Source organism: Occallatibacter savannae (genome assembly GCF_003131205.1).
GTDB classification, from domain to species: Bacteria; Acidobacteriota; Terriglobia; order Terriglobales; family Acidobacteriaceae; genus Telmatobacter; species Telmatobacter savannae.
In genome coordinates, this window is the sequence record NZ_QFFY01000006.1 from 284,494 (window position 1) to 399,836 (window position 115,343).

90 protein-coding genes, 1 tRNA gene and 1 pseudogene (2 of these 92 only partly in view) are annotated in these 115,343 nt (G+C 57.2%); 32 read left to right on the forward strand and 60 right to left on the reverse strand.

Annotated elements, in window-relative coordinates:
* The 5 genes from DHV10_RS21970 to DHV10_RS21990 all read left to right on the forward strand — a co-directional run.
* Positions 1-3,785, forward strand: partial view of a DEAD/DEAH box helicase gene (locus DHV10_RS21970; RefSeq protein WP_109488563.1) — the 3' portion only. The gene continues 628 nt to the left of window position 1, outside the view; 3,785 of the gene's 4,413 nt are visible here — the last part of the coding sequence; its start codon lies off the left edge, out of view; the stop codon is at positions 3,783-3,785.
* Positions 3,786-3,933: 148 nt separating this feature from the next.
* Positions 3,934-4,566 carry a peptide-methionine (S)-S-oxide reductase MsrA gene (gene msrA, locus DHV10_RS21975; protein ID WP_109488696.1) on the forward strand — a complete coding sequence of 211 codons (633 nt, stop codon included), beginning with the start codon at positions 3,934-3,936 and terminating at the stop codon, positions 4,564-4,566.
* 268 nt (positions 4,567-4,834) lie between these two features.
* The gene (locus DHV10_RS21980; RefSeq protein WP_162601771.1) at positions 4,835-5,602 is read left to right on the forward strand and encodes a hypothetical protein; all 768 of its coding nucleotides are present in this window, start codon (positions 4,835-4,837) and stop codon (positions 5,600-5,602) included.
* 58 nt (positions 5,603-5,660) lie between these two features.
* A complete protein-coding gene (locus DHV10_RS21985) occupies positions 5,661-6,203 on the forward strand; it encodes a hypothetical protein (RefSeq protein WP_162601772.1) in 543 nt (180 codons plus the stop codon).
* A gap of 567 nt (positions 6,204-6,770) precedes the next feature.
* On the forward strand, positions 6,771-7,319 hold the full coding sequence (locus DHV10_RS21990; protein WP_239461979.1) for a fasciclin domain-containing protein: 549 nt from the start codon (positions 6,771-6,773) through the stop codon (positions 7,317-7,319).
* 551 nt (positions 7,320-7,870) lie between these two features.
* Here DHV10_RS21990 and DHV10_RS21995 read toward each other — a convergent pair.
* Entirely contained in the window at positions 7,871-8,059 is a 189-nt protein-coding gene (locus DHV10_RS21995; protein WP_109488567.1) for a hypothetical protein, read from the reverse strand.
* 598 nt (positions 8,060-8,657) lie between these two features.
* On the opposite strand from DHV10_RS21995, the gene DHV10_RS28410 reads away from it, so the two are divergent.
* On the forward strand, positions 8,658-9,047 hold the full coding sequence (locus DHV10_RS28410; RefSeq protein WP_109488568.1) for a DUF3592 domain-containing protein: 390 nt from the start codon (positions 8,658-8,660) through the stop codon (positions 9,045-9,047).
* Positions 9,048-9,130: 83 nt separating this feature from the next.
* On the opposite strand, the gene DHV10_RS22005 is transcribed toward DHV10_RS28410, so the two are convergent.
* From DHV10_RS22005 to DHV10_RS22085, 17 genes are all read right to left on the reverse strand, one after another.
* Positions 9,131-9,811 (reverse strand): hypothetical protein, encoded by a 681-nt coding sequence (locus DHV10_RS22005; RefSeq protein ID WP_162601774.1) that lies wholly within the window; start codon positions 9,809-9,811, stop codon positions 9,131-9,133.
* A 311-nt stretch (positions 9,812-10,122) separates the two neighbouring features.
* Complete coding sequence (locus DHV10_RS22010) at positions 10,123-11,040, reverse strand: NADP-dependent oxidoreductase (RefSeq protein WP_109488570.1); 918 nt, start codon at positions 11,038-11,040, stop codon at positions 10,123-10,125.
* A gap of 215 nt (positions 11,041-11,255) precedes the next feature.
* Positions 11,256-11,546, reverse strand: coding sequence for a GIY-YIG nuclease family protein (locus DHV10_RS22015; protein ID WP_162601775.1), 291 nt, complete (start codon positions 11,544-11,546; stop codon positions 11,256-11,258).
* A gap of 381 nt (positions 11,547-11,927) precedes the next feature.
* Positions 11,928-12,566, reverse strand: a complete 639-nt coding sequence (locus DHV10_RS22020; RefSeq protein ID WP_109488572.1) for a type 1 glutamine amidotransferase domain-containing protein — start codon at positions 12,564-12,566, stop codon at positions 11,928-11,930.
* 62 nt (positions 12,567-12,628) lie between these two features.
* The gene (locus tag DHV10_RS22025; protein WP_109488573.1) at positions 12,629-13,729 is read right to left on the reverse strand and encodes a hypothetical protein; all 1,101 of its coding nucleotides are present in this window, start codon (positions 13,727-13,729) and stop codon (positions 12,629-12,631) included.
* A gap of 22 nt (positions 13,730-13,751) precedes the next feature.
* Positions 13,752-14,162 (reverse strand): hypothetical protein, encoded by a 411-nt coding sequence (locus DHV10_RS22030; RefSeq protein WP_109488574.1) that lies wholly within the window; start codon positions 14,160-14,162, stop codon positions 13,752-13,754.
* A 24-nt stretch (positions 14,163-14,186) separates the two neighbouring features.
* Complete coding sequence (locus DHV10_RS22035; protein WP_109488575.1) at positions 14,187-15,380, reverse strand: zinc-dependent alcohol dehydrogenase; 1,194 nt, start codon at positions 15,378-15,380, stop codon at positions 14,187-14,189.
* 91 nt (positions 15,381-15,471) lie between these two features.
* Positions 15,472-16,218 (reverse strand): SRPBCC family protein, encoded by a 747-nt coding sequence (locus DHV10_RS22040; protein WP_162601776.1) that lies wholly within the window; start codon positions 16,216-16,218, stop codon positions 15,472-15,474.
* A gap of 639 nt (positions 16,219-16,857) precedes the next feature.
* A complete protein-coding gene (locus tag DHV10_RS22045; RefSeq protein ID WP_109488577.1) occupies positions 16,858-17,091 on the reverse strand; it encodes a DUF6429 family protein in 234 nt (77 codons plus the stop codon).
* Between the two features lie 46 nt (positions 17,092-17,137).
* On the reverse strand, positions 17,138-17,839 hold the full coding sequence (locus tag DHV10_RS22050; RefSeq protein ID WP_109488578.1) for a tyrosine-type recombinase/integrase: 702 nt from the start codon (positions 17,837-17,839) through the stop codon (positions 17,138-17,140).
* A gap of 60 nt (positions 17,840-17,899) precedes the next feature.
* Entirely contained in the window at positions 17,900-19,063 is a 1,164-nt protein-coding gene (locus DHV10_RS22055; RefSeq protein ID WP_109488579.1) for a lactonase family protein, read from the reverse strand.
* A gap of 1,248 nt (positions 19,064-20,311) precedes the next feature.
* The gene (locus DHV10_RS22060) at positions 20,312-20,782 is read right to left on the reverse strand and encodes a DUF6644 family protein (protein WP_109488580.1); all 471 of its coding nucleotides are present in this window, start codon (positions 20,780-20,782) and stop codon (positions 20,312-20,314) included.
* 7 nt (positions 20,783-20,789) lie between these two features.
* Positions 20,790-21,209, reverse strand: coding sequence for a DUF6644 family protein (locus DHV10_RS22065; protein ID WP_109488581.1), 420 nt, complete (start codon positions 21,207-21,209; stop codon positions 20,790-20,792).
* A 173-nt stretch (positions 21,210-21,382) separates the two neighbouring features.
* Complete coding sequence (locus DHV10_RS22070) at positions 21,383-22,675, reverse strand: peroxiredoxin family protein (protein WP_162601777.1); 1,293 nt, start codon at positions 22,673-22,675, stop codon at positions 21,383-21,385.
* Between the two features lie 23 nt (positions 22,676-22,698).
* A complete protein-coding gene (locus DHV10_RS22075) occupies positions 22,699-24,090 on the reverse strand; it encodes a hypothetical protein (RefSeq protein ID WP_109488583.1) in 1,392 nt (463 codons plus the stop codon).
* A 369-nt stretch (positions 24,091-24,459) separates the two neighbouring features.
* Positions 24,460-24,535: transfer RNA gene (locus DHV10_RS22080), tRNA-Cys, on the reverse strand.
* A 24-nt stretch (positions 24,536-24,559) separates the two neighbouring features.
* Positions 24,560-25,165, reverse strand: a complete 606-nt coding sequence (locus DHV10_RS22085; protein ID WP_162601778.1) for a hypothetical protein — start codon at positions 25,163-25,165, stop codon at positions 24,560-24,562.
* A gap of 832 nt (positions 25,166-25,997) precedes the next feature.
* Between DHV10_RS22085 and DHV10_RS22090 the strand changes: the two genes are divergently transcribed.
* From DHV10_RS22090 to DHV10_RS22105, 4 genes are all read left to right on the forward strand, one after another.
* Positions 25,998-26,438, forward strand: a complete 441-nt coding sequence (locus DHV10_RS22090) for a DUF6152 family protein (RefSeq protein ID WP_109488585.1) — start codon at positions 25,998-26,000, stop codon at positions 26,436-26,438.
* Between the two features lie 321 nt (positions 26,439-26,759).
* Positions 26,760-27,218 (forward strand): hypothetical protein, encoded by a 459-nt coding sequence (locus DHV10_RS22095; RefSeq protein ID WP_109488586.1) that lies wholly within the window; start codon positions 26,760-26,762, stop codon positions 27,216-27,218.
* Between the two features lie 88 nt (positions 27,219-27,306).
* Complete coding sequence (locus tag DHV10_RS22100) at positions 27,307-30,555, forward strand: TonB-dependent receptor (RefSeq protein ID WP_109488587.1); 3,249 nt, start codon at positions 27,307-27,309, stop codon at positions 30,553-30,555.
* Positions 30,556-31,050: 495 nt separating this feature from the next.
* Complete coding sequence (locus DHV10_RS22105) at positions 31,051-31,566, forward strand: hypothetical protein (RefSeq protein WP_162601779.1); 516 nt, start codon at positions 31,051-31,053, stop codon at positions 31,564-31,566.
* Positions 31,567-32,043: 477 nt separating this feature from the next.
* On the opposite strand, the gene DHV10_RS22110 is transcribed toward DHV10_RS22105, so the two are convergent.
* Positions 32,044-33,981, reverse strand: coding sequence for a winged helix-turn-helix domain-containing tetratricopeptide repeat protein (locus tag DHV10_RS22110; protein ID WP_109488589.1), 1,938 nt, complete (start codon positions 33,979-33,981; stop codon positions 32,044-32,046).
* Positions 33,982-34,186: 205 nt separating this feature from the next.
* Between DHV10_RS22110 and DHV10_RS22115 the strand changes: the two genes are divergently transcribed.
* Both DHV10_RS22115 and DHV10_RS28055 read left to right on the forward strand, forming a co-directional pair.
* On the forward strand, positions 34,187-34,657 hold the full coding sequence (locus tag DHV10_RS22115) for a hypothetical protein (RefSeq protein ID WP_109488590.1): 471 nt from the start codon (positions 34,187-34,189) through the stop codon (positions 34,655-34,657).
* A gap of 71 nt (positions 34,658-34,728) precedes the next feature.
* Positions 34,729-36,384 carry a DNRLRE domain-containing protein gene (locus tag DHV10_RS28055; protein WP_109488591.1) on the forward strand — a complete coding sequence of 552 codons (1,656 nt, stop codon included), beginning with the start codon at positions 34,729-34,731 and terminating at the stop codon, positions 36,382-36,384.
* 339 nt (positions 36,385-36,723) lie between these two features.
* On the opposite strand, the gene DHV10_RS22125 is transcribed toward DHV10_RS28055, so the two are convergent.
* Both DHV10_RS22125 and DHV10_RS22130 read right to left on the reverse strand, forming a co-directional pair.
* Positions 36,724-37,503 (reverse strand): hypothetical protein, encoded by a 780-nt coding sequence (locus tag DHV10_RS22125; RefSeq protein ID WP_109488592.1) that lies wholly within the window; start codon positions 37,501-37,503, stop codon positions 36,724-36,726.
* Positions 37,504-37,738: 235 nt separating this feature from the next.
* Positions 37,739-38,611, reverse strand: a complete 873-nt coding sequence (locus tag DHV10_RS22130) for a MerR family transcriptional regulator (RefSeq protein WP_109488593.1) — start codon at positions 38,609-38,611, stop codon at positions 37,739-37,741.
* A gap of 532 nt (positions 38,612-39,143) precedes the next feature.
* Here DHV10_RS22130 and DHV10_RS22140 point away from each other — a divergent pair.
* Positions 39,144-39,470 (forward strand): hypothetical protein, encoded by a 327-nt coding sequence (locus tag DHV10_RS22140; RefSeq protein WP_109488595.1) that lies wholly within the window; start codon positions 39,144-39,146, stop codon positions 39,468-39,470.
* A 164-nt stretch (positions 39,471-39,634) separates the two neighbouring features.
* Here DHV10_RS22140 and DHV10_RS22145 read toward each other — a convergent pair whose 3' ends face one another.
* Both DHV10_RS22145 and DHV10_RS22150 read right to left on the reverse strand, forming a co-directional pair.
* Positions 39,635-40,267: a hypothetical protein gene (locus DHV10_RS22145; protein WP_109488596.1), complete on the reverse strand. Its 633-nt coding sequence runs from the start codon at positions 40,265-40,267 to the stop codon at positions 39,635-39,637.
* Between the two features lie 157 nt (positions 40,268-40,424).
* A complete protein-coding gene (locus DHV10_RS22150; RefSeq protein ID WP_109488597.1) occupies positions 40,425-40,823 on the reverse strand; it encodes an ester cyclase in 399 nt (132 codons plus the stop codon).
* Between the two features lie 302 nt (positions 40,824-41,125).
* On the opposite strand from DHV10_RS22150, the gene DHV10_RS22155 reads away from it, so the two are divergent.
* The 4 genes from DHV10_RS22155 to DHV10_RS22170 all read left to right on the forward strand — a co-directional run bounded on the left by DHV10_RS22155 (position 41,126) and on the right by DHV10_RS22170 (position 44,728).
* Complete coding sequence (locus DHV10_RS22155; RefSeq protein ID WP_204101500.1) at positions 41,126-42,448, forward strand: hypothetical protein; 1,323 nt, start codon at positions 41,126-41,128, stop codon at positions 42,446-42,448.
* Between the two features lie 41 nt (positions 42,449-42,489).
* Positions 42,490-43,014 carry a PP2C family protein-serine/threonine phosphatase gene (locus DHV10_RS22160; protein ID WP_239461988.1) on the forward strand — a complete coding sequence of 175 codons (525 nt, stop codon included), beginning with the start codon at positions 42,490-42,492 and terminating at the stop codon, positions 43,012-43,014.
* 157 nt (positions 43,015-43,171) lie between these two features.
* Entirely contained in the window at positions 43,172-43,516 is a 345-nt protein-coding gene (locus DHV10_RS22165) for a ribonuclease E inhibitor RraB (protein WP_109488600.1), read from the forward strand.
* A gap of 201 nt (positions 43,517-43,717) precedes the next feature.
* The gene (locus DHV10_RS22170; protein ID WP_109488601.1) at positions 43,718-44,728 is read left to right on the forward strand and encodes an alkaline phosphatase family protein; all 1,011 of its coding nucleotides are present in this window, start codon (positions 43,718-43,720) and stop codon (positions 44,726-44,728) included.
* Here DHV10_RS22170 and DHV10_RS28060 read toward each other — a convergent pair.
* Entirely contained in the window at positions 44,704-44,829 is a 126-nt protein-coding gene (locus DHV10_RS28060) for a hypothetical protein (RefSeq protein WP_275425936.1), read from the reverse strand. The genes DHV10_RS22170 and DHV10_RS28060 overlap by 25 nt on opposite strands.
* A gap of 139 nt (positions 44,830-44,968) precedes the next feature.
* Here DHV10_RS28060 and DHV10_RS28065 point away from each other — a divergent pair, with 139 nt between their 5' ends.
* From DHV10_RS28065 to DHV10_RS22205, 5 genes are all read left to right on the forward strand, one after another.
* Complete coding sequence (locus tag DHV10_RS28065; RefSeq protein ID WP_275425937.1) at positions 44,969-45,100, forward strand: hypothetical protein; 132 nt, start codon at positions 44,969-44,971, stop codon at positions 45,098-45,100.
* Between the two features lie 371 nt (positions 45,101-45,471).
* Positions 45,472-45,939 (forward strand): hypothetical protein, encoded by a 468-nt coding sequence (locus DHV10_RS22185; RefSeq protein ID WP_109488604.1) that lies wholly within the window; start codon positions 45,472-45,474, stop codon positions 45,937-45,939.
* A gap of 119 nt (positions 45,940-46,058) precedes the next feature.
* A complete protein-coding gene (locus DHV10_RS22190; protein WP_109488605.1) occupies positions 46,059-47,066 on the forward strand; it encodes a YncE family protein in 1,008 nt (335 codons plus the stop codon).
* 132 nt (positions 47,067-47,198) lie between these two features.
* Positions 47,199-48,470: a hypothetical protein gene (locus DHV10_RS22195; RefSeq protein ID WP_162601782.1), complete on the forward strand. Its 1,272-nt coding sequence runs from the start codon at positions 47,199-47,201 to the stop codon at positions 48,468-48,470.
* A gap of 700 nt (positions 48,471-49,170) precedes the next feature.
* Positions 49,171-49,419 (forward strand): hypothetical protein, encoded by a 249-nt coding sequence (locus DHV10_RS22205; protein ID WP_109485815.1) that lies wholly within the window; start codon positions 49,171-49,173, stop codon positions 49,417-49,419.
* A gap of 1,287 nt (positions 49,420-50,706) precedes the next feature.
* Here DHV10_RS22205 and DHV10_RS22210 read toward each other — a convergent pair.
* From DHV10_RS22210 to DHV10_RS22275, 14 genes are all read right to left on the reverse strand, one after another.
* On the reverse strand, positions 50,707-51,144 hold the full coding sequence (locus tag DHV10_RS22210) for a DUF488 domain-containing protein (protein WP_109488608.1): 438 nt from the start codon (positions 51,142-51,144) through the stop codon (positions 50,707-50,709).
* Positions 51,144-51,767 carry a DUF488 domain-containing protein gene (locus DHV10_RS22215; protein ID WP_109488609.1) on the reverse strand — a complete coding sequence of 208 codons (624 nt, stop codon included), beginning with the start codon at positions 51,765-51,767 and terminating at the stop codon, positions 51,144-51,146. The genes DHV10_RS22210 and DHV10_RS22215 overlap by 1 nt, the downstream gene beginning before the upstream one ends.
* 4 nt (positions 51,768-51,771) lie before the next feature.
* Positions 51,772-52,458: a dual OB domain-containing protein gene (locus tag DHV10_RS27330; RefSeq protein ID WP_162601783.1), complete on the reverse strand. Its 687-nt coding sequence runs from the start codon at positions 52,456-52,458 to the stop codon at positions 51,772-51,774.
* Between the two features lie 61 nt (positions 52,459-52,519).
* Positions 52,520-53,593: an ImmA/IrrE family metallo-endopeptidase gene (locus DHV10_RS22225; RefSeq protein WP_109488611.1), complete on the reverse strand. Its 1,074-nt coding sequence runs from the start codon at positions 53,591-53,593 to the stop codon at positions 52,520-52,522.
* Between the two features lie 6 nt (positions 53,594-53,599).
* Entirely contained in the window at positions 53,600-54,202 is a 603-nt protein-coding gene (locus DHV10_RS22230) for a hypothetical protein (RefSeq protein WP_109488612.1), read from the reverse strand.
* A gap of 532 nt (positions 54,203-54,734) precedes the next feature.
* Positions 54,735-55,100 carry a c-type cytochrome gene (locus DHV10_RS22235; protein WP_109488613.1) on the reverse strand — a complete coding sequence of 122 codons (366 nt, stop codon included), beginning with the start codon at positions 55,098-55,100 and terminating at the stop codon, positions 54,735-54,737.
* Positions 55,097-55,984, reverse strand: a complete 888-nt coding sequence (locus DHV10_RS22240) for a cytochrome c oxidase assembly protein (protein ID WP_109488614.1) — start codon at positions 55,982-55,984, stop codon at positions 55,097-55,099. Before DHV10_RS22240 ends, DHV10_RS22235 begins: the two co-directional genes overlap by 4 nt.
* A gap of 1 nt (position 55,985) precedes the next feature.
* Positions 55,986-56,363, reverse strand: coding sequence for a hypothetical protein (locus DHV10_RS22245; RefSeq protein ID WP_109488615.1), 378 nt, complete (start codon positions 56,361-56,363; stop codon positions 55,986-55,988).
* A complete protein-coding gene (locus DHV10_RS22250; protein ID WP_109488616.1) occupies positions 56,356-56,973 on the reverse strand; it encodes a cytochrome c oxidase subunit 3 in 618 nt (205 codons plus the stop codon). The genes DHV10_RS22245 and DHV10_RS22250 overlap by 8 nt, the downstream gene beginning before the upstream one ends.
* Positions 56,958-58,901, reverse strand: coding sequence for a cytochrome c oxidase subunit I (gene ctaD / locus DHV10_RS22255; protein ID WP_109488617.1), 1,944 nt, complete (start codon positions 58,899-58,901; stop codon positions 56,958-56,960). Before ctaD ends, DHV10_RS22250 begins: the two co-directional genes overlap by 16 nt.
* Positions 58,898-59,887, reverse strand: coding sequence for a cytochrome c oxidase subunit II (locus DHV10_RS22260; protein ID WP_109488618.1), 990 nt, complete (start codon positions 59,885-59,887; stop codon positions 58,898-58,900). The genes ctaD and DHV10_RS22260 overlap by 4 nt, the downstream gene beginning before the upstream one ends.
* Positions 59,884-60,435 (reverse strand): c-type cytochrome, encoded by a 552-nt coding sequence (locus tag DHV10_RS22265; protein ID WP_109488619.1) that lies wholly within the window; start codon positions 60,433-60,435, stop codon positions 59,884-59,886. The genes DHV10_RS22260 and DHV10_RS22265 overlap by 4 nt, the downstream gene beginning before the upstream one ends.
* Positions 60,432-61,217 (reverse strand): quinoprotein dehydrogenase-associated putative ABC transporter substrate-binding protein, encoded by a 786-nt coding sequence (locus DHV10_RS22270; RefSeq protein WP_109488620.1) that lies wholly within the window; start codon positions 61,215-61,217, stop codon positions 60,432-60,434. The genes DHV10_RS22265 and DHV10_RS22270 overlap by 4 nt, the downstream gene beginning before the upstream one ends.
* The gene (locus DHV10_RS22275) at positions 61,198-63,072 is read right to left on the reverse strand and encodes a PQQ-dependent dehydrogenase, methanol/ethanol family (RefSeq protein WP_204101501.1); all 1,875 of its coding nucleotides are present in this window, start codon (positions 63,070-63,072) and stop codon (positions 61,198-61,200) included. The genes DHV10_RS22270 and DHV10_RS22275 overlap by 20 nt, the downstream gene beginning before the upstream one ends.
* 330 nt (positions 63,073-63,402) lie before the next feature.
* On the opposite strand from DHV10_RS22275, the gene DHV10_RS22280 reads away from it, so the two are divergent.
* Positions 63,403-63,738, forward strand: a complete 336-nt coding sequence (locus DHV10_RS22280; RefSeq protein ID WP_109488621.1) for a PadR family transcriptional regulator — start codon at positions 63,403-63,405, stop codon at positions 63,736-63,738.
* A 3-nt stretch (positions 63,739-63,741) separates the two neighbouring features.
* Positions 63,742-66,438 carry an ABC transporter permease gene (locus DHV10_RS22285; protein WP_109488622.1) on the forward strand — a complete coding sequence of 899 codons (2,697 nt, stop codon included), beginning with the start codon at positions 63,742-63,744 and terminating at the stop codon, positions 66,436-66,438.
* Between the two features lie 70 nt (positions 66,439-66,508).
* Here the strand turns inward: DHV10_RS22285 and DHV10_RS22290 are convergent, their stop codons facing one another.
* Genes DHV10_RS22290 through DHV10_RS22300 form a run of 3 tightly spaced genes read right to left on the reverse strand, consistent with a single transcriptional unit; the run spans position 66,509 to position 72,584 of the window.
* Positions 66,509-69,622 (reverse strand): efflux RND transporter permease subunit, encoded by a 3,114-nt coding sequence (locus tag DHV10_RS22290; RefSeq protein WP_109488623.1) that lies wholly within the window; start codon positions 69,620-69,622, stop codon positions 66,509-66,511.
* Positions 69,622-71,229 carry a FixH family protein gene (locus DHV10_RS22295; RefSeq protein WP_239461980.1) on the reverse strand — a complete coding sequence of 536 codons (1,608 nt, stop codon included), beginning with the start codon at positions 71,227-71,229 and terminating at the stop codon, positions 69,622-69,624. Before DHV10_RS22295 ends, DHV10_RS22290 begins: the two co-directional genes overlap by 1 nt.
* Positions 71,229-72,584: a TolC family protein gene (locus DHV10_RS22300; protein ID WP_109488624.1), complete on the reverse strand. Its 1,356-nt coding sequence runs from the start codon at positions 72,582-72,584 to the stop codon at positions 71,229-71,231. The genes DHV10_RS22295 and DHV10_RS22300 overlap by 1 nt, the downstream gene beginning before the upstream one ends.
* Before the next feature lie 271 nt (positions 72,585-72,855).
* On the opposite strand from DHV10_RS22300, the gene DHV10_RS22305 reads away from it, so the two are divergent.
* Positions 72,856-73,086 carry a hypothetical protein gene (locus DHV10_RS22305; RefSeq protein WP_162601785.1) on the forward strand — a complete coding sequence of 77 codons (231 nt, stop codon included), beginning with the start codon at positions 72,856-72,858 and terminating at the stop codon, positions 73,084-73,086.
* 56 nt (positions 73,087-73,142) lie between these two features.
* Here DHV10_RS22305 and DHV10_RS22310 read toward each other — a convergent pair whose 3' ends face one another.
* Positions 73,143-74,435: an alpha/beta fold hydrolase gene (locus DHV10_RS22310; RefSeq protein ID WP_109488626.1), complete on the reverse strand. Its 1,293-nt coding sequence runs from the start codon at positions 74,433-74,435 to the stop codon at positions 73,143-73,145.
* 181 nt (positions 74,436-74,616) lie between these two features.
* Positions 74,617-75,840 (reverse strand): alpha/beta hydrolase-fold protein, encoded by a 1,224-nt coding sequence (locus DHV10_RS22315; RefSeq protein WP_109488627.1) that lies wholly within the window; start codon positions 75,838-75,840, stop codon positions 74,617-74,619.
* Between the two features lie 312 nt (positions 75,841-76,152).
* Here DHV10_RS22315 and DHV10_RS22320 point away from each other — a divergent pair, with 312 nt between their 5' ends.
* Both DHV10_RS22320 and DHV10_RS22325 read left to right on the forward strand, forming a co-directional pair.
* Positions 76,153-77,250 carry an alpha/beta hydrolase gene (locus DHV10_RS22320; RefSeq protein ID WP_109488628.1) on the forward strand — a complete coding sequence of 366 codons (1,098 nt, stop codon included), beginning with the start codon at positions 76,153-76,155 and terminating at the stop codon, positions 77,248-77,250.
* A 58-nt stretch (positions 77,251-77,308) separates the two neighbouring features.
* Positions 77,309-78,862 carry a tannase/feruloyl esterase family alpha/beta hydrolase gene (locus DHV10_RS22325; protein WP_109488629.1) on the forward strand — a complete coding sequence of 518 codons (1,554 nt, stop codon included), beginning with the start codon at positions 77,309-77,311 and terminating at the stop codon, positions 78,860-78,862.
* 54 nt (positions 78,863-78,916) lie between these two features.
* Here DHV10_RS22325 and DHV10_RS22330 read toward each other — a convergent pair whose 3' ends face one another.
* The 7 genes from DHV10_RS22330 to DHV10_RS22360 all read right to left on the reverse strand — a co-directional run bounded on the left by DHV10_RS22330 (position 78,917) and on the right by DHV10_RS22360 (position 87,817).
* Entirely contained in the window at positions 78,917-80,191 is a 1,275-nt protein-coding gene (locus DHV10_RS22330) for a Gfo/Idh/MocA family protein (RefSeq protein WP_109488630.1), read from the reverse strand.
* Positions 80,188-81,123, reverse strand: coding sequence for a sugar phosphate isomerase/epimerase family protein (locus DHV10_RS22335; RefSeq protein WP_109488631.1), 936 nt, complete (start codon positions 81,121-81,123; stop codon positions 80,188-80,190). Before DHV10_RS22335 ends, DHV10_RS22330 begins: the two co-directional genes overlap by 4 nt.
* Before the next feature lie 476 nt (positions 81,124-81,599).
* Positions 81,600-82,043, reverse strand: coding sequence for a hydrogenase maturation protease (locus DHV10_RS22340; RefSeq protein ID WP_338042635.1), 444 nt, complete (start codon positions 82,041-82,043; stop codon positions 81,600-81,602).
* A 228-nt stretch (positions 82,044-82,271) separates the two neighbouring features.
* On the reverse strand, positions 82,272-82,994 hold the full coding sequence (gene cybH / locus DHV10_RS22345) for a Ni/Fe-hydrogenase, b-type cytochrome subunit (RefSeq protein WP_109488633.1): 723 nt from the start codon (positions 82,992-82,994) through the stop codon (positions 82,272-82,274).
* Positions 82,995-82,998: 4 nt separating this feature from the next.
* Positions 82,999-84,711 carry a nickel-dependent hydrogenase large subunit gene (locus DHV10_RS22350; RefSeq protein WP_109488634.1) on the reverse strand — a complete coding sequence of 571 codons (1,713 nt, stop codon included), beginning with the start codon at positions 84,709-84,711 and terminating at the stop codon, positions 82,999-83,001.
* Between the two features lie 6 nt (positions 84,712-84,717).
* Entirely contained in the window at positions 84,718-85,806 is a 1,089-nt protein-coding gene (locus tag DHV10_RS22355) for a hydrogenase small subunit (RefSeq protein ID WP_109488635.1), read from the reverse strand.
* A gap of 394 nt (positions 85,807-86,200) precedes the next feature.
* Positions 86,201-87,817 (reverse strand): hypothetical protein, encoded by a 1,617-nt coding sequence (locus DHV10_RS22360; protein ID WP_109488636.1) that lies wholly within the window; start codon positions 87,815-87,817, stop codon positions 86,201-86,203.
* 1,164 nt (positions 87,818-88,981) lie between these two features.
* Between DHV10_RS22360 and DHV10_RS22375 the strand changes: the two genes are divergently transcribed.
* Positions 88,982-94,669: an FG-GAP-like repeat-containing protein gene (locus DHV10_RS22375; RefSeq protein ID WP_109488638.1), complete on the forward strand. Its 5,688-nt coding sequence runs from the start codon at positions 88,982-88,984 to the stop codon at positions 94,667-94,669.
* Between the two features lie 1,988 nt (positions 94,670-96,657).
* Here the strand turns inward: DHV10_RS22375 and DHV10_RS22385 are convergent.
* From DHV10_RS22385 to DHV10_RS27335, 4 genes are all read right to left on the reverse strand, one after another.
* A complete protein-coding gene (locus tag DHV10_RS22385) occupies positions 96,658-97,020 on the reverse strand; it encodes a tyrosine-type recombinase/integrase (protein WP_204101502.1) in 363 nt (120 codons plus the stop codon).
* 403 nt (positions 97,021-97,423) lie between these two features.
* Positions 97,424-98,869 (reverse strand): DUF1501 domain-containing protein, encoded by a 1,446-nt coding sequence (locus DHV10_RS22390; RefSeq protein ID WP_109488641.1) that lies wholly within the window; start codon positions 98,867-98,869, stop codon positions 97,424-97,426.
* A 39-nt stretch (positions 98,870-98,908) separates the two neighbouring features.
* Positions 98,909-102,181 (reverse strand): PSD1 and planctomycete cytochrome C domain-containing protein, encoded by a 3,273-nt coding sequence (locus DHV10_RS22395; RefSeq protein ID WP_162601786.1) that lies wholly within the window; start codon positions 102,179-102,181, stop codon positions 98,909-98,911.
* Positions 102,182-102,290: 109 nt separating this feature from the next.
* Positions 102,291-103,280: a Vgb family protein gene (locus tag DHV10_RS27335; RefSeq protein WP_162601787.1), complete on the reverse strand. Its 990-nt coding sequence runs from the start codon at positions 103,278-103,280 to the stop codon at positions 102,291-102,293.
* Between the two features lie 97 nt (positions 103,281-103,377).
* Between DHV10_RS27335 and DHV10_RS27340 the strand changes: the two genes are divergently transcribed.
* On the forward strand, positions 103,378-104,013 hold the full coding sequence (locus tag DHV10_RS27340; protein ID WP_162601788.1) for a redoxin domain-containing protein: 636 nt from the start codon (positions 103,378-103,380) through the stop codon (positions 104,011-104,013).
* A 297-nt stretch (positions 104,014-104,310) separates the two neighbouring features.
* Here the strand turns inward: DHV10_RS27340 and DHV10_RS22410 are convergent, their stop codons facing one another.
* From DHV10_RS22410 to DHV10_RS22425, 4 genes are all read right to left on the reverse strand, one after another.
* Complete coding sequence (locus tag DHV10_RS22410; protein ID WP_109488645.1) at positions 104,311-105,753, reverse strand: sigma-54-dependent transcriptional regulator; 1,443 nt, start codon at positions 105,751-105,753, stop codon at positions 104,311-104,313.
* A gap of 8 nt (positions 105,754-105,761) precedes the next feature.
* Positions 105,762-107,057, reverse strand: coding sequence for a sensor histidine kinase (locus DHV10_RS22415; protein ID WP_162601789.1), 1,296 nt, complete (start codon positions 107,055-107,057; stop codon positions 105,762-105,764).
* Between the two features lie 62 nt (positions 107,058-107,119).
* Positions 107,120-107,686 (reverse strand): DUF2231 domain-containing protein, encoded by a 567-nt coding sequence (locus tag DHV10_RS22420; protein ID WP_109488647.1) that lies wholly within the window; start codon positions 107,684-107,686, stop codon positions 107,120-107,122.
* Positions 107,687-107,730: 44 nt separating this feature from the next.
* Positions 107,731-108,363: a rubrerythrin family protein gene (locus tag DHV10_RS22425; RefSeq protein WP_109488648.1), complete on the reverse strand. Its 633-nt coding sequence runs from the start codon at positions 108,361-108,363 to the stop codon at positions 107,731-107,733.
* 531 nt (positions 108,364-108,894) lie between these two features.
* Between DHV10_RS22425 and DHV10_RS28415 the strand changes: the two genes are divergently transcribed.
* The 3 genes and pseudogenes from DHV10_RS28415 to DHV10_RS22440 all read left to right on the forward strand — a co-directional run bounded on the left by DHV10_RS28415 (position 108,895) and on the right by DHV10_RS22440 (position 113,459).
* The gene (locus tag DHV10_RS28415; RefSeq protein ID WP_420818758.1) at positions 108,895-109,866 is read left to right on the forward strand and encodes a universal stress protein; all 972 of its coding nucleotides are present in this window, start codon (positions 108,895-108,897) and stop codon (positions 109,864-109,866) included.
* Positions 109,867-110,046: 180 nt separating this feature from the next.
* Positions 110,047-112,026 (forward strand): annotated as a pseudogene (locus tag DHV10_RS22435) (carboxypeptidase-like regulatory domain-containing protein); the annotation flags it as partial.
* Positions 112,027-112,187: 161 nt separating this feature from the next.
* On the forward strand, positions 112,188-113,459 hold the full coding sequence (locus DHV10_RS22440; protein ID WP_476703844.1) for an outer membrane beta-barrel protein: 1,272 nt from the start codon (positions 112,188-112,190) through the stop codon (positions 113,457-113,459).
* Positions 113,460-114,095: 636 nt separating this feature from the next.
* Here DHV10_RS22440 and DHV10_RS22445 read toward each other — a convergent pair.
* Together DHV10_RS22445 and DHV10_RS22450 are read right to left on the reverse strand one after the other, a co-directional pair.
* Positions 114,096-114,662: a hypothetical protein gene (locus DHV10_RS22445; protein WP_162601792.1), complete on the reverse strand. Its 567-nt coding sequence runs from the start codon at positions 114,660-114,662 to the stop codon at positions 114,096-114,098.
* 256 nt (positions 114,663-114,918) lie between these two features.
* Positions 114,919-115,343, reverse strand: the 3' portion of a protein-coding gene (locus DHV10_RS22450; protein WP_162601793.1) for a heavy metal translocating P-type ATPase. The gene runs 1,414 nt beyond the window's last position; only the last 425 of its 1,839 coding nucleotides appear in the window; its start codon lies off the right edge, out of view; the stop codon is at positions 114,919-114,921.

A 115,343-nucleotide genomic window follows, 5' to 3' on the forward strand; every position in this document is an offset into this window, starting at 1 on the left:
GGTTGATGAATCCACCTCAGCGAATAGGTCTTTCGGCGACCCAGAACCCCATTGAGCTTGTGGCCGAATTCCTCACCGGAAGTGCTGCGCACCGGGAACCGGCAACGATCGTCGAGGCGGGGCGCAAGCGGGAGTTGGACATCGCCATCGAAGTGCCCAGCGATGAGCTGAACTCCGTTACTTCCCAAGTCATGTGGGAAGAGATCTTCGACAAGCTCGCGGCCTACACCGAGACGCATCGATCGACGCTCGTCTTCGTCAACACGCGAAAGCTTGTCGAGCGGGTCGCCTTCAAACTGGCCGAGCGTCTTGGTACGGAGAATGTCGGCGCCCACCACGGTTCTCTCTCCCGCATGCTTCGCCTGGATGCCGAAAGGCGTCTGAAGCGCGGTGAGATCAAGATCCTGGTGGCGACGGCCTCGCTCGAACTCGGCATCGATATCGGCAACGTTGATCTCGTCTGCCAGATCTCAACGACGCGTTCTGTCGCTGTCACATTGCAAAGAGTTGGCAGGGCGGGGCACTGGCGTGGCGCCATTCCCAAGGGCCGCCTGTTCGCGACCACCCGCGACGACTTGCTCGAGCAGGCAGCTCTGGTCCGCAAGCTGCGCAACGGCGAACTGGATCACCTTGAAATTCCTCCACAGCCAATTGACGTTCTGATGCAGCAGATCGTGGCTGCCTGCGGCGCCGAACCATGGCGCAAGGAATCGTTGTACCAGGTTCTGCGCCGTGCCTATCCGTACCGGAATCTGAGCTGGGAGGAATACGACGAAGTCACGGCAATTCTCTCGAACGGAATCGAAGCGAGCCGCGGGCGCTACGGCGCATATCTCATGCACGATGGGATCCACGGCGAATTGCATCCGCGTCGCGGCGCTCGCATGATCGCCATCTCGAATGGTGGCGCAATCCCGGACACGGCGCTATTCAATGTGATCCTGCAGCCCGAAAACATTCAGATTGCAACCCTCGATGAACATTTCGCAGTCGATTCGAGTCCGGGCGATGTGATCCTGCTCGGCAACTCGAGCTGGCGCGTGCAGAGGATCGAGGCTGCTGGGCAGGTCCATGTCGAAGATGCGCACGGAGCCCCACCCAGTGTGCCGTTTTGGACCGGAGAGGCTCCGCAGCGCACCGGCGTTCTTTCCGACGGCGTGAGTGAACTGCGCGAGGAGATTTCGGAGCGAACGCGAAACGTTTCGCCCGAATTCGTCTCGCCCGCACAGCCGGACGTGGTAGCGGCAACAGCGTGGTTGATGGAGGAGTGCGGTGTCCCTGAGTGGGGAGCGCAGCAGCTCATCTCCTATATCGTCAATGGCCGCGCCGTGCTCGGAGCGGTACCTTCGAAGACCACCATCATCGCCGAGCGGTTCTTCGATGAGGGTGGGGGAATGCAGCTGATCCTTCACGCCCCGTTTGGCGGACGAATCAACAAGGCCTGGGGGCTCGCGCTTCGCAAACGTTTCTGCCGGGGATTCAACTTCGAGCTGCAGGCTGCTGCCACGGACAACGGTATTAACATCTCGCTCGCCGAGCAGCACAGCTTTCCGCTCTCCGAAGTCTTTCAATTCCTGACCGACGTGACGACCAGGACTCTGCTCGAACAAGCCTCTCTGGCCGCTCCTGTGTTCAAGACGCGATGGCGCTGGGCGGCGGGGCGAAGCCTGCAGCTCCTGCGGAATTCCAAAGGCAAGCGGATCGCTCCGCAGGTACAGCGGACGCGTTCGGAAGACTTGCTGGCCAGCGTGTTTCCGCAGGCGGCGGCATGCTTTGAAAACATCGAGGGCGACATCCAGATCCCCGATCACCCCCTGGTCAGGGAAGTGATGCAGGATGTCCTTCAGGAAGCCATGGATCTCGATGGCCTCCTCAGCGTGCTGCGCGGGATTCAGGATGGAAGCATTCAGTGCCTCGCGGTCGACACGCCGGTCCCGTCACAATTCGCCCACGAGCTGATCAATGCATCTCCCTATGCATTTCTCGACGAGGCTGGACTCGAAGAACGCAGAGCGCGTGCCGTCTCGCTCGATCGTGATATTCCCTCGAGCGTGCTCGAGAGGCCTGGCAAGCTCGATCCTACGGCGATTCAAACTGTCCGAATCGAGTGCTGGCCCGATATCCGCGATCACCACGAGCTGCACGATTTGCTGATGAGCCTGGTTCTGCTGCCGCTTGCGCTGATCGATGAAGATCGTTCGCGCCACTGGCCGGATCTATTCGAGCACCTGCTCGGTGCCGGACGCGCGCAGAGATTCGAATGCGATGGAAATCCGTGCTGGATCGCGGCGGAGCGCGTCGCGCTCGTCGACGCTCTGTTTTCCCCTGCAATGGCGACCGACTTGCGAGAGGACGCCCTTCGTAAATGCGTTCAGGGTTGGATTCAGATCCTGGGTCCGGTGACCGCCAAAAGCTTTGCGGCGCATTTCGCCGTGGAGCCGAGAGCAGTCTTCCAGACGTTTCTCTCGCTCGAGATACAGGGTCTCCTGATGCGCGGCAGCTTCGAACAGGCAGAGACCGCCGACGATCTCGAGACTGAATGGTGTGAGCGCCGGATCCTGCAGCGGATCCACAAGCTGACCATCGGCATGCGCAGACGGCAGATCGAACCGGTCTCCCCTGGAACCTTTATGCAGTGGCTGCTCAGCTGGCAGCACCTCGCGCCACAGACCCAGCTCTCCGGCGAAGACGGACTTCTCGAGGCGATCTCGAAGCTCGAGGGGTTTGAAGCCCCGGCGATCGAGTGGGAGAGAACGATTCTGCCATCGCGCGTTGCAAACTACGATCCGCGCTGGCTCGATCAGCTTTGTCTTTCGGGCGCAGTCGGTTGGGGACGCGTCTCGCCGCATCCGGCGTTTCATCAGGGAAACGGCAACGCTCCGCAGCGTGTCATTCCCTCAAACGGGGCTCCGATCACGTTTTACCTACGGGACTCGGCTGCGTGGCTCGATCACGCTCTTCGCGAACAAGCCGTCGATCGAGAAAAGCTGAGCCAGGCCTTCACCCCGAATGCCCTTCGCATCTGGGAATTTCAGTCGAAAAGGGGAGCGTGCTTCGCCGAAGAGATTGAAAGGAGCCTCGGCCTGAGCTCGATCGAGATCCAGTATGCGCTATGGGAACTCACGTCGGCTGGCCTCGCTGCCGCAGACGGATTCGACCAGCTTCGATCGATGATCGATCTCGATCGCCGGCGTGCCGCACAGTCTTCCTATCGCAATGCCCGGAGCGCGGCGGGCAGATGGTCATTATTGCGCAGTGACGCCCCGACGGCCGAAGATGCGATCGAGCAGGCTCGTTTAAACGACATCGCAATCGAATCAGCCGCACGCATCGTGCTCAACCGTTACGGAGTCGTCTTCCGTGATCTGCTCGGGCTCGAATCGAACATTCCGCGTTGGAGCCTTCTCCAGCGCATGTTCCGTCGTCTCGAAGATCGCGGAGAGGTTCGCGGAGGCCGTTTCGTCTCGGGCTTCGGAGGAGAGCAGTTCGCGCTACCCGAAGTACTCGACAGTCTGCGGGCAACGAGGAATCTCGATGTCAAGGGCGAGCTGACCATTGCGGGTGCTGATCCGATGAATCTGGTCGGGATACTGATACCCGGCGATCGCGTTCCCGCGGTTCCGGGGCGAAGCTTCGTCCTTACCAGGGAATCACTCGGAGGTTCTGAGCCGCTTTCTTCAAGGCGTGCCGAAAGACACAGCCCTCGAAGCATCGCTCGGCCGCGTTCTCCGCGCCCTGGCGGCATTGCGGAACTGAGCTTGTTTGACTCCTTTTCCAATGCTTGAGGAAAGGCAAGGCAAGCGCGAGTGAATCGCGCGGATTTGCTGTAACCACGAGATGAATGGCTTTATCTAAGAATCAGGCATGGAGGCCATCAAATTGCTCTGGCGCGTGGCTTGTGTTCTGGTGCTTGTTCTAGTTGCGGTGAGCTTTATGTTGACGCGGACAACCAAGGCTTCAACTAGCGGGGTGTTTCCAGCTCCAGTCACGGACGATGCATTGGCTACCAATCCAGCAAAGGCGAAAGCCGTGTTTGCGGGCGGATGCTTCTGGGGTACACAGGCCGTCTTTGAGCGGCTGAAGGGTGTGGTCGATACAACTGCGGGCTACGCGGGAGGATCAGCCGCAACGGCCACCTACGATCAGGTGACGACCGAGACCACCGGGCACGCGGAGTCGGTCGGAGTCGTCTACGATCCTTCGCGGATCACCTACGGAACCCTGCTCCGCATCTTCTTTTCGGTGGCGCACGATCCGACCCAGGTGAATCGGCAGGGGCCGGATGTGGGGACGTCGTATCGCTCGGCGATTTTTTACGAGAATGAGAATCAGAAGCGCCTTGCCGAAGCCTACATCGTGCAATTGAATGCGGCCCACGTCTTTGCGCGACCGATTGCCACCGAGGTGACGCAACTGAAGGGCTTTTATCGGGGGGAGGACTATCACCAGGATTATGCCCAGCACAATCCCGGAAATCCGTACATCCTGGTCTGCGACCGGCCGAAGATCGCGGCGCTCAAGAAGGAATATCCAGACCTGTTTGAGGAGTACACCGGGAAGAAGTGAGGCTGGGCAGGGAAGTGATGCCGCGGATTCTGGCACACCGCTCGCACACTCGAGTGGCTGGAATTCAGCAGAAAACACCGGAGTCTGACTGAGCGCGAGTCAGTCAGACTTCCAGAAGTATTCACTAAAGCCTAGCCGACTTCCCCGCACCGATCAGAACCTGAAGGCGAAGATTGGTCAAAGTTCCGAGTTGCCGGTCACTCACCAATTTAGTTTCTACTTGGAATCATGGCGAGGCGCATGCTGTAATTTGGAGGCTCCGCCCAGAGTGCGCCCGATGATGACTGCCTCGCAACCTGCAATCAACCCAGTCCGCCCCACCCCAGGCCGCGTCGCTGGGCGACGTCTCTTTTTTCCTGGCATGGCGCTATTAGCAATTGCAATCGTGATATCGGCGTTCGTGCCGGAATATCTTGGCTATGGCCAGCCACGCAGGAATTTTCCCAGTTCGTGGCCGGTTCATCTCCACACCGCGATTATGCTCGCATGGATTTTGATGTTCTTCCTGCAGGCTTATCTGGGCGCTACTGGCAGGATCGGGCAACATCGAAGGATCGGCAACTACGGTTTCGCTCTCGGATGGCTTGCATTATTGTCGATGATGTTTGTGCACTTTCGGGGCCTAGCAACGCACCCGCTTCCTGAAGACAGAAGGATCTACGATTGGCTGCTTCCGTTCCTTTATGTCTATTTGTCGTTTTCAGTCCTGCTCACCTTGGCATACCTCAAGCGTGGACAACCCGAGTGGCATAAGCGCCTGATCACCTTCGCGCTCTTCATTTCCCTCGAAGCCGCCGTTCAGCGGCTTCAGTGGCTCCCATCCGGGGGCTACTGGTGGTTTGCCGCCTTCTTGGACTCTTGTTTGCTGGTCCCTCTCGTCACCTTCGACGCGCTTAAAATCAGGAAACTTCATCCTGCTACGGTCCGGGGAGCACTTGTAATATTCGGAGCTCAATTAGTGCTCTTTTCGCTCTGGGGGACTAGTGGCTGGAGGAATTTTGCATACTCACTGTTGCACACTCTGACTGGCCAATGAGATCGATCGACAGAGCAAGAAGAGGCGAATTACCAGGCTTCGAGAGTAATATCTCTGCTTGTTTTCCCAGCACACATTCACGTATAGTTCCGCGATGCGTCACGTGCTGCTCCTGCTTTTTGCACTAATCCCCGCCTATTCCCGTGCACAGGCGCCTCCCGCTTCGTATCGCGACGATTTGCTCGACCGGCTAGCCGGCTCCTGGAACGCGGTGGGCATCGTTCACGGAAATCAATCGCGACAACGATTCAGTGGAGAATGGGTCTTACAGCACCAGTTCTTTCGTTTGTCTCAAACGAGCGCGGAGAAATCCGCTGCCACAGGTACTCCGTATGAAGGAGTGTTCTACATCGGGTGGGATGATACGCAGAGACATTACATCGCACATCTGATGAATGTGTTTGGAGGCCGCGATTCGGAGATACTCGGCTACGGTCAGCGCAATGGAAACGAGATTCAGTTCGTGTTCAAGAGCGTTGAGGGTTCCGTCGTCGAGCGGTTCCGATGGGAACCTAAAACGAAGGCGTGGCGAGTGCTCTCCACCTTGAGCACGCCCGAAGCCAAGCCATTCCTCGAGTTGACTATGACGCGCTCGCGCTAGGAGCGTTCTGATCGGCGTTTCGGAAGTATGGAGAGAAAGCTTTGCGGCTGAGAAGGCGCTGTAGCGACCATTCGGGTGAGTCGTCGGCAATGCGGAACCAACCCAAAAACTGTTAGGGTCCGAGTTGGCGGTGACTCGTGACCACGACCTGGAAGTAATGTCAGATTCGGCCCTTAGACAGCAGCCAAGCTGCCTTATCGATCAGACTGAAACCGCATCCCTTTGTTTCCACGTCACGCAAGTGTTACAGGCTGGCGCCTCCTACGGTCCCTAAGGTGCGAGATCCCGAAGTTCTTTCGCGCGCCCGCCACGCGGGCGACGCCGGATCCCGCGGGAGCACCGCTAACGACTCAAGCCCGCGCCGCTCAGACTTTCTCCTGAGAGCTGCGTCCGAATCGACGCAGAAGATACTAGCGGCCACCCGCTTCCGCAAGATCGAAATGATTCGAATCCAAAAAGAGAATGCGCTCGTATTCAAGAGTGTGACAGCGCCAGCGCGACAAACACCTGGCTCGTTGTTTGGGGTTTGCTCGCGGGTAACGCCACATGAAAGGGAGAAAAACCATCGTGAAGAAGTGGACAGCATTCGTTTTTGCACTTTCGATTGCATTGAGTTCCGTCGTTGCATCGGCGGCTAACCCGAAAGTCGGCGGCGCGCCTATGTATGCCAACAAGAACATCGTGGAAAATGCCGTAAACTCCAAGGACCACACAACACTCGTTGCAGCAGTCAAAGCTGCCGGCCTTGTAGACACGCTGGAAGGCGCCGGTCCTTTTACCGTCTTCGCTCCGACAAACGAGGCATTCGCGAAACTCCCACAGTCGGCAGTCGAAGATCTACTGAAGCCTGAGAACAAGGCCGCCTTGGTCAAGGTCCTCACCTACCACGTGGTGGCCGGTCGCTTGACGGCTGCGGATCTGAAGAAGATGATCGCCAGCGGAAATGGAAAGGCCGAATTAAAAACGGTCGCGGGCGGCACGCTTACTGCTTCCATGAGCGGAAAGAAACTCGTCCTCACAGACGAAAAAGGCGGAACATCCACGATCACAATCGCGAATGTTATGCAGTCGAACGGTGTCATTCACGTTATCGATTCCGTCGTGATGCCCAACTGACCGCTCAGATCACACTGGCTCTGCTGTCCGGAGTGGACGACCCACTCCGCGCATCTTTGTTCCATCGAACGAAGAGCCTCGTTTCCGAGTCAGCCCTCGGAGAAGCGGCGTCACAGCGATGCTAACCAATGACGTTCTCCAGACGCCCCTTTCCATGAAAGAAGCCATGGCGAAAGAATTCCTCAAGGCGCGCTGTCCTCGATGCGCAGGTCCATTGCGCATGCCGGTCAGTCTGGCAGCAGAGAGTGTCATTGAGTGTTCATCGTGCGGTACCCGGCTGGGCACAGTTGGCGAACTACTGAGGCTTGTCCGAGAGAAGCTTTCCGAGCGGCCGGGGTGAAACTCGTTGACTGCAACTGAACGTGGTCTTTCATTCGTGCCCTGACGAAGGTGACACGAGCACGCAAGACGAGTTTCCGGCGATTACATGTGGGCCGCCGTGAACTCGGAACCAAATCAAAACGTGCCAGGTTCCGAGTTGCCGGTGACTCGCCCGTGCCGCCGCAATCATTACCTCGATTAGTACCGCTTGGAGCAGTGAACACGCATCTTCAAAGGCCGGCGAGACGCTTCTCACGGTCGAGAGCTGCACGGCAGTGATAGAGGGCGAGCTTCACGATGTGGCGCTGTCTTTCGAGGCGGTCGCGCTCGGCGATAGGACAGCCTACTGCAGCAAGCTGCTGTTTCAGGTGCTCAACCAAGCCTTCGAGGTGAAGAATGTGGTCTTCCAACGTATGCATGGCCGACGTCTTCATCCCCGGGAAGCGATAGACCAACCGAAGTAGGCGAGGATGACGTCCGCCGCTAGTAACAGCAACCAGCGAGTCCACCTCGGCCACAGTAGCTGGGTCCTAAACGAAATCGACAGACATAGCGCGCCGATGAACAGGCACAACACGCGAAGTGTCGTCGGTAATTCAGCCATTCCGATTCCAGCTGCGGCGAGTCCGAGTCCCAAGAGACCCAGAGTGTCAGGCAATGCTGAGGAAGTCATCAGAGGCTGTGCAAAGTATTTCATCGGGATCGACTAAAGGTATAAGGAGTTCGTAAGGGCTAGTGACTTTGATGGCATGGTTGGCCATTGTCAAATTATCTGGAGTGGGGCTGGTCCTCGATTGAGTCATGTTGCTTACGCTAACGATTTTCCGCAGAATTTTCCGTTTGACTATTCGGCTGTTTTCCAATCAGATTCGCCTGTTACCACTGCCCCTGAAGTGGTTACCGGGCTGAGTTCGAAGATGTCGTTTAACGCGCATCGCTGATGGACAACGTGCACGATGGGCCGCACAAGAAGGCCGGAGAGTGAAGAGGGATCCCATTACCCTGGAAGTCGCCGTCATGATCCTGCGAGGATCACCCTACGCTTGGTATGCCCTCCTATTCGTCTTGGCCGGTGGGCTCGCAGCGCTGGCATTCTTTCGGAAGTCTTTCGTTCAGAGGTTACGAGAAAAACGAGGCAGCGATTGGCCGACAACGTGCGCTGTCATCGACATCGTTCGCATCAGCGAGGAGTATGGCAGCAGAGGAGAGATCATTGGATACCTTTGCACGCTGACCTACTTCTATCGTTATCCCGAGTTGCAAAGTGGCGAATACTGTCGTTCGTTTCCGGCCAATCAGAAACCGGGTGCTGAGGCTTGGGCCGCCTCATACAAAGGCGTCCCGATCACCATATACGTAGACCCTCAAGACCCGACGCGCTCGGTTTTGCAAATAGACGAAATCTAGGTGGTTGCCAGGCTGCTTTCCACCTAAAACTCGGTAGGTTCCGAGTAGCCGGTGGTACGACCGGAACTCAGCCGACGGCATCATCAACCCAAAATCGCGCGCGTTGCGGCTTGCCACCAACCTGGATTCACGCTCTCCAGGTACGTGGCCCCACCCTGCAGAAAAATCATTGCTGGGAAAGCATAGAGATAAACCCTGTTCACCCGTCGATCCACAATGAGGTCGCCCACGATTCCAGCCACAATCAGTAAGTCCAGCGCCGGATAGAAAAGGTCGTGAGCGCCGAGGTACGGAAACCTGACGAACGCCGCTTGCAAGAGTTGACAACTGGCCAGGAAAACCAGGCGGCGATGGTATTCCGGTTTTCTCCGAAAATAGATCGCCAGCGCCATGCAACTGCCGAAGATGAGCATGTCGCACCAGAGAACCGACAGGAACGGTGCAACAGTCTTCAAGTGCAGCACGGTCATGTCGAATTGCAGCATGACGACCGACACGATGCCGCCGGACACGGTCATGCTTGCGGCCAACGCCGCACCAAGCCAGCCCAATACGCGGTGGATCCGGACTTTGCGTACACGCACCAGCGCCGATTGTTCGATGAACAGCACGATCCAGGCCGAGAAGAGCAAGGCGTGAAACCACACTAGAAGCGGCCTTGGCGGATTAGCGTGAAGCAGGCGGACATCGACCGTATGGCTAAAGCCCCAGAGGGCAACGCCGGCCATCACGAGCGATGCAGTGAAATAGAAATATCGGCTCAAGAACCTCTTAAGCTGCGTCGTTGTGATTGTTTGGCTCTTGGCAACAGGGGCAGGGACGGTCGTGCTTCGGTTAGCCACTGAGGGTCTTCCTCCAATGCTGGTGCGCCCGATGGTGACTCCACTGCCAGTCGATGTTTCGTGCCCATAGTACACTCCCGCCCATATCGCGTGGCGGAGTTCTGGTTGGATGGTCGGCTACTCGGAACCTGATAGGCGAAGGATCGTCAAAGTGTCGAATTGCCGTAACTCAGTCTCAGACCGGACGTCCACTAGGCAGTTTTGGTCGGTCTGAAGACATGACTCGCGGAGCGTCAGGCATGCATGCGAAAGATCGTCTTCCCCTTCACTCGCTCGGTCCCGCCGAGGGCAGCCACAGCATCGTCGAGGGTAAGTTCTCTCCCAATATTTGTCCGCAGCCGGCCATCGCGGAGCCTCTCGACAAGCAGACTCAATTGGGCGCGATCAGGCTCGACGACAAAATCGATCGTTCGCCCATTGGAAGGGCGCGCCTCAATCGGGCCCATGATGGTCACTAGGGTTCCTCCCGCCCGGATTAGGCTTGCTGACCTCTTCCCGACTTCACCTCCGATAGCATCGAAAACCAAATCAACTTTGCGGACGTCCTCGAGAGTGTTGTTATCGAGGTCGATGAACTCCTGCGCCCCGAAATCGAGAGCCGCATGACGAGCGTCTGCGCGCCGGGTGCCGATGACATACGCACCGACCTCGCGTGCGAGTTGAGTTGCCATGGAACCAACTACGCCGGCTGCACCATGCACAAGGATGGTCTGCCCCGCCTGAATGCGACCGTGTTCAAAGAGCCCTTGCCAGGCAGTCAGGCCCGACATCACGACAGCCGCTCCCGCGGCGAAGTCAACATCGCCCGGCAACGGTGCGAGATTACGTGCCTCCACAGCGACATATTCCGCAAGCGCGCCGTCTCGGTACCAGTCCGTGAGGCCGATTACCCGCTGTCCAATCGACAAACCCGTTGTGCCATAGCCAAGAGCGGTGACAACCCCGGCCAGTTCGTGTCCCGGGATTGAAGGCCTCCGGTCACGTCCAGCGCGATCGGTCCAGGTCGCGGGCCAGGTAAGCTCATCCCCGGTGAATCCCGACGCATAAACCTGAACAACCACGTCGTTTATCGCCGCCTGCGGCTCGGGTCGATCCACCAGCTTCAATCCGGCAATTCCAGCCGCTTGATTCGTCGCTACAATCGCCTTCATCGGTCACCTCCGCGTCCCGAGTTCTTGCTCGTAGCCTAGCGCATCGAGCTCGGTTGAGTTCGTGGCTAAGTTGACGAGAATCCTCCAGGCCTTCAGTTGTCTGATTGTGGCCGTCTGTCCTCGGTCATAGGGCTAGCCTGTCGGCGCACGGGTGACCTCGTCATCAATTCCGAGCCGTGCCAGACTTGCCAAGTTCCGAGTTGCCGGTAATTCGCTCAGAACTCGAATCCAGCGATCAGATCAGCCAATTCGGGATTGGAAGAGCTTACCAGTTGCAGCTTCTGCTTTCTAGACAAGCTCTTCATTGCTTTGGCGCGGCTCATTGCGGCCCGTTCATCCGCGAATTCCTCGTAGTAGACGAGGCGCTTGGGATCATGCTTGCCCGGACTCTCTTTCGTCCTGTGACGATGAACAGCTAGATTCAGGTCGCCGACATGCCCCGTGTGGAGTGTTCCGCTCTCACTCATTACGATGTAGCAGTAGAAATTCTTGCGAGAACCAGTCATTGCGCTGTAGATCACTCCCTCAGACCCGGTTTGGACTTGGTTCCGAGTAGCCGGTGATTAGACCATGACACCGCAATCGCGATTAGCATCGGCTCGGTGCAATGAACACCATCTTCAAAGGTCGGCAAGACGCTTCTCAAGGTTGAGAGCTGCACGGCAGTAGGAGAGGACGAGCTTCACGATGTGGCGCTGTCGTTCGATGCTGGGCCTTCGGCGCAGTTGATGGATTGGATTCGATAAACCAACGGTCATCCGCAGTGACAGTAATTGCAAGAACGCCGCAGCCGTCAGAAGACGGCTGCGGCGAGATCGAATGATCAAAGGCGCATCCGCGAGCGGATGAAATAGAGCAGTGACCAGCTTACTCGCCTGGAATAGGAGTCAATTCGCCCGGGCACCCGACCACGCCCCGATCATTCCCTGGTTCCCGCTCGTCTGCTGAACAGGCGCTCCTGCGAAGAGTTCTATGATCTTCTTGTTGAATGCGCGCAGGTCTTGCGGTCCTCTGCTTGTTACTAATCTCCGATCTTCTACGACTTCTTCATTCACCCAATTAGCGCCCGCGTTTCGTAGATCCTTCTTGAGCGACGGCCACGAGGTTAACGTCCTGCCTCGCACCACCTCGGCTTCGATCAGCATCCAGGGCCCATGGCAGATCGATGAGACTGGCTTGCCGGCTTCGAAGAAGCTTCGAACGAAATCTACTGCATCGGTATTCATGCGAAGGAGATCAGGGTTGATCACTCCGCCCGGCACGTGCAATCCATCGTAGGAAGAGACCCTTGCCTCCGGAAGGTCGACATCGATTTTGAAGGAGTCTCCCCATTTCACGAGATTCCACGCCTTGATTTTTCCGCCTTTGACGAGCTTGTGCGGAGATACCAACTCCACAACCGCGCCAGCCTTCTGTAGCGCTTCTCTTGGGCTTGTAAGCTCGATTTGCTCGACGCCTTGTGTGGCTACGATCGCGATCCGTTTGTTGACGAGTTGACGTTTTGTTCCGAATCCGAAGAGTCCCATATATTCTCCCTGCTTGTCGTCCGGTTGATGTTGCAATTGGCGCGTCCTTCAATGCCGCAGGATCAAGTTGCTGTCCTATGCGTTGCCGCATCGATTTGCTGCATCGAGTACAACATTGAAGGCGCAAGGCGTTGAATGTGCGCGTCCCATCGGCCACGCATGTCGAGATACTTGGTTTTGGCATCTGAGCGATCTGATGTGTGCAGCCCGGCTGTTCGGAGCTGCGCGATCGCTCCATCCAGCCGGCGCTCCCAGACAGCAATATCGGCTAGCCCAGTTTGCTGCGACTCAGGTGGTCCTGCCGGCAGGAAGGTGGCCTCAAGCGAATTGAGCAACAACAGCGAACCCTCCCAGATCTGATCGAGCGCGCGCAGTTGTTTCACCGATGCATACTCGTCGCTCAGCGCGGAGCGGACGATCGTGACTGTATCCAGCAGGACTAATGTGGCAAACGACATTGAATAGTAGGGTTCTGCGAAACGCATGTAGAACAGCACCGGATAGAAGTGGTGGGCCTCCTTTGTGGCAGCCACCTCAGCTGCGAATTCCCAGAGCTCTGATGTACCGTGGCTCCATTCGCCGTCCGGGGCAAGTCCGGCGATCAATGCGGCAGCATCTCCGGTTCTAGCTGTGGCCAGGTAGATCTTTAGAGCGAACGTGTTCCTCTGCTGCAATTGACTGTAGATCTGCATTAGATAGGTCAGGGTCAGCGAGGTGACGGAGAGTCCGACGATGGAGTTGAACAAGTAGATGAGGCGGTAGCGTGGAACCTGCGGCGAGAAGCCGCCCGATCCCACGATGGAGATGCTGCTGCCCCCTGCATAAAGAGCGCTGATGAAATCTGTGGGCGTCTTCCCGTTGCTGGATTGAATGGCGCTGCCCAACACGGGATGAAATAGGAGGCCGTTGCCGAGCGTGAGCCCCGCGATCCAGACGAATACCAGCATGACGAGGATGACGGGACCACAAAACGAAGCAATGCGATCGCAATAGCGCGGAGCGCTTTGAGCCACTGAACGGAAGACGCGCCAGAGTGCCTGCGAAAGATATGGGCTCACGACACCGCTACCCATTCTGGCGTAGAGCACGGTGAGGAATACGTCCAACAGAATCAGCAGGACGATCAAGATCCCGCTGATCTGCTGGAGCAAGGCAATCAACATGTTTGTTCCCCGAGGACCGCTGTCAGGCGGCCTCGCGTTCCTGATGGGCGCGCTGGCTGTTCCAGTCGGTGATGGCGACGACGGATGCTTCTGCGAGCGAGTTGCCCTCGAAGATCCTGGCTGCCGGAGTATCTTTGAAGCCGAAAAGCAACGGCACCACCCAGGAGCTTGAGGCGAAGACCGCGTCCATCTTGCCGTGCGTCTCAAACGAGAAGACGGGTTTGGCGCCCCAGCGATAGTCAGTCAAGAGAGACTGCACGAGAATGAAGCCGCTGGTTGAGAAGGCCGCAGCTGCTGCAGCCTTGTTGTTCGTTCGCGAGCAAATCACGCCTACCGTAAAGAAAAAGGCTGCGTGGCAGTAGTCGATGATGCCGTGAACCTTGGGGCTGATGACCTTTGGCAGGCCAGCATCGGATGTATTTGCGAAGTTCACTTGGATCTCCTTTGAGGGGGGTTGTCAGGCTGCCAGTTGCTGTTCCCAGGGCTTCAGGACGATCTTGATACAGCGGTCCTGCTTGTCGCGAAAGATGCGATATCCTTCGGGCGCTTGATCGAGCGGCAACTTGTGGCTAATGACGAAGGAAGGGTCGATGTCGCCGCGCTGGACACGCTCGAGCAGCGGCCCCATGTAGCGCATCATGTGAGTCTGGCCGGTCTTCATCGTGATTCCCTTGTTCATGTAAGCGCCGAATGGAATTTTGTCGACGAATCCGCCGTACACACCGGGAACAGAGATCGTTCCACCTTTCTTGCAAGCCATGATGGCCTGACGAAGAACGATGGGGCGATCGGTTTCAATGCGCGCAAGCTGCTTGGCGCGATCGTACGCATACATCGCGCCGTGGCCAGAGGCTTCCATGCCGACAACATCCATGCACGCGTCAGGACCGCGGTTGCCGGTCATCTCCTGCAGCGCTTCGAGAATGTCAACTTCATCGAAGTTCAGCGTTTCTGCGCCAGCTGCGCGAGCCATCTCGAGCCGCTCGGGTACACGGTCGATAGCGATAACGCGTCCGGCGCCGAGCATGAAGCAGCTGCGAATGGCGAACTGCGCGACAGGACCACAGCCCCAGACGGCAATGGTGTCTCCGGGCCGGATGTTGCAGTTCTCCGCGCCCATATAGCCAGTCGGGAAGATGTCTGACAAGAAGACCACCTTCTCATCGGGGATGCCGTCGGGGATCTTGATGGGACCGACATCGGCGTAAGGTACGCGAGCGTACTGGGCCTGTCCGCCGCTGTAGCCGCCCAACATGTGCGTGTAGCCGAACAGTCCGGATGGACTGTACCCCATCATCTTTTCAGCGATCCATGCATTGGGGTTAGAGTTGTCGCAGCATGACCAGAGCTGGTCCTTGCAGGAGTGACAGTTCCCGCAGGCAATCGTGAAGGGAACGACGACACGATCACCCACTTTGATTTTCTGCTTATTCACCCCGGGCCCGACCTCAATGACTTCGCCCATGAACTCGTGGCCCAGGATGTCGCCCTGCTCCATGGTGGGAATGAAGCCGTCGTACAGGTGAAGATCAGAACCGCAGATGCAGGTACTGGTGATGCGGACTATGGCATCGCGCGGGTTGAGGATTTTGGGGTCAGGCACATCGTGTACCTGCATCTTTTCCTTGCCCATCCAGCAGACGGCTTTCATTCTTATGCTCCTTTGCAGGTTGAGAGATGATCGATCGAACGCGGCGAGTAGTGAATTCCAGCCACGACGCAGCGACTCTGCGTGTACTTGCCTATGCCGAGTGGCTGTAAGCCAATGCGACTTGCGGGTCAGGCAGGTTGGTCTTCTCGCGGAAGAGAACTTGCTCAGTGTGGCCGTGAATACCGCGTGGGCCGTGTGTCTGGCCGCGGGTTGTGGGCACCTCTCCGGTTTCGAGCAGTTGCTTGAAACGGCGCAAATCCTCGCGTACGACGAACTCCGGGTTCTTGCCGAACAGAGCCGCCAGGCCGCTCGTAACCGAACCGCCGGGAATGCCGTACCGCACGTTGGCGCTCACAAATGTGCCGCGTCCTTGCGGGTCAGAGCGGAACTCCACTGATCCGCTTGTGTAAACGTCGGAGTTGGGAAGAGAGCGCCACGCGATACGTTGATTCGGCGTATCGTCGGTGATTTCAGCGTGCCATCGGATCTCGCGTTGTCCCGGTCCGAGCGCAATCCACTCGGAACGGCGGGAGTCGAGTTCGCGGACCGATTTGAGGTGAGCCATGAAACGTGGAAGTCCTTTGAAGTTACGCCACAGCTTGTAAGCCTGCTCTGGCGAAGCGTTCAGGAGGAAGACAGCGTGAGTACTGGATTCAGTTGATTGACCCCGTGCGGCTTTGTACGCGAGTAAGCCGCCCGCTGCCGCGAGCGCGGTTCCGGTTTTGGATCGACGTGTGAGACCGTAAGCGACAAGTGCTGCCGCCCCAAGCACAAGGGTCTTGGGACCGAACGGCAGTTGGCTGGAGAAGTGGTCGAAAGAGGCAGAAGACCGCTGCATGAAAAACTCCTTTCGTGCGGATGCGTGCACGGGCCGCCTCGGCATCTTGTCGAGGGGCATTCGCAAGAGAGGCCGAGTATCGCGTTGTCGTAAATGTGCCAGGCTGGCTGTTCGTGATTTTCGGGGAGCGTGCTGATGCCAGGTACCCCGTCCAAGGCGGAGCGTGCACCGCCGGGTGCCGAACTCAATCGAGTCTGGCCTTGCGTCTACCCAGCGAACTTTCGGGCAGAAGTAGCGGATATGGATGTCGTCTGAGTTTGTGAGGTTGCTGTAAAAACGCGCGAAAAGTTCGATCACGAGAAATTCTAGACCAAGGTCTTTTTGCTATTTTCGCGAGCTACTCGGGCTCGACTAGGAAGCACCGACGATCTATGATGCATGTGCAGTCCGCTTCAACTCTCGGATCCTCCTTCGCAAAAAGACCTCAGTGCTTACGCTCAGTCCTGCCCAGGGATGTGGATCTGTTTGCGGTGAGGTGCTGAGAGGTACCGATAGACGGGCATATGGCCAACGATCCACTTTGACAGGAAGTCGCCAACTTGGACTCTGAAAGGCGAAGGATCGTCAAAGGGAACAGTTGTCGGCTACTCGGAACTAAACCGAGAAAATCGGCGCTTGCATAGACCACCAGATTCACCGTTACGACGTGAAATACTTTTCGAAGAGGCGTTTCGACTGCTTCTCACCTTCTTCAGTCAACACAACTGACTTCTGATCACCCCGTGGATCGAAGATGAAGTTCTTGGAATAAAGTCGATCCATCGTGTCGAAGTCATGCCCCTTCCAAGCCCTTACCGCACCGGCCTGCTTGAAGCGGGTGAGCCAAAGAAGCGCGAGGGTCACCTCATCCACTTTGTCTCGATCGAATTCCATCTCCTCACCTCGACGTAATTGTTCCAGAAAGGCCGGGCACTTTCCATCAGGGCTTCGGTTCAATTCCGATCCGATCATTGACTGCACATCGCAACCGCTGCTTGCTTCCAAGGTACCGTTCCGTGGTCTGGATCGACACATGCCCGAGGAGAAACTGAATCTGCTCAAGTTCCCCTCCGGCGGACTGGCAAAGTCGAGCGCAGGTCCGGCGCAGATCATGCGGGGCGACGTTAGGCAGCCCTGCTCTTCTGGCCGACTTCCGGACGATGTGCCAGATAGCCTTCTCTGAGATGTGCTCTCCGCGAACCTGTCCCGACCTGTTTACCCGCCGAAAGATTAGGCCTTCGCAGATTCCGGCAGCCCTGATCCAGCTCTCCAACTGTTCCCGCACCCAGTCAGGAATGGGAACAGTTCGAACATGATCTCCTTTTCCAATGAGATCGACAATTGCCCATCGCCCCTCTCGCTGTTCCAGATCTCGCAACTTCAGTGAAACCGCTTCATGTCGGCGAAGTCCACACGCCAGAAGGAGTGCGAAAAGCGCTCGATCTCGTTTGCCTTTTAGGCCATTGGGATCCGGCGCCTCCCAGAGAGCTTTGCTCTCTTCTGCTGAAAGCCAATTGCCTAGCCGGATCTCTGCTAATCCTTCGCCTTTTGCGTTCCGAGTTGCCGTCCATCCGCTCAGAACTGATCCTAAGAGTACTGAAGTGCCCGGATATGATTCGAGCCGAATAGGGTTAGCATTGATGACTGCAGCAAAGTGTTACAGCCGGGAAGTCTCCCGGCTGCCTGTTGCTTCGAAGCTTTTCTACTTGGGCTGAACTGTCAATGCGACCGGATGAGCGACAACGAAGGGTGATCCGGAAACGCTGCTCACACTGCCGGTTGTCGGGTGGTAGGCGAACACGTAAATCCGGCTGTCCGCGTTGCTAATAGCGTAGAGATGATTCTTGTTGTCCCACTGCACCATGTCGATCGGCGCTGAGGTCAGCAGCCCGGTGTGCGGCGTAGCTTGGCCAGAGGGGTTGAAGTTGAAAAGTTGCAGACCTTTGTCACCTGCGATTGCAAGCAGCTTGCCCGATGGAGCCATACTCGTCCAGCGCACATGGGCCACCTGGGTGGCATGCATGTTTGAATACGTACTGCTCGTCGTCAAATTGCCGTTTGTCGTGTTGATGGCGTATGTTGCAATCCTGTCGTTCTCCCCGCTTGGATAGGTGATATCTACGGCCATGTGATTGGTCGGGTCCGGCGTGCTGTAGCCTATGCACTCTGTCCAATAGCTGGTCGTTGGCGGAGGAGTTGGGAAGTTGTATTGAATATTATTCAGCTGCAACGCTCCATTCGACTGCTTCTTGAAGGCCCCGAAACTGGTGATTGTCAGGTTGCAACCTGCCGCATATGCAAACAAGTTATTCGCGCTTAGGTTGAGAGGCGGGAACATGTAGCGGTCGGGGCCGCTGGTCGCCAGATAATTCAACAACCCAGTCGTCTGATTTACAGACCAGGACTGATAGGCAGGCACATCGTTGCAGCCGTTTGAGTTCAGTACCAACTGGTACAAGAACTGCCCGGTGTGATCAAGGGTGAGGAATGAGCCGTCGTTGCAGGAATTCCCCGTTCCTTTGTTCTGGATGTTCGTTGCTCCAACATACTTGAGCGCACCATTTGACTCGATCAGGTATGAGAAAATGTTGCGGCCATTATCTGTGGCAATGTTGTCGGATCCAAAGAGGAACTTTCCGTTCACTGCCATGTAGCCTAGATTGGCGCCCCACGGCGAACCTGAAATCTGCGAAAGCTGACCGCTGGCGTTGGAGACGAACCCGACAACCCGGTTATTTGATCCGCTGTAATTGCTCGTCACATAGACGAATGCGGACGGAGCAGTTTGCGAACCGGCCGATTGTGAGCAGAGAAAAGCCGCGGACAAGACCGCGCACGTCAGGAAAGAACCCATTTTAGGAAACATGATAAAGATCCCCGAGAAGATTGATTTTCTTCCGCGGTGCTCGAGGCAGAGAGCGCGTCCCTCCGTGTGTAAGGATCAGGCCTCGACGGGCCATATCCTTGACCGCGTGAATCCGCACAGGCGTACATGCCCGCAATTGTGTGATTCACCTATAGCATTCTGCTGTTGCCCCAAGGACAGCTTCTCTCATTCCGCCAACAGCAGCCATCGTCCGCAGTAGCCGCCAGTTCGTGCTGCTTCAAGGACTTAGACCGGACGGGAACGCCCAGCTTGAAGACGAGTGATACATGTGCATCCGCCCGTGCGTCCTTGAGGGACGGATTACCGGCTACTCGGAGTGCGCCGGGCTAAACCGGCATGTTGTAGGGGTGCAAGTCCCTGCAGGAAAGGAAATTGCGAATCCATCCTGACCTCGAGTCTTGCGGGTGACATCGTGAGGTGTCACTCGAAGCGTAGACAGAGGCATTGGTGGGCGGGGTGATTGAGCTTCGAAAAGCCGGAAGAACAGGATGCCGACTCCCTTCTGAGATGGAGGAAGGCAATACGGCGGCTGCGTTATTCGCGAGTGGCTGTCCGGTCCTGCGCAGTCTAAGAGCCCGCGCACGCCAAGAAAACAACATGCACGAGAACCGGGAGATCTCCTGTGTGCCTTGGGGAATATGCGAAGGCCGGTCCGTGAAGGCCAAAAGCCGTACGACGGACATGCACGTGCTGGAGAAGTCGGACTGCGCCGTAGTACCGATGAACTCGCCGAACAATGGAAGGTGACTTCCGGCGGAGACTGGGGAGGGAAGGGCGCAGCTGGAGGAGAACATCGCTGGGGCACACATGCTCCTGACCAGAGCAGGAATCAGCATGCCCCAGTGCTCGGCGGTGTGCGTTGGGCAAGCTGCAGTCTAGTTTGCTTCACGCCATGATCCTTCAGAGGAGCCGTATGCGTAGACGCGCACGTACGGATCTGTGCGGGGGCGGTTCGTGAGAACCGTCCCTACCGCGACACTAACCAGCGTTGGGGCGAAGGTTCGTCATCCGCTCCGGATGTTAGATCGAGGATGGCTGTCACTGGAGAATCACAGACAGAGCATCTCGCCCACCGCGGCCTTCACCGGACCACGCAGGCAAATTCCACATAAGCGATTCCGCCCTAGTCCGAAATCCAGGCGAGCCGAGCGACAGTTCCAGCCTTGTTACTCACGATTGACAATGGGGGATGTGAACTCATTTTGCCTTAATTCGGTGAGCGAGCCGTCAAAGAAGTCCGATCGCACGGCCCGCGAGGCCAACGCTGAGCCATGAAAGCAGTGAAATCGCCGCTCCAGCGCGAACCCACCACGGGGTCTGGATTGAAGAAGTTGACTTCTGGATTGCCGTGATAGTGAAGTAAAGCACTATAGAGATCACCAAAGCGGCCATCTTAGCTCGGAACGCCGGACTGTAGTAGCACTTTAGCGCTTCCTCTGAGACCATCAGGACCCCTGTCATAACCATTCCGATGAGGCTGATGAGGACGATCGGCAACAATCCCGATGCAAGCTTTTGAGGCTCCGTGCGCTTCCATGCGAAAAGGAAACTGAGGTGAATCACGAGGAGCGCGCCTCCGAGCGAAGCTAGCGCAATGAGATGGACCGTCTCGGCCACTGCAAAGGCCCATACAGACTTCTGCATGAATTGGCCGAGGGATGAATGACTGAGCCACTGAAAGAATGTAAGCAGGTGCATGAGGCTCCTAATTGAAGTATGCGGTGGCGCGACCAGCAGCGATGATGGCAGTCCAGAGCGTTAACGAGGTTGCTCCTGCGAGTCGAGCGGCAAATGGGGTCTTTGGGGACGTATCCCATTCGGTTATCCGTTTGTAGACAATGCGGTAATAGATGACGGGATTTAGGCCAGCTAGAAGAAGAAGAATGAGTTTCAATCGGAAGGCAGGATTGGCGTATGATTTGGCCGCTTCTGCGGCGAAGAGCATAGAGCCGCTGATAACGAGAATGCCGAAACCTGTCCACACGATAGGAAGGACCTGACGAGCCACTGTCGTAACTCGCTCGCCGCGAAAGAGCACTCCAAGGAGCCTGAGATCGAGAATTGCAATGGTTCCGGCCAGCATGGTGATGGCAAGAACATGTACTGTCTCCACGATCGGAAACACCCATAACGATTCCCGTAGCGCAGTGGCGGGCCCGGTGTCATTCAGCCATTGACAGAGGTGTTGAATCGACCCCACTTGATTATGTCCTTTCGTGAGATGCCGTTCCGTTCGATTGACGATTGGCGCGCCCGCTGAATGCGACCTTCTGCCGAGCAGTGAGCGCGCCCTATGACTCAGTTTCCGGCTCTTCCAACTTGCTCAGAAGAAGCACGCTGAACAGGGTTTTCTGAGAGCAACTGATCGATCTCGTTTGTGAATTCCGCTTGCAGTTCGCTGTTGAAGCGGCCGCTCGCGGGCGCTGCAAAGCCGGAGTGGATCTTGCGTACGCGGCCGTCCTTACCAACAAATAGGGTGGCTGGCCATGTATTGAGATTTAGAGCCTGTGGAACCTTTTCCCACATCTCAGCTGGTGCGCCGGCAATCAAGTAGGTGTAGGGGATGTTGTATTTCTTTATGAAGGCCTTGGCGCGATGCAGTTCCTGCTGCTGTTCGGGCTCTTCGAAGTCGAGGGCGACGATTTCCAGACCCTTACTGTGATACTTGGAGTAAAGCTGCACCAGGTACTGAGCCTCGTCATGGCAATTGGGGCACCAGGTTCCAGTCACAATCGCCAGATAGACCTTCCCTTTGAATCTTGGGTCCTCGCTCGAAACCAGCTTTCCGTTCACGTCTGGGAATGAGAAACTGAACCGTTCGTTGCGGTCGCGAAGGGTAGTGTGAGTGGTGAAGTCGGCCGGTTCGGGCAATCCCTTAGATCTCGCGACTTCGGGCCGCCAAGCAACAAGCGGATCCGCCGGTGTGTACGCTCCGCGAAGCTGGATGTGAAGAGATCCGTCAGGTTGTGCCGTAACTTCTGCCACCAGAGGTCGTGATCCATCGAAGTGACTGAGCACAAATTTGTTGTCTTTGTACGATCCGACGAGTGCGCCTGTGTCGCCGTCGACACGCAAAATGGATGCAGATACGTCGCCTCCGTGCTGGTGGACCACAAATCGCCACGCCTTTTCGCCTTTCTGAGTCTCATGCTCGATTTCCCAGATCCCACCGATCTCCGGTGCGTTCTCCGCAGCAACGGTGGATTGGTCGACGTGACGCACCGCCGAAAATGGATAGTTAGCGATGTATCGGTCGGCTTCAAACCGACCGTCGACTTCTCCAGTCAACTTGCCATCCTGAACTGAGGCAACGATACGAGTCAGATAATGGTCAAAGTTGAGCGTCAACTTGCCGTTTTCAAATTGTGCGCTCGTCGTGGTCTGCTTTAGATCCCCGTTGTATAAAGTGCCAACGAGAGACGACCCTTCGCCGGATACATCGAGGCGAAAAGGAATCGCAGTCTGGTTCAGGGTGAAGGTTGCGTCCCATCGGCCCTGAGGTGGGGCGGATGGAGATTGCGCTGCGATCGTACTAAGACCGGCCAGCGCGGTGGCGGCCAGTCCAAGCAACAAATTGGGGAAGCGTTTCATGATTCCTCCGTTTCGGTTTTTCATCAATTTGTCGACAGCCCGGCCAGCCTTCGTCCGAGCCCAACTTTTGCGTGAAGGTTTTGTTTGCGAGATTGTCTCCACTCAGATGGAAGATCCGGTTTCGTTTCGAGCAATATCTCGAGAATGGATTTACGATCGTCGGGCGAGAGCCGTGAAAAGTCGGAGCCCTGATCTTCGCCGGTTAGAACCTGGTGAAGCCGGTGATATATGTAACTCTTCGCAGGCTCCGGAATTGCATCCCAGTCATCGGAATAGATAAGGTAGCTGCACGGGTAACGGAAGATGCGCGTGTGCAGATCGAAGTCTCGAAGGGTTCGTCCTCTCCGATCAAACGGGCCAAGCTGCTCGAACTCTGTCTGAAATCCAGATGAACCAGCTACAGGCGAACTCAACTCAGCTTCGTTCGTGAACAACAGATATCGAAGCAAATCCTCTGCTGGCTTCTCGAACTGCCTTTGCGCTTCTGCGGCGGCCTGGCTCCAGGATGCGCCTTTCTGGGCTTGCTCGTACAAGGCGATTCGCGCCTTATAGCTCGTCAGGGTGATCAGGTTGTGCATTTGCGTCTGGTGACCGAGGACCAGGTGGGCGACGATGTCGCTTTGGTCGCTTAGATAGACCGACGAGTCAAAGAGGGCCGAGAGACTGGTGATGTTTGAGCCTGCTGTCGTGTCCAGTACTTCAGGGTGAGCCTCATCCTGAACCGTGACATTGCCCATGTGGTGCTGGGAGCCCGATGTTCCTGTCACATACCAGCCGCCCCAACGTTCTCTCAAGGGGCTCTCCTGACCAGTGGTGAAGGTGTGAGCATATTCCGCCAATGTGCCCTTCGGAGTGACGTAGGCAGATCGAAGCAGAACTCCCGGCACGTTTCGTGTGCCCGTCCCGATATGGCATTGCGTGCAGTCGAGCTCGGCTCGTTCAAATCTAGGCTGATCATGCTTTTGTGCCCTGAGCAGATAAAAGATCGCGCCTTTGATTGGGTCGAATGAGACCAGCTCGAGGACTGGGCCATTCTTCACGAATCCCACATAGACGTCGTCGTTGAAATAGAGCGCGCGGGGAGTTTGAGGAGAAATTCTCTTGTATTGAAAGCTGGTCTTTGAGAACACCAATGTTTGCGAACTGACTGGAATCTGCAAGTTCTTCAAAAGTGACTGAAGGTATCCGCCTTTCGGATCCCAATCGAGATGTGTCTGGCCGTTCTCTAGTTTCTTCTCGAGCCGAGCGACGGGATCGCGGAGATCGTCGGAGAGGTAGAGTATAGGTGCGTCGCTAAAGGGAACGTATCCCTGGTTGCGCACCGCCACTTGTCCATGGACTGTGCCTGTCCTTAGCACTGTGAACGAAGTGCCCACGATCATCATGAATGCGATCAGAATCCACCTGCCTGGCACTGTAGGTTGCCTCCGTCGAACAACTTGGGTGTAGAGCTAGAGATTGCCTTAGGTCTTCCGACCATTCGAATTAAGATCAGCAGCGAGATTGAGAGAAGCAGTAGGAGCAATGTCTCAAGTTGCCATTGAGACATCGATTGCAATGAGGAAGGTTGTGGAGTAATAGACAGGGTCAACAACAACAAAGGTGCAACAGGCTAAGAGCGTGCGCGGAAAATGTCGGACTGTGGCGCTGCGCGTTCATATCGGCAGTCGACCCTTCCTGGCTGGAAAAAGGAACATTCCCAGCTGGCGAAGGACCGAGTTCGTTAAGAATCTGCATTCCAGTCAACCTTGTCGTCTGACTCAAGAAGTAATTGCCTGACGAGTTGGAGCGCCGTGCGGGAATCGAACCCGCGGATACTGGCTTTGCAGGCCAGCGCGTTAGCCACTTCGCCACCGGCGCTCATTGAAATCTCAACCCACCGACCTAGTTCAGAATCGATGTCACCGCCGGATGATCTTTGTCGGGTGGCGGAGGTAAAGGAGTTACCTTGTCGTAACCTCGTTGCCCGTCTGGGCCAATTGGTCCCGGCCCTGGCTGTAAATGGGGTGCATCGACGTTGTCTTCTGCACAGGAATACTCATGCACGATCTGGGTCGGCTTACCAATAAGCCAAGTGCGCTGATAGTGAATTGGCTCGGTGTAGAACTTAGGGTCGATGATCGTCAACTCAAGGTGCAGATGGCCCGCGTCAGGCCGCGTCCAGCGTTCGATCGTATGGAGCTGATCGCTGTGCGGATTCGCGTTTTCGTCAGCCCATGTTCTCGCCTCTTTGAACGCGACGGAATCAATGACAAAGGTATCTCCATCCCACGTCCCGATCTCATCACCAAAGAAGGAAGGGTCGGGATCGGGATCATGCTGTCTGCCATCAAAGGGGACCAGCCTATACGTCGTATACCAGTAGAGAAATGCCGCATGATGTGACCCCTGGAGAAGTTGGAAAGGCAGAGCGCTTGCATCATGCCTAGGCATCCCACCGACGACGCACAAGCTCTCGGGGTCAATCGTGTGTTCGATGTTGTGTTTCAACGCTGCCGATCCCGCTGCGGTAAAGGGCAATTTATAACCGGGAGGTCTTTGCCAATGTTTCCTACAGGCCTATCCTGCTTTGACGGCACCCAGTATCCCGAGAGGTCCGGGTGCCCGTCGATCCGAGGTGCAGGTCCAGTGGGAACGTCAGATTCATTGCGTGAGAATTCGGATAGGGCCTGTTCTGAGTCCGATTTGAGACCCGGCGACTTCTGTTTCTCTGTTTGCGATTCGCTTTGAGCGCCTGACCCTGCCGCGCGCTGAAGAAAGCTAAGCGGGTTCCGTGTGTGAAGCCACGTCGGACCTTCGAGCGCATGCGCGGACGAACTATGAATCGCGAATAGTGCGAAAATGCTAAGGATGTACCGTCGATACACTGCCGCAGCGCTCCTTTGAAAAGAGTCCTCGGTTCGATCAGCCAAGCGGCGCGCATACATGCATACGCTCGTCTGAAGGGACAGCTGTGGATGACTTGGTCTGGGAGGGGCAGCGGTAGGTTTAGTGCTGCCGAGCGCAGTTCGACACTCCACGGCTCTCGCTGTTGAACAGGCGACAACAACAGGTGCGGGAGGCGACGAACATAGCGCTACCGTAACCGAGTTTGTTTTTTTCGTCAACTCTGGTTGACAGAAAAATCGACCTAAGTTACATTCACCCCATGTCGCGCATCGCTTACGCACTCTGTTGTCGTACTTCATCATTCCGATGGAGCCGGCGTTGTGCGCATCTGTAGCGATCGTTGATTGACCTCGATCTTTCGCTATCAATGAGGCCCGCTCCATGTGAGCGGGCCTTTTCCTTTTGCGAATACACATCTCGAGGAAACAGAACTATGAAACTGCATCGGAGCGCCCTGGCGCTGTCACTTGCCTTAATCGCAGCATTACCTTCCTTTGCCCATCACTCGTTCTCTGCTGAATTCGACGGGACCAAGCCTGTGCGTCTGGTAGGAAGAATCACCCGCGTGGAGTGGACTAATCCTCACGCCTATCTGTATCTGGACGTCACCGACGCCAAGGGAAACACTGCAAATTGGGGAGCGGAAAGCGCAGGGCCGGGTGCACTCAGCCGGCGTGGATGGAAGAAGACAGACCTGAAGATCGGAGATAGCGTCGTGATCGACGGTTATCGAGCGAAAGACGGTTCAAAGCTAGTGGACTGCAGACGCATCACGCTTCCAGACGGACGAAGCATTTACGGTGGCACCCCAGGGGACGGTGGTCCAGGCGATAACGGCACGAACGAGGGTGCACCGGTGGCGCCGAAGCACTAAGTGACGGCAGCGCATCCGAAATGACGCGTGGATCACAGCATCCCAGACAGGAAGACAGATATGAACGGCACAAACCGCAGCACAAATCTGATGAACACGTGGTGTTGTTGCATGGCGAACATACCGATCGCGATGCAGACCTTGTGTTGTGCCTAGTTCAAACTAGCGTCTCTTAAGGCCCGCTTCGCAAGAATGCAAGCGGGCCTTCGTGTCTCTCGCCGAAGCTAACGCAGTCTGCCGATCAGAGCACTCTCTGGCCGGGGAGGGACACGTTCCATCAATCGGTAGATCTGAGCACTCTTCTAAAGGAGAATCTGCAGCATGAAACGTCTTCTTCATTCGCTCACCCTCATGATCCTGGTTTGCGGACTGCGTGTCCCCGTGTCTTCTCACGCCGCAGCACAGGCATCCTCGTCCAGCGCTTCAAGGCCATACCTTGTCGAATGGGTCTATCGAGTGAAGTACGGCTACGAGGACGAGTGGTGGCAGCTCTTCCAGAAGTATCAGATTGCCACTCTGGACAAGGAGAAGAATCTGGGCTACGTGACGAGCTACCAGCTGTTCAAACCCGGCCTTCATGCAGGAGAGGATTCGCGCTGGGACTACCGAGTGATCATCGTCTACAAAGATCAGGCCTCCGCTTCACACGGCGGAGAAGTGGAGAAGGCGCTTTTTCCGGATACTACTGCACGCAAGAAGGACGAGAACCGTCGCTGGGAATTGACGACGAACCATTGGGACCTTCCTATCCGCGAAGTCGACCCACACAGCGCTGAATAGATTCACAGCATATTTTCTGGATGGCCAACGACTGCGCCTGCTGCCGGACATCCCTACTCGAAACCCATTCATTTTCAGGAGGCATTTCATGACGCACTACATCAAGTCAGTTTCTCGCCGATGGCACATCGCTGTCGTAGTGATGGTGCTGCTATCTCTCCAAGTTGCTCTTGCGCAGACGTTCCGAGGTGGAATTGGCGGAACGATTACTGACGCCTCGGGCGGCAGAGTGGCCAACGCGCAAGTCACGATTACCGAGGATGCAACAGGCGTTGCGCATACCGTCCTCTCATCAAGCGCCGGCGAATACAGCCTCCGCGATCTTCCTGCCGGGAGATACACGGTGTCCGTCGCAGCCCCAGGCCTTGAGAGTCGTGCAGTGCATGGGGTTCAGGTGACGGCAGGCAATATCGCATCTATCGACGCTCAGCTCGCAGTCGCTAAAGCAGAGACTACCGTTGATGTAGTAGCTACTGCACTGACGCTGGACACCGAAAGCAGCACGCAATCCGCCGTTCTTGACCAGCAAGTGCAAGACACGCCCATCGCGGGCCGCGATTTTCTGCAATTCACAGCCCTACAACCCGGGTTCGCCGGCTACCAGAACCAGGCATCTGGTTCAGTCAATGGCTCACGCAGAAATGGTGTCAATTTCCTCATTGATGGAACTGACAACAACGACCTTTGGCACAACATCCCGGCCGTCAACCAAGGAGGAGTGGCTGGAATCGCTGGAACCGAACTGCCTGTCGACGCGATCCAGGAGTACACGCTTGAGACAAATGCGAGCAGCGAGAGCGGCAGGAATCCCGGTGGCACCGTAAACCTGGCAATCAAGTCAGGTACAAATCAGTTGCACGGATCGGCTTATGAGTACATTCGGAATGAGGCGCTAGCGGCCCAAAATCCATTCCTCCCATTTGGGTATGCAAAGCCGAAGAATCGCAGCGAAAATCGTGGTTTCACAGTGGGGGGACCGATCCTCCCAAATCGCACGTTCTACTTCGTCGCGTTTGAGTATCAGAAATTCAATATCAATCCCGATGCAGTGGGCACTGTTCCAGGTACCGGATACCAGACCAAAGCCAATTCGCTGCTTGCTGAGCACAGCCTGAGCCCAAATCCGGTAACATCAGCTCTCCTGAACTCGCTCTGGCCCGCTAAGGCGCTCGCAGTGGCTTCAGCAACGCCCAATAACTACTTCTCTCCGGACGACGAGTTCGGTTTCAGTTACAACTGGCTAGTCAAATTTGACCACCACCTGAATAGCAAAAACGATCTGTCATTCCACTGGTTCGCGGGCCAGGGCAATCAAACAGCTCCGGTAGGATCTGCACTGGGCTACTACTACCAGGTCGCCCCACTGCATGATCAGAACTATTCCCTCGTTGTGAATACGTCAGTGACACCGTCGCTCACGAATCAGGCACAGCTCGGAGTGAGCTATTTCAACCAAATATTCCACGACCAGAACAATAAGCAGGATGTTGGCTCTGCTGGGCTTGTAACGGGTTCACGCTTCAGCTCCGGGGCTCCGAACCTCATCGTCGGCAACTTTGATCAAGTTGGATTGACGCCACCCGAGGGCAGGAGTGACCTGACCGGGCATCTGGATGATGCGGTGACCTGGAATATCGGCAAGCATACGTTCCGGCTTGGTGGGGAGTTTCGCTACGCACAGATCGATGAGTTCTACTTCTTAAACTCCCTCGGCTCGCTCACCTTCAATGGCCTTACAGGTCCGTGGAGCACAAGCAGCAAAACAGCATACGACGCGACAGTGGACTCGAACTCGAAGGCTCTCGCCGATTTTCTGATTGGTGCATCCTCAAGCTCGTCAATCCAAACCGGAAACCAGGAGCGCTGGGCCTATGAGAAGACATTTGCTCTCTTTGCCCACGACAACTATCACTTGTCCAAGAACCTGACAGTTAACTATGGTGTGAGATACGACTACACCGGCCCGTTCTACAACAGCGACAAAAACCTCTCTGTCTTCGACACAAAAGCGGCTCAACCTGTATTTCTCGGAGCTGGACTAAGCAGCTTAAGACAACAGCGTTGGACGGACTTCAGCCCACGCGTAGGGTTCTCTTACTCACCGGAAAAGCTTCAAGGTTTCGTATTGCGCGGTGGAGCGGGAGTGTACTATGACACACCGAATCTGAACCCCTTTCTTAGCAACAATCCAGGAAACGGCGCGGCTACCGGCGTCCAGGGCAATCCCGGGGGCGCAGATCCGGTGAAAGCCATTTCAAACCCAGGCACGGAGACCATCGTCTCCGGGCAGAACTTCTTCGCGAGTGCAACGGCTGCTTCCTTACTGGGCGGTTTTTCAGTTGCGCGGGACTTCCAAACACCAGTCAGCTACAACTACTACACCCAGATCGAAAAGAGCATCGGTGGCAAGGTGATCGCGCAGGTGGGATATGTCGGTTCAGAAAGCCGACATTTGATCACGCTGTTTGACATTAATTCTGCGGCCCTCAATCCGACGGGTTCAGTTGTGCAGTCATCGCGTCCATACACCCATTGGAAAGCAATCAACGAACTGCGATCCAACGGGAACTCGAACTACAACTCGCTTCAAGCAGTGATCCGTTCCCAGAACTGGCACGGCCTTACTTCGCAGGCGGCCTACACGTGGTCGCACAATCTCGATGAATTAACCCAGTACCGAAACACGTATGCTTTACCTCAAATCAACAACGTCCCAGGCATCGATGGTCTGAAAGCAAACTATGGCAACAGTGACTATGACGTCCGCAATACGCTCACTAGCGTCTTCAGCTACGAGTTACCGAAGTTCGCGCACGGGCCGAGCCGCCTTACGAACGGCTGGCAAGCTAATTCATTGCTCAGTTTCCACGGCGGTCAACCGTTCACAGTGCGGAATCGCTCGCTCGATAATTCAGGAACCGGAGATAAGACGCAATTCGCGACCCTGGTTGCTGGACAACGCCCCAGATCAGGGGTCACTCCTTCCAGCGTCTCGACAAAAGTGCAATGGCTTAATACTGCCGCATTCGGACAGCCGGCGCCCGGTACGTACTCCTTCAGCCAGCGCCGGAACCAGATTTGGGGCCCAGGATACAGTGATGTGGACCTCTCGCTGTTCAAAACAACACCTATCACCGATCGCGTCAATTCTCAGTTCCGCGTCGAACTCTACAACATCTTCAACCGCACCAACTTGGGCTCACCAACTGCGACGTACGCCTTTGGCACGAATAGCTTCGGCTCGATCAGTCAAACGGTTGGGGCATATGGGTCGGCACCGGGTATCGGTCCTGGCGAACCCTTCAACGTTCAGCTTGCGTTGAAGATCTTGTTCTGAGGGACTTCCGATTGAGCGGAGCCAGTACGATGTCGGGGGCTGGCTCTACTCCTCATTTGAGAGTTCTGATGCGCAGGGAAGAGGGAAAGAGAGTCTCCACAGGCCGAGCGCAGATGCTGCGCCTAGACTCTGCAGAGCATCGAAAACTGGGGACATGAAACCCCGGCGACCGAAGACCTAAAACGGATTCTCATGGACCGTATTGAAGAGTGCGACTCCATAGACAAGCTGATAGGGCCACCGTTGCTCGTCCGTCTGCGGAAGAATGGAAACTAGACTTTCCGCGGAGCGGCTGTCCCGGATTTATCCAAGCTGCCGAGACAGCATGGATCCGTTGATATCGATAGACGGGCTTCTGATTACGCATTGCTGGCGAATAACCGGCAACTCTTCCCTTTGCTGATCCTTCGCCTTCTAGGGTCCGAGTAGCCGACGACTCGACCATTGAGCTGTTTTTGAACTACCATTTCGCAAATGCAAACGGAGAGCGAAAGGTTGAACGACGCCCTGACGGGGATGGATTTCTGGTCGTTCAAGCCCGCGCTCGTAGCCCTGATGATTGTTGCTGCCCTTGAGGTTCTTTGCCAGCTTCCCGGACTGATTAGTCTCGTTCTGGTCCCCCTTCTATTCCTCGGCTACAGAATTTCTTTTCTTGTTATCGGTGCGATTGCGGTGTACTGCGCCATCAAGAAACGCCCGCGAAGAGCAATTTCCGTCCTCTTTGTAGTTCTTCTGCCCGTGCTGTTGTGGCGGCCAGTGAACTGGGCTGCGGAGGTGATACACCTTGGCCTCACAGTCGGCCTAGGTGTCGGTCAGCTTGGCACTCCTTCAAGCTCGAAGGGCGGCGATTTCGTGACCTATGACTGGTCAGTGGGATTAGCTGGCGGCCCGAACACATTCCTGATTCATGACTCGAGCGACGAGATTGTCTGCCAACTTCTGAGCATGCACATCCGCAAAGCTCCGGAAATGGCTTGGAAGAAGAATGCGCGGGCAAAGCTCGCCGTCTGATACACCACTACTACATCTGCACCTTCTGAAGCTATTGAGGGCGGATCACCGGCAACTCGGAAGCTATCCGATTTTTGGATTGGTTCCGAGTTGCCGACAACTCTCTCGCAACCCTTAAAAAGATGGTGTTTCAGAATTCGTGAACCCTTGCCGACTTATGTGTACCACTCCGAAGCCCGAAGTTTTAAGGACGATCAGTGGCCTGACCATACTTTATGGTTAGGCTGGCATCACAGCTTTTCTTCAGATCAATACAAGAGCAGGATTGTAAAGCCGACTCTCGAAGCGTGGATGTAGCTACAACCTACCAATCGCAGAAAGCGGCTTCATTGGTTGCCAAACGATGGTGCTGCCCGCAGGAAGCTGATAAGTCCAAACCCGCTAAGGGCTCGATGTGGCTAATTGACTCTCTCGCGCCGTTCCACCCAAACGTCTCAGATTAATCCCTTGTCAAATGGATCAATCGTTTCGTCGAGATCACCGGGTTCCAGATGCGAGCAGCCCGATTCGGCTTTCCAGGTTTTCAAATTGTGGCTCGGTTCGAAGCCATGCGAATTCCGGATCCCGAGCCATGAAATTTATCCATGGCGAATGTTCCTGATATGCGTATTCCAACCAGCGCAGCGTCTGTTCGCGATCCCGCATGTGCGAATAGACCAGAGCCAATTGGAGGGCCGATCCTATACCGCTCCTACCAACGGGTTTTAGCAGGCTCACCCTGCGTCGCCAGTAGCCGTCAGGACCTCCCGCCAGGAAGGCATTTCGCAATAACTCTCCATCCTTGGGTCGACCGGCTGCCGTCCATTCGAGCTGATGCTCCTTTATAGCCTCGGGATAATTTTCCTGCTGCTCGTACACTCGGGCGAGGTCGTCTGCGACGAAAGGGCCGAAGGCGGGGTCCAGTTCGAGCGTTGACCTGAATTGAGCCGCTGATCGTTCGTACTGGCCCTGGTAGTAGTAGATCAAAGCTGACCAAGTATTGATCGAAACGGAATAGGGATCCAACTGGCGTGCAATCTGAATCTCGCTCAAGGCCTGTTCGAACCGGCCTGCAAACACGAGATAGTGTGAATACCAGTGGTGAGCTGTGGCGTAATTGGGATCGAGCTCGATGGCACGCCTGAACTCTTCATCCGCAGTAGCGTAATCCCAGTAATACGAGAACTTGATCAGAGCGAGAGAGGCATGAGCCTCGGCAAGAGAGTCGTCCAAGGCTAGGGCTTTCAAAGCCGCCGTTTCGGCTTTGGGCATTGCCTCATTCGCCTGAAGACCACCATGGTGAGCCATGACCGCATAAGAATCCGCGATTCCTGCCCATGCCGGCGCATAGGTTGGGTCAAGATCGACCGCACGCTGAAAGAACTGCAGTCCTCTGGTTTCGGCTTCGGTACCGCGCCGGTGCCACCAGTACCGGCCTTTCAGATAAGCGTCGTGAGCCTCGATGTTCAACGGCCTGATCGGTTGTTTGTTGGGATTGGAACTTACATCTCGCACCGCCATTCGGGCATCCGTTGGGGAGATGATGTGCGACCCGATCTTCGAGGCAATTTGCGTGGCCACTTCGTCCTGTAGCTTCAGAATGTCATTCAGATCACGCTCGTAGCTATCCGCCCACAAGTGCTGATCGGAACGCGAATCGATCAACTGCACTGTAATCCGAACTCTGCCCGCGGATCGCATGACCGTGCCTTCGATGATGGCGTCCACACCTAACTGTTTTGCAATCTCTGGCAGAGGTACTCTGGTGTTTTTGTAGCGTTCCACTGACGTATGCGACGTCACGCGCAGTTTGTTGGATTTGGCTAAATCGGTGATCAATTCATCTGTCATTCCGTCGCTGAAATACTCTTGCTCCGGATCGGCGCTGAGATTTCGAAGGGGAAGCACCGCAATGGATGACACGGGCTCGGCGATCTGAGGCGAGGGACGCCGGAATTCCGAAATGATAGCCGGACCAGCGAGAAAGAGAACGAGAATCAGGACGGATGCGCCAATTGCGACCCAATAAAGTCTCGGCAGGGTTGTGGATGGAAGAGAGGCTGTGTGATTCGCATCTTCCAATTCGCTATTCGGGGAAGAAGAGATAAGGGCAATCAAACGATAACCCAATTTGGGTACGGTTTCCAGGAATCGTGGGGCGTCCGCATCATCCTCCAATGCGGCACGAATCCGGCGGATAGCGTAGTTCAATCCCTGGTCGAAGTCGACAAAGGTGTCAGCGCCCCAGACTGTGCGAATCAGTTCCTGCCTCGTGACGATCTCACCGGCCTTGTGAACGAGCACAGAGAGCACTTTTGCCGGCTGGGGTTCAAGCCGCATCACCCTCCCGCTCTTCTTCAGCTCTCGCGTGATGCAGTCAAATTCAAACTCCCCGAAGCGAACGCGGTTCTGAGGGGTATTTAACTCGGTCGCCACGAGGATCCTCGCTCATGAGGTTGGGAGGCGACTAGTATATCCCGAACCCGACTAAAGTGCACGTGAATGGAGCGTTAGCTTCCCTCATCAGACCCTCATACAAGCTTCATCGCCGCTCCATTGACGCTCATCGCGGCGTGAGGCACCGTGCCTGACAGGTGCATGGGCACGGCACATCTCGCGGCAAAGCTACTAAGGAGAAACTATGGAAAACCGTTTAATCACTCTAGCTGCGTACTTCGTTTTTGCCTCAGCGATATCTGTGAGCTCGACAGCGCAATCGCGATGCCACGAGATTGGAGGGTCCATCGAGACGAATTTCGTCGATTCCTCGGATACGCTCGGTAGCGCGACCGGAGATCTGGCTGGAGGATTGGGTGTACACGTGCTGAGTCAGGAGCCCGGCCCGGATGGAACCATCGCGATAAGCGTGCAGCACCATTGGGTCACTGCGGTCGGCGACATCATTTCACTGGACCAAGCGACAATCACCTTGTTCCCGACCTCCGTGCCGGGGTTCTATGCGGCTCGTTACCTGAATGGGGTCACAGTAAATGGTTCCGGAACTGGGCGTTTCGCCGGAGCAAGCGGCAAGCTTTCCGGCTGGGGTGGGGTTGACTTCAGTCGAGGCGCGCTGGTGCTGCGCTACTCCGGGAAGATTTGCCACCGAGACTGACCTTTTCACTGCACATACTGCGCCGTGTTCTCGACGGGAACTCTGTTCAACCATTTACGGGGAGAGGACCAATGTTTGGTTACAGCAAAAAGAGTCGGCAGAACTACCACCTGCTTTACGTGCTGGCCGCTCTGGTAATGGTGCCGAACCCTGCGGTTGCGCAGGCGCCGCCCAGCGCAGACACGTTCGTCAGCAGTGCGACGCCGACCACGAACTATGGCCCGACAACTAGTCTGGCGGTGGGTCAAGGAACCACCACTTACATCCAATTCAATCTCACCGGCATTCCGGCCAACGCGAGTGTGAGCAAGGCCACGCTGCGGCTCTACGTTGACGCGGTGGGCAAAGCCGGTAGTTTCGATGTTTACGAGGTGGACAACCCATGGACCGAGAACAAGGTCACTTACAACACCCCCGCGCCGGTTCCTGGAATCTCCGCCACTGGAGGGAATTCGGTCGCAGTCACGGCTGCCAGCATGAACCAGTATCTGCTAATCGACATCACCAGCCTCGTCCAGGCATGGCTGAATGGCAGCATAGAAAACCACGGCCTCGCTCTGAGACTCACTTCGTCTGCGGGGTTGTTCTCGTTTGATTCCAAAGAGAGCTTGCTCACGGGCAACGGCCCCGAACTGGAGGTCTCTTGGGCTACCGGCGCACAAGGCCCTGCCGGTCCGGAGGGCCCTCCAGGACCGGCGGGACTTCAGGGTACTACCGGTGCCGTCGGACCAGCCGGACCACAGGGGATTGCAGGACCCCCCGGGCCGCAAGGGCCAGTTGGCGCTCAAGGGGCACAAGGTCTTCCCGGCGCAACCGGTTTGCCCGGCCCCAAGGGTGACCCGGGCCCGCAGGGACCGCAGGGTCCCGCAGGAGGGTTGAAAGAATGGAAAGCCGCGCTGAAGCGCTGGTACCGCCGTGATATTGACATATCCAGCTTCGGCCTCGCCACGGCCATGACCTTCGATGGGGCGAATATGTGGCTGGCTACGCGCAATTCACTGGTCAAGATTCGCGCGACGGACGGAGTTGTACTAAGCTCTGCGCCGATCGCAGGAGCACCCGTTTGGGACGCTCTCTTCGACGGATCCTACGTCTGGCTTGCCGAGAATGGTTACGATCTCCAGGTGAACGCGGCCAGCGGCAGCATTCTGAGTTATTTCTACACCGGGATACCTTTCGGTTCCCCCAAGATCACCTCCGACGGCGCGACGATTTGGTCTGCCGGGGGAAGTACCGTCACCGCAATGCGCGCCAGCGACGGGGTCTCTCTCGGTATTGTCTGGGTAGGACCAGGACCACTCCGTTTGGCTTTCGATGGAACCAGCCTGTGGATCACAAGCGCGGCTGCGAACTTGGTGACCAGGGTTGACCCCGCCTCTGCATCGATTCTGGGCACCTATGCAGCCGGTGCCGCGCCATCAGCAATGGCGTTCGACGGAGAGGCCATGTGGATCGTGAACAGCGGCGACGACACCGTAACTCGGATGCGCCCAAATGGAACCGTGGTAGGCACCTATTCTACCGGTCATGCTCCGTCCGATATCGCATTCGATGGCCAGAGCATTTGGATTGCCAACCATGGCGATAACACCTTGATGAAGCTGCGGGCGAGTGATGGCGCCGAGCTGGCAAGGTACACGACGGGCATCGGACCATTCTCGATTGTCTTCGACGGCGCGAATATTTGGGTGGCCGATGATGGCGACGAAACTCTCAGTAGGTTCTGAGCCGGCCCGCGCAAGCGGGTCCCGACTTATCTTCACGGCTCAATCCAGACTTGGCGTGCCCTTCAGTCTGGTACACGCTTGATTTCGTCTGCCGCTGCTTCTGCGTAAATGCCTTCTTCTCGAAGCCGGCGATTTTGACCCGGCTCGCTGATTCAGGGCGGTCGGAGAGAAAAGCGGTACCGATAGACGGGCTAGGGTCTCGTGATCGCGAAATGTGCAATTTGTTGCCTCAGTGTCCCAGTGGCCGACCAATCACCCGGAATACTTCTTACAGAACGGAAACAGCCCTGAGTCACCGTGGAGCCACGCAATGCAACCTTCTGCTTCCCAAGACAGGCTTTAATGACCATCCAATTCGTTAAGAAAGCCGAGCCTTCGGGCTTCTACCGAATGAGGACCATGGATCTCATTCAAGAAAGCTTTGTATTGACGGACGGCCGCAGTAAACGTTGGATGCGTTGGCGAAACCGTCGCCTGAAGCCCTCTGATTCCTGACTCGAATAGCTCAGCTGCACGTCCTGGCTCGCCGTTCTTCCAGATGGCATAGCCAAGCAAAAACTTTATGTAAGAGATGGCGAGAGGACTTCCTGCAGGGTGGACACTCTTTGCAATTCCAAGCGCGGCCACCAGTTCTGGAATTGCGTCATCATAGTGGACCTGAGCGCATCGAATCTCGGCGAGATAGACGAGCGCAGTCATTTTCTCATCCGCGGTCGCCGTTGAGTGCATTGTGGGATTCGTCCTCTCTGGGACTAGCCGGTGCACTGCCATTTCTGCGAACATCTCTGCATCGGGCAATCTGTGCTGTCCGAGCGACACCAATGCCAAGTGCATCCAACTCAGCCCCACTCCAACGGCATCGTGCTTGGCTTCGCGGATAAGGAGCGCCTCTGTTTCCACGGTCCGAGCCTTCTCGTACTTCCTGATTTGCACATACATCGTTCCCATGCCATCCAGAGCGTCGGACATAGATTCAGAACCTTCAGTCTTGAGAAGCCGAACAGCCTTCTTGTAGGCGCGTTCAGAGTCCTTGTAGCGGGCAGATATCTGAAATGCAACCGCCAGCTTGAACCAACTCGCTCCGTCATTGGGAATCTTTGCTCGCTCTTGGGAGGTCATCTGCGCTCCTGACAACTTCTGTCCTGACACGATGTTCGGCCCCAAGCACCGGCCTGCAAGTGACAAAAGAGCTATGACTATAGTTGTTAGACGTATCCTCCGCATTCGATCACCTCCTGCCTAGATGTCGTCCGTCTCCACATCCGAGTTGTTGTTACGCATAGGGGGGTGTTATCTCGGCCGCCGAAAACAACTCGAGCGCCGGATCCACCCGTGGTTGAAGATGTCGTTGGGGTTAAGGCCTGACTTGCACTATTCGCCCATCTGCGATCTGCCACTCGCCAACGAGAGGAGGCCCCACTAGCTCCATTCCGTGTTCTTGAAACAATCGACGAAACTCATCTATCGAAAGTGCTTCGTGCACCGGCGGGCCACTGTTATGTTTACTGAGTTCCCGAAAGAACTCTTCCATCCGACCCGCGGGCTGATAGAGGTCCACAATCCTTGCAAGCTGGCCGTTCGCTGATGCCCAGGCATACGGCGTCTGCCGCGGTACGAATACGCTCTCTCCCGGGCCAGCATGGAACTGATTTTCACCGACAGCGAATTGCAACTCCCCCTCGATCACGTAAATCCATTCATCCTGTTCGCAATGCCGACGCCGTGGTCCAGAACTCAACCCTGTGAATTCGAAGATGCACATCTCTCCGTTTGTGTCTTGTCCTGAGACTTTACAATCGGTCGGCTCGCCCCTGAGCTCAACCGGCTCATTGGAGCGGCTGGCTCCAGCGGCTACCTTAAAGCCGTCAAACATTTCTTCGCTGCTCATCTTTTTCGTTCCCTTCACGTGATCGATCGTCTTGTTGATGGTGGAAATCAGGGCTTGCGTCCGGGCGAGCTGTTGTTCCAACACCGCTCGATGTGCTTTGAGCGCGGCAGCCTTTTCGAAATCAGCTCGGCCCAGAATGCTCTTGATTTCGCTAAGCTCCAAACCCAATTCGCGATAAAAGAGAATTTGCTGCAACTTGAGAAGCTGCGGTTCTTCGTAGTATCGGTATCCGTTCCCATTAACATATGCGGGCTTTAGAAGGCCGATTTCGTCGTAGAAGTGGAGCGTTCGGATGCTGACACCCGATAGACCCGAAACGCGTCTGACCGTGTATGCCATGCTGGCTATCCTGAGGCATCACGTAACGGCAGAGTCAATAGAAATTTCGAGCCTGTCCAAAGGTCTGAATGACCTCACACAGCTAATGACAAATGACCGATCCACTTGATCCCAAACGGTGCATGCACGAGTTGTGCAGAGCACTTTTGAAGTTTGGCGACCAGCTCAATCCGTACGGCGACGGCCGCCTTAGCGTCTCCATGTGACCATCGGCGATACGGATGCAGGGTACCCATTACAGTGTTGACAGCGAAATCGGGAATGACGGCACTAGTAATAGTACCGCTGGCCAGTAACCGGCGATTGTCGCTCTGAGCCATTTTCTTGACCTCAGAGGCCCCATTGCCGACCACTGACTGATGATCCGATCTGCGCTTGGGCCGAAGGATATTCGATATGCGAAACGGTTTGAGAATTCTGCTGTTGCTGGGCTTTACTAGCTGCGCTTTTGCTCAACAGCCCGACTGCAAAGACATTCAGATTTTCGAGTCCAAGCTGCCGATCTATCCGCCTAATTGCCCGTGCTGCACACATGAAAGGTGTCTTCCACTTTGCGGTGATCGTCTACCCTGATGGCCACTCCGAGGTCCGATTTGTGGATGGCCCAAGTAAGGGTGCGTTTCAAGTGTTTGCAGTGAGCGGCCGTGATTTCCTTGAGAGCCGTCGATACGGGTGGGTTACTGGAGGCCAGCACCAATCGTGCAGCTACACGGCTGAGATTGAGTATCGAATGCTACCTGAGGAAGTGAGTTCGCCCAACAATTTCATGCGTGTCACAGACCTTGATCTTGGTCACACGCTCGTCGAAGTGAAAGCCACTTTGCCGACAATCAACACATCGGTGTCCACCATTCGCTAGAGCCTCGCTACGTCGCCGAGGCATACTGCTGGTGTATCACCGGCAACTCGGAACCTGACAATTCCTCGGTTTGAGTCCGAGTAGCCGACAACTCTCTCCGAACAATGGCATGCCGCCGATTCACCAATAAAGAAGCTCCGACCAACTTCAGCTCAGCTCGTTATTCACGCGCTAAACGTCTGCTCGAGCGGGCCAAAGATTTTCTCTGAAAATGCACTCCAGCTCTCAAGAACTCTAGCCACACCATCTGTGTCACGCATAGTGACGAAGCCGCTGACTTCCTCCGCTCTTTCGATTATGGAGGGAGGAAACTCATTGCGCCTGCCGTCGGTGAGGTATTGAATCGCGGAGTCAATATCTGCACGCCTCAGATAGCAAATGAATCTGACCCATATGGGATAATGTCCCCCTATCTGGCCTGCGTCCAAATGCGCTGCGAGCTCAGTGGCTGACTTGATCTTTGATATATCTGCCGCATACGAATTGACAGCTTGCTCGCACTCCTCTTGAGAATCTCTGTCAAACGAGCAATGAACAAGCCTATCGCCTAAACACCAGGAAACAAATGTGTGTCGATCGAAAGCAGGGAGAACGAATGTCGAAATATATGTATCTAACGGCGACCCTTCGATGACAAACCCAGAGACAATATCCCTATTTCGAAATCCAAGCCACCCACCCTTGCCCAAGGAGATAAAGCCCTGCTTCTTGAGAAAGACGGATATCTGCCTGCGCTTCTTCGATGCTTCCAGCGCACCACGCGCTAAAAGACTCAAGCTTCTGCTGAGATTAGTCATTGAACATTCTCGTTCTTTGGCGTGAGCTTGCAGGCACACTGAATACTGTAATCTGCCGTCTAGAGTGTCGCTACGTCCCGAATTACCGGCAACTCGGAATTGGAAATTTCTTGCTTTAGGGTCCGATTGGCCGACAACTCTGGAACAGATGCTCAAGTCATTTGACATTCAACTGGCGCTGATAATCCGCTTCATCGAAATGTCCCCTTGACCTCAGAATCAATCCAGTTCCTCCGAACTGCCAAATCTCGTAGCCACCGATCTGAACCGCGTTGCCGCTTCCTCCCGGCCCAGTGTTCGTTCCGGCAAGGGTCCATTGAAAAATCGCTCTGTCTTGGTTCGCGCTCACATCGACCATTGAAACGACCATATCGGGGAAGGCTGTCATGAAGGACTTTGCCGTCGCCGCAATGGATGATCTCCCTACCGACGGTAACCCCAAATTGATCTGGAGCGAACCGCCTTCTTCATAGAACTCCGCCACACAGGCGGCACTCTGACTGCACCAAGCGGCTGCATAGCTCATCCCGAAGCGTTGCAATTCAGCGTGGTCCATCGCGCCCCTCCCTACATGTATGCTGCGCTCACAGAATCGCACACGTCCCTTCAAAGGACAGCTGATGGAACGGGTCGCGGGTGGATGACCGGCAACTCGGAAGCTGGCAATTTTGGCTTGGGACCGAGTAGGCGACAAACAATTCGCACTGGGCGTGTAGACTCGATCTAACCTGCAAACACATTGCGAATTATCGCTGGGGTGTAACGATGCGATTGCGAGCCCTGCTCATTGCACTTTCGTTGATGCCGCAGACCACCTGTATCGCGCAAGTGAGCTTTGATCAGGCACGGGTACCAATAGTGGAACTGCGCGGCCCGTGGCGATTTCATCCGGGGGACGATGCACGATGGAGGGATCCTGAGTTCGACGACTCAGCATGGGCGCTCATCAGTGCAGACAAGACTTGGGACGAGCTGGGATTTCAGCAGCTCACAGGCATGGCTTGGTATAGGATCCGAATCGCAGTTCCAAAAGAACACGGCGACCTTGCATTCTTTGTCGGCGATGTGAACGGGAGCTTTGAAATCTATGCCAACGGGCAACGACTAGGTGAAAAAGGCGGTATGCCGCCCGATCCCTGGGAACCCACGGCGACCCGTTCCGTCTACCCGATACCGAACTCCCTTCTCGCGGGAGATGGTTCTCTGGAAGTTGCAGTACGGGTATGGAATTGGCCTGTTCACAAAGGGGTCGCAGGCGGGGGATTTACCGAGGCTCCCCGAGTCGGTGATGCGGGGACAATCCAACAGTGGCTTGAACTCGAGAAAGACCGAGAAATCAGACGTCAAGGCGGAGTAATCACTGAGCTTTTTGGCAGCCTACTGATTGGATTGGCAAGCCTTGGGTTATACGCCTTGCGCCGAAGGGAACGGGAATACCTCTGGTTTGGCTTGAGTCTTCTGATGTGGAGCGCAAATCACGTTGGGTCCCTAGTGGCAGCTTCTCAGCCGGTTCATTTAGTTAGCCTATCGGTGTGGATCGCTCTAACATACTGCCTGAGGATCCTGTTCGAACTCGAATTCTATGTCGTCTTCCTCCGCCAGAAAAGACGCTGGCTCTATAGCATTGCCTTCCTCGTGCTATTGATGGAAAGCGCAACGTTAGCGATGTTGGATGTTAGGGGCGGCGGGCTCGCTTTGGGATTTCTTTTTGTTGTTACAATCACTCTGGCCGATTGTTGCGAAATCGCAATGCTTACCATCGGAGGGTTTCGGGGCATTCGCGACGCATATATCCCTGCCGTCGCCTTACTGATGCAGGCCAGCTTGGCCAGTTCATCTATCGTCCTTGCTCTTCTTCCGCCCTGGGCGTGGTCGAGAGCCGTCTTGGCATTCCTTCAGCGCGGACTCGAATGGCCTTTTTATCTCAACTACGGTGAAGCCGCAACCGACCTAGGCGGGCTAGCTGTTCTCGTCATCCTGGTGTACCGGTTCGCCCGTAGCAGGCAGAACGAAGAGCGGCTACAAGTCGAGATGGACGCGGCGCGGGAGGTCCAAGAGGTCCTCATCCCAACTGCTATGCCCCCAATATCCGGTTTTGAGATGGAGAGTATCTACCTCCCGGCACTGCAAGTTGGGGGTGATTTCTTTCAGATCATCCCGACGGGGCTGGGGGAGTTTTGATCGTAATTGGCGACGTGAGTGGGAAAGGAATGCCTGCCGCTATGACCGTATCACTCCTCGTGGGTACGGTCCGCACGCTAGCACAATTCATGGACAACCCCGGCGAAATCCTTACGGTAATGAACATTCGCATGTTGGCTCGCAGCGGAGGCGGATTTACGACGTGCCTCGTCCTTCGAATTGATCCAGAGGGAACGATGAAGATCGCGAACGCGGGTCACATTGCACCGTTCTTGAATGGCGAGGAACTGACACTTCAAAACGGTTTGCCTCTGGGTCTTTCGGTGGACAGTACGTACACGGAATCAACATTTCATCTCAATCTTGGTGAGCAACTTACGCTATTAACAGATGGTGTCGTCGAGGCGCGGTGCGAGAGCGACGAACTCTACGGCTTTGAGCGCACCGCTGCGATTGCGAGATCCAAAGCGGAGACAATAGCCCGAACGGCACAACAATTTGGACAAGAAGATGACATCACTGTCCTCACGGTGACTCGAAAGCGAACCGAAAGATCTCTGATAGCCCAGGCGCCGACATCGGCATTATCCACGGATCTCGCCTAAAGCCGATGCTTTGACTCTTGTCCTCTGGCGGTCGAGTCACCGGCCACTCGGAACTTAGAAATTCTTGGGTTTGGTTCCGAGTTGGCGACCACACTCACACAAGAAGACTTGAAGCACGGGTTGCAGCCTTCATTTGGTCCAACTAGCATTGCGAACGATGGATTTCCCGAGTGATGAGAATGCAGAGGTGCTGCGCCGGATGGAGGCCGCAGGAGACGATCTTACCCTGTCACGCAACATCGACTTCACAGTTGTTTTTCCGGACCAGGCGGCAGCCCAGAAATTCGCCGCACGTATCCGTGATTTGGGCTTTGTTGCATCGGTCGAGCTAACACAAACGGCCGAGGACCATCCGTGGGATGTCGTGGTTGTCAAAAACATGACACCGTCCCGTGAAGGGATTGGAGATTTCGAGAACCTGCTTGAGAGCGTGGCAGTCCCTCTTGGTGGACGTAACGACGGATGGGGTTGCATGTCGGAACGTCCAGTGCAAGAAAGTTAGAACTGCTCGGCACTGGCGAAAATCTGTCAAAGGGAAGAGTTGGCGACCACTCCGGTCACGGTCGCGGACGCGGGAAAGCCACAGGTCACCGAAACTAATTGATCCGGACGGGGTTCGTCCGAGTGTCGCCTCGGAGCACGCCGCCAGGGCGGTGCGGTGCATCCAGTCATAGATTCTTGCTCTCAGGAGACTTACGGCCACATGGAACGCAACCATAATCCTTATCTGCGCGCCAATTTGGCCGCCCTCTCGCAAACTCGACCGAAAAGAGCCACGTGTCAAAAGCTGGCACCCCTACTCGCCCTAGGCGGCCTCCTCGCGGGCTGCGGCGGCTTCTCCGGGAACGTAGGCAACGGCTCGGGCGGCACTACTGCTTCCATTCCCCAGGTGCAACACGTTGTCGTGATTACGCTTGAAAACGCGAACTACGGCGATGTCGTCGGCACTCAGAATATGCCTTACCTCACCAGCCTTATGTCGCAAGGCGCGCTGGTGAACAAGTACTACGCCAACAGCCACCCGTCTCTCCCCAATTACTTCATCATGACTACGGGTCAAGCCATTACAAATAACGATGGCTACTCGGGCACCGTAACAACCGACAATGTCGTTCGCGAGATGGCAGCAGCGGGCAAAACCTGGAAGGTCTATGCGGAGTCGCTTCCCTCACCCGGGTATGTCGGCGGCGACCGCGGTCCCTACGTGCGCCATCACGATCCATTCACCTACTTCAGTGATGTGCAGCAGAGCACAACCGAAGCCGCCAACGTTGTTCCATTTACGCAGTTCGCGTCAGACACCACCACCGGGTCATCGTTCAAGCTGCCGAACTATGCCTTCGTCGTGCCCAACCTCGTCGATGACGCACATAGCTGCTCGACCGGCGGCACCACCGACTGCACGCTTAGCAGCCGGCTCAAAACTGCAGACGCATGGCTTCAGCACAATGTCGGCCCCCTGCTCAACACCACCGAGTTTAAAACGAGCGGCTTGCTCATCGTCCTGTTCGAGGAGTCAGCCGACGACATCACGAACGGCGGTGGTCATGTGCTCGCCATGATGACTGGGACGCATGTCCGCGCAGGCTATAACACCAGCACCACTAGTTACGATCACCGCAGCTTGCTTTCGCTCACCATGAAGGCTATAGGAGTTCCCAATATCCCGAACGGCGCCGATGCAGCCCCTCAGATGACAGAGTTCTTCAAGTAGAGGAGCGTCTTAGTCCCCACCTGCACGTAAGGCGAGCCGTGCCACCGAGCGACGGCCAGCCCGATCCTCACCTCATGCCCAGTGACGGCGATATTCAGCATGGCTTAAGCCTTCTCGACATATAAGCCAAAATGGGTGCCTCACAAACCGTCAAATCGCTTCTACTTCGCGGATGGTCGGAGTTGCCGCCTGATCGAGATCTCGAAACGGATTGCTCGGCTCCGCCAGGCGGAGCGCTGCTTGAACAAGAAGATGTCCGAACAGCCTCAAGACGAGAAGATCGAGACGGAGGCTCGCGCCGAGCTCGCCAGGATCCTGAAGTCAATTGAAGAGCTCACCGAAGAGCTAAGAAAGGTCGAAGGCGAAGCGTAGAGAACGATGCAAGACTCACAGTTTCCCGACATCGTCGGCATTCTGGGCTTTGTTTTTGCGGTCCTCGGAATCGCCGTCATCGACGCTCAGGCGACTCTTCGCCTGTCGTGCCTTTTCCTAAGCGCCGTCTGTCTCTCAATCTCCTTTAGGTCACAAATTCAATGGCCGTCGTGGGTGCGGTGGCTGCTTCTGTTTACAGCTGACTCAATCCTAGCTTTTGCCGGGTGGTCTGTCGTTCGCATAGACCGGTGATAACTGACATCCCTCAATGTTTGATCCCGCAGACCACGCGGACAGTCCGCTCGACTTCAGTGTTTCTTCAGCATGGATATACAAGACTAGACATGCGCAACTGCGCTGGGAGAATCACAATGCCGAGTTGGAAAACGATCTTGCTCGCCGGCGGCTTCTTGTTTGGTGGCATCGCCTTTGCAACAGCCTCGGAAAAAACGATCCAGCGTGCTGAATTGCCCGCTGCGGTTCGGAAGACAGCAGATGAGCAAAGCAAGGGTGCAACGATCAGGCGCTACGTCAAGGACAACGAAGGCGGCAAGCCTGCATACGAAGTGGAAATGACTGTAGATGGTCACTCGAAGGACGCGTCTATTGCTCCAGACGGCCGTGTGCTCGAAGTAGAAGAGCAGGTCAAACTTGAGTCGCTTGCCGGCGAAGTCCGTGAAGGGCTGCAAAGGAAGGCCGGGAAAGGCGCCATCACGAAGGTTGAATCCATCACGAAGGGCGGCAAGATCGTGGCCTATGAAGCTCAGGTCAAAACGGCAGGCAGGCACTCTGAAGTCCAGGTCGGCCCAGACGGCAAGCCTCTGGATCATGAGGAATGATCGGATCGCTCAATGGCGAACTCCGGCAGGTCTATTCAGCATTACTTCATATAGCGTGAGTAGACTTGCGTTGTCGCGGTGAAACCATTTTCGCGCCAAACATCACTTGGGAGAAATCAATGCTCGTCAATCGCTTTGCCTTTCTCGCTGTCTCGCTGACGCTCGCGTGCATTTCTGGCGGAGCGCAGAGCTGGCATGTAACCAACACATTCCATCCCGGTGGCGAAGGCGGCTGGGACTACGTGACTGTAGACGCCTCTAGCCAACGCCTGTTTGTCACGCGAAGCACGCACACCCAGGTCATTGACAGCCGAAGCGGCAAGCTGCTCGGCGATATCACCGGGCAGGTTCGGTCGCATGGTGTCGCGCTCGTTCCGAAACTGAATCGCGGGTTTATCACGGACGGGGGCGGATCCGGCGCGATCTTCGTCTTCGACCTCAAGACCTACAAGGTGCTTGGTCGCATTCCCACGATGCCCGACTCCGACGGCATCATCTACGACCCGGGCACCGATCTTGTTCTGGCTGTTTCGGGAGACGGCAATTCTCTCATGACCTTCCATCCGGATATCGATCCGAAGAACGGAAAGGTGACGAAGATCGCGCTTGGTGGCGCGCCTGAATTTCTGTCAGCAGATGGTTCAGGAAAGGTCTATGTCAATCTGGAAGACAAGGACCTTGTCGCCGTAGTCGATCTGCACGCGAACAAGGTGTTGAATCGGTGGAGCGTCGCACCGGGCGGCAGTCCAGTGGGGATGGCGATTGACTCTTCAGGGCAGCATCTTTTCATCGGATGCCGCAAGCCGCAGAAGGTGATCGTGATGAGCACGGCAACCGGCAAAGTGGAAGATGCGCTGCCGATCGGCGCTGGAAATGATGCCGTAGGGTTCGACCACGGACAGGCATTTGCCAGTTGCGGTGACGGATCGCTTGCCGTGATTGGAAACAAGGCGGGCCATTTCGAAGTTCTGCAGAGCGTCAAGACTGCGCCAGGTGCTCGCACCCTGGGCATTGATCCGATGGCGAATCAGATCTTCCTCCCTACGGCCGAGATGCTGCCGGCTGAGGCAGGGAAACGTCCTCAGCCCAAACCCGGCAGTTTTGAACTCGTCGTAGTCAGCCAGTAAAGCAATAGAGGAGCCCGGGCGCTTTGGAATGGACACGTCCGTTCGCCCCAAGCACCGGTGGGCTCCGTTGATTGAGCTGCGCATGGTCACGCGAATGCCTTACCTTTCCTTGTTGCAGCGGTCGATACTGTGATGCGACTTTCTGTCTTGAGTGCTTTTTGTATTCCCGCGATCTTCTTTTCCGCTGGCGCCCGTTCACTATCTGCGGTCGGGCAATCCGTTACCATTCCCGCGGGTGTGCCGCTTAGGGTCCAGATCAATCATCCCTATCGTGTCCACGTTGGCCAGCGCATCGAAGGCCACCTGATTGAAAAGGTCGACCATGTGGATCACGTAGTGCTCCCTGTCAACACTCCAGTCTCTGGAGTGATTCTTGGGATGCGGCGGGTCAGTGAGCCGAGCCGCACGCACGCGATCCTCGATGGTCAGTTCATGCCGCCTGCTGTTCCCGCCGTCCGCTTCGACTCGCTTCGTCTGCCTGATGGCAGGACTGTAAAGATCGAAACCGCCGCGACAGAACGCGATGCGACTGTCGTCACAATGAATGCGGGCAGCAAACCTGGGCTGCGCGCACGAGCGCGTGCCATCATCCAGGACCGCAAGCGGGAAGCCGCGCAGACCCTGCATCACCCCAACATCGGCGATCGCGTCGAGAAGTGGATCTACGGTCAGCTTCCTTGGAGCCCTCCCACCGTCTGGACCGGGACCGAGTACGACGCGGAACTTACCGCTCCGCTAATGATCACCGGTCCACAACCGCCGCCTCTCCCCGAAGCGCCCGTGCAGGGAACACCGACAGGTATTGTTCACGCGCGACTGCTGACTCCGCTCAACTCAGCTACAGATCGCAAAGGAACGCCGGTATCGGCAGTTCTTACCAGCCCTCTGCTGACTGGCGACGCAAAGCAGGTTGTCTTCCCGGAGGGCGCCACCATGTCCGGGGTGGTCACAGTTGACCGCCCCGCAAAGTGGTTCGCCCGCAACGGACAACTCCGCTTCTTGTTCCACAGCATTTCGCGCGAAGACGCTGCGTCCTCCTCGATCCACGGTCAGTTGGCCTCCGCCGAAACCAGCCCAGGCTCCCGCGTGAGACTCAGCGACGAAGGAACGGCACAGTCCTCTTCCGGACCTGGCAAATACCTGGCACCCATGGCGCTCGGAGTGATGGCTGCTTCCGCGTTCGACGGAGATGCCACGTCAAACCCAATTCATAGCGGTGTTGATAGCAATGGGTTCGGTTTTGCCGCCCGCCTTCTCGTCATGAGCTCAGCGAACGCGGTACTCCTCCGTGGATTTGCGGTGTTCGCCGTTTCTAAATCCGTCTACTACCGTTGGATAGCGCGTGGGCATGAAGTCGCGTTCCCGAGAGACACCCGCGTACAGATTTTGTTGAACGCGCGCTGACGAGTATCGGAAACGTGCATTTGGCCAATTCATCAACAGGTAGGACAAGTCTTCGATACTGCCCGTCAGGCTGGAGTTGAACTGGCGGGCAGTACAGACCGACGCCCATCACGGGCCGTAAACGGGCGTCGCTTCGAGGGTGGCGATCAGTCACCCCAGACTTCATGATTCCGTTTCGCGCTCATCGTCGCGTCGGACACGCTTTGATACCACTCAATGATGCCCGGATTGCAAGAGTGCAGCCGCTCTTTGCGCCCGAGATCAGCTTCGTCGCGCATGCTTGCGACTGTGACGAAACATTGGTGGCAGATTGAATCAAAAGTGCCGTCCTGATTGGGGCGATGAGAAAACTTTATGCTGCCTGCCATATCAACGTACCTCCGGCGTGGCTGAATACTTTGAGGTATAGCTCCGCTCGGGCGTGAGTGCAATCGCCTTACGGTAACCGCAGGTTGCTTACCGAAGTTGGTTTAACGTTTTAGGTCAAAATCTTGCCCTAAGGGTTTCACAAATGTACTGATTCGACTGGCGTGCGGCTCTTCGCGTTCATGCAGGCTCTTCGAAGTGCCACGTCCTACTTCTGTAATCAGCGGAACGGTTACTTCGTGAGGGTAGTTTCGGTTCATGTATACGCTTCTCCCGCCACGTTAGCTTCAAAGCGATGAGTGGTGTCTTTAGTCGAATTCCCTAGGAGGGAATGATGGAAGAAATGTATCAGGATGTCACGATCACACCGATTCGCCGCTTGGCAGCTGAACCGTTCATGTACAGGCTCCTTGTATATGGAAAGAAGCCAAACCTGTGGACCACACCCGGTATCTATAGCACGCCGGAAAAGGTACTCGCTTCCTTCGCACCGCCGCTGTGCGTTGAGTATCAGACCCAGATTTTAGACACGCTCCGCGATGGCAAGGAAGTGAAGATCCGGTTGAATGATTCCATCCAATAAGCAGGTGATGACGCCTTGCACGACTGGGATGCCGCATCCTGAACCTGGAAGGCCGTTATGGACCATTGGGAGGGCAAATTATCAGACGGAGACCATCCTGCCGAAGTACATCTTCGATCTCAGCTTCAGACAGCAAAGCTTGCGCTCTCGCACTCTCGAAGGCTCTCACGCTTGAAAAGAAGCTTGAGCGCTGCTCAGGTACTTTAGTGCCCCAAAAGTCGCATTGAGTAGCGCGATTGCCCCGTGTCAGCCCTTGACGAGCATGGAAGACCGCAATGAATGCGAGTCAGGCTTTCCAGATGTTCTCGGCATCATCGGTTTGGCCTTAGCAGTCGCCAACATCGGGCTTTCGGAAGTGGACTCGACTGTTCGGCTAGTCCGCCTCGGAAGCAGTGCGACCTGCCTGTCCCTTTCTTTCGGCGGTCATGAGCAGTGGACTGTCTGGCTGCGCCGGCTACTCGCGCTATCGCAGATTCTGTTCTGGGTTACATCGCATGTCTCTGGTTCGCCATCACTGACGCTCCCCGAACAGCGGTCAGAGAGATGTCCAGATTCACCTGATTGATTGACCAAAAGCGGGGATCTGAGCGGATAACCGGCAACTCGGAACTTTGACGTTTGTTCGCCAGTTCTTTTCGCTGAGCAAATCCGCGTTTTCCGATCGGTACTGATAAACGAGCTTCGCGCCACGAACTCAGAAACTACAGAAGAGGGTCAATCGGGGACAGCTCCTGGCCTGCAGTAACATTGCGAGTCGAAGGCGATAAGTTGAGTCTTTCTGCGCTGCGATCTCATACTCGCCGAATCGACTAGAGCACAAGAACTCCACTCTGTACTGCTTTTGTACCGCCGATCCACCCATTGTTGCGATTCCTGCGATTTGAGCGGATCTCGATCGATAGCACTCGACCTTTTCGACAGCTTGCTTTTCCCAGTGTTTGTGGCAAAATCATCGTGGATTCGCGCTAGTGGCTGGACTGGGAGGATCGTTCGAGTCCTACCTGAGGAGCCAAATTATGTTTACAAACAATAAATTACAGACGGTACTTCGAAGAGGCCACCAAAAAGGCCACCAGTATATCCGCAAACACTGGGAACGTGGACACTTGCATCGTGCCAGAAACCTTCCGCTGCAAAAATCCCAAGAACGTGAGACTCGTTGAGAACGGATACGGGAAGATGCACGTTCAAACGGGAAGCCGATTCTCAAAGGCCACCTTAAAGGCCACCACGGGCGTCGTCGATTGACCGTCCCGATCTTTCGCGGCAGATGGACGCTCGAATCGCCTACTTGATATGCACGATTTCAACGTCGTCCCATTTTTGTTGGAGGTATTCAGCAACAAGCCTTCTATGGCACCGATCAGGCGTCTCTTCGCTACAGAGCAAACACGCCTCATCAAGGAGCTGTGGCCCAATCGTTTTCTCGACCTGTCTCTTTGCCATCAGGTCCAAGAACTGACGCTCGTAAAGTAGCCAATCACCTCGCTTCTTTTTGTAGGCATCAAGTATGTCGGATGTTGGAGCAAGTTCGGGAATATGCTTGTAGCCCATATTGCAGATCGTCTTCAGAAAATATCTCAGATCATCTTTCTTCGAGAATCCCGCCAATTGGGAAACGTTATTGAGTCGCACATCGACCAGCGTTCTCGCACCAGACCGTTGCAATGATGTGAAAAACTGCTCGGCTGATTTCTTTGTAAACCCAATGGTGAATATCCTCATCAGTGCTCCCGAACCTGATTCTTGTTTTCTTTGGCTGTGGGTGATGGACGCCGGAATGCTATTCGATGTTCCTGCCGTTTGTAGGCCTCTGTTTCTAAATCGATGGGGGAACGGAACATGTTACCAGTCGAAAGTCCGAGGAGTTCCGACAATCTGCGCATCGAAGTACCGTGATCTTCGAGTTCGCCGTTAGGCAGGATATGTTGGACCTCGAAGCCTTCAGCAACCAGATACCTCGCTATCAGGATGGATCGATGGCATTGCAGCGGCTCCTTTTCGGCGCACATCAGAGCAATTCGGAACCCGTTGTCGAAAAGCTCTTTCACGCGGTCGAGTCCGCCTTTGAATGCTTCGGTTTTTGCGAGGAGTTCGTACTGCACGGTGCCCTCGACATAGCAGCTTCTGTCTGGTGAGCGGGCACCGAGCTCCTTACCGAGAAACACGTATTCGATCTCATTCCTCGGCAAGACGGCATCAAGCTCCTCGAGATTGAATTGAGGGTTGAGCCGACTTCGGGGTGTTGACCGTACATCGCACACCATATTGATGGCGTGATGCGCGAGTAGTTCAAGGAAACGCATCTGCGAGTGAGTCGAGTGTCCTACTGTATAGATAGCTGCCATGGGTTTATGCAATAGGAGTGGGTGAGATCACCGCAGCAACAAGCTTGTAGCACTTCTGATCCCTCTCGTATGGTTCTGTCAGACTCACGCAGAGCAGAGCATCCTCGATTGGGTACTCTCCCTGACTCCTCCCTCTGAAAGTGTCTCGAAGCTTGGGATCGGTGATGCTGAAGTTGTAATAATCCCCGTTGTACGTCAACCCCGCACGAATGTTGTTCGTGTTCTTGAATGGGTTGAAACTTATTTCGACGTTGAGAACATCCGGTTTGATCAGCATGAGAGACCCTTCATCTCCCGCGAGATCAGTTGGGTCAACTCGATCATAAAAACCCGACGAGGAACGCTCAGTATTGGGCCAGAGTGTTTCGGGCTTATCCAAGTAACACTCTAAATCGTCAAATTGCATCGCACCAACTTTCTTCCAGCGTCCTGCTGCGATTACATAATTCTCTACCTGATGACCACGAGGATCATGACGCAGAATTGGAAACTCAATCACATCGAGTAGCTCTGGAATGTGTCTGGTTGCGTATAGGCACTCAGAGACAGAAATTTCGCGTGTTTCTCTTGCACTCACAGGGCGAATCCAAGCTCCTAAACCATTTCCGGTGATCTCTCTCCCAGCGATGCAACGTCCTGCTGGCGGCTTGTACGAATTAGCCAAGCACAGCATTCTTTTGATGTCTTCCATGGCCCACTTTCCTTTTGCTATGAAACTAGCCCTGATTCGGCCCGAGAGCCTAATCCGCGATCTACGCCATCCTCACCAACCTCAATCCGGTCGGTGCCAAATCCGGCGCGTACAATCCAGCGCACTCCTCCTCCCTCATATGCAGCAACTTCGCCAGTTCCTTCAACCCGAATTGCAGTTCTTTGATGTGAGCTGTCACAAGAGCGCTGATCAGAGTGGGCTTTTCAATGGGAACATCCAACTCGACGGGCTCTCGCTGCAAATAGCCAAGCCTACCCAGATTTATTCTCATGTACCGGTATTGGCTCGGACTGATCGTGCGCAATTGCTTCGCTCGTTCCAGAAGAGCAGCCATGGATACTTTCCACACGCTCTTAAGCGCAGCAAGCGTCGCCAAACGAACATTCCGCAATTGATGCTTGATTTCTTTTTCCGGCATAAGAAACTCAGCAGCAAATCTGTTTGCCTCCTCCTCCATGCTGTCAGTGGGTAGGCGGTGCATTATGAGGTGCCCTAATTCATGGGCCAGAGTCCACCGATAGCGGTCACCACCGATAGATTCGTCCGAGTTCATCAGGATCGTTGGTTGATGTCCAGGAATCCATTCACTCACAGCATCCGTCCGGGAACTACCGAATTTGTGTAATGCAATGATGACTCCTGCATCCTCTACAGCGGCAGTGAGGTTCGCGATTGGCCCCATTGGAATATGGAGCAACGCTCTCAGCCGACGGGCAATCTCTTCGGGACTCCCCTGTTCCTCCACGGACATTCGTAGCAGTTCAAATTGAGGGGAGATGTCCCCGGCCAAGAGCATACGGTCAACCCTCATGCGTGTGAGGTTCAGCACTGCGTGAATTCGACGCAATATCTTGGCAGGCATGTCTGCCCTCTTCCGATGAAAGAAGACTGATGCATTGAATCCGTAGATTCGATCTTCTTGATAGAAGAGATCGACCGGGTACTGAAGTGTATCGGCGAGACGAGAAGCCTGCTCTTCCGATGGTTGGATGATCCCACCTTCGAAGCGGGAAATAAGCGTTTGAGGCACCTTCGAGAGTGACGAGAGATCAGACTGCGATAACTCGCGTGACTCTCGGGCGAGGGTCAGCAAGGAAGAATTGAAGTACTGCATTGGGGATTACTCGCCTTCTTGAGCGAGGAGCTCGGTTTGTTCCGGCCCACGTTTGATCCTGACGCGTGTACGTGTGGCGACAGCGTCGGATACCTGAGTTGGCATTTCGATGACCTGAGATTTCGGTGTGAACTTTTCCAGTTCGATGTAGAACTTGCAGAAGTTGGAGGACTGGTATCGCTGAATCTGGACTAATTTGAGTTTCTGGTACGTTTCGTCGAACTGGAATCCCAATACGAGAAGCAGACGCTGAGGAGCAAAATCGAAGCTTCCGCTCATAAGTTCTCTTGCTAACTCGGTCGGGTAGTTAGAGGGAAGGCCATCAGAACCCAGTTGTTTGTACCAAAGGGCGCAGCCATTCAAAAGGTGGTAGGTAGTCTGGTTCGTATCAAGGAATTCTGAACCCGGAACGCCTGCGAATTGCTTTCGAGCTTCGTCGATCATCAGTGAATTGATCACGTTTGCAGTGGTGCGCTGGGCGAAAGTCATTCGGATTAGGGGATCGATGGTGTTGTACTTCGCCAGAGCGGCTTCTGGAACGCCCCAAAGCAGATGCCTGAAGTTTCTGATTTTTGAAATTACCCAATCTTGCGATCCCCAATTTGTCATGCGTCAAGACCCTTTCTGTCAATCTATTATCGATGAAGTGCGCATTTCGTGCAACTTTTATTCTAAAATTATTCAACATCGAGGCTCCCGCCTCCAGACTCCCCTCCGCCGCTGATCTCCTGTGCCGGGCCGACACTTCGGCACGTCAAGGACGGCAAAAAGGCCACCAAAAAGGCCACCACTTGATGCTGGCTAGAGCGGAATGCGGAAGATTCTCTTTGAATGTTATGGGAATCTGCAACTCCGCAGCAGCTCATGAATATAGGGGAATAATCGGAATGTTACGGAGCGTTAACGAATGTAAATGATTGATAAACAATCCATTTACCTGAGGAGCCAAATTATGGGCAAATTCGGATGTTGCCTGTGCCTCTGCCTTTGAGTCTGGCGTGTAAACCCCAGTGACATACAAGACTTCTACCGCAGCGGACCATGTCCCGCTGAAGCGACGGCTATGGCCTGCTGAAGCCCGTGGTTCTGCGTGACGGAACGCTGCGGGCGGTTGCTGAATTCCGAATTCTTGGCCGAAGGGTCAGCGGTTTTCGTTGAGGAAGGTGGCGATCCGTTGAGCGTCGGAACTAGAGACGCCCATCTCCGGCATTGCTGTTCCGGGGCGGAAGTGCTGCGGGTGCATGATCCATTGCACCAGGTTCTCTGGTGTGTTGGGAATGGAACCGGCGAGGTAGGAGCGTTGCGCGAGGGAGCGCAGAGATGGTCCGACTTTGCCGACGGCGCCGGGCACGTTTGGGATGACGTGGCACGTGGGGCAGCCATACTGCTCCATCAATTCGGGTGCGCTTCGCTGCGAGCCTGAGTGCTGCGCGGTTTGGTCGAGGCGGGAGCATCCCAATAGCAGCAGGACCGCGAAGAATGCAGTGGCGGACGTGAGACGTGTCATGGCTGCTCCTCTTTCTCGAGCAGTGCGGCGAGGGAGCCGAGCTTCAGGCGGCGATCGGACTCGGCGAGCCACTTGCCCATGAGTGCCATGGCAATCGCGATGAAAACGACTCCGGAGGGAACCCACATGATTGCTCCGCCGAGCTGCTGGTCTTCGAGTGGAGTGAGTGCCCATGCCGATGTTGTTGCGGCGTAGGCCGGATACCAAAGCACCTGCGAAAAGGTGAGGAGCGCGCCGAGGGCGCTGCAGTGGATGGCCGTGCCGAAGACATATAGGGTGGCTGCACCGTAGCTCATGGCAGAACGGCCGACGCCGTAGAGGGCAGACCAGAAGAGCACGGCGGTGGCGAGAAAGCTGATGTGCTGCGCGGCGTGTACCCAGTCCGAGTGGAGAGTCGCCTGGTAGAGGAACGGAATGTGCCAGAGCCAGAGGGCGGCGGCCTCGAGGATCCATGCATTCAGCGGCGCGGTGAGGAGTTGCATGGGACGCGAGTTCTCGATGTGCTGAATCCACCCGCCGATCTCGGCGCGATGGCGGGGCGCGAAGGCCCACAGCAGGGTTGCGCCCGGGTGCGATGCGGAGATGAGCGGAGCGGAGATGAGGATGAGGATTTCGTGCTGCAGCATGTGCGCGCTGAAAAGCTGCTCGCCTAGTTCGTGGATGGGAGAGGTGAGGGCGAGGAAGAGCGTTGCCCATCCGGCGAAGAAACTTGCGTGGCGCCAGCGGAGCAGGTGAACGGCGCCGCGCCGCCAAGCTCCGATGGAGTAGACCAGCAAGAAACCCGCCAGGGGAAGCACGATGGCAGGTTCCCAACTCCAGGGGACACTCCATAGTGAGGCTGCTGTGTCTGCAGCGAATGTGGGATGGAGCGGAAGCGAATGCATATCAGTCGGTCGGATGGAGTGTGATGACAGCGATGGTTCCTGCAATGACGAGCAAAGCCGCAAGCACAGACAGCAGCATGGAGACTTTGGCCATGAAAGCTCGCCGGCCGTCGATGGCCTCCGCGTCCTCGGTTCCACGCGATATGCGGGAATAAGAGGCGGAGATGGCGAAGGCGAAGATGCACAGCGCGAAGTCGATGGCGGAGACGAGGTAGCAAGCGCCTTTTCGGGCGGTGTCGGTTGTCCAATGGGCCACGGTGAATCCGACGATGGTGTTGATCCCCATGGCTAGAGGACTGAGAAGCAGAGCCACCCACAGCATGACGTCGGTGCGCTTCTCAGCGGGTGAAGGCTGCGTGCTCTGAAGGGGATCACGCATGAAGCCACCTCGGCGCCCAGTAGATGACGAGATAGATGGGAATCCAGAAGCCGACGACGAAGTACCAGTAGGCTGCGTTCTCTTCGGCGTCCTGAAAGCGCTTGCCTTCGACCAAAGGCGTGAAAAAGATGACCGTAAGGACGATGGTGTCGACCAGGTCAGTGAGCAGGTGCAGGACATGCAGTCCCATCAGAGTCCACACAGCGGAGCCGTATGCGTCGATGCTCCAGTCGGTGTTGAGATGCCATAGCTCGAAGTAGCGGACGATGACGTTTCCGATGCCGAAGAGGGAGACCAGCACCAAACCGATTTGGACGGCGCGCAGATCGCCTTTGCGCGCACGGCGGCGATACCACTCGCTGGGAACGACGCTGATGAGGAAGAGAACGAGATTCACGGTTCCCCACAGCAGGTCGGGAGGATTGCGATGCGGGGGCCACTCGGAGTTGCGCGAGTGGAGATAGAAGTAGGAGGCGATCATCAGGACGAAGACTGTCCCTTCGATGGCCATCATGCCCATGATGCCCCACCAGGTGATGCTGCGCGATCCGAAGCCTACGGTGGGCAGGCGGGAGACGTCGAGGACGGGGCGCTCTACTCGCTCTGCCATATCTCCCTCGCGCGCCGGCGTTGGGCCGGCTGCCTTTCAGGCCAGAACCAGCCGATCATGGTGATGGCTACGGGGATCGCGCCGATGGTGATGCCCCAAGGGGTGAAGATGCTGCCGATGAAGGCGATGCTTGTTGCGACAGCGGCGAGAAAAGGCCAGATGGTTGGCCCGGGGAATTCGTCGCGGCCTTCGGGTTCTGCATCGAGGGTGCGCGTGATGAGGAAGGAGCGAGCGTCGTCGGGAAGGCCAGCTACTATGGGCTGATTTGGGGCAGCATCCCACAGCGCTTCGCGGCCGTTCACGGTGGGGAGATGAAGGAAGTTGTACTGAGGAGGCGGGGAAGAGGTGGCCCACTCGAGCGTGCCTGCGTTCCAGGGATTGGGGCCGGCGATCGCGCCGCTTCTGAGCGAGCGAGAGACGTTGACGAGAAGAACGCAGACGGCAAGGAAGAGCAGAACGTATCCGAGAGACTCGACCTGGTTCAGCGTTGTCCAGCCCATGTTGGGTTGATAGGTGTAGACACGGCGAGGCATGCCGCGGATGCCGACGAGATGCATGGGGAAGAAAGTGATGTTGAAGCCGATGAAGAAGAGCCAGAAGGTGAGCTGTCCAAGCGTCTCGTTGAGCATGCGGCCCGTGACTTTTGGAAACCAGTAGGTGATTGCGCCGAAGAGCGGGAAGACTGCACCACCGATGAGCACGTAATGGAAGTGGGCGACAACGAAGTAGGTGTCGTGGACCTGCAGGTCGACTGGCACTGAGGCCACGAACATTCCGGTCATGCCGCCCATGATGAAGACGAAGAAGAAGCCGATGGCCCACCACATGGGCGTCTTGAGCACTACTTTGCCTGTAGCTATGGTTGCGATCCAACAGAAGACCTGCGCTCCAGTTGGAATTGCGATGACCATGCTGGCCGCGGTGAAGTAGCTTTCGGCGATCTGGGGAATGCCGGTGGCGAACATGTGATGGACCCAGAGGCCGAAGGCCATGAAGCCCGTGGCTACGAGGGAGAGGACGAGAACGAGATATCCGAAGACATGACGCCTGCTGAAAGACGTGACGATGGTGGAGATGATTGCGGCGCCGGGAATGAAGATGATGTAGACCTCGGGATGGCCGAACCACCAGAAGAGGTGCTGATAGAGAAGTACGTCGCCGCCGGCCGCGGGGTTGAAGAACTGCGTGTTGCAGGTGCGGTCCATGAGCAGCATGGTGCTGGAGAGGACGACGCCGGGAAGGGAAAAGATGACCATGAACGCGACGACAACCTGTCCCCAGACGAAGATGGGAATGCGATTGAGCGACATGCCGGGGGCGCGAAGCTTGAAGACGGTGACGATGGTTTCGACAGCAACGGCGAGGCCGGAGACTTCAGTGAAGGTGATGAGCTGGGCCCAGAAGTCGGGACGCTTGCCCGGGCCGTAGTCGGGCCCGGCAAGCGGGACGTAGGAAAACCAGCCGCGGTCAGCGCCGGTGTTGCACGCGAAGGCAACGTAGAACATCAGGCCGCCGAACAGGTAGAGGTAGTAGCTGTAGGCGTTGAGGCGGGGGAAGGCGATGTTGCGGGTTCCGACCATGAGCGGAACGAGATAGACGCTCATGGCTTCGAACATCATGGGCACGGCGAAGAGAAACATCATGGTGCTGCCGTGCATGGTGAAGAACTGGTTGTAGAGGTCGTTGGAGAGGATGTGCGCTTCAGGGAAGGCGAGCTGGAGGCGCATGCCACCGGCAAGAAGTCCGGCGAGAAGGAAGAAGCCGAAGGCAGTTACGGCGTAGCGCTTGCCAATGGTGGTGTGGTGAACGGCCTTAAACCAGCCCCAGAAGCCGGTGGGCTCGCGCCACACTGCTTCGAGCCGCGCGGCCTGGGCGCGTTCCTGCTCGGTGAGTTCAGCTGTGCTTTCGATGGCCGTGGTCGTGATCATTTCAAGGTCTCTAGATAAGCGAGAAGGTCCTGGAGTTCGGTGCCGGTCATGTGATTGGGCGGCATGCGGCAGCCTGGCTTTATTGATTGCGCGTTCAGGATCCAGCCGCCGAGATTTCCGATGGTGTTGGGTAGTACGCCCGCAGCGATGGTTGAGCGGCTGGCGAGGTGCGTGAGATCTGGGCCGACACGAGAGCCGGCAGGCGTGCCGCGAATGGTGTGACACATGACGCAGGCATGCGACAGGAAGACCTGCTGGCCTCGCGTAACCTGCGGCGAGGACGGCGAGACGCTGGCGGCTGCCTGCTGCGCCAGCCACTGCTGGAACTGCTGCGCGGGCTCCGCGACCATATAGAAAGACATGTGCGCGTGCTGTTCTCCGCAATACTCGGCGCACTGTCCGCGCCATCTGCCCGGTTGATCGATCTGCATCATCACGTCGGTGTCGTAGCCCGGCATAAGGTCGCGCTTGCCCTGAACGTTGGGTGCCCAAAAGCTGTGGATCACGTCACGCGACGTTCCGTGGATGCGGAGAGGCACGCCCATGGGGACGTGAATTTCGTTCGCGGTTACGACGGTTTTGTCGGGTTCGTCGTTGGGATAGTGAACCTCCCACCACCACTGATGACCGTAGACATCGATGGTGTATGCGGACTGGCGATTCATTTTGCCCAGAGCATGCCCCGAAACGAAGCTGCCGATGAGCATGGTGAAGACGAGCAGGACTGTGACGACCATCGCTGCTCCAACCGCATGGCGAGCGCGCCGATCGCTTTCCGGCGTGGTGCGAATCGGCTCGGGCATGATGTTCAGCGAGTGCCGGCGGCGTACGACGTAGACTACGAGCGCGATCAGGACGATGCAGTAGACGATCACTGTGATCCAGAAGATGAGCGCGAATTCGAATTCGATGTGCTCAGCGCCCGGACCTACCGGATTCAGCGAGGTCTGATTGCCGCGGAAGCCTGGAACATGAAAGAGAATCATGGCTGCCCCTTCTGTATCGGCTGCGGAGACTCGTCAGGCGGATGCTCCTTCTTTTTTGCCTGCTCGGCTTTCTTGACCTGGATTTCGTCTGAGCGGCCGGGCGCGACGTCAGCGGGGAGTTGTCCGCTGAGCGAGCGGACGTAGGCGACGAGTTCCCAGACCTGGTAGTCGGGGATTTTGCCGGCGAAGCTGGGCATGCCGTTGGGCCGGCCCTGCACGATGCTGGAGTAAATCTGTTCGGGATGGCTGCCGTAGATCCACTTGGCATCCATGAGTGCGGGTCCGATGCCGCCGCCGCCGTGGTTGTGGCAGCCGACGCAATTGAAGGCACTGAAAAGACGCTTGCCCTCACCGACTGCGTAGGCGCTCTGCTCGTACGGTCCGTGATCAGGCACGGAGAGCGGTCCACCGGCGTGCACTTCATTCAGTGGGATGCCGTTTGCGATTTGCGAGCCCGAGGAGCCCGGATCGAAGACGCGGTGTTCGCGCTTGCATGCGGTGACGGCGCAGATACAGAGCACGATGGCGGTTGATTTAATGGTGTTCATTGTGCCTCCTCGGCCAGAGTGGGCACGTTGTATGAGGCAAGAACTCTGGATATGGAAGGACGCAGGCGGATGAGCGCAGCGTTGAGATCGGCGCGCAGCTTCTCGTCGTGCTTGTGAACGGCCATGGAGATGGAAAATGCGAACGGCACACCGGAGGGGTCGACAAGGGGAGAGACCGGCGTGAGATTAAGGGGCAAGCGCTCGTGGGTGATCCAGTAGCCTGCGAGCGGGCCCCAGACGACGGCGGTGCCGAGGCGGCGGTTGACGACGGCACGAAGGATGGCAGGTCCGTTTGCTCCAAACGAGTTGAATCCGACGAGTTGGGCGGCGTGGCCGGTGCGGATCAGCGCGAGCGATGGCGGCGAGAGATTGTCTTCGAGAGCCTGCAGGCCGATCTTGGGTCCGTTGAGATGCGGGTCGCTGAATGAAGCGATCTGGAGATTATCCTGGCGGCGCGTGACGAAGACGTACGCGGAACGGTAATAGGGAGCAGTGGTCAGCACTCCGCGGAGTTTCTGAGGTACGCCCACCAGGACGTCGCAAGCATTTCGGTTGAACTGCTCGCGCAGAAAGCCGCGTCCGTTGCGGCTCCATACGAAGACGGGCTCGCGATGGAGATCGCGGGCGACGAGCGCAGCGATCTGGTTATCGAAACCGCGGGCGGCGCGATTGGAGAACGGCAGATTGTCTGGGTCGGCGCAGATGCGCAGCGGGGCCGCGTGGGAGAGCAAGCCCATGCCGAGGATCAGTACAGCGTAACAACTAAGGGAGCGCAAAGACATACAGTGTCCCTCCCGGTGTGGTTACGCTTTTGAGGTCGGGCAGAGCACCGCCCCATCCTGCGGCGGCGTTGCTGTCACGCGTGTCGAGATCGCCGGACACGATCGCGCCCGGCCATCCGCCGATTCCAGAGAGGATCGCGACGTATTGCTTTCCATCGGGACCGCGGTAGGTGACGGGCTGCCCGATGATTCCCGAACCCGTTTTGAATTGCCACACCGTCTGACCGGTGCGCGCATTGGCTGCTCTGAACCAGCCCTCCATGGTGCCGTAGAAAACGAGATCGCCGGCAGTTGCGAGAGTGCCGCTCCATAGCGGGTATTTGTCGGTGATGGTCCAGACCTTCTTTCCGTTAATGGGATCCCAGGCCATCAATTCGCCTTCATTCCCGCCGGGCCCGGCGTAGAACCTGTCGGTGACGCCGACGTAAGGAGTGCCCTGGATGTAGTTCGCTTCTTCGGCTTCTTCGTCGGCGCACATGTTCTCGTGGGGAACGTAGAGGAGGCCTGTGCGGGGCGAGAAGGAGGAGGGCTGCCAGTCTTTGGCGCCAGGAGCCGTGGGACAGATGTTGCGAATTTCCTGCCCGGTCTTTGGAGCTTTCGACAGATCGCGCTTGAGATCGCCGGTCTGCAGATCGACGCCCGTGGTTGTTGTGCTGTAGACATAGGGCGTTGCGGAAAGTACCTGGCCCGTGTTGCGATCGATGACGTACATGAAGCCGTTGCGATCGGCGCGGACGAGCACCTTGCGGGTTGAGCCCTGGATGGGCAGATCGAGAAGGATGTTCTCGTTAATGCCATCCCAGTCGTATAGATCGTGAGGCGACATCTGGTAGAACCAGACTGCTTCTCCGGTGTCGGCATCGCGCGCGAAGACGCCGGATGTCCACTTGTTGTCGCCGGGCCGAACTTCGGGGTTCCACGGGCCGGGGTTGGCAGTGCCGTAGTAGATCAGGTTGCTCGCGGGGTCGTAGGAGAGGAAGCCCCACACGGTGCCTCCGCCTATGCGCCATGCATCGGGCGGCCACGTCTTGACGCCGAGGTCGGTGCCTTTGTCCTTGGCATAGTAGGGCTTGAATTTGCTGCCGATGAGGACTTCTTTATCAGGGCCAGTGGAGTAGGCCTGCCAGACGACCTTGCCGTCTTTTGTGCTGAGAGCAGCGAGCCAGCCGCGGACGCCGTACTCTCCGCCGCTGTCGCCGACGAAGACTTTGTCGCGGACGACCATGGGCGCCATGGTGATGGTTTCGCCCTTGGTGATGTCGGCGAGATGGGTGCGCCAGAGGAGCTTGCCGCTATTGGCGTCGAGCGCGATGGTGAATCCGTCGAGCGTGTTGTAGATGATTTTGCCGTCCGCGTAGACGGCGCCGCGGTTGACCCAGTCGCAGCATGCCTCGCCTTTTGCGGCAGGCGAGGGATTTGGATCGTAGCTCCACTTCAGAGGCGCGCCGGGTTTGGTGAGGTCGAGGGCGAAGAGCTTGTTGGGCCACGGCGCAACGACATACATCGTGTTGTTGACAACGATGGGCGCTGCTTCCTGGCCACGGGGAACGCCGGTGTCGAAGGTCCATGCGAGCTTCAGGCCGGAGGCATTGCCGGTATTGATCTGATCGAGAGAGCTGTAGCGGGTGTTGGCGTAGTCCTTAGTGGCGCGGACCCATTGGCCGTCGTCCTTTTCCATGTCGCCTGTGTAGGCGTGGATCTGGCCACCCGTTCCGGCGGGAGACTCGACGTTTTGAAGCTGCTTGTGACAGCCGAGTGGGATGCACACAATCGCGACGGATGCGAGCAGCGGGGCGATTGCTCCAGCCGACATTTTGGAAAAGTGAACAGTCCAGTTCATCTTTTGCAGCGACATCGAACGGTGACCTTAGAAGCAGGGCTACTCGCAAAGGTGGCTTGTTGCTGATTGGCATTTTGTTCTGCGGACGAGATGGTGAGATCCATCTGGTTGAGGAGTATCGTTATACGATACGTTGGTCCTACCGCCGAAGCTTCTGGGATGGAGCTCCGGGGCGGGCTCCGGCATGGGCATTCTGGCGGGCTGGGCCGAAGACGCGGTGCGGGGACGGGGAGAGTGGCCCTGCGTAGGGAGCCCTACGCCGGGGCTTCATCAGCGAACCTTTGCAGTAACCTTTGCCAGTCACATCTTGACAATCATAATGAGAGTGACGTACCGTCATGTCCAATGAACGATTCGAACACCGACGTTATACAGGGAACGCTCGACATGCTGATTTTGAAGACGCTGAGCCTCGAGCCGATGCATGGGTTTGGGATTTCGCGGCGGGTAGAGCAGATAACGCGGGGTGTCTTCAAAGTGAATCCGGGGTCGCTCTTGACCGCGTTGCAGCGGCTGGAGCGGGCGGGATGGCTCGATGCCGAGTGGAAGCAAACGGAGAACTCCCGCCGCGCGAAGATCTATAGCCTGACACGTGCGGGACGGAAGCAACTGGAAGTGGAAGCGGCGGACTGGAATCGCCGTGCAGGGGCGATTGCACGGCTGTTGAAAGCGGAGATCTGAGCTATGTCGTTGCTGCGTCACATTTCGCGGGGTTTGCGCGGGCTTTTCATACAGGGGAGCAAGGACGCTGAGATCGCCGCGGAGGTTCAGCAATACTTCGACGAGGCGGTGGCCGCCGGCATTGAACGAGGGCTGACGCGCGATGAGGCGGAGCGAGTCGCGCGGGCGGAGATCGGGAACCTGGCACCCGTACGGGAACAGGTGCGCTCTTATGGATGGGAGAACGCGGTCCGCACCTGGATGATGGACCTGCGTTACGCGATGCGGCAGTTGCGCCGCAATCGCGGATTTGCCGCTGTGAGTGTGATTACTCTGGCGCTGGGTATCGGGGCGAGCACGGCGATTTTCAGCGTCGTCAATCCCATTCTGCTCTCGCCATTGCCTTATCCGTCTCCGAGCCGCCTGATGATGATCTGGAATACGTACCAGGGCGCGCGATTCGAACTTTCGTTCGCGACTTACCGAGAGCTTCTGGCTCGCAATCGGAGCTTTGAGTCGATGGCGGTTTTCGATTCAGGCGACGGCCTGGGCAATGCGACGCTGCAGGGAAACGGTCTGCCCGAGCGGCTTGAAGGCCAGAGAGTGAGCTGGAATTACTTTCAAGTGCTGGGTGTTTCGCCGAGTCTGGGGAGAGACTTTCAAGCCTCAGAGGATATCTTTCACGGTCCCAAGGTTGCGATTCTGAGCGATCGACTGTGGCAGCGCAAGTTTCAGGGCGATCCTAGAATGATCGGCCGCAGCATACGGCTGGATGGCGAAAATTACACCGTCATCGGAATCATGCCGCGGAGCTTCGACAACGTCCTGCAGCCGACGACTGAGATCTGGATGCCGGAGCAGTTCGACGTCAGCCAACTCACGAGCGGGAGTTTCAAGAGCTGGGAGTGGATCAACCACCTACACATCGTCGGGCGACTCAAGACTGGGGTGACACATTCGCAGGCGGTTCGGGACCTGGCGCAGATCGCTTCTACTCCGATTGCTGAATTCCCGCGGCCGGACTGGGGATCGCTGAAGCAGGGATTAATCCTGGAATCCCTTCAGGATGATCTCGCGCAGACCATCAAACCGACGCTCCTGGCGATTATGGCGGCTGTGGTGATGGTGCTGCTCGTCGCTTGCGTGAACGTGGTGAACCTGCTGCTTGCGCGTCATACGCAGCGCGAGGGTGAGTTTGCGGTTCGTACCGCGCTGGGGGCGTCACGCGGCCGCGTGCTGCGGCAACTCGTAACAGAAACACTGCTTCTTGCGGTGCTCGGAGGTCTTGCGGGTATCGCCGTTGCGTTCGCCGGAGTGCGCGCGCTGGTCTCGTTGAGTCCGCCGGGGCTTCCACGCATTGAGGCGATTTCGCTGGACCCCGCGGCGCTGGGGTTTGCTCTGGCTGTGACCACGGTGATTGGCCTGCTCACCGGGCTGTTTCCCGTCGTGGGCGGCTCGCGCACGGAACTCAACCGGGCACTGAGCCGCAGTTCCGGGCGTACGGCCGGGGGACGAGGTGTAGCGTTACGCGCTCTGGTGGTAACCCAGGTTGCGCTGGCGATGATTCTCCTTGTGAGCACGGGGCTGCTCCTGCACAGCATGCGGCGTCTGTTGAATGTCGATCCGGGCTTCAATCCCAATCACCTGCTGACGATGGTCGTGCACACGTCAGGGCCTGAGTACCTGCCGGTGTCTCAGGATCCTCGTCCTGCTTTCGCAGCGCGCTTCCGGTTCTATCAGCAGGCGATCGAGGCGGTGCGGCGTATTCCTGCGGTGAGGGAGGCGGGGTTCGGTATCCCTCTGCCGCTCAGCGATGATCCGTCTTTTCTCGGACAAGCTGATGTGCAGTTTGAAAAGGACGGGCCTCGAGGCGTGCGCAGATCGCTTCGTTTCGGGATCAGTCCGCAGTTTTGTCAGGCAATGGGTATTCCTTTGCGCAGCGGACGTTTTCTTGATGAACGCGACAAAGCATCAGCGCCTTTTTCTGCTCTCATCAGTGAGTCGCTGGCCCGCAACGAGTTTCCGCATGAAGATCCGCTTGGAAAGCGGTTCCATCTGGGAGGAACTGAGGGCGCCTGGTACACGGTCGTGGGCATTGTGGGCGACATCAAGCGCACTTCGCTGGCTGTGAATGAACCGGAGGCGGTCTACACAGACTTTCGCCAGTCGTGGGCGGTCGAGTCTCCACTCTCATTCGTGATTCGTACGTCAGGCGATCCCGCGTTGGTGGCGAACGCCGTGAAGAATGCCATCTGGTCTGTCGATCCGAATCAGCCGATCGTGCGCGTCATCACGATGGAACGGATGATCGTCAGCTCTGAAGCTGAGCGGAGGTTTGTGCTGATCCTCTTTGCGGCATTCGGCAGCGTGGCCCTGGTGCTTGCGGCGGTGGGTATTTATGGCGTGCTCTCGGGTAGCGTGAATGATCGGATGCGAGAGATCGGCGTGCGCGCAGCACTGGGGGCGTCACGACGGGATATTCTCGAGCTGATTCTGCGGGATGGACTGTACCTTGCCGCGGTGGGAATGTGTATCGGACTTGCGGGTGCGGCAGCATCGAGCCAGATCATGCAATCGCTTCTCTTCGGCATCTCCCGGCTTGATCCGCTCACGTATGTGGGGGTGCTGCTTCTTCTCACGGCGGTTGCGGCGATTGCCTGCGCCGCGCCTGCCTGGCGTGCTTCGCGCGTTGACCCATCGGTCACTTTACGCGCGGAATGACGGATGAATCGTGGGGCACGACTTCTCGCCTTGAGTTAAGGCGTCTTCGCGTTATTCGCCTGTCCTGTTTTCAACCCGAGAGCGATCGGCGCCGCGTGAGCAGGAAGAAGACCGGAACGAGGATGAGGACGTGAATGGTGGAGGTGATCATGCCGCCGACGATGGGGGCGGCTATGGGCTTCATTACGTCCGATCCGATTCCGGTCTCCCACAAGATGGGCGCCAGGCTCAGGATGACTGCCGCGACGGTCATCAGCTTGGGCCGGAGGCGCTGGACGGCACCATCGATGACGGCCTGTTCGAGATCTGCTTCGGAATGCAGGGTTCCGTGCGCGATGCGGTTTTCGTAGGCCTCGTGGAGGTAGACGACCATCACGACTCCGGTTTCGACAGCGATGCCGAAGAGGGCGATGTATCCGACCCATACAGCGACGCTGAAGTTATAACCCAGCATCCATTGGAGGAGCAGGCCGCCTGACATGGCATAGAGCGTGGGAAAGATCAAGACGGCAGCTTCGATCGCGGATTTGAAGATCATGTAGAGCAGAAGGAAGATGATGAAGAAGACGATGGGGACAATGATCTTCAGACGCTCCTTTGCCCGGAGCTGAAATTCGTATTCACCAGCCCAGCGCCAGGTGTAGCCGGGCGGCATGAGTACGGAGGCGGCGATGAGTTGCTGGGCGCGCGCGACATAGCCGCCATAGTTGTTTGACCGGGGGGTCAGGTAGACGTATCCGGTGAGCTGGCCTTCTTCATCGCGAATCATGGCGGGGCCACGAGAGTAAGAGACGCGCGCGACCTGGCTGAGAGGGATCTGCTCACCCGTAGGGGTGGCGACGAGCGCCTGCTCAAGAGCCTGCGGTGTATCGCGCGAACCGCGGTCATAACGGACTGCAACCGGAAAGCGACGGCGTCCTTCGATGTTGTCGGTGACATTCATGCCGCCGATCTCGGAGGTGACGACGCGCTGCACATCGGCGACCGTCAAGCCATAACGCGCTGCAGTGGGCCGATCGACCTCGACGTTCAGGTAGAAGCCCTGCGAAACACGCTCTGCGAATGCTGAACCTGTTTCTGGCATGGACGAGAGGGATTGCTGGATCTTCGCGCCGATGTTCTCGATGACGGCGAGGTCAGGGCCCTGAATTTTGATTCCGACGGCGGTCTTGATGCCGGTGAGCTCCATGTCGAGCCTGTTCTGGACGGGCATGGTCCAGGTGTTTGTGAGGCCGGGAAACTGGAGCTTTTCATCCATCTGCTGGATGATCTTCTGGTAGGTCATGCCTGGACGCCATTGTTCAAGCGGCTTGAGCATGATGGTGGTGTCGTACATGTCGAGGGGAGCATTGTCAGTTGCAGAATCGGAGCGGCCTACAGCACCGAAGACGGTGGAGACTTCAGGGAAGGACTTGATGATACGGTCCTGCTCCTGCATGAGAGCAGAGGCCTGGGTGATGGAGATCCCGGGCAGAGCGCTGGGCATATACAACGCAGAGCCTTCGTAGAGCGCGGGCATGAACTGGCTGCCAAGCTTGAAGTAGAGGGGAACTGTCAAGGCGAGAAAGAGCAGGTTCAACACGACAACGGTCTTCCATTGACGTAGGCACCAGCGCAGGACCGGGAGATACATTGCCTGCGTAATGCGAGCGGCGGGGTTGCGGGACTCGGGGCGCATTTTGCCGCGCAGGAAGAGAGGCATCAACGCCGGAACCAGTGTGATGGAGAGCAGGGAGGAGAAGACGAGGGCAAGCGTTTTGGTCCAGGCGAGCGGCCGGAACATGCGTCCTTCCTGGGCCTCAAGCAGGAAGACGGGGAGGAACGACACGACAATGATGATGAGCGAATAGAAGAGCGCAGGGCCGACCTGTTGCGCGGCGCCTATGAGCAGCAGCTTGCGAGTGGGTTTGTCGGGGACGTCGTCGCGTTCAGCGAGATGCCGGTAGCCATTCTCGACCATGACGATGGCTGCATCAATGAGAACGCCGATGGCGAGAGCCAGGCCGCCCAGCGACATGATGTTGGAGCTTACATGCAGGAAGTACATGGGGATAAACGAGGCAAGGACTGCGATGGGAAGCGTCAGAATCGGGACGAGGGCTGAGCGGAAGTGAAAGAGGAACGCGATGCTGACAAAGCTGACGATGATGGCTCCGACGATGAGGTCTCTCTTGAGCGTGTGAATGGATTCATCGATCAGCCAGGAGCGATCGTAGGCGTTTACGACTTCGACTCCGGCAGGCAGGGAGGGCGCTATCTCCTTGAATCGAGCCTTGACGGCCTCAATGACATTCAGGGCGTTCATACCGTAACGCATAACGACGATGCCGCCGACGGTTTCGCCCCGGCCCTGCCAATCGACTGCACCGCGCCGAACGTCGGGACCGAAGCCCACGGTGCCTACGTCTTTGACCAGGACCGCTGTGCCGTTCTTTGTCGCTACCGGGACGTTTTCAAGATCGGAGAGGGATTTGAAGTAGCCGAGCCCGCGGACCATGTATTCGGCGCCGCTCATCTCGAGGACATCGCCGCCGGTCTCGTTGGTGCTCTGGCGCACGCGGTCGATGACCATCTGCGCCGGGATGCCGTAGGAGAACAGCTTTTTGGGATCAAGGTTGACCTGGTACTGCCGGACGAATCCGCCGATGCTCGCCACTTCGGCTACGCCAGGCACCGTCTGAAGCTGATAGCGCAGGTACCAATCCTGAAGAGCACGGAGATCGGCGAGGTTGTGCGTGTGGGAACGATCGACGAGAGCGTACTCGAATACCCAGCCGGCGCCGGTTGCATCGGGGCCGATGGCGGGATGCGCATCCTGCGGAATTCTGCCGGCGATCTGCTGCAGATACTCCGTTACGCGAGAGCGAGCCCAGTAAAGATCGGTTCCGTCTTCGAAGATGACAAAGACGTACGAGTCGCCAAACATGGTCTGCGCGCGGACGTTCTTCACGCGAGGCGCCGAGAGAAGGGCAGAAACGATGGGATAGGTGACCTGGTCCTCAATGACGTTGGGCGGTTCGCCGGCCCACGGCGTGTGGATGATGACCTGCACATCGCTGATGTCGGGCAGAGCGTCGAGCGGAATGCGGCGCATCGACCAGATGCCAGCGACGAGGAGCAGGATCGCAGCGGTAAAGACGAGGAATGGGTTTCGTGCACACCAGGCAATGGTCTTCTCGATCATCACATGCCTCCGCCTGCGTTGAGGCTTAGCTTTTTGGTTGCGATGACCTGCCCACCGCGCAGGACGCTGACGGTTACCTGCCACGTTCCGCTCATGGGAACGTCGAGAGCGCCCTCGTATGTGCCGGAGCCTTTTTCAGCGAGGTTCGCCGAAGAATGCATGGCTGCCATTCCCATCTCCGGCATCGCGGGCATGAAGAGACTGACGGATACCTGCAGCGAAGTCGGAGGCGTTCCGTCAGCTGCGGTCAGTTTCACGCGGGCAGTGTTTGCGCCGACCTTCGGGGGAGAAGGGCTGGTGCTGAAGTCAATGGATAGTTTCTCTGCCGGTGCTGCATTTGAGGAGGGTGCAGCAGTCTGCGCGGGAGCGAAGTTTTGAGAGGCGGACTGCAGCTGCGCTTCAGAGTCAATGAGGAAGTTTGCGGAACTCACGACGCGATCGCCTGCTTTCAATCCGCTGAGGACGACGATCTCTCCGTCGATCTGCGGTCCGGTGGTTATGGTGAGCGGCTCGAGGTTGCCTTCACCACGATGGAGGAAGACGACGGAGCGCTGTCCAGAATGCAGCACGGCCGACGCGGGAATGACTAACTGCCTTCCCAGTTGCGCTGCGATATCGACGTTGACGTACATACCCGGCTTGAGCGCGAGCGCCGGATTTGCCATCACGAGGCGTACGCGAACGGTTCTTGTGGCCTGGTCGACTTGAGGAAGAATCTGGTCGACGCGGGCATTGAAAGTTTTGCCCGGGTAGGCGTCGATCGTAACTCTGGCGTGATCGCCCGGGCGCAAGCGACCTACGTCGTTTTGGGGTACATTCGCGTAGACCCACACGGTGCTGAGGTCGGCGATGGTGTAGAGCTTGGATTCCGGCTGGATGTACGCGTTGGGGAGAGCGTTGCGTTCTGTGATGTATCCGCTTGCCGGCGAATAGACCGTGAGCTCGCGTTGCTCCTTTCCGGACTTTTCGAGTCGAGCAATCTCTTCGGGGGCCATGCCAAACTGCTCAAGACGCTGCAATGCCGCGTCGACGAGCCAAGTGTTGTCCTGGGCCGAATGCGGCATCGCCGTCATGGAGGCGGCGTGCATGTCTTGCGAGAATGCAGGCTGGTTCTTGCGTGCAAGGAGGTACTCCTGCTGGCTGCTCACCAAGTCAGGGCTGTAGATGGTGAAGAGCGGCTGTCCCTTGCGCACGTACTGGTAGGTGGCGTTGGCAAAGACACGCTGGATCCATCCCTGGAAGCGCGTCTGAACGTACGCGAGCTTTTCTTCATTGATCTCGATGTTGCCGGGAACCTGAAGGTCATCGCTCAATGTTTTGATTGAGGCGAGCGCAGTGGTGACGCCGATCTCCTGCATGCGCTGGGGCGAAAGCTGGAGCGGGGCAAGAGTGGGCTCAGAAACTGCTGAAGCAGGATGGGCGTCCGGCTGCGAGCCGCCTGATGGGCCGCTCGCAATCACGGGATCGTCGGAACGGGATTGCGCAGGGTGAGCGGCGTGGGACGCGCCAGTCTTCATTTCGGCGAAGAGATAGATAACGGCGGCAGCAAGGATGATGCACAGTGTTGCCATCGCTGCGAGTGCGATTTTGTAAGAGCCTGTTTTCATCACTTCACCTCCGGGCTGACTTGCCCCAACTGGTCGATGGGACCGCCGATTGCCATTTCCAGATCGGCACGGCGGGCATCGAATTCACCCACTGCCTGAGCCCAGGCAAGATCGACGTCGACGACGCGCATCTGGCTGTCGAGCAGGTCGAGGAATCCGGTTTTGTTGTTTTCGTAGGCGATGAGGCTGGACTGGAGCGTGGCTTCTGCCTGTGTTTTGAGCTGATGCTGATAGAGCAAAGCAAGCTTTTGCGCCGACCGGGCTTCAGCAAGAGCTTCGGCGATCTGGCCATGTGCGGAGTTTTGAAGGGCGGTGAGTTCCGCGTCCTGCTCGGTTGCTTTGATCCTGGCTTCGGCGATTTCGGCGTCGTGTCTCTTGCGATTGAGCCAGGGCAGATTCATGGTGCCTTCGAGCATGTAGGCGTTGCGGAAGTCCTGGCCGGAGGGCATCAGCATGTATCCGGCCGAGAGCGTGAAGTCCGGGATGTAGGCTTTTGCGGCGAGGGTCTGCTCTTTGTGACTGCGCTCAGCGGCGGCCCTGGCGGCCGCGAGATCGGGGCGAGTGCTCATTGCGGCGCTTTCGAGTGCGCCGATCGAAGGGAGGGGAGATTCGACGGCGTTGTCGCCGCGGACTTCGATAGGACTTTCCGGATTGCGGCCGAGCAGGGTATTGAGACGTGCCCGGGCAACCTCCGCGTCGCGATCGAAGTGGATCATGTGCTCGGCTAGCTGGGTAAGGGCGACCTGCGCTTTGAGCACGTCCTGCTGAGGAACATTGCCGGCCGTGTACTTGATGCGGGCGGCTGCCATGGCTTGCTGCGCCAGAGCAACATGCTGCGCGTGAACGCGGGCCTGCTCTTCGCTGACGAGGAGATCGAAGAATGACTTTCTGACGCGTACGCGGAGATCGAGACGAACCGCATCGAGATTGGCTTTGGCCTGATCGCCATCGGACTCCGCCAGGCTGGTGCGCAGGTTGCGCTTACTTTTTGCGGTGTAGGACTGGCTGATGCTGAACATGTTCTGCGCGGCGTTGTAATCCCAGGGCCTTTTGAGCGGAACGCCCCAGCCGCGATACATCGCCATAGGATCGTCGAGCGCTCTCGCGACAGGGACATGCGCTCGCGCGAGGTCGAGGCGACGGACTGCCACCGCGATCTCCGGATTCGACTCAAGCGCGATGCGCTCAGTTTCCTCGAGGGTCAGAGGCATGGCCGCTGAGCCGGCTTGTGCCGGTTGGCTAAAGAAGATGGGCAAAGAGCCGAGGACGTCTTCTTTCGAGATGGTCTGCGCAGAGGCTGCAGCGGTAAACACGCCGAAGAGCAGCGGAATTCCTATATGTAGGCCGAAGTTCATCTTTCCCTCCCGCAATGCTGCGGAGAACTCGAGCACGGCAGCGCGACGCGCGAAGTGAGCGCGGGCTAACGCACGGGGTGCAAAGGTAGAAGTGAGTAGGGAGGGATGTTCCTAGATTCTGAGAACAGAGAACCGGCCCGGAGAGGGTTCGGAGACCTGGATCGACTGGCGCCCTTGCTGGCCAGATTCGGAATCTACCAGGGTTGGGAGAAGAGGTGAATGCGCAAGGAGCGCGGGTTGCGGGTCGTGCTGCAACGAGAACTCGGTTGTGGTGGCCGGAGTGTTGCTCCTGGGAGCAAGCTGGCAGCAGGAACTGCTCATGGCGGCGTCGCAGGTCTGCATGACGGCACAGCAGTCGTCGTGGGCACGCATGGAGCCCTCAGAGAAGCATGCGAGTGCGGGTGCCGCTATCCAGAGGAGGACGGCAACGCACGTCAGCAACGCGAAACTCTTCCGAAGGTTCGTCATTCGTGAATGGTCCCACACCAAGGATCACGAATAGTCTACTCTCTGGCTGTGATTTGGATCACGGGTGAGGACGGGAGGAGTTGACGTGGGTCAGGAGGCGGGTAGTGCGGCGATGAAGGCATTCATCTCGCGCAATACGTCGGCTTCATTGGAGTAGAAGACGAAGTGGTCGGCGTTGGGGAGGCGGACGACTTTTGCCTGGGGATTGCCGGCCTGAAAGGCTTCGACCTGGGTGAGGTCGCGCGCGTTTCTTTCGGCGATGATGGACTGGTCTTTGGGCGCGTTGGGGCCGAAGCTGTGGGGTACGGCGAAGATGGCTAGCACAGGACACTTCACGCCGCGATAGGCCTGTTCACCGCGCTGGATGGCGGCGGAGATTTTGAACTCCTGCGCGTTGGGTGGAGCGGGGGTGTTGTCCGGCACGGATGCCAGCTGCTTCTGAATGTCCTGGAGGTCGCGCTGGAAGCGGGGGAGGGTTGTTTCGAGGACCTGCTTGACGATCGCTTTGTGCTCGCCCATCGATGTTGGCTGGAAGAGCTTGTCCATCTGGCGGCGGAGTTCGCTGGCGTCAGTTGCGGGATCGCCTGTTGGAGCGTGGTCGTCGTAATAGGCGTATGAGTAGCCAGCATCGAGGTAGATGAGTCCTGCGATTTTGTTCGGGAAGCGTGTGCCTATGGAACTGAGTTCCTCGCCCGCGATGGAGTGGCCGACAAGGACGGGCTTGTCGATGTGGAGCGCGGCCATGACGGAGAGGATGTCGTCGCCGAGTCGGTCGGCGGTGTAGTTGGAGCCGTCTGGTGCGGGGGCACTGGATGCGCCAAAGCCGCGGCGGGTGATGCCGTAGACGTGATAGCTTCCGGTGAGTTTGAGGGCGAACTTGTCGAAGTCGTGGGCGATATTGCCGAGGCCGGCGAGCAGAATGAGCGGGCGACCGGTGCCGCCCCAGTCGAGCGCCTCGATTTTGACGCCAGGCTCGACTTCAACGAGGTGAATCTGATGCGGGGTGGGATCGGTCTTCCAGGCGGTTTCTGCTGTGGCGCGTTGGAAGTTGAGTGGCCACGATTGGCCCTGATGCCAGGTGCCATTGATGGAATTGCCGTCCGAGGAGAGCTTGCCTTCATAGCTGCCGTTGATGTCGGGGATGGAGAACTTGATGTCGGAGTTCTGGAAGTCGAGCTTGGGGATGGTGATTCCGCGCGAGGTTTGATCGATGGAGAAGAAAGTACCCTTCCATGAGCCGTCGGTTGATGATTCGATCCTGAGAATTGTGCGGAGGCCTGAGCCGATGTTGAGCGTGCCTTGCCAATCCCCGGCAACGGATTGCGCGCAGGTGCAGATGCTTGTGCAGACAACAGTGATGAGCAGAAGACAGATTCTCTTCATGGAATGACGGCACTCCTCAGCGCTAAGCCTAAGGGCAAGTCCCTATGTAGCATTCAGCATAATGTCATTCCAGAGATTGTCAAGAGAATTGCGGCGGTGAGTGCGGGTCCCCAAAAAAGAAGGCCCGCTGCGGAGGCATACGGGCCGGGAGGAGAACGCGAAATCGAAAATTTCTTTGGCGCTATTTGCCGTGCGCGGTTTCTGCGCCGTGGCTTCCAGTTTGGAAGAGGCGCGGGGCGAAGTCTTTGAGATCGCGACGCCAGGTTTGCCACTCGTGGTCAGTGCCGGGGGACTCGTAAAAGGTGTGCTGAACCTTGGACTCGTCGAGGGTATTGTGGAGGCTTTCGAGACCGGCCTTCATACGCTCGGGTTCGTTGGTTCCGACGCCGATCCAGAGAAGGTGAACTCGCTTGGCGAATGCGGCGGGGTCGGCCATGGCGCCGTTGAAGGCGGTCTTGGTGTCGAATTTGTTGTTGCCCATCATGAAGACATTGGCGGCGCCGCTGAATCCGCCGATGTAGGAGAAGAGGTCGAGGTGGTTGAAGGTGACCTGGAAGGTCTGCATGCCTCCCATGGAGAGGCCGGCCATGGCGCGGTGGTCGCGGTCGGTGATGGTGCGGAAGTTTTTGTCAATGTAGGGAATGAGCGCCTTGGTTACGTCGTCTTCGAATGCGCCCATGCGCTCCTGCATGACCTTCATGAATTCGGGCGAACCGAAGGGCTTGCCCGTGAGGTCTGGGACGACATAGCCGGCGCGGGTGGCATAGCCATTGCCCATAACAATGATCATGGGCTTGGCGCTGCCGCTGGCGATGAGGTTGTCGAGGATGAAGTTGGCTTTGCCCTGGCGAATCCAGCCGGTTTCATCTTCTCCGCCGCCGTGCTGGAGATAGAGGACGGGGTAGCGGGATTTTGAGGTGTCGTAGTAAGGCGGGAGATAGACGAAGGCGTCGCGCCATGTGCCGGTGACGCTGGAGTGGTACCAGACCTGACGGACCTGGCCGTGGGGGACGTCTTTGGGCTGGTAGTAGTCGACGCCGGACTCAGGGACTTCGACGGCGCTGGCCCATTTGCTGCCGCCGAAGTAGGCGGTGCTGGCGGGATCGCTGACTTCGGCGCCGTCGACGATCACGGTGTAGTAATGGAGGCCGGGGGCGAGGGGTGGTGTAGTGAAGGTCCAGAAGCCGTCGGCCTGCTTCTCCATGTCGGCTTTGGGTCCGCTCCAGAAGTTGACGCGGACTTTGGCGGCATCGGGCGCCTTGAAGCGGATTTTGACGCGCGAGCTACTGTCGACTTGCGGGTACTGGGCGTCGAGAACGTTGGAAGTGGCGGGCTTGAAGTCGCCTTGCGCCTCAGCAAAACACAGGCTTGCGGCGAGCAGCATCAGCGCGGGAATGGACCGCATAGAGATCCTCCATCGGTGAAACGTTTGCAGGGCCGGCTCATCAGATGCGGCCGGGCGAGCAGATTTTCGGTCACCCGGCATGGTAATGCAGGAGGCAGGAAATAATAAAGCGATTTATTCAGCTTGTTTGTTCTCAGCTTCACTCGCTATAGTCAGGAGTTCCGGAACGAAAGAGGGCGGCACGGCTCGAAACTTCTGCGCGATTGGGGACCGCTGATTGCCGCGGAAGGAATGCAGGTTGGGAAGCGGGCGAAAACGTATTCCCGCCCAGGTGATGCGTGAGCTTGATGAGTACTAAAAGAGAGGGGTTCGATGCAGATTCAGAAAAACCTTGTTGTGTGTGCTGTTGTGGCCACAGTGATATCGGCGAGTGCGCAGGTGCAGACCAATGTTCCAGAGGTGGTGGCCGGGGCAAAGCCGGTGAAGGTGGAGCATATCAAGGTTCATGGCACGGCGCTCGAGGGGAATCTGGAAGGCGATGCGGTGGATCGCGACGTGATCGTGATGCTGCCACCGAGTTATGACAAGGACAAGAAGCACCGGTATCCGGTGGTGTATGCCTTGCATGGCTACTCAATCGGCGCGGAGCAATGGACGCATGAGATTCATGTGCCGCAGACGGTGGAGGGTGCTTTTGCGAAGGGCTCGCAGGAGATGATCGTGGTGCTGCCGGATTCGAAGACGATTTATAACGGGTCGATGTATTCGAGCTCGGCGACGACGGGGGACTTCGAGAAGTTTGTATGGCACGACGTGGTGGCGTATATCGATGCGCACTACAGGACGCTTGCGACGCGTGAGAGCCGAGGGCTGGTGGGGCACTCGATGGGCGGCTACGGAGCGTCGCGGATCGGGATGAAGCATCCGGAGGTGTTTGGGGCGCTGTACATCATGAGCCCATGCTGCATGTCGCCTATGACCGGAGGGGGACCGGGGCCGGCGGACCAGATGAAGGAGCGGGCGATTGCCGGGGAGAAGAAGGTGGCGGGTGCCAAGTCTCCTGCGGATCTGGCGGCGCAGTCGCCGGGGTTTGCTGCGGCGCAGTATGCAACGGCCGCGGCGTGGGCTCCGAACCCGAAGAATCCGCCGCTCTACTTCGATCTGCTGACGAAGGACGGTGTGGTTCAGCCAGAGATCGCGGCAAAGTACAGCGCCAATGCACCGCTGGCGTTTGTGGATCAGTACATCGGGAATCTGAAGCAGTATCGGGCGATTTCGATGGATGTGGGCGATCAGGACGGGCTGCGGTTTGATGCGACGAAGCTGCATACGATCTTGGACAACTACGGGGTTGCGAACACGTTTGAGGTTTACTCCGGGACGCATGTGAGCGCGGTGGCGGACCGGTTCCAGAATCACGTGATGCCGTTCTTCAGCAAAAACCTGTGCTTCACGACGTCGTGCAAGTGATTGGGTCGATGCAGACGGACGGATTGTCTGGGTGTTGTGCGCTGGAAAGGTAGAAGCGATGAATCGATCGGGCTTCATGGTGGTGTTTGCGGCGATGCTGTGCGGGAGCTTTGTTGCGGCGGGACAGTCTTTGAAGGCGTGTTCTGACCTGAAGGCGATGAAGCTCAAGGGCGTGGAGATCACGAAGGCGGAGATGATTGCGGCAGGCGCAACGGTGCCGCCACCTTATCCGGGAGCGCCGACGATCGGGCCGCTGCCGGCGCATTGCAGGGTGGATGGTGTGATCAATCGGCGGAAGGGCGCCGGCGGCGAGGAGTTTGGGATCGGTTTCGCTGTTGCTCTTCCGGAGGGCAGCGCGTGGAATCACGATCTGATGATGCAGGGCGGCGGCGGGGGAAACGGGACCGTGGCCTATCCGGCGGGCGCGAGCTATACGGGCGACAAGCCTGCGCTAGCGCGCGGCTTTGCTGTGGCGAGCACGGATACGGGGCACAAGGCCAAGACGGGTGCGTTTGACTTTTCGTTCATGAGGGACCAGCAGGCGTATCTGGATTTTGCGTTTCTGGCGAACGCCGAAGTGGCCGGAGTTGCGAAGGAGATTGTTGCGCAGTTTTACGCGAAGCCTGCTGCCTATTCGTACTTTGTCGGATGTTCGACGGGCGGACGCGAAGGGATGATTCTGTCGCAGCGTTATCCAACGGTGTTTAACGGAATCGTGTCGGGCGATCCGGCGATGCGTACGGGCCTGTCGAATCTCGCGATTGCGCAGTGGTTCCCTGTGGCTTACAACCAGGCTGCGCCCAAGGATGCGTCGGGCAAGCCGCAGGTCGACAAGTTTCTCAGTGATGGCGAGCGGAAAATCTTCATGGAGGCGCTGATGAAGCGATGCGATGCGAGGGATGGTGTCGCGGACGGGATGATCTCCGATCCGATGGGGTGCGATTTCGATCCCTCGAGCATTGCATGCAAGGCGGGTGAAACGGAAGGGTGCATTGCGCCGGAGAAGACGGCGGCGATTAAGAAGGCATTCGCTGGGCCGAAGAATGCGTACGGAACGCAGGTGTACCCGGGGTTCCTGTATGACACGGGAATTACGGCGGGCGGGTTTGCGTCAGGGCTGCTCGCGCTGGGGAAGAACGGCTTGTTTGGACCGTACACGACGGCGACGGAACTGGATGTGGATAAGGCTGCGTTGCACGCGTCGGACCCGCTGGTAGAGCCGGCGTCGACGAACTTGTCGACGTTCTCGGGCAGCGGAGGCAAGCTCATCTTCTTTCATGGAGACAGCGATCCGTGGTTCTCGCCGCTGGACACGCTGGGCTACTACAAATCGCTGGCTGAGCCGAACGGCGGTGCGGAGAAGGTGGCGGAGTGGAGCCGGATGTTTCTCGTGCCGGGCATGGCTCACTGCGGCGGCGGACCATCGCTCGACCACTTCGACATGCTCAGCGCCGTTGTTGACTGGGTGGAGAAAGGGAGTGCGCCGGAGCAAGTGATTGCGACGGGCAAGGCGTTCCCTGGCAGAAGCCGACCGCTTTGCGCTTATCCGAAACACGCGCAGTACAGCGGGTCGGGCGATACCGAGAGTGCGCAAAATTTTCAGTGCCGATGAACGTTTGAGGCGATCGGAAATTCCTCTCAGAACCTCCGATCGCAAGACTAAGGGCTACGAGCCGAACTGGTTGACGTTGAACCCGAGTGGCCAGTCTTCTTTTTGCGCGAGCATGTCGTCCCACGAGACTTCGCGCTTCTGATACCCGGCCATGCGGCCGAGCATGCAGCTCAGTGCAGTTTCGACGCCGTCGGCGATCTGGTTGTGCGCCGGGCCGGAGACGATGCTGTCGATGAAGTTGCGCTCCTTCTCGCGGTCGGCGTATTTCAGGTTGTCGTTGAATGCACCGTTGGCGGCGAACTGGCCGGAGCCTGCAGCGGTGTTTTCGGATTCCTGCCACGACCATTTGTTTGCGCCGGTGATCCCGATCGGGCCTGCGTAGGGGCAGGTGGCCGATCCGCTGGCGCCGAAGAGCTTGAGGCCGGCGTCGAAGACTCCGTCGCTACCGAATTGCGTTGAGGCGAAGGAGAAGTGGATGTCGCCGGGGTAGGTGTAGTCGACCTGGTAGTTATCCCAGATGTCGCCCCAGTGGGTGAGGACGTTGCGGCCGCCGGTGGCTGTGGCTTTGACGGGATGGGCGCCGACCATCCAGTTGGCGAGATCGATGATGTGGATGTTCTGTTCGACGAGGATGTCGCCGGAGAGGACGCGATCCCAGAGCCAGTTGCGGAGACGGTATTCGTCGGGACCTTCGCCGTCGCGCTTCTTTTCAGTTGACATGGGCGCGTTGTAGTTGCCGGAGATGGTGGCGATTTTGCCCAGGGCTCCGGCTTTGACCTTCTGCTGAAGAGCGGCGATGGGCGGCGCCATGCGGCACTGGAAGCCTACGTCGACGCTCTGGTTGGGCTTGACGCGCTTGGCGACCTCAAGAGCGTGCTTGGCCTGGGCGATGTCGATACCGACGGGCTTCTCGCAGTAGACGTGCTTGCCGCCTGCGACTGCAGCTTCGAGGTGCTGCACGTGGAAGTAGGGCGGGGTAGAGATCTGGATCAGATCTACGTCTTTGGAGTTGGCGAGTCGCTCGAAGGCGTGCGGGCCTTTGAACAGCATCTTGTCGTCGATGGCCGGCTGGTTGAGGCTGGCGAGGATCTTGTTGAAACGGTCGTGGCCTGCAGCGAGGTTGTCGGGGAAGATGTCTCCGAGAGCGACGATGCGGGCCGAGGTGTTGCGCGCGAACGACTCGGCGACGGAACTGCCGCGATTGCCGCACCCGAGGAGGGCGTGGCGGACTGCGGAATTGGCTTCGTATCCGAAGGCGACGCGGGAGTTAAGGAGAAGCATGCCTGAAGCTGCGGCGCTGCCGGTTTGCAGAAACTGTCGACGATTCATCCCATCACCTCGTGGAGGACGCGCTCCAGATAAGCTTTTTCGTTTTTCACGTCTTCGACCTGCTGCGGGCCGGAGGTTTCGCGCTCGATGGTGACGGCGCCGGTGTACCCAATTTTGTGCAGCTTGGTGAAGACGGTTTTGAAGTCGACCAGGCCTTTACCGATCATGACTTCTTCGCCGAGCTTGCTGGGGTCGGTGGGCCACTTACCGTCTTTAGCGTGGATGCTGTGGATGTGCGGTCCGAGGATGTCGACTGCGTCGACAGGGTTCGCTTTGCCATAAAGGATAAGGTTGGCGGTGTCGAGACCGACGCCGAGGTTCGGCATGTTTACGTCGCGGAGGGCGCGAGACATGGCGGTCGGTGTTTCCTGGCCGGTCTCCATGAGGAAGCGTTGGCCATTGGAATGGCAGTGTTGCGCGACGGCGCGGATGGCTTCCACAGTGGGCTGATATTGCGGGTCGGCGGGGTCTTCGGGGATGAAGCCGCAGTGGGTCTGGACCTGGCCGATGTTGAGCTGCTTTGCGAAGTCGGAGACCTGCTTGAGGGCGTCGATGCGAGCAGCGCGATATTTTGGGGGGACAAGGCCGATGGTGGCGGGGCCCTTCTGGAAGTCCCAGACGAGTGGCTGAGGGCCAACGACTTCTACGGTTGTGGCGACGACGTTGTACTTCGAGAGCAGATCGCCGATCTGCTTTGCGGCGTCTGGGGTGAACTTGCCGATGTAGCCATCGAGCGAGAGGAAGCAGTTGGAGAAGCCCATGTCGTGCACGCGCTTGATGGTGGCTTCGGGCGCGTCGTGAGGGCTGACGAGCAGGCCGATGGCCATGGGCTTGAGCTTCGGTTCGTCGGGTGCGGCGAAGGATGGTAGGGAATGAAAGCTTGCGGCGATGGTAGCGGCTGCAGCAGAGCCGATAAAGGTACGGCGGTCCATGGGTTCCTTTCGTCTTCGGAAGAAGAGCGCGGGGGAAATCCCCTCTATCGTAACGTTTGAAATCTAAGGGTTGAGACGGGGGTGCTGCAAGTCGGTGTGACTGTTTAGGGTCGTCGTTCCCAACCTAGCTGCGGAAGAGTGAGGGAGCTATGTCTAGCTGAAGAGGAGAAAAGCAGATCCTTCGCTTACCACCCCCACGCTGATGAAAACGCGTGGGGCCCCGTGCGCTCAGGATGACAGCTGCGGTGAAAGGTCAGGTGCTTTGGATTTGTTTTCCCGGCCCCTGAAAGCGAGGACCGGGGCACCCGGAGTTTTGTTGCCATCCTTGCTTGGCGGGGATGGGGCACCCGCATTAGCGTCTCCCACGTCTCCAAAAGAGGGAGACATGGGGCACCCGCATTATCGTCTCCCATGTCTCCAAAAACCGGGAGACATGGGGCACCCATCGTTCGGATGAGTACGATGCGCACCCGGTTTTAGCAGGCTTGGTTTAGTTCGGCGGCGATAAGGCGGGCGGCTTCGTCGCGGGCTGCGGTGCAGGCGGGTGAGAGGTCCATGGAGATGGGCTGGCGGGGATCAATGGAGATTGCGTAGAGGACCACCTGGCGCTCGCCGCTGTGCATGTAGAAGGCGTCGAGGAGATCTTTGACGCCGATGTCGTGGGCGGTGAGAGTGGGCGGGTACTCCTGCGAGAAGCGGGGCGTGGTGCGGGTTACGGTGCCGGGCGGGTTGCCGTCGTCGGTGGCGTCGATGAGGATGATGTGGTCGGCGGACTGGAGCGGCTCGAGCAGAATGAAGCCGCCGGTTCCGCCATCGAGGCATTCGACGTTGGCAGGAAGCGGGAGTTTCTCGAGGGCGCGTACTACGTGAACGCCGACGCCTTCGTCACCCATGATGATGTTGCCCAGTCCCAGGACCAGAGTCTTTTTTGTCTAAGCTCACTTTCACCTCGATTGAACTATATATATTCCCCGGAGCGAGTGAGCCCGCAAGGGATTTCCCGTTTTTGACTGTGCGTGACAAATGCTCTCACCCAAGGAAAACATCCCTCAGGGGCTAAAGCCCAACGTTCTGTTTTGTGTTATGCGGCACGACTGAAGCCGTGCGCCCTTTCAAAGCAGCGGCTCCGTAAAAGGCCTACGCACCCCTCAGTCTTTCTTCTCTGGCATTTTGTCGAATTTCCAGCCGCCGACGATGGAGGAGATGGTGCCGCGGCCCTCGATGTAGTCGTGATAGAAGGCGAGATAGATATGAACGACGATGAAGGTCACGAAGAACCACATGAACAGATGGTGCCAGTAGCGGACACTCATCTCTCCGCCCATCAGCGGCACAATCCAGGTGAACATGCGCGGGATCCACGAGTTGCTCATGGACGAGTAGAGAGCGAATCCGGTGATCGACTGCGCGCAGAAAGCCAGGAAGGTAAAGAAGTAGATGAAGGCTGCGAGGGCGTTGTGGCCGGTGGAGATGGCGCCGTGGAGCTTGACCTGGAAGACGTCGGTCTTCAGTACGTCCATGATTTCTTCGCGCTGGGCTTTGGTGAGCGGGAAGAAGTTATTCCACTTCGCGTACTTGTTGCCGACAAAGCCCCAGTAGATGCGCATCAGGAAGTTGAAGACATATACGTATGCGCAGAGGAAATGAAGGAAGCGAATCCATCCGAACCAGTACTGCTGATAGGCTTCGCTGGCGTAGAAGGCCCTGATTGGCGCGCCGATGAGGTAGCCCGTTATGCAGAGGACGACCAGCACGATGGCGTTAATCCAGTGGTAGGCGCGGACCGGCATCTCCCACACGTAGACGCGGCGGTAGTCTGCCGGATGGCCGTTGGCGAACTTCGATTTGGCGGCGATTCCAGTCGTACTCATGGCGTCACTCGAAGGAGACCTGGTTGAGGTGCCGACCCTGCGGATCGTATAAGTGCACGGCGCAGGCTAGACACGGATCGAAGGAGTGGATGGTGCGGATGATTTCGACGGGCTGATCGAGCTTGGCTACTGGCGTTCCGATCAGCGAGGCTTCGAAGGAGGAGTGCTGCTTCTTCGCGTCGCGCGGAGATCCGTTCCAAGTGGTGGGAACGACGAGCTGGTAATTGGCGATCTTGCCGTCTTTGATTTTGATCCAGTGAGCGAGTGAGCCGCGCGGAGCCTCTACCAGGCCAACGCCTTCGGCGTCACTTGGCCAGGTCTTCGGTTCCCAGCGCTCGTTGTTGAAGGTGGAGGTTTCGCGGGTCTTCACGCGGTCCATGAGTTCTTTGTAGAACTCCTTGAGATAGCCGACTTCGATGGCTGCGGAGAGTCCGCGTGCGGCGGTGCGACCGAGGGTGGAGAATAGCGCGTCGACCGGAACGCCGAGTTTGGCGAGTGTTGCGCCGACGAGCTGCTTTACGTCTTCGTGGCCTGATGCGTAGGCGACGAGCAGGCGCGAGAGCGGGCCGACTTCCATCGGATTGTCTTTCCAGCGCGGAGTCTTGAGGAACGAGTACTTCTCGTGACCTTCGAGCGTTTCGAATGGGGGCTGCGGGCCGGTGTACTTGATCTCGGTTTCACCTTCCCACGGGTGGAGACTGACGCCGTCGCCGCCGGCGTAGGTGTACCAGGATGAGGCGATGTATTCCTTGATCTCCTGCGAGTCTTTGGGATTGACGGGGTAGACGTGGCTGAGATCGCGGTTGAGTATGGCGCCGCGCGGATATTTGAAGGCCTCGGGCTTGTTGTAGCCCTGCGTTGGGTACTCGCCGTAGCTGAGGTAATTTTTCAGGCCTCCGCCCCACTTGGCCCAGTCTTTATAGAACGAGGCGACGGCGAGCAGGTCGGGCACGTAGACCTGGTTGACGAATTCGTCAGCCTGAGAGATGAGGCGGCCCACGAGGTTGAGGCGCTCGGTGTTGATGGCGGCGACTTCATCGACGTTGATGGAGCAGGGAACTCCGCCAACGAGGTAATTCGGATGCGGATTTTTGCCGCCGAAGACGGCGTGAATCTTGACGACTTCCTTCTGCCACTCGAGTGCGTCGAGGTAGTGCGCGACGGCAATGAGATTCACTTCGGGCGGGAGTTTGTAGGCGGGGTGACCCCAGTAGCCGTTGGCGAAGATGCCGAGACCGGTTTCGGCGAACTGCTTCACTTTCTTCTGGACTTCGGCGAAGTGCGCAGTTGTGTTCTTGTCGTAAGTCGAGAAGGATTGCGCGAGTTCGGAAGCTTTCTTCGGATCGGCTTTGAGGACAGTGACGATGTCGACCCAGTCGAGCGCGTGCAGGTGATAGAAGTGGACGACGTGATCCTGCACGTGTTGCGTGGCGGTCATGATGTTGCGGATGAGCTCCGCTGTGGGAGGCAGAGAGATGCCGAGCGCGTCTTCAACCGCGCGGCAGCTGGCCATGGCGTGGACGGTGGTGCAGACGCCGCATACGCGCTCGGTGATGGCCCAGGCGTCGCGGGGGTCGCGGCCGATGAGGATCTTTTCGAGACCGCGCACCATGGTGCCGGAGCTGAATGCGTCGGTGATGACGCCGTTCTCCACTACTGCCTCAACACGCAGGTGGCCTTCAATGCGGGTAACTGGATCAACGACGATGCGCGTCATGGCCGCTTATTGCTCCTTCTCTTCTTCCGCGTGAACTTCCGCGATGACTTTGTGCTTGCGGACGTTGGTGACGACTGCGTGAGCCGCGACTCCGGCCAGTGTGGCAGCTGCTACAAAGGTGCCCACTGTGTCTGCCGTGCTCTCGATGCCGAAGCCCGGGAAGGTGGACAGATGCTGATAGAGCGGGCCGTTGTCCCAGAAGCCTTCTTCGCTGCATCCGATGCATGGGTGTCCGGACTGGATCGGGTAGCTTGTGCCTTCATTCCAGCGCACGACGGAGCATGCGTTGTAGGTGACGGGGCCTTTGCAGCCGAGCTTGTAAAGGCAGTAGCCTTTGCGTGCGTTTTCGTCGTCGAAGGACTCGACGAAGAGGCCGGCGTCGTAATTTGGGCGGCGATAGCAGGTGTCATGGACGCGGCGCCCGTAGAACTCTTTTGGCCGGCCGAGGCTGTCGAGTGCCGGGATCTGCCCGAGCACGAGGACGTGGGTGACAACGGCCATCATGACGTCGGCAATGGGCGGGCAGCCGGGAACATTGATGACTGGTTTGTCGACCAGTTTGTGGATCGGGGTGGCGTGCGTCGGGTTCGGCTTGGCGGCCTGCACGCAGCCGTTGGAAGCGCAGCTGCCCCAGGCGACGATAGCGGCTGCGTCTTTTGACACTTCCTGCAGGATGGATTCAGCTGTCTTGCCGCCGATCATGCAGTAGACGCCGCCGTCCTTGGTGGGGACGGCGCCTTCAACGAGGACGATGTATTTGCCCTTGTTGTTCTTGATGGTGTCCTGAAGGCTCTTCTCAGCCTGGAAGCCCGAGGCGGCCATCAGGGTCTCGGTGTAGTTGAGGGAGAGGACGTCAAGGAGCGCATCGGCGACGATCGGGTGCGATGCGCGGATGAACGACTCACTGCAGCAGGTGCACTCCTGAAAATGCATCCAGACCACGGCCGGCTTTTCTTTCTTTTCAAAAGCCGACACCACCTGAGCTACGCCGCTTTGTGCGAAACCGGCAGCCGCTGCGGCTGCCGAGCAAAACTGCAGAAATTGTCTGCGGCTGTAACCCTTCTTCTCCATCGATTGCCAGATCGACTGCCCCATGCCCACCTCACGTGCGGCGCGTCTTAAGCGCCTTGCAGGCACCGGAGAAGGTCGCGATCGAGAGTCGATCGGCGGTCAAATCACATTACGAACTCCGGTGAATGATGGGACGGTACTTAGCTTTAAACACGGTCGGCTGTGAGCGTGATCACAAGTGTTGCAAATCACGTAATCTCACGCCTATAGCGAGACCACAGGTGAGCTACGTCACATTTTTTGAATGTAAACTCGCATGCTTGTGATCTTCAGAGCTGGGACGCGTCTGCACTGGTTTCAAGCGCTGATGAGGGGGCTGGTATCCAATTCGAATTCCAGTGAGCAAGCGACTTCGAGGCTTCCCGTCCTGGCAGAGCAGGTGAAAAATGGACGCAAAACCTCGAAGCCGCGTCGGAGACTACCACTGCACGGGAACGAGATTTGGCCCGACTTCGTGACACTCGCCGGGTCCTTGTTCGCTGACATCGTGACGGAAGTGCGCACCGTACCAGAGGACGACATCCTGGTTGTCGACCAGTTCGCCATTTACGAATTTGTCCAGGTCCGCAGGAGCACCTGGCGCTCCATCATCGAGCTCGTTTCCGTGGTAACGCAGGACCCATACATCTCCCTTACCGAAGGCTGGATCGGCAACTCCGTCGGTCGGGCCGGGGATGATGTCGTATGCGTCCCCTGTCTGCGTGTTGCTGACGCGCCACTTGCGGTGGCGGCCGTAGTCGCGGAAGCGCTTGATTTCGAACTCCTTCTTATGCCAGTTGGTGTTCGGAATGATGGGGGGATTGTTGTACTCCTGGACCAGATTGTTGCCGGCCGTAACAATATCGAAATCGAAGCGCCAATAACAGTGGTGTGTATGGACTTTGCAGACACAGGAATTGCTGACGGCCGTGAACTTGAATCGCGGACGGATGGTGCCGTCGAGATGGAACCGCCATTCCTGGATGTAGCGATACCAGCCGGCTTCCATTTCCGTGGTCAGGATCAACTCGCAAAGTGTTTCGTAGACCGCCACTCCTGTGAAGTTGCCAGCGTCGCTACCGTTGCAGGCAGTTTTCGGCGCGGCGTGAGCGCGTCTAAAGCCTGATCCCAGATCGTCGCCGTCGCATTGGAAGCAATGCTCGTCGTACTGCCAGTCGCGATAAGGCCCACAGGCGTCGTTGTCATACTTGACGTTGAGGATTGGTACGTGACCGCGGTAGAGCACGCGTTTTCCCTTGTATTCGACGAATCGGACTTCGAGCCCCGATCCCTTGCCGCCGGAGGACGAGGCGGGCCGAACCGCCTGCAGGCGCCACACGGGGTTGGCCTGAGGCCAGCTGAGCCAAATGGAGCCGGGAGTGCCGCGCGCTGGAGAGGGGCAGAAGACGGGAGCGATACCGCAGGTGGTGAAATCCGCGAGCGAAATTCCGGGGCGGCCATCAGGGAGATTGATGACGCGCTGAGTGATCATGTTTACGGCAACGATCTGGTGGCGCACCGTGTCGCTGTCGAGGGGCAGCAGGCCCACGAGCAGCGTTCGATCTGCAGCGCCGGTAGGACCAGGAGTCTCGAGCAAAGCGGGCATGGGCCGGTAGACGACCAAGCGGTTGCACAGAATCCATTGGGAGAACGCGGAATCACGTCCGACGATATCGGCGGCTTCTGCCCATTCCTCGGCGGAGGGCAAAGGCTGATTGGAAGTTACCGCGACGGTGGTATTGGAAGCAGAGGGGAAGTCGGCTGCGACCTCGAGGGATCGGTTGTTGGTGTAGTCGTAGATGGACGCGGACCATCGAGCCGCCTGCGTATCGGCGGCGCGGTCGTCTTTCTCTCCACTTTCGATAGGAAGAGTAGAGAGGATGCGGTAGCGGACTCCGGAGAGATGTTGCGCCAACGCGGCGCTTTCGAGCAGATTGCTGTGGAAGACACTCAACTGCTCGGTTGATGCCGCACCGATTGATGTGGCTTCGATGTTGTTCGCCGCTGGTTGCGGTGCGGGACGATCAGGGGTCGCATTCTGGTTGCAATCACACATGTTTGCACCTCCTGCACAACTAGTGAAGGAGGGAATTCGAACGTTTCACACAGGAAACGACATGAGTTGTCCGTAGAGGGGCGGGCTCTATTGTTGAGGGCGGGCTGGAGGAATGGCGCAGAGGGAGGGATTCGAACCCCCGATAGAGTTACCCCTATGCCTGATTTCGAGTCAGGTGCATCGTCTAAACCCATCGTGTTTCCAGATCGTTGCAAAGGCTCAATTCGGCGGCGTCGCCTGGAGTGCCACACAACTTCTGATGGACCGCGTGAAGCGAGGAGGTATTATGCGACGGAAAGAAATGCCCCGTTTATGGGATGTTCGGCCGTACAGAATAAATTTTCGCAAATCCTTCCCGAACCAAACTTACCGGGATGGTCCGCCGCTGAAGCCCGCTGAGGGTATAGAGGTGACAGAGGAGGCGTGCCATGGAGATTCGCACAATCGGTAATGATTTGGGTAAGACGGTCTTTCACCTCGTAGGCGTCAACAGTGGCGGAGAAGTGGTAGTTCGCAAGAAGTGCTCTCGACTTCAGCTGCTTCGGTTTCACATCGAACGCCCCTTCCTGCCTGATCGGCATGGAGGCCTGTGCAGGTTCCCCTCTTTCGCGGCAGAGCACTCCGGCGAAAGGTCACGATGTGCGGCTGATACCGAAGGACTCTGTGCTGCGACTCCGTCACACACGATCGAAAAACATAGTATCGGGAGGAAAGCCAGGCGGCTGCGGAGAGTCATTTGGTTCCTTTGCTGAATGGAGCCATTCAATCCTACCCCTCCGGCGTAACGCATCGAGCATAGTGACAGTACTCCCCTCTCTGGAGGTCTTTCAAGAAACGCCAAAGAAATTTCAGCGTCAGACCCGTCGCCGTATTCAACAGTGAAAACTGCTGGTTTGTCCGAATGGTTCATCCCGACAATGTCGCCGATTCTGCCGCTATACAGAGGTTGCGATTCCAAGGCGCAATACGATCCGAACGCCGAAATGACCTGTACATGTGGGTCTGTTTTGCTGGACAGCTCCGAAAGAAGCAATTCGAAGAAGTAAATGACTCAACAGTGGCAGTGTGGGTCACGCAGCTTTCGGGATCGAGTGCTACACTTCCGGCATTCCATGCAGTTGATCGCCATCGCTTTGAAATGGGGTGGCGTGTGTTGAGGTGCTCATGCGTCAACCGTTCTCCCGCGTTTCGGGGACGACGCACTCCGTCTTGTCCTGGTTCTCATCGCGCACCCCTTCCTTGAAGAATCGAGCTGCGCTACCGGCCTTAGCTCTGGCTTTTATCTCAGGGGGCGATGCGGCCGCTCAGAGCAAGATAGCCACCACCATTACGCTCGCCGTGTCAACGAGTGCCGGATCAACTACAAGTGTTCCCTCCGGAACTGTAGTCACACTCGCCGCCACGGTGACGCCTGCCAGCGGCTCCATTGGCGCCGGGCAAGTCAATTTCTGCGATTCAACCGCGTCTCATTGTACGGATATCCATCTGCTGGGAACCGCGCAAGTGACCAGTGGCGGCAAAGCCACGCTGAAGCTGCGTCCCGGTATTGGGAGCCACACATACAAGGCGTCATTCGCGGGAACTGCCACGAACGCGGGGAGCACCTCGGCATCCAGTTCTCCTCTGGCAGTGACTGGAAAATTCTCAAGCACCACGACAATCGCGCAGGCAGGGGTCGTCGGTGCCTACACTCTTACCGCTACCGTAGCGGGTGATCCCTCCATCGTCAGCGCTGCGGATCCCACCGGAACAGTCTCCTTTGTAGATGCCAGCTATTCGAACCAGGTGCTGACAACGGTAAATCTTGGCACCGCGACGCGCGGACTTAGCTTCTTCAATGCAAGCAATCCTGCAACGGTGCCCGAGCCTAACGTGGCTGCAGCAGCCGACTTTAATGGAGATGGAATCGTCGACCTTGCAGTTTCAAATTCCAACTCGGGTGCAACGAACCTTACGATTCTGCTAGGCAAAGGCGATGGCACGTTCTCGCCAACGCCCACAAGCCCCACGGTAGGCTTGTATCCGGACGGCATTGCAATCGCGGACTTCAATAGTGATGGTGTCGCCGACCTCGCCGTCACGAGCGTTGACCAGAATGAGGTCATCATCCTTCTGGGTAATGGAGACGGCACATTCAATGCCGGTCCTATCCTCCCGACCTCCGCAACTCCGCAGTCCATCGCCACTGCGGACTTCGATGGAGACGGCTTGGCTGATCTGGCCGTGGTGAACGGAAGCAACGCATCGATTTTCCTCGGCAAAGGGGACGGTACCTTCAAGCCTTCGATCACGGTCGCTTCGGTGGGTTCATCTCCCGTCGGGCTTGGAGTTGGCGACTTCAATCGCGACGGAATTCCTGATCTGGCTGTGGTCGACACGCTGCAGAGTGCACCAGTGAGAATGTTCCTGGGCAATGGCGATGGCACCTTCACCGCCGGTGCGAATTATGCCATTACCGGCGACTCGCCGGTCGGAATCTGCGTCGGCGATTTCAATAGCGATGGATTTCTGGATCTTGCTGTCACCAATTACAGCAATGCCAGCCGCGATGCGATTGCGATCCTCCTCGGTAATGGCGATGGATCATTCAAGACGCCAGTCTTTTACGCCGGCAGCGGGTTGAGTTATCGAACTGTTGCCATCGCGGATTTCAACGGAGACGGGATTCCAGATCTCGTTGCTGCCCAGTTTTGGTCCGGACCAGGATCGATTTTCATTGGCAATGGCAACGGGACTTTCCAGACGGCGGCGCCCATTGCAGCGAGCGTGCCTTTCAGCTCCGGCTATGTTGCCGTGGCGGATTACAACGGGGATGGAATTCCTGATCTCGCGCTACCGAACCAGGATGTAAGCGGCACCATTGCAATCCTGCTGACCCAGAATACGCGGACCGTCAACACTGAACTGGCCAACCCCACCCTAACTGGTCCAGCGCCGCACAATGTGAAGGCCTCCTATCCCGGCGACAACAACTACCTAGCCAGCGAGTCAACCACGACCACGCTGGACGTCCAGGTAGCGACACCCGTGCTTTCAGTGCCTGCCGGTATATATACAACAGCACAGACGCTGACGATTACGGATGCCACGCCAGGCGCGGAGATCTACTACTACTCATACGGCATCATCAACACGCCCGGCTACGTCCGCTACACCGGCCCCATTGCACTGGCACAGGGCGGCAGCTTGTTCATTGAGGTGTACGCCACAGAGACGGGTTACCAGAATTCCAACCCGGTGTACGCAAACTACTCGCTCAACTTTCCCGCTACTGCCACGCCTTCCATATCGCAACCAGGTGGATACTACGCGGGAGCGCAAAGCGTTACCATCACTGACTCCGATCCGGCAGCGAAGATTTACTACACAACGAACGGCTCTGTACCCTCCACCAGTTCGAACCTGTACACCGGGCCGGTTACGGTTTCGTCCTCGCAAACCATCGTCGCCGCGGCACTTTCGTATGGACGCGCCTTCAGTCCGGTGGTTGAAGCGCAGTATCTCATCGGCGGCTCTCCGGTGTCGCTCATCTACTCAATCGGTGGGACTGGCGTTCAGGGCTATACGGGTAATGGCGGCCCCGCAACGTTGGCCCAGACCTTCTACATCTCTGGGCTAGCGAGAGATGCTGCTGGAAATTTCTACTTCAGTGACGAAGCCAGTCACGTGGTTCGGAAGATTGCCGCGGGAACCGGAACACTGACCGTATTGGCGGGCAATGAGTACAACGGCAACTCTGGCGACGGCGGTCCGGCAACCAGCGCCGAACTTGGCAGCCCTTCCCTTCTAGCAATCGACGGCTCAGGTCTCTACATCGCAGATCTTTCTAATCTGAATATCCGCCGAGTCGACCTAAATTCTGGAACTATCAGTACCTACGCAGGAAATGGAACGGGTTCAGCGAGCGGAAACGGGGGCCCCGCAACAGCCGCCGGGATCGGGTACATCAAGGGGCTCGCGTTCGACTCGTCGCACAATCTGTTCCTCACCGACTATTTTTCGGTTCGGGAGATAAACGCCAGCACTGGAATCATTACAGGATTGACCCCAACCTACTTCGGATATGCCGGAGATGGCGGGCCGGTCTCCAGTGCGACGTTCCGCACCCCGCTTGGCATTACCTTCGATGCTGCCGGAAACCTCTATATCGCGGATGCAGGAAATGAACTGATCAGGAAAGTCACCGCGGTCGGAGGCGTGATTACCCCGTCCAGCATCGTCAGCACGGTAGCGGGCACTCCTCCCGCGCAGAACGCCTATCCCAGCGGCGGGTACTCGGGCGACGGCGGCCCGGCAACGAGCGCCGCGCTCAATAACCCGAATGCGCTCGCGGTGGACGGTGCGGGCAATCTCTACATCTCGGATGAATACAACAGTGTGGTTCGCAAGGTAGACGCGACAACCGGCATCATCTCCACGGCGGTTGGCAACGGCTCACGTTGCTCTTTCCAGAACGGCGATGGCGGAGCTGCGTCCAGTTCTGCGCTTTGCTTTCCCCTCGCGATGATCATCGATGGCACAGGCGACATCTTCCTGGCGGACAACGATCGAGTACGAGAGGTGGTGCCCGCGGCCTTGCCCCCCTCCACGCCGGCAGCGACGCCAACTTTCAGCGTACAAGGCGGTACCTACGCCACGCCGCAGACCGTCACCATTTCAGATTCCACGCCCGGCGCTTCAATCTACGTCACGCTTGATGGATCAGCGCCTACGTCGAACAACAGCATCGGCTATAGCGTGCCGCTCGAAGTGATGGGGAAGGTGACGTTGAAGGCGGTTGCCGTGGCGCCCGGTTATGCAATCAGCGCACCAGCTTCGCAGACCTACAACGTGACCGCTCCCGCGCCCGTCATCAGGACCATCGCAGGAACGGGCGATTATGCGACGAGCCTGAGCGGAACGCCAGCTTTGAACCTGAATTTCTTCAGCGTTCAAGGCATTGCAATCGACGCAGCAGGGAACTTGTACGTTTCCGATTCGACGGCTTGCCGCGTATGGAAGATCGACGCGGCAACCGGTGTCGGATCAATATACGCAGGGTCCGGGATATGCAGCTATTACGGCGATGGCGGGCCAGCCACGCTCGCAAACCTCTATGCACCCGAAGGGCTGGCGTTCGACAGCGCCGGTAATCTGTACATTGCTGAGACCGCTACCGGCGTGATCCGCAAGATAACTACGAGCACAGGAGTAATCTCTACGGTGGCGGGTACGTATCAGGCCAGTTCCAACAGCGATATCGGAGACGGAGGCCCTGCCACTTCCGCGCACCTGTCGAATCCCGCCTCAATCGCATTTGACGGCGCCGACAATCTGTACATCGGCGACACATACCACTACAGGGTCCGCAAAGTTCTCGCGAGCACGGGCGTCATCAGCACCGTAGCAGGCAACGGAACGGCCGCGAGTACGGGAGATGGCGGACCCGCAACGAGCGCGGGCCTGGATCAGCCGTTCGCTATTGCACTGGACTCAGCTAACAACATCTACATTGGCGACAATTCCGGCGGCAAGATACGCAAAGTCAGCTCAGCTACCGGCCTTATCAGCACCATCGCGGGAATCAAGGATCTCAGCGGTGAAATAGGCGACGGCGGGCCCGCAACGAATGCCGAGGTGAATGCACGCGCTCTCACCATTGGCCCGGACGGCAATCTCTTTATCTCCAACGGCCCCGGGGAGATCCGCGAACTCAACCTGAGCACCGGAGTTGTATCCCGGGTGGCGGGCATAGGACTTCCGGGATACAGCGGAGATGGAGGAGCAGCCGCGGTTGCACAGCTTTACTATCCGAACCAGATTGCATTCGACAAGGCAGGTAACTTGTATGTCGCCGATTCGATGCTGCGCGTCCGAGAGGTGTTCGCCGTTACGAAACCGACTGCGACCCCAACCTTCAGCGTGCCGTCGGGGACGTATGCAGGCCCGCAAACCATAACGATTAGTGATGCCACGCCAAATGCAACTATTTACTACACGACTGATGGGACTGCTCCAACGACGACATCGAGCATCTACTCGTCACCGATCACGGTGAGCGCGTCGGAAACGATTGAGGCGATCGCAGTCGCGACAGGCTATACGCAAAGCGCCGCTGCAACAGCCACTTACGTGATCTCCGTGGTCCCACCCGCACCGGGCATCGCTAGCCTGTCCCCCGCTTACATCAGTGCCGGATCAGGGCAGTTCACGTTGTCCGTGAAAGGATCTGCATTTACAAACGGTTCTACTGTCTTCTGGGGAGCGTCGGCACTAGCGACGCAATATGTCGACGCAACACAGTTGATCGCTACTGTTCCTGCAGCCAACGTAGCGAGTGCAGGCGTCGCTTCAGTTAACGTTCAAATTCCAACAGGCCCGACCTCGAACACACTGCAATTCGAGATCGACAGTCCGGGGTCGAACACACCGCCGTCGTTCTTGCCGTCTGCGGCCACCGCTACAGCAGGTTCAACAGCCACTTACAGTGTGACACTGCCCTCGGGCGCCACGAACGTGACCGTGAACTGCCTGAATTTGCCTGCTGGCTCGTCGTGCAGCTATTCATCAGGTACGCTGAGCATTACTACCTCATCATCTACTCCGAAGGGTACGTTTTTGATCACAGTGGTGTTCAGTGAGACCTTACCAGGCGCCGCCGCACTGATCCTATTCCCGCTACTGCTCGCACCCTTGTGTAGAGGGAGAGGGCGAAGACGGTCTTCGATTCTGTTCTTCGGAGCTCTCTTCATGACTGGTCTGATCATCCTGGGTTGTGGAGGAGGCGGGGGTAGCAGCGGCGGAGATTCTAATCCGCCACCGCAGACTCACCAGGTAACGAGTTCAGGGACAGTCACGCTGACAGTCAAATGAGGAGTGGATCACACTGTAACTACATCAGGATAGATCTGGAATTGACTCCGATCCGAATCTGATTAGCGAATACGAAGTTGGAGCGATGCCAACAGCGTGCCTCCTACTTCGGTCGCTTGATTTTGCGCGTCTGTTCGGACGCGGACTTTTCGCTTGTGAAGTTCTGAGGGTGCTGTCGCCGATATGAAGATGCGAAGGAATGTGCTTTTCTCTCCAGCGCGCGCCGCTCGCTACTTCATGAAAGCTCGCGAGCGATGAAGTAAGAAGCTGGAATCTTCAGAACTGTATGCTCCAGATATTGCTGCTGAATGAGAAGCCTGGCATCGCCGCGAGGTGACCGTCAGGGGACGGTATAGCCCAGATTCTGTTATCACCTTTTGGCTTCCAAAGCACTTTTGCGTTCCCATGAAGATCAAAATGCAACAGAACTGTTGCGGCGGATCTGCTCGTCGTGAAGACGCCCTTCCCATCGGCCCGTCTCAATCGAGCGCCTCTAAGCCACTCCATCCCTTCACGAGGATTGTCCGATCCTGGTGCGATCGCAGGGAGGGCACGTGAATCTGTGATTCTCCCTGTTTAAGGACAGCAATCGTGTCGCCCTGCGGGGAGATATCCCGGCCGTAAGTCTTCGCTGGGTCATCGACTTTGAAACGCGCCAGCTCACCTTTTCCCCCGCTCCCCGGATCGAACGCAGTGAATATTAGTTGGTCCTTTTCCTTGATAGCGATGGCACATGGGTGAAAGGGGAACTCTGGCGCAGCGTGGAGTGTCGTAGAGAGCAGCTATCAATATTCGCTCGGGCGCTCGGCGCCAGAGAGCCTCCCGTATAAATCGATTGCGGCGCCACCCACATAATTCGGAGTATGGGGTGCGTAGACAAGCCAAGCGCCATCGGGAGTAACACGAGGAAGATCGATCCTAAGCCGGAGGTGGTGATCCCGGTCAGTACGGCTCGGCACTCTGGCTCCCAAGACGCTGACGGTAGAATCCCCACTTACCTTCCCGTCTGGAGACAAAAATGACCTCGCGGCCATCAGTTGTCCAAGCAGCAGGAAACTCGCGACTGTCCGTCGATGTGAAATGCTGAGGATGGCTGATTCGGATAGCAGCGGGATCGACGTCGGCCATAGATTCCGAAGTCCGAAAGCCTGCTTCAGGGAATAGAGCCTCTTGCCATCTGAGGTCGCCGATATTGACGAGACGCAGTTGCCAGCGTTCTTGGGCAGTTCTTGCGCAAGGGACATTCGTGTGAAGGCACGGCCCAATTCGGCCAGGCAAGAGTGGCAGAACTCGCCGTTGAGGCTCGACTCGCGTGTCAGATAGAGTATTCCCCAGTCGTGATGCAATATGACACTCTGCACTGAGGGGCTGGAAAATAGTACCCTCGCACCGGAGTGTTCGAGGTCTTGAACTTCAATTGAATTCTGGATCTCGCTCGGACCGGGGATACTTTTCATGTCGACGAGGTGCGATCCGTCGGGGGACCACGTAATATACGTGAACCAGTTCTTGCCCCCTGCATCAGCCACCTTCCTCGCTCGCGCGCCATCCGGGTCGGCGACCCACATCACCCTTTCGTCTTCGGTGGTATATGCGAACTGTGAACCGTCAGGCGAGGTAGACCAGGCGACGGCACCCCTTCACACCATTAGAAGAATCGGATGCGATGTTGATTGAAAGCAAACGCGAATTTTGATCTATTGAAACAGGCGCAGTTCTGGTGAACGCATTCTGCATATCATCTTTACGGAGATCTGAACTCGGGCAGCCTCAATACACCAACTTCTCGACAGCTGCTTGGCGTTGTCGGCGTTGCGGAGCCAACATGAAGAGCCAACATGAAGAGCCAACATGAACCAACCTCACCGCATAACATCTGGCATTTCGATGTCCCGACACTTCATGACAACAACCCTATCCAAACGCCAGCGAAGATGTGACCACACGTCTTCGCACACCTGTAACCTCGACACGAACTTGCGGACTGATCAACTGTTCTTGCTTGCATGCAGTCCACGAAATCGCTCCATCCTGACAGATGCATCAGCCTTTCGCCTTATCCCGACCGGATCAGCCAGCTTCCTTACCAATTCACACAGGTCAGTTCGCCACTCTAGCTCCATAGCAGCGCCCGCCACTGCCAGCGACTTCCTTCTAGTCTCCTTATGGTGGCCTGTACTGCTGGGAAAGAGATAGGTGCGAGGCTTCTTCCACCGCCAGTACTCGCGCAATGTCTCGAGCAGTGCCGGGCTGAGCGGAATGTCGCGACCGCCGCCACCCTTGCAACGTTCCACGCGGATCATCATGCGCCGGCTGTCGATGTCGCTCACCTTCAGCAGCGATACTTCCATCCGCCGCATGGCTCTAGGAGTGAACCTATTCCGGCTTGGGAGAATATGGAGCCAGTTCTTGAAGACTTGATCGATCTCGTTTGGGAGTAATGTCCAGGCTGGTGCGCAGCGTGTGGATGTAGTCACTGGTGCTCACGACCTGCCAGTCACTGGCGAACAGTATGCGGGAAAAGCCGACGACCGGGAGCACCTGTGCTTCAAGCTAGTTTAGCTCCATAGAAGGCCAACAGCAGAACAGAGAACATGCACGTGCCGATATTGCGTTACCTATTCGGTTGCGTCACGCCTCGTGTCAAGGACTTTGCCTTGGACCGCCTGACTCGGAGATAACTTGCAAGCGAGAGGATGTGGCGTTGGTTGTCGTTAACTTCACCGGTGCCTGAATGTAAGGCAAAGACGGCTTTCAGGCAATGAGATCGTGAATCACGTTGCCGGCGAGGTCTGTCAGCCGGAAGTCTCGTCCGCTGTAGTGGTAAGTCAGTTTGGTGTGGTCGATGCCAAGCTGGTAGAGAATCGTCGCGTGGATATCATGCACATGCACAGGATTCTCGATTGCCTTCCAGCCGAAATCGTCGGTGGCGCCATAGGCGAACCCACGTTTGAATCCTCCGCCGGCAAGCCACATCGTGAAGCCGTGCGGATTGTGGTCGCGGCCGTTGTGCGTCTGACCGCCCATGAAAGCGCTTCCGATTTCTACCACAGGAGTTCGACCGAATTCCGAGCCGGCCACAATGATTGTTTCGTCGAAAAGCCCGCGCGCTTTCAGATCTTTGATCAGTGCGGCGAATGGTTGGTCGGAGTCGCGGCCTGTCTTGCGATGTTCCTGAATATCAAAGTGATGATCCCAGGGATCGCCCTTCGCATAGTAGATCTGCACCATGCGCACACCTCGTTCGATCAGGCGCGCTGCTGTGAGGCATCCGCGCGCAGTGCTGCCTTCGCCATACATCTTGATGACGGCGTCTGATTCTTTGCGCACGTCGAACACATCCGGTGCCTCGGTCTGCATCCGGAATGCGGTTTCCATGGCGCCGATCGTCGCCTCAAGCTGCAGATCGTGAGCGCCGCCCGGCGTCGATTTTATGTTCATCTGATCGAGCTGCTTCACGAGATCGATTTCTTTCTGCTGCTGCTTGAGATCGAATCGGTCGTTGTGAATGTTCGGGATCAGCTTGAGCGGATCGAAATTGGATTTTTCTACAGCGTCAGAGACGTAGGTCCCCTGGTAGACCGGCGAGAGAAATGCGGAGGACCACAGTGGTGGTCCCACTGTCGTGGGAGTGTCGGGACAGAGTACGACGAAGCCGGGCAGGTTCTTGTTCGTGCTGCCCAACCCATACGTCAGCCATGATCCCATCGACGGCCGCCCGGCGAAGTTCGCTCCAGTGTTCATCATCAGAAGAGCGGGTTCGTGATTAGGAATCTCGGTGTAGACCGAACGAACGAAGCACATGTCGTCCACGCACTCGGCCAGGTGAGGGAAGATCTCGCTGACCTCGATGCCGCTCTGGCCGTATTTCTTGAACGTGAAAGGCGACTTCATCAGATTGCCAGTTTTGCGCTCGTGCTGCAGATCGCCGCCTGGCATGGGCTGACCGTGGTACTTCTCCAGCATCGGCTTGGGATCGAAGCTATCAACCTGTGACAATCCGCCGTTCATGAAGAGGAAGATGACATGCTTTGCCTTCGGCTTGTCGGTGATCATCCACGACGGCCTGTCGAGCGTTGACTCTGCGCGCGCCAGCGATTCTCCTACGAGGCTCGCGAGACTCAGATAGCCGAAGCCGCAGCCCATCCTGCGCAATGCTTCGCGCCGTGTGATGGGGTTGGCAGCTGGTTGATGGATCATCATTTCCTCCCGGCTTTCTGGGCCCGGCTCCCAATCGAGCTAGTTTACAAACTGAAATTCATTCGAACTGAACAGCGCGCGCATATATTCGCTCCACGCCGTAACGGGCTTTCCTTCGACGGTGTACCCGGGCTTCTCTGGTGTTGTGGACAAAAAGTTGCGGCCCAGCTGGACCTCTTCCGGTGTCGGCTTTCTCTGGAAGAGTAACTCGTAAGCTTTGGTGATGCGGGCCTCATCGCTCTGCTCATCGTGCACCCTCTCGGCCAGAACGCCGGATTGTTTGTACACGAATGGATTGTTCATGAAGTGCAGCTGCTGGAGAGGCACGTTGCTGCTGAATCGCTGTTCGGCCGTGAAGCTCGGATTCGGAAAGTCGAAGACCATCAGATAGTTGTTCAAACGATAGCGGCTCACCTTGCAGAACACGGTGCGGCGCAGATTGTCTGAGGTAAATTCCGTAGACGGCCCCGAGGTGTCTTTCAGGTCGAGGTCTCCGGCGGCAAACAGCATGCTGTCGCGCAGTTCCTCCGCATCGAGACGCTGACGATTGAAGTGCGAGTAGAGCCGGTTGGCCGGGTCCTTCTCATGCGCTTCCGGCGATTCCTCAACCGTGGTCTGATACACGGCAGAGAGCATGATCTGGCGCTGCAGCCACTTGATCGACTGATGGTGATCGACGAACTCCCTTGCCAGGAACTCCAGCAACTGGGGGTTCGACGGCTTGTCACCCATGACTCCGAAGTTGTCGGGAGTATTCACCAGCCCCGTGCCGAAGTGCCATTTCCAGATGCGATTGACAATCACCCGCGCCGTGAGTGCCTGGCGAACGATGTCGGTCGCAAACTCAAGCCGCCCGCTCCCATCAGAGTACGCCGGCTTCTGCGGCGAGCTGAGCACTGCCAGGAATCCGCGGGGAGCAACATCTCCCATCGCGTGCGGATTGCCACGAACGTTCAACTTGACATCTTCAATCTTTGACTTGTCGGCCATTCCGTGGACAAAGGGATATTCACTGGCCTTCAGTTCCTTGTCGAGAGCCTCGATGCGCTTATGCTGCGCCTCGATGTAGGCTTGCCACTGCGGCCCAAGGCGGCGCGTGAGGCTCCAGCCCTCGAAGAACATCACGCCGGGAATGAATTTTTCGTCCATGTCGCCGGACTGTGAAACGAACAGATCGAGATAAAGCTTGGCTTCGCTGGTCGGTAGCGCTTTGAGCTCAAGCTGGCATCCTGGGCAGAACTGATCGAAGGTTTCGAATTCACTGGGCTTGGCATCGAGCAAGCGGTGTTTGGGAACATCGTTCTTGGCGCGAACGATATCATTCTCTTCTTCGATCTTGCTGTTCTCATCGCGAACACGAAGAACGGTCTTCTGGAAAGCATCGCCCAGAACGCGAGCCTGATCTTCGCTGCTGTTCTGCGATGCGATCATCGCCTTCCAGTCGTCCAGATAAGGATAGGGATGATCCTTCTGCAGGTAATCCACCCAGCGTTGAAGAACTTCCGGATCGAGATGCTTCTCCGCTGACACCTCGTCGACTGTCTTCTTCGGCTTGCCCAGCACGTGCCACGCGGCCGTCACGTAGTCCGATGTTTGGATTGAGAGCGCCTGCGCAAGCTGCTTTCCGAGATCGGTCGTGTAGTCGTGAAGATCCGCACGGAGCTTTGCCGCTTCCAGGTTTTTGCTGTTCCATGCTTCTGCGGCGGCCTTTGAAACAACCGGATACTCGGTGTAGGTCGAATTGGCGAACACGCCAACAATCTTGTAGTAGTCCTTTTGCGGAATCGGATCGTATTTGTGGTTGTGGCAGCGGGCGCAGGCCACCGTCAGCCCGAGCAGCCCGCGCGTCACTGCATCCACACGTTCGTTGCGTTCATCGGCACGGCCCTGCACCGGCTCCGCCTGATCCCAGACCCATGGGCCGGCTCCGAGATAGGTGGTGGCAGTGATGTTGTCCTGGTGCTCAGCCTCGCTCTTGAATGGCAGCTTGTCGCCGGCAAGCTGCATGGTCACGAAGCGGTCGTAGGGCACGTCGTCGTTGAAGGCCTTGATGACCCAATCGCGATACCGGTACGCTCCGGCAAACGGCATGTAGCCGCGGCGCTTCGGATCAAGGCCGCGCACGTCGTCCTCTGCATAGCGCGCAACGTCGAGCCAGTGGCGTCCCCAACGTTCACCATAGCGAGGCGAAGCAAGAAGGCGATCGATGACCTTTTCCCACGCGGCCGGAGACTTGTCGCTTACGAAAGCATCCACCTCAGCCTGCGTTGGGGACAATCCCGTGAGGTCGAATGTCGCTCTGCGAATCAAGGTTCGCCGGTCCACTTGCGCCGCTGGCGCAAGCCCTGCCTGATGCAGTCCTGCGAGGATGAAGTGATCGATCGCACTGTGAGGCCAGTGTGCGAGCTTTCCATACTCGACGCGTGGCGGCGTCACCGTTTTCAGCGGTTGAAACGACCAGAAGTTCCGTTGCTCGGGCGTGATAGCTCCGGTCTTTGCCGTGATCGACGTGATCGCGCCGGAAGAAGTCGCGGGCCACGGCGCTCCGTGCTTCACCCATTGCTCGAGAACCGCAACATCCTCTGCGCTCAGCTTGCCGCCCTTCGGCATCTTGAGGGCGCCGGTCTGGCGAACGGCCTGAATCAGCAGGCTCCTATCCGGATCGCCGCTCACGATCAACGGGCCCCGTTTACCGCCTTGATCGAATCCCGCCTTTGTGTCCAGGCGGAGCCCGCCAGAAGCAGAATCCCCATGGCAGTCGTAGCAGTGGTTTGCGAAGATTGGCCGAACCTTGTTCTCAAAAAAGTCGGCGTTCACTTCAACCGCGGCTGCAGTCGGTACCACTCGACTCGGAGTGGGCGCTGATCCAGCTGCGGTGCCCGAGTCATTCTTCGCGGGTCCGGACGCGGGTGTCAGAGCGGCATCGCTTCCTGCCGCACCTGCTTTGACCCACGCCTCGAGAGTGGCCACATCGCCGCTCGGAAGAGCAACTTTGGGCGGCATCTTCAGGTCTCCTCTGCGCCGGATTGCCTGAATGAGCAAGCTCGCATCCGGGTCGCCCGGAACAATCACGGGTCCATCTTCGCCACCCTTCCGGATCGCAGCATAGGAGTTCAGCTGCAATCCACCGCGAGCCATCGAGTCATGGCACTGGAGGCAGTTTGCCTCGAATATCGGCCGAACACGTTTCGCGTGGTAGTCCGGGTCCCCCGGCGCGCTGGCATTGTCCGAGGCCGACACACCTGTCGCGCCGAACGAGGCGACGCCAATCGACAACACGCACGTGCCGGCCAGCGCTGAAAGTGGTTTCATAATCATCTGTTTACGGATCGGGGGAAAACGTCGCGACGCGGCGAACCAACTCAGCTAATTAGGGATTTTGCCACGTCTGCGCACTCCCAGGGAACGCAAATCTTGTCGGCTAGGGCCTTTGGTTTTGAGGTATCGCAAATCGCCACACCCTACCGCCCTTCAGATCGGTAAGCCATAGGGAACCGTGCCCCACGCGAATGCTATCGCCTCCGGGACCGGCCCATTGGGAGGTTATCTCGTTCGATTCCGCTTCGATCTTCGTGATGGGGAAACCGAATACAGTGGCCCAGATTGCCCCCTCACCGAACGCTATCTCGCCCCCCGGTCCCGGTATCCCCGCCCGGATCAGAGCGGTCCGCCTTCCGGTCTTGGCGTCGACGCGAGCGATGCTTCCGTCGCCTTGATTCAGCGCCCACACCGATCCCGCTCCCACGGTCAGAAACCGGGGAGAGGGTCCTACAGGAGTTTCTCCGACAACGGAATTCCGGCCGGCATCCACCCTCACCAGCATCCCGCCAGTTTTCGAACTGACCCATATCGAACCATTCGCGAAAACCGGATTCATCGACGCCGGCGGCAGGTGAATACGAGCAATCACCTGGTTGCTCTTCGGGTCAATTCGCAGCAGCTCGCTTGCTTTCGTGCTCACGATCCAGATGCTCCCCGCTCCAGAGCAAATTCCACCTTCAGAGTCGCCCGGGCCCGCGTCCACTACTGCCTGTCGAGCACCGGTCCGTGCATCAGCACGAATCAGCTTGTGTTCGCCGCAACTCGGGATCCAGATGCTGCCGAAGTCCGCCACGAGGCCGGAACAGGGCTCTGCGACCTTGACCTCCGGGCCAGCCTGGTTTGTCGTGGCGTCAAGGCGCACCACTCGGTTTAGGCTTGACATCGCCACCCAGACCCCATCGGCTGTCACCGCCATCCAGTCGGGATCGCCTCCCAGGGGAATCGTCGCCGTGGGAGTCAGCTCGGACATCTTGTGGCGCACGGCGGGCTTATCGATGCCGGTCTTCCGGGGAGATTGCGCTGGCTGCGCGCCTGTCTGCCAAATTGCCGTGAGCCACAATGCTGCCGTCAGCGCCTTGCGCTTTGTCATGCTGTTCTTCCGCTCCCTACTCTGTTCTCGCTCGCTTGCAAGCCCAAAAACCTGGTACCGCCTGCGTGCGTGCAGATGGCACAATTGCAGCAGGCCTATGCACCGTCAGTTCATCCTGCTGTTGTTCGCGGCACTCCTCGCCGGCACGCCCGCTTCCTTCTCGGAACAGAAGACGCCAAAGAAAAGTGTGTACGACTTTTCGCTCGTCGATAATGATGGCAGAACGGTATCGCTCTCCACCTACAGAGGCAAAGTCCTGCTTGTCGTCAATCTCGCCAGCCAGTCCACCTATCGCGATCAGATCTCTGCGCTCAATGATCTGCAGAATACCTATGGACCACAAGGATTGGTTGTCCTCGGCATTCCTTCCTCCGACTTCGGCTCCAAGGAACTGACGGACCCCAAAGCCGTGCGCCAATACTACGGTGACAAGCTGCACGTTGCTTTTCCGGTGTTCGCCCCAGCCAAGACTGCAGGGGTGGAGATCATCCCCCTTTACAGCTTTCTCTGCGATCCCAAAATCGGCGTTCCCGGCGGACAGCTCCACTGGAGCTTTACGAAATTCATCATCGGCCGCGACGGAATCCCACTCGCGCGCTACGAGGTAGGCGAAGACCCGCAGGGTCCCGCATTCCACCTCATCATCGAAGACGCGCTCGGAGGGAAACTGAAGAAGACCGATGCAATCAAGATTGACTCGACGGCCGGTGACCAAGAGGATCGAGAAGACTAGACCAGCAAGTTGACGAAGCGCAAAGGTTCTTTTCGGGAAGCCGGCGACTGTTTACGAATCTAGTCCACCTGGCAGTAAACGGGGCCCGGATTTCGCGATCCGGCTTGATAAAAAGTCGCTGACCCGTCATTCTGCGCGAGCCGCTGGCCTATCTGGAGCTAAGAGAGCGCATAGCCCGTTATACGGGCAAGTGAACTGGAGTTGTAGAGCCTAGCGGACTTTGCGGACGTGGTGGTATTCGGGTGCAGGACAAAGGACCTCACGCGGATCCAGGAGGAACTTCGTTTCAAGTTTCTTTCACATGCGATCCGCCGTGGAGGCGCCGCTACATTCGTCACTGATGGCGGAGTTCTCTGAGAGCTCGGGCAGACCGTGTTTTCCTAACTTGTAACCCAGATCGCTTCGGGAAAGACCCAGCTTTCGCGCCGCCTCAGCCTGGACCCCGCGGGAGAGTTCAAGAGAGCGTGAAATCAGTGCTCGTTCTAATTGCGCGAGAAGATCCCGCAGGTTCACCTGATGCGGTACCTGATCAACGATGGATGAGATCAGCGTGTCCGCCGAATGCCGCTCCCGAGCGGATATCGGCAGGTAGAGATCGTCTGCTTCGAGAGCAGCCGACTTCCCAAGGATTAGAGCTCTCTCGAGTACGTTTCGCAGCTCGCGTATATTGCCGGGGAAAGAATAGGTTGAAAGCTTTTCCAGTCCTTCCGGCGACACTGGCCTTGCTGCGATCTTCATCTCATCTGCGATTCGCTGGCAGAGACTCGTGCAGATGTCTGGGATGTCTTCCTTTCGTTCTCGCAGGGCCGGTAATCGAACCGGAACAACAGCGAGGCGATAATAGAGGTCTTGTCGGAAGGCACCGGAACTAACTCGCTGGCTCAAGTCGCGGTGTGTAGCTGCCAGCACTCTCACATCCACGCGACGCGTGGCTGAGGATCCAACACGTTGTATTTCGCCGTCGGCGAGAACCCGCAGAAGCTTCGCCTGAGCGGCGGGAGACATTTCCGCGACTTCATCGAGAAAGACAGTGCCCTGATGCGCCGCTTCGAACAGACCGGCCCGCGCGCGATCCGCTCCGGTGAAGGCTCCGCGTTCATGACCAAAGAGTTCGCTCTCCAGGAGGGTCTCCGTGACGGCAGCGCAGTTGATCGCGATGAAGGGCTTTGCGGATCGACTGCTGTTGCGGTGTATCGCGCGCGCGACCAATTCCTTTCCCGTGCCAGTTTCACCTGTGATGAGTACAGTCGTGGAGGTAGGAGCGACCTGCATGATGAGCTCACGCACTGCGGCGATTGCCGTTCCCGTTCCGCGGATTTCATCAGCACCTTCCAGTTTGCGGACCGTTGTCTTCAGGACGGCATTTTCACGCAAGAGCGCTGTGCGTTCGGAAGCCCGGCGCACCGAAGCCCTCACGACCTCGGGATCGAATGGCTTCGTGAGGAAGTCGAATGCGCCCTGCCTCATGCTCTCTACTGCTAGTTCAACGGTCCCAATCGCCGTGAGAAAGATGACCGAGGTTGTTGGATCATCCTCTCGGACGGCGCGGATGACATCAATGCCGCTTCCATCCGGCATGCGCTGATCGGTCAGTACGACGTCGAAGTCTTCGCGTTTGATCAGATCCAGGGCAGCTTTGGCGCCGTCAGCTTCGACGATCAAATGGCCGTCTTTACGAAGGTTTACGTCAAGGATGCGCCGCATTCCTTGTTCGTCGTCGACTACCAGGATTTTCGCCATCTGCTGCCTCAATTACCGGGATGTCCGGAACCGTTGATGATTTGAAGGGTGAAGACCACATTTCCATCTTCGTTCTTACTGATGTAAAGATCGCCGCCATGGGCCAACGCGATGCCGCGAGCGATTGCCAATCCCAGGCCGGTACCGCCAGGCTTGGTCGTGAAGAAGGGCTCGAAAACCTGCTTCAGGTTGTCGGGCTCTATCCTGCGGCCAGAGTTCTGCACATCCAGTGAAACGCGACCGTCGTGGTTACGTGAACGCACTTCGATTCGACCCCCTTCAGGAGTCGCGTCAACAGCATTCAAACAGAGATTGAGGAGGGCCGCCTCGATTTGTGACTGGTCAATGACCGCGTGTGTGCTGCCAACCATTTCGAAGGTGACAGCGATGTTGCGGCCGGCTGCGTGCATCCTGGTCAACTCGACGATATGTTCCAGGATATCTGCCAGAGAAACCTCTGAGACATCCGGCCTGACCGGGCGCGCATAGGTGAGGAAATCCTTTGTCAGCTTCTCCAGGCGCCGGGCCTCTCGACCAGCGATGCCGAACATCTCTTCCCGCTCCGGACCTTCAGCGGAGAGGCTCTTCGCGGTGCCAAGAGCGCTTGTAATCATCGCGACCGGATTGCGGATTTCGTGAGCGATGCTGCTTGCAAATCGGCCGACGGCAGAAAGTTTCTCCTCTGCGATGAGCCTCTCCCGCGTCGATTCGAGCTCCCTCATGTTGCTGTAGAGTCTCTGCTCGTTGCTTCTGAGCTGATTGACGAGATACCACACAAGCAAGCCCATCAGCGTATAGATTGCGGCGATCATCGCAATTTCGAGATACTCGGTCGGGCGCGGCGGAGGATGAGAGGAGAAAAAATGGTATGCCCATGCGAACATCATGCCGACGGCAGCGACGATTGTCAGGATTGTCGGGACCAGCCGCAGGTGATATGCGCATTGAAGAATGGGAATTGCGAGGAGCACAAAGTAAGGCGGATCGTCCCGGTTGGTGAAGTACGCGAGCAAGAAGGCGAGCAGGAATAGCGCGACAACCGATGTAAACGTCTCGATTCGCGCAATCTTTTTATCAATTCCTTCCCGCTTGCCCTGAAGCCATATGACTTCCAGCATTTTGAGAGAGAAGGCGCCACCCAGCAACAGGATGACAGCAGCGCTCGGCTCACCCAGCAGTGAGGCGAACAGGGTATGGATCACCAGCAGAACTGCGATGACAAACAGGGTAAGAATTCCGAAGGCAATCTGCTGCCTTCGAAAGGCTAGCGCTTCCAACTGATCGAATGAAGTGATGCTGGGCATCGGACTTTCTGTGTCTGAGCTATTGCCAGAATAGTACTCCTGATGCGGCCGGCCCGACACAGCTACCGCATTTCCGCCCCCTCTTCAGAAGGCTCGGTCACTGAGGTGTGAGAGGTCTGGTTTGCGCCCTGGTCTGGAGGCAGAATGGCGTGAACACCGAATTCGTGAACCAGCCGGCCGCCCTCATGCGCGGTATTGATCAGAAACAACACACCCACGGTGTACAACGCGAGGAAAGCCGACGGCAGGAAGGTCGAAAACAGCCGATTATCTCCACGTGCTAACAATCTAGGCACAGCGACCATCGCGAGCAGGATTGCACTGAGTCCGGCAAAGACGATCTCCGTCTCTTCGGCTAGTTCCTGATGAGTCTTGAGTACAGCGTCAGCAGGTCCTCCGCGCTCGGCCAGCTCTGCTGCGGAATGTCCGGTGGATGCGGCGATGAAGACCGAGGCAGTTCCCAGAAGCAGGGTGATCAGCGCGGCGCTCATATAGGGCCTGCCTTTTAGAGGACTGAGCACCGCGCTGATCACGATAAAAACGGGACTCAACAGCAGAAGTGCGATTGGGAAGTGAATGACGAGCACATGCAGGGAGTCCCAGGTAGGTATTGGCGGAAATTGCAGCATTGTGAACCTCTCAGTCAGGAGGCTGGCTTTCAGTCCGGCCAGCTTCAGGCCACTTTCTCGAACTTATTCTTCGAGGTGAAGCAACTCGGGCATTCCTTGAAGTTGGTCTCTCGAGCCGTGAAGCCACAAGTTGGACAGACGTAGTGTGTGACGCTTTTTGAACCCTTCAGCTTTTCGAGATTGGACAGGGAAGCCGCGAAGAGTCTTGCGTGTTCAGATTCCGCACTCTTCGCAAGGTTGAGCGTCCGTATCGCCCCAGTGTTGTGGTCGCTTCTCGCCTGTTTCAAGAATCCCGGATACATCGTGTCGCGCTCGTACGATTCACCCTTGATGGCTTCCTCGAGGTTCTCGCGGGTAGTCTTGACGACGGGCTCCTGAACATCTGCTTTCGCAACGCCCCCGAGTTCGCCGATCACTGCGGAGTGGTTCATCGCGTGAACCTCTTCGGCTCGCGCTGCGGCACGAAATAAGCTTGCGACCTCTCCGTAGCCCTCCTTATCAGCTTGCTTCGCGAAGGCAAGGTAGCGAGCGTGGGCATTGCTTTCACCGTTGTAAGCAGTCTGCAGGTTTTCAATGGTGGTGGCCCAAACCGGCGCGCAAGCAAGCACTGCACCGGCGATTGCGAATATTGCAACAGAGCTGAAAAAGCCCGAGATGATGGGATGACGTCTGGTCATTTGTCTTTCTCCCGTGTCGCGCGTGAAAACGCGAGCTCTTCAAGGACATCACAGCACGTTGTCAGCCATCCCTGACCCTAAGCTCTTCCGTGCACTCGGGTCTTGTCTCGCCAACTGATGCAGGCGTGCGCGACAGATTGAACATGTCAACGAATTCGAGACGGTGGAGCTTTGGCCAGACGAGCAGGCGGGTGGATTGGTCCCATTATCAGGTGCATTCAAATACGGTTCTAGCCGCTGTTCTGGAACCGCCAAAGATTCGGACACACGTACAAAATCTTGGACGAACCTGGGCCACAGATCTGCCCGGAAGCGCGGCAAATTACCTAAAAGCAAAGAAATGTCGACGGAGAGAAAGTGGTCACGGGCTTGCGTTCAAGAGTCGCGAGAAGCAGGGCCACCCTTGTTTCCCTGACAGCGTGCGCCTCATTGAAGGGTGAGGCGCTGAGGAGGCGTTCAATGCAAGTCTTCCGGTCTGCGGCGATCCTTGCCCACCTCCCCCACCGTCCCGTATCGGCCAAGACACTCCGAATGTGGTGTACCCCTGAGGTCATCCTGGGGGTCACCACGCTGTCAGATGAACAAGCTTTGCTGCCACACATCATCAATCAGGCACGACAGAGCGGGGCCAAAATCATCCTTGCTCATGCGCAGAGCTTACAAGGAAGGCAAAATTGCCGACAACCACCTCTCTCTCGGCCAACGTTGGGCACGAGAGAGACCCGTGAAGCACTGGATCGTCTGGCGAGACAACTTCGGTGGCTCGGATTTACGTGCGAGCCAATTTTGTTGTCAGGACCGCCTGAACTAGAGATTCCATACCTGGTCCGCTCCTGTGGCGTCGACCGCGTGCTCATCGGATTCGAGGAGGATCCTGATCCGACGACGAGGAAGACCTCTCTACTTCCCGAACAGCTCCTGCGAGGGGTAGACGTTCCGGTATGCGTAATAGGCAGAAATGCTGTTCACGCGAACAGGGTTGCAATTCGAAACATCACGCTCGCAGTATCTGCTGAATCCAGCTGTGAGGTTCCGCTGAGTTTCGCATGCAGACTGGCACAGGAGCATCGCGCCGCTCTCAATGTACTTCATGTATTTGATCCGGAATCCGACGGCGACAGGGTTTCCACTCCTCAGGAGGTAGTCGCCAGATTGCCCTTTTCCACATGGCGCGAAGCTGAACTGTTTTGCCCAAGTCAGGTCGCGGTGCGAGAAGGCCGGCCTGCGGACGAAATCCTGAGCTATTGCCGCTCAACTCAACAGGATCTGCTCATTCTTTGCTCGCCTGGGAACACGTTATCCGAAAAGGCGTGGCGGGATGGGGTGAGTTACCGGACGATAGCCGGGGCGCCTTGTCCGGTGTTTATCGCCGATAGACATTCAGAGGTCGCCGTAGCACTCAACATTCCCGGGGGCCCTGACGCACAGAAGATTCCTCCTCGCGCCGAGCAAACATGCGAGGTGCGGAGAAAGGAGGCGATGAACTATCAGCGGCCGAAGTGATGTTGCGCTTAGGCTCTCCACACCGAGCCGCTGAACGTATTTGGAGGCTCCCTGAAATGAACATGATCAGGGTGGACGAACGAGCGAGAGGAGCATTCCCGACTCCTCCTTAACGGATGGATCAGCATTCCAAGAGGCACTATGACAAAAGTGAAAAGGTTCATCTTGCTGGCGTTGCTCATGGCTTTGGGAGGCATAGTCTCCGCGTACGCGCAGGCGAACTCGCAGCTGACGGGCATCATCACTGACCAGACTGAAGCAGTCGTGGCCGGGGCTACCGTGACGCTCACGGATCCTTTGACCGGCTTCACCAAAGAAACCGAGAGCGGACCGTCGGGACTCTACACAATAAGTGGACTCAATCCCGCGACGTACATTCTCAAGATCACCGCGAAGGGCTTTGAAACCTACATCCAAAGCGGCCTCGTTGTGAACGTATCTTCTACAGTGCGCGCGGATGCCAAGCTCACCATCGGTTCGGAATCGCAGACCGTCACCGTCGAAGCCAATGCACTGGTTCCGCAGGTGGACTCCAATGTGGTGAGCTCACTGATCAGCTCCGAGCAGATCAGTTCTATCGCGACTCAGAATCGCAACTTCGCAGCTCTGGCGGCGCTGGGGCTTGGTGTCAGCTCGGCCCTGCCGGACAGCAACACTCCGACGTCAGTGGCATCGAACTTCACCATCAGCGTTAACGGTCTCCGGCAAAGCCATAACATCTGGCTTATCGACGGCGCTGAAGCTGATGACCGCGGCGGAGCAGGCGGCATGAATATCATGCCCTCTCAGGATGCGATCGCCGAATTTAACGTAATGTCGTCGAACTATCCTCCGGATTATGGCATTTCGTCTGGAGCGACGATGAGTCTCTCGCTGAAGAGCGGCTCGCAAAAGTACCACGGGTCGCTGTTTGAATTCAATCGCACACCCGCGTACAACGCCAAAGAGCCCATTTCGAGAACGAAGACCAACGCGCATTACAACATCTTCGGCGGCAACTTTGGCGGTCCGTTATTTATTCCCAAGGTCTTCAACACGAATCGCAATAAGACTTTCTTCTTCGTGAATGAGGAGTGGAGAAAGATCCTCTCCGGTGCAGGTACAACCAACAGCCCAACCCTTCCGAATGCGGATCGACCTACTGCGGGACAAAGCCTGAAGTACGTTGCTCCGGGTTTCGCTCCGACGACAAGCATCATCGTTCCGGTGGTTGGCGATCCTGCGTTCAACGCGCAATTGACATCGCTGGGACTCACGCCGGGAAAGCCGTTTCCGAACAACACGATTCCTTACCAGCTCTTCGACCCAAATGCGGTACTGTTCCTGAGTTCGGGAATCGTGCCCAAGCCAACGACCAGCGATGACAAGGCAGTTGCGAACATCGCAAATCCGATCGATGTACGCGATGACATCGTGCGAGTCGACCACAGGTTCAACGACAAGTGGAACATTCTTGGCCACTACATGCATGACAAGGTGAGCCAGGGATACGGTGTCCCGTTCCTTGGGTGGTTATCTGCGAACTACAACACTGTTACCTCGACCCTCTCAAACCCGTCTTACTCGGCAGCAATCAAGTTGAGCGGAACGCTGAGTCCAAGCCTGCTGGTCGAAGCCAGCATGAACTACGACGGCAACATTATCGACATCATCAACAGCCCTCTGGCCAACAAGCCCTCAGGGTGGAATGCCGGTACGTTCTTCAACAATGGATCGAAACTCGTGCCGGGAATGGGCTGGGGTACTCCCTACAACACGAACGAGCAGATGGGTTCAGCGCCATGGCACAACGCAGCACAGGACTACATGCCAAAGGGCGACATTTCCTACACCAAGGGCAAGCACGCCATGAAGTTCGGCGTCAGCTACAACCGGTATACGAAAAACCAGCAGCTGTTCGGCAATGTGATGGGGCAGTACAACTTCAACGCGAACCTCTCGGGCGACGCGTTCATGGATATGCTGATGGGCTTCTCGGGTAATTATCAGCAGTTCATGGAGGCGCCGATCCGGCACTACGTAAACCAGACTCCTTCGGCTTACGCGATGGATAACTGGCACGTGACGCCGAGATTGTCGCTTCAACTTGGCCTGCGTTATGACGCTCTGCCGCACGCATGGGAGCGGAGCAATGCCGTTTCGAATTTCGATCCGAAACTCTATATTTTCGCTGCACAGCCGACGTGGAATGCTGATGGATCCATGGATCCGAGCGGCCCTGGGTTCCGAGTGGTCAATGGAATTCCGTATTACCTGAATGGGATGGGGTTGCGGGCGTCAACGGATTTCCGCACGGGCTTGTCACCAACGATTACAAGACATTGCAGCCACGCTTGGGCTTCTCTGAAGACCTCTTCGGGAATGGCAAAACTGTTCTCCGCGGCGGATTCGGGACGTTCTTCGAGCGTATGCAGGGCAATGACATCTACAACGCGGCGACTGCGCCGCCGTTCGCTTACAACCCAAACGCAAACAACGTCTACTTCAGCACGCCCTCTAAGAGTTGGGTGAACGGCGATGTAGCTTCCAAGCCGTTCTTCCCGGCTGGCATCCAGAACATGCCTCAGAGCTACAGAGCGCCTGGGGTGGCACAGTTCAGTTTTGGTGTCCAGCATGAAGTGGCGCCTTCGATGGTCTGGGTAGTCCAGTATGTGGGCAACATTGCATGGCACCAAAACGTTCAACGGAATATCAACAACTTCCCGGTGGAGACTAACCTAAACGTTCGCTGCAACGCAGGCGATGGCAGCAATAAGTACCCGGGAGGAGACCATTGTCCGAACGGAAGCGCCCCTCACGCCCTGGCCAACACCAACTTCTACCGGACGTACCCAGGATGGGCCGGTATTAACCAGCAGGAAAACACAACGAACGGAACATACAATGGCTTCCAGACCGGGCTCCGTATCCAGAACCGCTGGGGGCTGAGCGGAGAGGTTGATTACACATGGTCGCACGAGATCGATCTCACTACTTTCGATCTGAACAACGTCAGCAATCCGTGGAACTTGAAGTATGACAAAGGTTCGGGTTCACTCGACCGTCGGCATATCCTGAGCATCAATTATGTCTATCATCTTCCGTTATTCAAGAACTCGAGCGGATGGACGAAGACGCTGCTTGGCGGTTGGGAGATTGCCGGCACTGCACTCGCTGAGTCTGGTGTGATCCCAGCCAACCAGGGGCCTGGACTGTCGATCAGCTATGATCCGATCGGACTTGGCGGAGGATATACGAACCGTCCCGACCAGACCGGGAGGACTCGCTACCTGAAAGAACGGAACAAGTGGTTCGACACGAGTACGTTCTCGGCGCCGATCCCCGCATGGCTTGGAGGTCCGAACCTGGGCTTCGGAAATGCACGGAAGGACGCAATCGTCGGACCGGGCCGCGAAAACTTCACAACCTCTCTCTACAAGACGTTTGCGATTCGGGAGGCGGCGAGCTTCCAACTCCGCTTTGAATCGTTCAACACGCTAAACCACTTCCAGCCGAACGGACTGAATACCAGCTATGGCGGCAGTCAATTCGGTCAGATCACAAGTGCATGGGATCCTCGAACGCTGGAGCTAGGTGGAAAATTCAGCTTCTGATGTTGGTTGAGGACGCGGTGCTGCTTGCCGCGTCCTCGTTTTCACCTGCTTCTGTGTGTAGCTTCATCTTTCCGCTGCAGCCAGAAATGGACGTGGTCTGAAAGAAGTTCCAGATTCGGGCAGAAACCTCTATGCCTGCCCGTCAACAAGGGTGCGGTGGATGGCCTTCCTTCCGCACCCTTGCTGAAAAGCCTGCCTCCCCCAGATAAGAGAGTGCGGCAGGTGCATTTCTCGAAGCATTCTGCATGCGTTCTCCCGGACAAACCGAAAGGAGAACCAATGTGATTTGCTTTTGAGAAATGCACCGCCGCATCCCTCGGCGTTCCTTTGCTGCCAGCGTCATCTCGATCAAGAGAAGCCGAGCCTGTTGCTCACGAAGGAACAAGGTTGTGAGCCTGTCCAAGAAGTGTGAGTACAAGGCTGGCCAGCCCATCCATCAGATTTGTTCTGCAAAACACTTGGGACGGCGGGACCGGATGCTCCCGAGAGTGACAGCGGAACACAACCGTCAATAGACAAGGACCCGCAGTGCGTCGGAACGAATAGAACGGCAATTCAATGTCCCTTTGCATGGCCCCTAAATGGAATGAGCCCGCCAAATGGCGGGCTCATTCGCGCAGTCAGTTCAGGGATACCCTACTCTTTGGAGACTTCGGTCGCGGGTGGAAGATCAAGAGACGCTTCGAGTCCGTTTGCCCTGGCTCTCGCGTCGCCGTACTCAACGAAGGACGAAACCAGCTTGGACGTCCTACTCATGTATTCGCGGTTCGCCTTCACATAGTCGTGAAAGGCCGGCATGTTCACTCGATGCTTGTTGTCTCTGAAGTGAGCGATGGTCGTGTTGAGGTGGTCTGCCATCTCTTTCAGCAGAGGATCCACGCGATCGATTGCGTCCTGCTGCCAGGGCGACCCCTCACTGCGCATTGCACTGAGCTTGTCGAAGTCCTGGATCAGGTTATTGGCATGATCCGCGATTGTGCGCAGACGTTGCGCGTGAGACTCCGAGGACATGGTGTGGGAACGGGTGTAGGACTCAAGGGTTTCAGAATCGTCAGAGGCAAGCACTGCATGCGATTCAACCTCTTTCAGCAGATCGTTGATAGCTTTTGAGTCAGTGTTCTGTGCAGGTGCATTGGGGGGCAGAATCAGGAGTGCTCCCAGAGCTGCACTCCCCATAAACGAAGCCATGTGGCGTTTTCTCATATCTCCTCCGAGGGCGGCATTCGCCCTTAATTGCAGGACCAGCCGTGAGGGGCTCCGCTGTATGCCTTAGCCCGATTCCGTCGCCATTTTGCATATGGGTGTTTCGATACTCGGGAGGCGCGTGGTCCTGAACCAGTACTCTGCAAGTCTCGTTCCACACGAATACGCGAGACCGATGGCTGAATCAGTCTGAGGTGGCGCCGATCTGATCGAAACAGTCAAAAGCTTAGGACGGCTTGTCATGATCTGATGACATCTAGTGCGTTCGATGAGGAGCATAGACGGTGGGTGCTGCCTGGGAGGCCCGCTTCGGGGCACGTCCTGATTCGACTTGTGCAGGCCCGATTCTGAAGTCGCTGAGCGGAGGGCTTGGGAGAATCATGCGGAGCGAGTTGAGGATTGCGGCCAGATCGATAAATTCCTGAAGAATGGCGCCTTCAACAGGCGCGAGGTATCCTGCCGCCGCCACGGCCATCCCCAGTACACTCAGCCCCATGCCGCCTATCGCACTCGTAAGCGCGATACGACGCATGCGATCGCCGATGTGGATCAACTCATCCACAGATGCAAGAGAGGATTGAAGGATCACGGCGCCTGCAGCCTCGCTTGTGACATCGCTATTGACTCCAAGGGCAATGCCAACTGTGGCATTCATCATCGCGGGAGCATCGTTTATCCCAT

Bases quoted from the DNA above. Each gene is read 5' to 3' on its own strand.
- DHV10_RS22225 (WP_109488611.1), bottom strand. From the start codon at position 53,593: ATGCAGTACTTCAATTCTTCCTTGCTGACCCTCGCCCGAGAGTCACGC.
- DHV10_RS22280 (WP_109488621.1), top strand. From the start codon at position 63,403: ATGAACGATTCGAACACCGACGTTATACAGGGAACGCTCGACATGCTG.
- DHV10_RS22325 (WP_109488629.1), top strand. From the start codon at position 77,309: ATGAATCGATCGGGCTTCATGGTGGTGTTTGCGGCGATGCTGTGCGGG.
- DHV10_RS22015 (WP_162601775.1), bottom strand. From the start codon at position 11,546: ATGACTGGTTCTCGCAAGAATTTCTACTGCTACATCGTAATGAGTGAG.
- DHV10_RS22350 (WP_109488634.1), bottom strand. From the start codon at position 84,711: ATGACGCGCATCGTCGTTGATCCAGTTACCCGCATTGAAGGCCACCTG.
- DHV10_RS22140 (WP_109488595.1), top strand. From the start codon at position 39,144: ATGAAAGGTGTCTTCCACTTTGCGGTGATCGTCTACCCTGATGGCCAC.
- DHV10_RS28055 (WP_109488591.1), top strand. From the start codon at position 34,729: ATGTTTGGTTACAGCAAAAAGAGTCGGCAGAACTACCACCTGCTTTAC.
- DHV10_RS27330 (WP_162601783.1), bottom strand. From the start codon at position 52,458: ATGGAAGACATCAAAAGAATGCTGTGCTTGGCTAATTCGTACAAGCCG.
- DHV10_RS22390 (WP_109488641.1), bottom strand. From the start codon at position 98,869: ATGATCCATCAACCAGCTGCCAACCCCATCACACGGCGCGAAGCATTG.
- DHV10_RS22070 (WP_162601777.1), bottom strand. From the start codon at position 22,675: ATGAAACGCTTCCCCAATTTGTTGCTTGGACTGGCCGCCACCGCGCTG.
- DHV10_RS22215 (WP_109488609.1), bottom strand. From the start codon at position 51,767: ATGGCAGCTATCTATACAGTAGGACACTCGACTCACTCGCAGATGCGT.
- DHV10_RS22290 (WP_109488623.1), bottom strand. From the start codon at position 69,622: ATGATCGAGAAGACCATTGCCTGGTGTGCACGAAACCCATTCCTCGTC.
- DHV10_RS22335 (WP_109488631.1), bottom strand. From the start codon at position 81,123: ATGGACCGCCGTACCTTTATCGGCTCTGCTGCAGCCGCTACCATCGCC.
- DHV10_RS22145 (WP_109488596.1), bottom strand. From the start codon at position 40,267: ATGACTAATCTCAGCAGAAGCTTGAGTCTTTTAGCGCGTGGTGCGCTG.
- DHV10_RS28415 (WP_420818758.1), top strand. From the start codon at position 108,895: ATGTGGTGTACCCCTGAGGTCATCCTGGGGGTCACCACGCTGTCAGAT.
- DHV10_RS22195 (WP_162601782.1), top strand. From the start codon at position 47,199: ATGCGACTTTCTGTCTTGAGTGCTTTTTGTATTCCCGCGATCTTCTTT.
- DHV10_RS22230 (WP_109488612.1), bottom strand. From the start codon at position 54,202: ATGACAAATTGGGGATCGCAAGATTGGGTAATTTCAAAAATCAGAAAC.
- DHV10_RS22445 (WP_162601792.1), bottom strand. From the start codon at position 114,662: ATGAGAAAACGCCACATGGCTTCGTTTATGGGGAGTGCAGCTCTGGGA.
- DHV10_RS22330 (WP_109488630.1), bottom strand. From the start codon at position 80,191: ATGAATCGTCGACAGTTTCTGCAAACCGGCAGCGCCGCAGCTTCAGGC.
- DHV10_RS22275 (WP_204101501.1), bottom strand. From the start codon at position 63,072: ATGTCGCTGCAAAAGATGAACTGGACTGTTCACTTTTCCAAAATGTCG.
- DHV10_RS22375 (WP_109488638.1), top strand. From the start codon at position 88,982: ATGCGTCAACCGTTCTCCCGCGTTTCGGGGACGACGCACTCCGTCTTG.
- DHV10_RS22260 (WP_109488618.1), bottom strand. From the start codon at position 59,887: ATGATTCTCTTTCATGTTCCAGGCTTCCGCGGCAATCAGACCTCGCTG.
- DHV10_RS27335 (WP_162601787.1), bottom strand. From the start codon at position 103,280: ATGACAAAGCGCAAGGCGCTGACGGCAGCATTGTGGCTCACGGCAATT.
- DHV10_RS22035 (WP_109488575.1), bottom strand. From the start codon at position 15,380: ATGAAAGCCGTCTGCTGGATGGGCAAGGAAAAGATGCAGGTACACGAT.
- DHV10_RS22310 (WP_109488626.1), bottom strand. From the start codon at position 74,435: ATGAAGAGAATCTGTCTTCTGCTCATCACTGTTGTCTGCACAAGCATC.
- DHV10_RS22020 (WP_109488572.1), bottom strand. From the start codon at position 12,566: ATGGGACTCTTCGGATTCGGAACAAAACGTCAACTCGTCAACAAACGG.
- DHV10_RS22100 (WP_109488587.1), top strand. From the start codon at position 27,307: ATGACGCACTACATCAAGTCAGTTTCTCGCCGATGGCACATCGCTGTC.
- DHV10_RS22210 (WP_109488608.1), bottom strand. From the start codon at position 51,144: ATGAGGATATTCACCATTGGGTTTACAAAGAAATCAGCCGAGCAGTTT.
- DHV10_RS27340 (WP_162601788.1), top strand. From the start codon at position 103,378: ATGCACCGTCAGTTCATCCTGCTGTTGTTCGCGGCACTCCTCGCCGGC.
- DHV10_RS21995 (WP_109488567.1), bottom strand. From the start codon at position 8,059: ATGCATACGTTGGAAGACCACATTCTTCACCTCGAAGGCTTGGTTGAG.
- DHV10_RS22165 (WP_109488600.1), top strand. From the start codon at position 43,172: ATGGATTTCCCGAGTGATGAGAATGCAGAGGTGCTGCGCCGGATGGAG.
- ctaD (WP_109488617.1), bottom strand. From the start codon at position 58,901: ATGATCACGACCACGGCCATCGAAAGCACAGCTGAACTCACCGAGCAG.
- DHV10_RS22425 (WP_109488648.1), bottom strand. From the start codon at position 108,363: ATGACCAGACGTCATCCCATCATCTCGGGCTTTTTCAGCTCTGTTGCA.
- DHV10_RS22315 (WP_109488627.1), bottom strand. From the start codon at position 75,840: ATGCGGTCCATTCCCGCGCTGATGCTGCTCGCCGCAAGCCTGTGTTTT.
- DHV10_RS22060 (WP_109488580.1), bottom strand. From the start codon at position 20,782: ATGCACCTGCTTACATTCTTTCAGTGGCTCAGTCATTCATCCCTCGGC.
- DHV10_RS22055 (WP_109488579.1), bottom strand. From the start codon at position 19,063: ATGTTTCCTAAAATGGGTTCTTTCCTGACGTGCGCGGTCTTGTCCGCG.
- DHV10_RS22040 (WP_162601776.1), bottom strand. From the start codon at position 16,218: ATGCAGCGGTCTTCTGCCTCTTTCGACCACTTCTCCAGCCAACTGCCG.
- cybH (WP_109488633.1), bottom strand. From the start codon at position 82,994: ATGAGTACGACTGGAATCGCCGCCAAATCGAAGTTCGCCAACGGCCAT.
- DHV10_RS22125 (WP_109488592.1), bottom strand. From the start codon at position 37,503: ATGACCTCCCAAGAGCGAGCAAAGATTCCCAATGACGGAGCGAGTTGG.
- DHV10_RS22160 (WP_239461988.1), top strand. From the start codon at position 42,490: ATGACCGTATCACTCCTCGTGGGTACGGTCCGCACGCTAGCACAATTC.
- DHV10_RS22235 (WP_109488613.1), bottom strand. From the start codon at position 55,100: ATGACACGTCTCACGTCCGCCACTGCATTCTTCGCGGTCCTGCTGCTA.
- DHV10_RS22420 (WP_109488647.1), bottom strand. From the start codon at position 107,686: ATGCTGCAATTTCCGCCAATACCTACCTGGGACTCCCTGCATGTGCTC.
- DHV10_RS22150 (WP_109488597.1), bottom strand. From the start codon at position 40,823: ATGGACCACGCTGAATTGCAACGCTTCGGGATGAGCTATGCAGCCGCT.
- DHV10_RS22360 (WP_109488636.1), bottom strand. From the start codon at position 87,817: ATGTGTGATTGCAACCAGAATGCGACCCCTGATCGTCCCGCACCGCAA.
- DHV10_RS22355 (WP_109488635.1), bottom strand. From the start codon at position 85,806: ATGGGGCAGTCGATCTGGCAATCGATGGAGAAGAAGGGTTACAGCCGC.
- DHV10_RS22170 (WP_109488601.1), top strand. From the start codon at position 43,718: ATGGAACGCAACCATAATCCTTATCTGCGCGCCAATTTGGCCGCCCTC.
- DHV10_RS28410 (WP_109488568.1), top strand. From the start codon at position 8,658: ATGATCCTGCGAGGATCACCCTACGCTTGGTATGCCCTCCTATTCGTC.
- DHV10_RS22265 (WP_109488619.1), bottom strand. From the start codon at position 60,435: ATGAACACCATTAAATCAACCGCCATCGTGCTCTGTATCTGCGCCGTC.
- DHV10_RS28060 (WP_275425936.1), bottom strand. From the start codon at position 44,829: ATGCTGAATATCGCCGTCACTGGGCATGAGGTGAGGATCGGGCTGGCC.
- DHV10_RS22270 (WP_109488620.1), bottom strand. From the start codon at position 61,217: ATGTCTTTGCGCTCCCTTAGTTGTTACGCTGTACTGATCCTCGGCATG.
- DHV10_RS22320 (WP_109488628.1), top strand. From the start codon at position 76,153: ATGCAGATTCAGAAAAACCTTGTTGTGTGTGCTGTTGTGGCCACAGTG.
- DHV10_RS22410 (WP_109488645.1), bottom strand. From the start codon at position 105,753: ATGGCGAAAATCCTGGTAGTCGACGACGAACAAGGAATGCGGCGCATC.
- DHV10_RS22010 (WP_109488570.1), bottom strand. From the start codon at position 11,040: ATGAAGGCGATTGTAGCGACGAATCAAGCGGCTGGAATTGCCGGATTG.
- DHV10_RS22385 (WP_204101502.1), bottom strand. From the start codon at position 97,020: ATGGAAGTATCGCTGCTGAAGGTGAGCGACATCGACAGCCGGCGCATG.
- DHV10_RS22415 (WP_162601789.1), bottom strand. From the start codon at position 107,057: ATGCCCAGCATCACTTCATTCGATCAGTTGGAAGCGCTAGCCTTTCGA.
- DHV10_RS22115 (WP_109488590.1), top strand. From the start codon at position 34,187: ATGGAAAACCGTTTAATCACTCTAGCTGCGTACTTCGTTTTTGCCTCA.
- DHV10_RS22130 (WP_109488593.1), bottom strand. From the start codon at position 38,611: ATGGCATACACGGTCAGACGCGTTTCGGGTCTATCGGGTGTCAGCATC.
- DHV10_RS22185 (WP_109488604.1), top strand. From the start codon at position 45,472: ATGCCGAGTTGGAAAACGATCTTGCTCGCCGGCGGCTTCTTGTTTGGT.
- DHV10_RS22285 (WP_109488622.1), top strand. From the start codon at position 63,742: ATGTCGTTGCTGCGTCACATTTCGCGGGGTTTGCGCGGGCTTTTCATA.
- msrA (WP_109488696.1), top strand. From the start codon at position 3,934: ATGTTGACGCGGACAACCAAGGCTTCAACTAGCGGGGTGTTTCCAGCT.
- DHV10_RS22395 (WP_162601786.1), bottom strand. From the start codon at position 102,181: ATGAAACCACTTTCAGCGCTGGCCGGCACGTGCGTGTTGTCGATTGGC.
- DHV10_RS22245 (WP_109488615.1), bottom strand. From the start codon at position 56,363: ATGCGTGATCCCCTTCAGAGCACGCAGCCTTCACCCGCTGAGAAGCGC.
- DHV10_RS22295 (WP_239461980.1), bottom strand. From the start codon at position 71,229: ATGAAAACAGGCTCTTACAAAATCGCACTCGCAGCGATGGCAACACTG.
- DHV10_RS22045 (WP_109488577.1), bottom strand. From the start codon at position 17,091: ATGGAATTCGATCGAGACAAAGTGGATGAGGTGACCCTCGCGCTTCTT.
- DHV10_RS22090 (WP_109488585.1), top strand. From the start codon at position 25,998: ATGAAACTGCATCGGAGCGCCCTGGCGCTGTCACTTGCCTTAATCGCA.
- DHV10_RS22250 (WP_109488616.1), bottom strand. From the start codon at position 56,973: ATGGCAGAGCGAGTAGAGCGCCCCGTCCTCGACGTCTCCCGCCTGCCC.
- DHV10_RS22095 (WP_109488586.1), top strand. From the start codon at position 26,760: ATGAAACGTCTTCTTCATTCGCTCACCCTCATGATCCTGGTTTGCGGA.
- DHV10_RS22190 (WP_109488605.1), top strand. From the start codon at position 46,059: ATGCTCGTCAATCGCTTTGCCTTTCTCGCTGTCTCGCTGACGCTCGCG.
- DHV10_RS22025 (WP_109488573.1), bottom strand. From the start codon at position 13,729: ATGTTGATTGCCTTGCTCCAGCAGATCAGCGGGATCTTGATCGTCCTG.
- DHV10_RS22240 (WP_109488614.1), bottom strand. From the start codon at position 55,984: ATGCATTCGCTTCCGCTCCATCCCACATTCGCTGCAGACACAGCAGCC.
- DHV10_RS22205 (WP_109485815.1), top strand. From the start codon at position 49,171: ATGGAAGAAATGTATCAGGATGTCACGATCACACCGATTCGCCGCTTG.
- DHV10_RS22300 (WP_109488624.1), bottom strand. From the start codon at position 72,584: ATGAACTTCGGCCTACATATAGGAATTCCGCTGCTCTTCGGCGTGTTT.